Source organism: Streptococcus sp. CF4-3, from assembly GCF_024295385.1.
Lineage (GTDB): Bacteria > Bacillota > Bacilli > Lactobacillales > Streptococcaceae > Streptococcus > Streptococcus infantis_I.
On the sequence record NZ_JANCPN010000004.1, the window covers coordinates 1 to 115343 of the forward strand.

Annotated in this window: 107 protein-coding genes, 8 tRNA genes, 3 pseudogenes and 2 other annotated features (1 of these 120 running past the window's edge); of the genes and pseudogenes, 102 read left to right on the forward strand and 16 right to left on the reverse strand. The window is 41.1% G+C overall.

Annotation, left to right across the window (positions count from 1 at the left end):
• Nucleotide 1: 1 nt before the first annotated feature.
• The 11 genes from NML75_RS04435 (at nt 2) to NML75_RS04485 (ending at nt 4413) form a co-directional block, all read left to right on the forward strand.
• Nucleotides 2-75: transfer RNA gene (locus NML75_RS04435), tRNA-Met, on the forward strand.
• A gap of 13 nt (nt 76-88) precedes the next feature.
• A tRNA-Ile gene (locus NML75_RS04440) sits at nt 89-162 on the forward strand.
• Nucleotides 163-172: 10 nt separating this feature from the next.
• Nucleotides 173-262: transfer RNA gene (locus NML75_RS04445), tRNA-Ser, on the forward strand.
• A gap of 14 nt (nt 263-276) precedes the next feature.
• Nucleotides 277-350: transfer RNA gene (locus NML75_RS04450), tRNA-Met, on the forward strand.
• A gap of 5 nt (nt 351-355) precedes the next feature.
• A tRNA-Phe gene (locus NML75_RS04455) sits at nt 356-428 on the forward strand.
• A gap of 19 nt (nt 429-447) precedes the next feature.
• Nucleotides 448-518: transfer RNA gene (locus tag NML75_RS04460), tRNA-Gly, on the forward strand.
• A gap of 33 nt (nt 519-551) precedes the next feature.
• Nucleotides 552-625 (forward strand) — tRNA-Ile (locus NML75_RS04465).
• Nucleotides 626-631: 6 nt separating this feature from the next.
• Nucleotides 632-719: transfer RNA gene (locus NML75_RS04470), tRNA-Ser, on the forward strand.
• 129 nt (nt 720-848) lie between these two features.
• The gene (locus tag NML75_RS04475; protein ID WP_254804155.1) at nt 849-2000 is read left to right on the forward strand and encodes a DUF4767 domain-containing protein; all 1152 of its coding nucleotides are present in this window, start codon (nt 849-851) and stop codon (nt 1998-2000) included.
• A 171-nt stretch (nt 2001-2171) separates the two neighbouring features.
• Nucleotides 2172-2900 (forward strand): ABC transporter ATP-binding protein, encoded by a 729-nt coding sequence (locus tag NML75_RS04480; RefSeq protein WP_004251518.1) that lies wholly within the window; start codon nt 2172-2174, stop codon nt 2898-2900.
• A complete protein-coding gene (locus NML75_RS04485; protein ID WP_254804156.1) occupies nt 2893-4413 on the forward strand; it encodes an ABC transporter permease/substrate-binding protein in 1521 nt (506 codons plus the stop codon). Before NML75_RS04480 ends, NML75_RS04485 begins: the two co-directional genes overlap by 8 nt.
• Before the next feature lie 145 nt (nt 4414-4558).
• Here NML75_RS04485 and NML75_RS04490 read toward each other — a convergent pair whose 3' ends face one another.
• Nucleotides 4559-5110: a TetR/AcrR family transcriptional regulator gene (locus tag NML75_RS04490; protein WP_004251513.1), complete on the reverse strand. Its 552-nt coding sequence runs from the start codon at nt 5108-5110 to the stop codon at nt 4559-4561.
• A 136-nt stretch (nt 5111-5246) separates the two neighbouring features.
• Between NML75_RS04490 and NML75_RS04495 the strand changes: the two genes are divergently transcribed.
• The gene (locus NML75_RS04495; RefSeq protein ID WP_225750049.1) at nt 5247-6140 is read left to right on the forward strand and encodes a cation diffusion facilitator family transporter; all 894 of its coding nucleotides are present in this window, start codon (nt 5247-5249) and stop codon (nt 6138-6140) included.
• 79 nt (nt 6141-6219) lie between these two features.
• Nucleotides 6220-7257, forward strand: coding sequence for a zinc-binding dehydrogenase (locus tag NML75_RS04500; RefSeq protein WP_254804157.1), 1038 nt, complete (start codon nt 6220-6222; stop codon nt 7255-7257).
• Nucleotides 7258-7478: 221 nt separating this feature from the next.
• Here the strand turns inward: NML75_RS04500 and NML75_RS04505 are convergent, their stop codons facing one another.
• Nucleotides 7479-8480: a LacI family DNA-binding transcriptional regulator gene (locus tag NML75_RS04505; RefSeq protein ID WP_254804158.1), complete on the reverse strand. Its 1002-nt coding sequence runs from the start codon at nt 8478-8480 to the stop codon at nt 7479-7481.
• Between the two features lie 168 nt (nt 8481-8648).
• Here NML75_RS04505 and NML75_RS04510 point away from each other — a divergent pair, with 168 nt between their 5' ends.
• The 7 genes from NML75_RS04510 (at nt 8649) to NML75_RS04540 (ending at nt 15097) form a co-directional block, all read left to right on the forward strand.
• Entirely contained in the window at nt 8649-9827 is a 1179-nt protein-coding gene (locus NML75_RS04510) for a galactokinase (protein ID WP_004251504.1), read from the forward strand.
• 18 nt (nt 9828-9845) lie between these two features.
• Nucleotides 9846-11327, forward strand: coding sequence for a UDP-glucose--hexose-1-phosphate uridylyltransferase (locus tag NML75_RS04515; RefSeq protein WP_254804159.1), 1482 nt, complete (start codon nt 9846-9848; stop codon nt 11325-11327).
• A gap of 69 nt (nt 11328-11396) precedes the next feature.
• The gene (locus NML75_RS04520; RefSeq protein WP_254804160.1) at nt 11397-11801 is read left to right on the forward strand and encodes a PaaI family thioesterase; all 405 of its coding nucleotides are present in this window, start codon (nt 11397-11399) and stop codon (nt 11799-11801) included.
• A gap of 123 nt (nt 11802-11924) precedes the next feature.
• Nucleotides 11925-12779, forward strand: a complete 855-nt coding sequence (locus NML75_RS04525) for a DNA adenine methylase (protein WP_254804161.1) — start codon at nt 11925-11927, stop codon at nt 12777-12779.
• 25 nt (nt 12780-12804) lie between these two features.
• Nucleotides 12805-13566, forward strand: a complete 762-nt coding sequence (locus NML75_RS04530) for a DNA-methyltransferase (RefSeq protein ID WP_254804162.1) — start codon at nt 12805-12807, stop codon at nt 13564-13566.
• Nucleotides 13563-14186 (forward strand): hypothetical protein, encoded by a 624-nt coding sequence (locus NML75_RS04535; protein WP_061863629.1) that lies wholly within the window; start codon nt 13563-13565, stop codon nt 14184-14186. The genes NML75_RS04530 and NML75_RS04535 overlap by 4 nt, the downstream gene beginning before the upstream one ends.
• 2 nt (nt 14187-14188) lie before the next feature.
• Complete coding sequence (locus NML75_RS04540) at nt 14189-15097, forward strand: type II restriction endonuclease (RefSeq protein ID WP_254804163.1); 909 nt, start codon at nt 14189-14191, stop codon at nt 15095-15097.
• A gap of 99 nt (nt 15098-15196) precedes the next feature.
• Here the strand turns inward: NML75_RS04540 and NML75_RS04545 are convergent, their stop codons facing one another.
• Together NML75_RS04545 and NML75_RS04550 are read right to left on the reverse strand one after the other, a co-directional pair.
• Nucleotides 15197-15583 (reverse strand): bleomycin resistance protein, encoded by a 387-nt coding sequence (locus NML75_RS04545; RefSeq protein ID WP_254804164.1) that lies wholly within the window; start codon nt 15581-15583, stop codon nt 15197-15199.
• A gap of 11 nt (nt 15584-15594) precedes the next feature.
• Nucleotides 15595-16422: an exodeoxyribonuclease III gene (locus tag NML75_RS04550; protein WP_254804165.1), complete on the reverse strand. Its 828-nt coding sequence runs from the start codon at nt 16420-16422 to the stop codon at nt 15595-15597.
• A 262-nt stretch (nt 16423-16684) separates the two neighbouring features.
• Here NML75_RS04550 and NML75_RS04555 point away from each other — a divergent pair, with 262 nt between their 5' ends.
• The 12 genes from NML75_RS04555 to trpA all read left to right on the forward strand — a co-directional run bounded on the left by NML75_RS04555 (nt 16685) and on the right by trpA (nt 30415).
• Complete coding sequence (locus NML75_RS04555) at nt 16685-18430, forward strand: ABC transporter ATP-binding protein (RefSeq protein WP_254804166.1); 1746 nt, start codon at nt 16685-16687, stop codon at nt 18428-18430.
• The gene (locus NML75_RS04560; RefSeq protein WP_254730639.1) at nt 18420-20162 is read left to right on the forward strand and encodes an ABC transporter ATP-binding protein; all 1743 of its coding nucleotides are present in this window, start codon (nt 18420-18422) and stop codon (nt 20160-20162) included. The genes NML75_RS04555 and NML75_RS04560 overlap by 11 nt, the downstream gene beginning before the upstream one ends.
• A 106-nt stretch (nt 20163-20268) precedes the next feature.
• Nucleotides 20269-20961 (forward strand): sugar transferase, encoded by a 693-nt coding sequence (locus tag NML75_RS04565; RefSeq protein WP_254730636.1) that lies wholly within the window; start codon nt 20269-20271, stop codon nt 20959-20961.
• A gap of 38 nt (nt 20962-20999) precedes the next feature.
• On the forward strand, nt 21000-22226 hold the full coding sequence (locus NML75_RS04570; RefSeq protein ID WP_254730632.1) for a DegT/DnrJ/EryC1/StrS family aminotransferase: 1227 nt from the start codon (nt 21000-21002) through the stop codon (nt 22224-22226).
• Nucleotides 22227-22292: 66 nt separating this feature from the next.
• Nucleotides 22293-22517: a binding site (T-box leader), on the forward strand.
• Between the two features lie 160 nt (nt 22518-22677).
• On the forward strand, nt 22678-23856 hold the full coding sequence (trpB, locus tag NML75_RS04575; RefSeq protein ID WP_254730629.1) for a tryptophan synthase subunit beta: 1179 nt from the start codon (nt 22678-22680) through the stop codon (nt 23854-23856).
• Nucleotides 23853-24078: a binding site (T-box leader), on the forward strand. Its footprint overlaps the gene before it by 4 nt.
• A gap of 71 nt (nt 24079-24149) precedes the next feature.
• Nucleotides 24150-25511 carry an anthranilate synthase component I gene (gene trpE, locus NML75_RS04580; RefSeq protein WP_254730626.1) on the forward strand — a complete coding sequence of 454 codons (1362 nt, stop codon included), beginning with the start codon at nt 24150-24152 and terminating at the stop codon, nt 25509-25511.
• Complete coding sequence (locus NML75_RS04585) at nt 25508-26074, forward strand: aminodeoxychorismate/anthranilate synthase component II (protein ID WP_254730623.1); 567 nt, start codon at nt 25508-25510, stop codon at nt 26072-26074. Before trpE ends, NML75_RS04585 begins: the two co-directional genes overlap by 4 nt.
• A 10-nt stretch (nt 26075-26084) precedes the next feature.
• Entirely contained in the window at nt 26085-27089 is a 1005-nt protein-coding gene (gene trpD, locus NML75_RS04590; RefSeq protein WP_254730619.1) for an anthranilate phosphoribosyltransferase, read from the forward strand.
• Entirely contained in the window at nt 27086-27853 is a 768-nt protein-coding gene (gene trpC / locus NML75_RS04595) for an indole-3-glycerol phosphate synthase TrpC (protein ID WP_254804167.1), read from the forward strand. Before trpD ends, trpC begins: the two co-directional genes overlap by 4 nt.
• Nucleotides 27840-28439, forward strand: a complete 600-nt coding sequence (locus tag NML75_RS04600) for a phosphoribosylanthranilate isomerase (protein WP_254730613.1) — start codon at nt 27840-27842, stop codon at nt 28437-28439. The genes trpC and NML75_RS04600 overlap by 14 nt, the downstream gene beginning before the upstream one ends.
• Nucleotides 28417-29640, forward strand: a complete 1224-nt coding sequence (gene trpB, locus NML75_RS04605) for a tryptophan synthase subunit beta (protein ID WP_254730612.1) — start codon at nt 28417-28419, stop codon at nt 29638-29640. The genes NML75_RS04600 and trpB (NML75_RS04605) overlap by 23 nt, the downstream gene beginning before the upstream one ends.
• Nucleotides 29633-30415 (forward strand): tryptophan synthase subunit alpha, encoded by a 783-nt coding sequence (gene trpA, locus NML75_RS04610; protein WP_254804168.1) that lies wholly within the window; start codon nt 29633-29635, stop codon nt 30413-30415. Before trpB (NML75_RS04605) ends, trpA begins: the two co-directional genes overlap by 8 nt.
• Here the strand turns inward: trpA and NML75_RS04615 are convergent.
• The gene (locus tag NML75_RS04615; RefSeq protein WP_254804169.1) at nt 30384-31046 is read right to left on the reverse strand and encodes a prepilin peptidase; all 663 of its coding nucleotides are present in this window, start codon (nt 31044-31046) and stop codon (nt 30384-30386) included. The two genes, trpA and NML75_RS04615, sit on opposite strands and share 32 nt — an antisense overlap.
• 70 nt (nt 31047-31116) lie before the next feature.
• On the opposite strand from NML75_RS04615, the gene NML75_RS04620 reads away from it, so the two are divergent.
• The 8 genes and pseudogenes from NML75_RS04620 to NML75_RS04655 all read left to right on the forward strand — a co-directional run bounded on the left by NML75_RS04620 (nt 31117) and on the right by NML75_RS04655 (nt 34836).
• Complete coding sequence (locus NML75_RS04620) at nt 31117-31590, forward strand: GNAT family N-acetyltransferase (protein WP_049494320.1); 474 nt, start codon at nt 31117-31119, stop codon at nt 31588-31590.
• A 67-nt stretch (nt 31591-31657) separates the two neighbouring features.
• Nucleotides 31658-32407 carry a tRNA pseudouridine(38-40) synthase TruA gene (gene truA / locus NML75_RS04625; protein ID WP_254804170.1) on the forward strand — a complete coding sequence of 250 codons (750 nt, stop codon included), beginning with the start codon at nt 31658-31660 and terminating at the stop codon, nt 32405-32407.
• The gene (locus tag NML75_RS04630; protein ID WP_254804171.1) at nt 32397-33170 is read left to right on the forward strand and encodes a bifunctional hydroxymethylpyrimidine kinase/phosphomethylpyrimidine kinase; all 774 of its coding nucleotides are present in this window, start codon (nt 32397-32399) and stop codon (nt 33168-33170) included. The genes truA and NML75_RS04630 overlap by 11 nt, the downstream gene beginning before the upstream one ends.
• A complete protein-coding gene (locus NML75_RS04635; RefSeq protein WP_254723929.1) occupies nt 33148-33609 on the forward strand; it encodes an ECF transporter S component in 462 nt (153 codons plus the stop codon). Before NML75_RS04630 ends, NML75_RS04635 begins: the two co-directional genes overlap by 23 nt.
• Nucleotides 33610-33667: 58 nt before the next feature.
• A complete protein-coding gene (locus tag NML75_RS04640; protein ID WP_024053574.1) occupies nt 33668-33892 on the forward strand; it encodes a YqgQ family protein in 225 nt (74 codons plus the stop codon).
• Nucleotides 33893-33897: 5 nt separating this feature from the next.
• The gene (locus NML75_RS04645; protein WP_254804172.1) at nt 33898-34278 is read left to right on the forward strand and encodes a rhodanese-like domain-containing protein; all 381 of its coding nucleotides are present in this window, start codon (nt 33898-33900) and stop codon (nt 34276-34278) included.
• 88 nt (nt 34279-34366) lie between these two features.
• Nucleotides 34367-34462 (forward strand): annotated as a pseudogene (locus NML75_RS04650) (DUF4190 domain-containing protein); the annotation flags it as partial.
• 104 nt (nt 34463-34566) lie between these two features.
• On the forward strand, nt 34567-34836 hold the full coding sequence (locus NML75_RS04655; RefSeq protein ID WP_254804173.1) for a hypothetical protein: 270 nt from the start codon (nt 34567-34569) through the stop codon (nt 34834-34836).
• Nucleotides 34837-35014: 178 nt separating this feature from the next.
• On the opposite strand, the gene NML75_RS08815 is transcribed toward NML75_RS04655, so the two are convergent.
• The gene (locus tag NML75_RS08815; protein ID WP_302851156.1) at nt 35015-35143 is read right to left on the reverse strand and encodes a hypothetical protein; all 129 of its coding nucleotides are present in this window, start codon (nt 35141-35143) and stop codon (nt 35015-35017) included.
• A 24-nt stretch (nt 35144-35167) separates the two neighbouring features.
• Here NML75_RS08815 and NML75_RS04660 point away from each other — a divergent pair.
• The 3 genes and pseudogenes from NML75_RS04660 to NML75_RS04670 form a co-directional block, all read left to right on the forward strand.
• Nucleotides 35168-35296: pseudogene (locus NML75_RS04660) on the forward strand (rhodanese-like domain-containing protein); the annotation flags it as partial.
• A gap of 91 nt (nt 35297-35387) precedes the next feature.
• The gene (locus NML75_RS04665) at nt 35388-35615 is read left to right on the forward strand and encodes a hypothetical protein (protein ID WP_016465489.1); all 228 of its coding nucleotides are present in this window, start codon (nt 35388-35390) and stop codon (nt 35613-35615) included.
• Between the two features lie 195 nt (nt 35616-35810).
• Nucleotides 35811-36044 carry a DUF4190 domain-containing protein gene (locus NML75_RS04670; protein WP_254804174.1) on the forward strand — a complete coding sequence of 78 codons (234 nt, stop codon included), beginning with the start codon at nt 35811-35813 and terminating at the stop codon, nt 36042-36044.
• Nucleotides 36045-36084: 40 nt separating this feature from the next.
• Here NML75_RS04670 and NML75_RS04675 read toward each other — a convergent pair whose 3' ends face one another.
• On the reverse strand, nt 36085-36810 hold the full coding sequence (locus NML75_RS04675) for a 16S rRNA pseudouridine(516) synthase (RefSeq protein WP_254804175.1): 726 nt from the start codon (nt 36808-36810) through the stop codon (nt 36085-36087).
• A gap of 161 nt (nt 36811-36971) precedes the next feature.
• Between NML75_RS04675 and typA the strand changes: the two genes are divergently transcribed.
• Nucleotides 36972-38813 carry a translational GTPase TypA gene (gene typA, locus NML75_RS04680; RefSeq protein ID WP_004251427.1) on the forward strand — a complete coding sequence of 614 codons (1842 nt, stop codon included), beginning with the start codon at nt 36972-36974 and terminating at the stop codon, nt 38811-38813.
• A 19-nt stretch (nt 38814-38832) separates the two neighbouring features.
• Nucleotides 38833-39087: a DUF3165 family protein gene (locus tag NML75_RS04685; protein ID WP_254804176.1), complete on the forward strand. Its 255-nt coding sequence runs from the start codon at nt 38833-38835 to the stop codon at nt 39085-39087.
• A gap of 53 nt (nt 39088-39140) precedes the next feature.
• Here the strand turns inward: NML75_RS04685 and NML75_RS04690 are convergent, their stop codons facing one another.
• Nucleotides 39141-40109: an aromatic acid exporter family protein gene (locus NML75_RS04690; protein ID WP_254804177.1), complete on the reverse strand. Its 969-nt coding sequence runs from the start codon at nt 40107-40109 to the stop codon at nt 39141-39143.
• A gap of 229 nt (nt 40110-40338) precedes the next feature.
• On the opposite strand from NML75_RS04690, the gene NML75_RS04695 reads away from it, so the two are divergent.
• The 22 genes from NML75_RS04695 (at nt 40339) to NML75_RS04800 (ending at nt 61823) form a co-directional block, all read left to right on the forward strand.
• Entirely contained in the window at nt 40339-40905 is a 567-nt protein-coding gene (locus NML75_RS04695) for a mechanosensitive ion channel family protein (protein WP_006152683.1), read from the forward strand.
• Nucleotides 40906-40956: 51 nt separating this feature from the next.
• A complete protein-coding gene (locus NML75_RS04700; protein ID WP_254804178.1) occupies nt 40957-41862 on the forward strand; it encodes a magnesium transporter CorA family protein in 906 nt (301 codons plus the stop codon).
• 16 nt (nt 41863-41878) lie between these two features.
• Nucleotides 41879-42406, forward strand: coding sequence for a YqeG family HAD IIIA-type phosphatase (locus NML75_RS04705; RefSeq protein WP_254804179.1), 528 nt, complete (start codon nt 41879-41881; stop codon nt 42404-42406).
• Nucleotides 42407-42408: 2 nt separating this feature from the next.
• Complete coding sequence (gene yqeH, locus NML75_RS04710) at nt 42409-43515, forward strand: ribosome biogenesis GTPase YqeH (protein ID WP_070677699.1); 1107 nt, start codon at nt 42409-42411, stop codon at nt 43513-43515.
• Between the two features lie 213 nt (nt 43516-43728).
• Nucleotides 43729-44040: a ribosome assembly RNA-binding protein YhbY gene (gene yhbY / locus NML75_RS04715; RefSeq protein WP_004251407.1), complete on the forward strand. Its 312-nt coding sequence runs from the start codon at nt 43729-43731 to the stop codon at nt 44038-44040.
• Between the two features lie 48 nt (nt 44041-44088).
• Complete coding sequence (locus tag NML75_RS04720; protein WP_004251404.1) at nt 44089-44718, forward strand: nicotinate-nucleotide adenylyltransferase; 630 nt, start codon at nt 44089-44091, stop codon at nt 44716-44718.
• Nucleotides 44718-45311 (forward strand): bis(5'-nucleosyl)-tetraphosphatase (symmetrical) YqeK, encoded by a 594-nt coding sequence (gene yqeK, locus NML75_RS04725; RefSeq protein WP_004251403.1) that lies wholly within the window; start codon nt 44718-44720, stop codon nt 45309-45311. The genes NML75_RS04720 and yqeK overlap by 1 nt, the downstream gene beginning before the upstream one ends.
• Nucleotides 45312-45665 carry a ribosome silencing factor gene (gene rsfS, locus NML75_RS04730; RefSeq protein WP_004251400.1) on the forward strand — a complete coding sequence of 118 codons (354 nt, stop codon included), beginning with the start codon at nt 45312-45314 and terminating at the stop codon, nt 45663-45665.
• A gap of 109 nt (nt 45666-45774) precedes the next feature.
• Complete coding sequence (locus NML75_RS04735; RefSeq protein ID WP_004251397.1) at nt 45775-46515, forward strand: class I SAM-dependent DNA methyltransferase; 741 nt, start codon at nt 45775-45777, stop codon at nt 46513-46515.
• A 9-nt stretch (nt 46516-46524) separates the two neighbouring features.
• On the forward strand, nt 46525-47622 hold the full coding sequence (locus tag NML75_RS04740) for a nucleotidyltransferase (RefSeq protein ID WP_004251395.1): 1098 nt from the start codon (nt 46525-46527) through the stop codon (nt 47620-47622).
• Between the two features lie 217 nt (nt 47623-47839).
• Nucleotides 47840-49453 carry a ribonuclease Y gene (locus NML75_RS04745; RefSeq protein ID WP_004251393.1) on the forward strand — a complete coding sequence of 538 codons (1614 nt, stop codon included), beginning with the start codon at nt 47840-47842 and terminating at the stop codon, nt 49451-49453.
• A gap of 136 nt (nt 49454-49589) precedes the next feature.
• Nucleotides 49590-50216, forward strand: coding sequence for a guanylate kinase (gmk, locus tag NML75_RS04750; protein ID WP_000775049.1), 627 nt, complete (start codon nt 49590-49592; stop codon nt 50214-50216).
• 24 nt (nt 50217-50240) lie between these two features.
• Complete coding sequence (gene rpoZ, locus NML75_RS04755) at nt 50241-50555, forward strand: DNA-directed RNA polymerase subunit omega (RefSeq protein ID WP_004251389.1); 315 nt, start codon at nt 50241-50243, stop codon at nt 50553-50555.
• Nucleotides 50556-50639: 84 nt separating this feature from the next.
• Nucleotides 50640-53030: a primosomal protein N' gene (locus NML75_RS04760; RefSeq protein ID WP_254804180.1), complete on the forward strand. Its 2391-nt coding sequence runs from the start codon at nt 50640-50642 to the stop codon at nt 53028-53030.
• Nucleotides 53031-53041: 11 nt separating this feature from the next.
• Nucleotides 53042-53977 (forward strand): methionyl-tRNA formyltransferase, encoded by a 936-nt coding sequence (gene fmt, locus NML75_RS04765; RefSeq protein ID WP_254804181.1) that lies wholly within the window; start codon nt 53042-53044, stop codon nt 53975-53977.
• Nucleotides 53970-55283 carry a 16S rRNA (cytosine(967)-C(5))-methyltransferase RsmB gene (gene rsmB / locus NML75_RS04770; RefSeq protein ID WP_254804182.1) on the forward strand — a complete coding sequence of 438 codons (1314 nt, stop codon included), beginning with the start codon at nt 53970-53972 and terminating at the stop codon, nt 55281-55283. The genes fmt and rsmB overlap by 8 nt, the downstream gene beginning before the upstream one ends.
• A gap of 15 nt (nt 55284-55298) precedes the next feature.
• Nucleotides 55299-56036, forward strand: a complete 738-nt coding sequence (locus NML75_RS04775; protein WP_254804183.1) for a Stp1/IreP family PP2C-type Ser/Thr phosphatase — start codon at nt 55299-55301, stop codon at nt 56034-56036.
• Complete coding sequence (gene pknB, locus NML75_RS04780) at nt 56033-57919, forward strand: Stk1 family PASTA domain-containing Ser/Thr kinase (RefSeq protein ID WP_254804184.1); 1887 nt, start codon at nt 56033-56035, stop codon at nt 57917-57919. Before NML75_RS04775 ends, pknB begins: the two co-directional genes overlap by 4 nt.
• 85 nt (nt 57920-58004) lie before the next feature.
• Nucleotides 58005-58763: a threonine/serine exporter family protein gene (locus NML75_RS04785; protein WP_036759238.1), complete on the forward strand. Its 759-nt coding sequence runs from the start codon at nt 58005-58007 to the stop codon at nt 58761-58763.
• A 1-nt stretch (nt 58764) separates the two neighbouring features.
• Nucleotides 58765-59214, forward strand: coding sequence for a threonine/serine exporter family protein (locus NML75_RS04790; RefSeq protein WP_006148936.1), 450 nt, complete (start codon nt 58765-58767; stop codon nt 59212-59214).
• 162 nt (nt 59215-59376) lie between these two features.
• Nucleotides 59377-60549: a hydroxymethylglutaryl-CoA synthase gene (locus NML75_RS04795; RefSeq protein ID WP_036759237.1), complete on the forward strand. Its 1173-nt coding sequence runs from the start codon at nt 59377-59379 to the stop codon at nt 60547-60549.
• On the forward strand, nt 60549-61823 hold the full coding sequence (locus tag NML75_RS04800; protein WP_254804185.1) for a hydroxymethylglutaryl-CoA reductase, degradative: 1275 nt from the start codon (nt 60549-60551) through the stop codon (nt 61821-61823). The genes NML75_RS04795 and NML75_RS04800 overlap by 1 nt, the downstream gene beginning before the upstream one ends.
• Nucleotides 61824-61860: 37 nt before the next feature.
• Here the strand turns inward: NML75_RS04800 and NML75_RS04805 are convergent, their stop codons facing one another.
• Both NML75_RS04805 and NML75_RS04810 read right to left on the reverse strand, forming a co-directional pair.
• Nucleotides 61861-62826 carry a LacI family DNA-binding transcriptional regulator gene (locus tag NML75_RS04805; protein WP_254804186.1) on the reverse strand — a complete coding sequence of 322 codons (966 nt, stop codon included), beginning with the start codon at nt 62824-62826 and terminating at the stop codon, nt 61861-61863.
• Nucleotides 62807-64261, reverse strand: coding sequence for a sucrose-6-phosphate hydrolase (locus tag NML75_RS04810; RefSeq protein WP_254804187.1), 1455 nt, complete (start codon nt 64259-64261; stop codon nt 62807-62809). Before NML75_RS04810 ends, NML75_RS04805 begins: the two co-directional genes overlap by 20 nt.
• A gap of 365 nt (nt 64262-64626) precedes the next feature.
• Here NML75_RS04810 and NML75_RS04815 point away from each other — a divergent pair, with 365 nt between their 5' ends.
• Both NML75_RS04815 and scrK read left to right on the forward strand, forming a co-directional pair.
• Nucleotides 64627-66531, forward strand: coding sequence for a sucrose-specific PTS transporter subunit IIBC (locus NML75_RS04815; RefSeq protein WP_254804188.1), 1905 nt, complete (start codon nt 64627-64629; stop codon nt 66529-66531).
• Nucleotides 66532-66671: 140 nt separating this feature from the next.
• Nucleotides 66672-67559, forward strand: coding sequence for a fructokinase ScrK (gene scrK / locus NML75_RS04820; RefSeq protein WP_006148929.1), 888 nt, complete (start codon nt 66672-66674; stop codon nt 67557-67559).
• Nucleotides 67560-67602: 43 nt separating this feature from the next.
• On the opposite strand, the gene NML75_RS04825 is transcribed toward scrK, so the two are convergent.
• Nucleotides 67603-68793 carry a cation diffusion facilitator family transporter gene (locus NML75_RS04825; RefSeq protein WP_254804189.1) on the reverse strand — a complete coding sequence of 397 codons (1191 nt, stop codon included), beginning with the start codon at nt 68791-68793 and terminating at the stop codon, nt 67603-67605.
• A gap of 270 nt (nt 68794-69063) precedes the next feature.
• Between NML75_RS04825 and NML75_RS04830 the strand changes: the two genes are divergently transcribed.
• The 13 genes from NML75_RS04830 to NML75_RS04890 all read left to right on the forward strand — a co-directional run bounded on the left by NML75_RS04830 (nt 69064) and on the right by NML75_RS04890 (nt 85685).
• Nucleotides 69064-71748: a cation-translocating P-type ATPase gene (locus NML75_RS04830; protein WP_254804190.1), complete on the forward strand. Its 2685-nt coding sequence runs from the start codon at nt 69064-69066 to the stop codon at nt 71746-71748.
• Nucleotides 71749-71858: 110 nt separating this feature from the next.
• Entirely contained in the window at nt 71859-72269 is a 411-nt protein-coding gene (locus tag NML75_RS04835) for a peptide deformylase (RefSeq protein WP_004251351.1), read from the forward strand.
• A gap of 45 nt (nt 72270-72314) precedes the next feature.
• Nucleotides 72315-73037 carry a peroxide stress protein YaaA gene (gene yaaA, locus NML75_RS04840; protein WP_004251349.1) on the forward strand — a complete coding sequence of 241 codons (723 nt, stop codon included), beginning with the start codon at nt 72315-72317 and terminating at the stop codon, nt 73035-73037.
• Between the two features lie 286 nt (nt 73038-73323).
• The gene (locus NML75_RS04845) at nt 73324-74610 is read left to right on the forward strand and encodes a homoserine dehydrogenase (RefSeq protein ID WP_004251347.1); all 1287 of its coding nucleotides are present in this window, start codon (nt 73324-73326) and stop codon (nt 74608-74610) included.
• A 1-nt stretch (nt 74611) separates the two neighbouring features.
• On the forward strand, nt 74612-75481 hold the full coding sequence (thrB, locus tag NML75_RS04850; RefSeq protein ID WP_254804191.1) for a homoserine kinase: 870 nt from the start codon (nt 74612-74614) through the stop codon (nt 75479-75481).
• Between the two features lie 123 nt (nt 75482-75604).
• Entirely contained in the window at nt 75605-76543 is a 939-nt protein-coding gene (gene msrB, locus NML75_RS04855) for a peptide-methionine (R)-S-oxide reductase MsrB (RefSeq protein ID WP_254804192.1), read from the forward strand.
• Nucleotides 76544-76594: 51 nt separating this feature from the next.
• Nucleotides 76595-78319 carry an ABC transporter ATP-binding protein gene (locus tag NML75_RS04860; protein WP_254804193.1) on the forward strand — a complete coding sequence of 575 codons (1725 nt, stop codon included), beginning with the start codon at nt 76595-76597 and terminating at the stop codon, nt 78317-78319.
• Nucleotide 78320: 1 nt separating this feature from the next.
• Nucleotides 78321-80069, forward strand: a complete 1749-nt coding sequence (locus NML75_RS04865; RefSeq protein ID WP_254804194.1) for an ABC transporter ATP-binding protein — start codon at nt 78321-78323, stop codon at nt 80067-80069.
• A gap of 121 nt (nt 80070-80190) precedes the next feature.
• On the forward strand, nt 80191-81450 hold the full coding sequence (locus NML75_RS04870; protein ID WP_254804195.1) for a TRZ/ATZ family protein: 1260 nt from the start codon (nt 80191-80193) through the stop codon (nt 81448-81450).
• A 178-nt stretch (nt 81451-81628) separates the two neighbouring features.
• Nucleotides 81629-82724 (forward strand): peptide chain release factor 2 gene (gene prfB / locus NML75_RS04875; RefSeq protein WP_100249482.1). Its coding sequence is split into 2 segments (ribosomal slippage): nt 81629-81700 and nt 81702-82724, totalling 1095 coding nucleotides; the frame shifts between segments, so codons are not numbered across the junction.
• A gap of 15 nt (nt 82725-82739) precedes the next feature.
• Nucleotides 82740-83432 (forward strand): cell division ATP-binding protein FtsE, encoded by a 693-nt coding sequence (ftsE, locus tag NML75_RS04880; protein ID WP_004251332.1) that lies wholly within the window; start codon nt 82740-82742, stop codon nt 83430-83432.
• A complete protein-coding gene (gene ftsX, locus NML75_RS04885; protein WP_254804196.1) occupies nt 83425-84351 on the forward strand; it encodes a permease-like cell division protein FtsX in 927 nt (308 codons plus the stop codon). Before ftsE ends, ftsX begins: the two co-directional genes overlap by 8 nt.
• A 179-nt stretch (nt 84352-84530) precedes the next feature.
• Nucleotides 84531-85685: an MFS transporter gene (locus NML75_RS04890; RefSeq protein WP_254804197.1), complete on the forward strand. Its 1155-nt coding sequence runs from the start codon at nt 84531-84533 to the stop codon at nt 85683-85685.
• Nucleotides 85686-85726: 41 nt separating this feature from the next.
• Here NML75_RS04890 and NML75_RS04895 read toward each other — a convergent pair whose 3' ends face one another.
• A complete protein-coding gene (locus tag NML75_RS04895; protein WP_225750099.1) occupies nt 85727-86347 on the reverse strand; it encodes a TVP38/TMEM64 family protein in 621 nt (206 codons plus the stop codon).
• 210 nt (nt 86348-86557) lie between these two features.
• On the opposite strand from NML75_RS04895, the pseudogene NML75_RS04900 reads away from it, so the two are divergent.
• From NML75_RS04900 to dtd, 20 genes and pseudogenes are all read left to right on the forward strand, one after another.
• Nucleotides 86558-89620 (forward strand): annotated as a pseudogene (locus tag NML75_RS04900) (DEAD/DEAH box helicase family protein).
• Entirely contained in the window at nt 89620-91224 is a 1605-nt protein-coding gene (locus NML75_RS04905) for an HsdM family class I SAM-dependent methyltransferase (protein WP_254804198.1), read from the forward strand. Before NML75_RS04900 ends, NML75_RS04905 begins: the two are co-directional and overlap by 1 nt.
• Complete coding sequence (locus NML75_RS04910; RefSeq protein ID WP_254804199.1) at nt 91217-92413, forward strand: restriction endonuclease subunit S; 1197 nt, start codon at nt 91217-91219, stop codon at nt 92411-92413. The genes NML75_RS04905 and NML75_RS04910 overlap by 8 nt, the downstream gene beginning before the upstream one ends.
• A gap of 30 nt (nt 92414-92443) precedes the next feature.
• Nucleotides 92444-93139 carry a hypothetical protein gene (locus tag NML75_RS04915; RefSeq protein ID WP_254804200.1) on the forward strand — a complete coding sequence of 232 codons (696 nt, stop codon included), beginning with the start codon at nt 92444-92446 and terminating at the stop codon, nt 93137-93139.
• A complete protein-coding gene (locus NML75_RS04920) occupies nt 93139-95424 on the forward strand; it encodes a DEAD/DEAH box helicase (RefSeq protein ID WP_254804201.1) in 2286 nt (761 codons plus the stop codon). The genes NML75_RS04915 and NML75_RS04920 overlap by 1 nt, the downstream gene beginning before the upstream one ends.
• A gap of 245 nt (nt 95425-95669) precedes the next feature.
• Complete coding sequence (locus tag NML75_RS04925) at nt 95670-96422, forward strand: DNA/RNA non-specific endonuclease (protein WP_254804202.1); 753 nt, start codon at nt 95670-95672, stop codon at nt 96420-96422.
• A gap of 67 nt (nt 96423-96489) precedes the next feature.
• Nucleotides 96490-96894 (forward strand): YbgA family protein, encoded by a 405-nt coding sequence (locus NML75_RS04930; RefSeq protein WP_254804203.1) that lies wholly within the window; start codon nt 96490-96492, stop codon nt 96892-96894.
• Nucleotides 96878-97243 carry a TIGR02328 family protein gene (locus tag NML75_RS04935; protein ID WP_254804204.1) on the forward strand — a complete coding sequence of 122 codons (366 nt, stop codon included), beginning with the start codon at nt 96878-96880 and terminating at the stop codon, nt 97241-97243. Before NML75_RS04930 ends, NML75_RS04935 begins: the two co-directional genes overlap by 17 nt.
• Nucleotides 97244-97817: 574 nt before the next feature.
• Nucleotides 97818-100067: a 5-methyltetrahydropteroyltriglutamate--homocysteine S-methyltransferase gene (gene metE / locus NML75_RS04940; protein WP_254804205.1), complete on the forward strand. Its 2250-nt coding sequence runs from the start codon at nt 97818-97820 to the stop codon at nt 100065-100067.
• Between the two features lie 62 nt (nt 100068-100129).
• Nucleotides 100130-100990: a methylenetetrahydrofolate reductase [NAD(P)H] gene (gene metF / locus NML75_RS04945; RefSeq protein WP_254804206.1), complete on the forward strand. Its 861-nt coding sequence runs from the start codon at nt 100130-100132 to the stop codon at nt 100988-100990.
• A gap of 496 nt (nt 100991-101486) precedes the next feature.
• Entirely contained in the window at nt 101487-103709 is a 2223-nt protein-coding gene (gene pnp / locus NML75_RS04950) for a polyribonucleotide nucleotidyltransferase (protein ID WP_254804207.1), read from the forward strand.
• 14 nt (nt 103710-103723) lie between these two features.
• Complete coding sequence (cysE, locus tag NML75_RS04955; protein WP_004251281.1) at nt 103724-104341, forward strand: serine O-acetyltransferase; 618 nt, start codon at nt 103724-103726, stop codon at nt 104339-104341.
• 11 nt (nt 104342-104352) lie between these two features.
• Nucleotides 104353-105219: a GNAT family N-acetyltransferase gene (locus NML75_RS04960; protein ID WP_195183978.1), complete on the forward strand. Its 867-nt coding sequence runs from the start codon at nt 104353-104355 to the stop codon at nt 105217-105219.
• A 3-nt stretch (nt 105220-105222) separates the two neighbouring features.
• Entirely contained in the window at nt 105223-105984 is a 762-nt protein-coding gene (locus NML75_RS04965; RefSeq protein ID WP_254804208.1) for a nucleoside phosphorylase, read from the forward strand.
• 43 nt (nt 105985-106027) lie between these two features.
• Complete coding sequence (gene cysS, locus NML75_RS04970; protein WP_004251275.1) at nt 106028-107371, forward strand: cysteine--tRNA ligase; 1344 nt, start codon at nt 106028-106030, stop codon at nt 107369-107371.
• Nucleotides 107364-107750, forward strand: a complete 387-nt coding sequence (locus NML75_RS04975) for a Mini-ribonuclease 3 (protein WP_004251273.1) — start codon at nt 107364-107366, stop codon at nt 107748-107750. Before cysS ends, NML75_RS04975 begins: the two co-directional genes overlap by 8 nt.
• Before the next feature lie 2 nt (nt 107751-107752).
• Complete coding sequence (locus NML75_RS04980; RefSeq protein ID WP_254804209.1) at nt 107753-108622, forward strand: helix-turn-helix domain-containing protein; 870 nt, start codon at nt 107753-107755, stop codon at nt 108620-108622.
• A 112-nt stretch (nt 108623-108734) separates the two neighbouring features.
• Nucleotides 108735-109865 (forward strand): ABC transporter ATP-binding protein, encoded by a 1131-nt coding sequence (locus tag NML75_RS04985; RefSeq protein ID WP_254804210.1) that lies wholly within the window; start codon nt 108735-108737, stop codon nt 109863-109865.
• A 141-nt stretch (nt 109866-110006) separates the two neighbouring features.
• On the forward strand, nt 110007-112223 hold the full coding sequence (locus tag NML75_RS04990; protein WP_254804211.1) for a RelA/SpoT family protein: 2217 nt from the start codon (nt 110007-110009) through the stop codon (nt 112221-112223).
• A gap of 30 nt (nt 112224-112253) precedes the next feature.
• Nucleotides 112254-112697, forward strand: a complete 444-nt coding sequence (gene dtd, locus NML75_RS04995; protein WP_036753054.1) for a D-aminoacyl-tRNA deacylase — start codon at nt 112254-112256, stop codon at nt 112695-112697.
• Between the two features lie 39 nt (nt 112698-112736).
• Here dtd and NML75_RS05000 read toward each other — a convergent pair whose 3' ends face one another.
• From NML75_RS05000 to NML75_RS05015, 4 genes are all read right to left on the reverse strand, one after another.
• A complete protein-coding gene (locus tag NML75_RS05000; protein ID WP_254804212.1) occupies nt 112737-113387 on the reverse strand; it encodes a metal-dependent transcriptional regulator in 651 nt (216 codons plus the stop codon).
• Nucleotides 113388-113625: 238 nt separating this feature from the next.
• Nucleotides 113626-114120: a thiol peroxidase gene (gene tpx, locus NML75_RS05005; RefSeq protein WP_036754872.1), complete on the reverse strand. Its 495-nt coding sequence runs from the start codon at nt 114118-114120 to the stop codon at nt 113626-113628.
• 120 nt (nt 114121-114240) lie between these two features.
• Complete coding sequence (locus NML75_RS05010) at nt 114241-115173, reverse strand: metal ABC transporter substrate-binding protein (protein WP_036754875.1); 933 nt, start codon at nt 115171-115173, stop codon at nt 114241-114243.
• 26 nt (nt 115174-115199) lie between these two features.
• Nucleotides 115200-115343 carry the 3' portion of a metal ABC transporter permease gene (locus NML75_RS05015; protein WP_004251242.1) on the reverse strand. 705 nt of this gene lie beyond the right edge of the window, so the window shows 144 of its 849 coding nt (coding positions 706-849); its start codon lies off the right edge, out of view — the gene reads right to left on this strand; it ends in the stop codon at nt 115200-115202.

Consider the following 115343-nt stretch of genomic DNA (forward strand, 5'->3'; position numbering starts at 1 on the left):
TGGCGGTGTAGCTCAGCTGGCTAGAGCGTCCGGTTCATACCCGGGAGGTCGGGGGTTCGATCCCCTTCGCCGCTATAATGATCTTGTTGGACCTTTAGCTCAGCTGGTTAGAGCTCTCGGCTCATAACCGAGTGGTCGTAGGTTCAAGTCCTACAAGGTCCATTGAAATGATGGAGGATTACCCAAGTCCGGCTGAAGGGAACGGTCTTGAAAACCGTCAGGCGTGTAAAAGCGTGCGTGGGTTCGAATCCCACATCCTCCTTTATTTATTATTAACGCGGGATGGAGCAGCTCGGTAGCTCGTCGGGCTCATAACCCGAAGGTCGTAGGTTCAAATCCTGCTCCCGCAATATTAGGCTCGGTAGCTCAGTTGGTAGAGCAATGGATTGAAGCTCCATGTGTCGGCGGTTCGATTCCGTCTCGCGCCATTTTTTAATATGATACTATGCGGGTGTAGTTTAGTGGTAAAACTACAGCCTTCCAAGCTGTTGTCGCGAGTTCGATTCTCGTCACCCGCTTTGAACTTTGTTCAAGTACCAAGTTTTTAACTTGGGCGCGTAGCTCAGGTGGTTAGAGCGCACGCCTGATAAGCGTGAGGTCGGTGGTTCGAGTCCACTCGTGCCCATTAATAGGAGAATTACTCAAGAGGCTGAAGAGGACGGTTTGCTAAATCGTTAGGTCGGGTAACTGGCGCAAGGGTTCGAATCCCTTATTCTCCGTAATTAAAGAGCTTTATAGCTCTTTTTTTATTGCCTTAGTCTTATATTATTCTTTTTATAACTCTTAAACATTTGATATAATGTAAGTGAAGTCACTACAATAATTAAATAACTATAAAGGAGTTTGTTATGGAAGAAAAGGGTATTTTAGGCGTTTTGCTAGTTCTATTTATGAGTCTTTTTATGTTTGGCTGTAGTAATCATAGTTCCGAAAATTCTAATCAGGGGCTTAGTCTATCAACAACTGTTAGTCAATCAAATACTAATGAACAAACTTCCGTAGAGTCTAAGAAAAATTTTAAAGAATTTTACAAGCCAGTTTTTGATAATTACCAAAAAATACTTTCTACACCGAAGGATGTAAATGCAATCTCTGGTCTCTATAAGAGTTTACAAGGCACTGAACGCCCTATCAATAGTTGGTCTGTTGAAAATGCAGTTTTTCAATCAGATAAGATGCGTTATACCTATGCGGATCTTAATCAAGATGGTGTAGAGGAATTATTAGTAGGCGTTGAGCAATCTAATGGTGATTATTTTATTTCGGGTCTTTATTATCTTGTAAATGAGAAACCGGTTCTTTTAGCAGAAGGTTTTTTAGCCGGCCATGGTGGTGCCAGAAATTCTATGAATATCTATAAGGGTGGCGATATCCTGGAATTAAGTTGGTCCTCTGGAACAGGAGAAGGTAGAGGAGTACTCTATCATCTGAATTTAAACCAGCAAGCTGCAAGTAAACTACAAGAACAGGATATTCGAGTTCCTGGGAATAAAAGTTTGCACTCTGACTTTGGTAAGACAGAAGCCGAATTAATGAACTTCAAGCAACTAGATTGGAAGAAATTTGAAAGCTCTACTAGCAGCAAGACTATTTCGAGTGAAGAACAAAAAGCTCCTTGGAATGCTAGCAAGTCTGCTAAATTAGAAGCCTTCATAAAAGGGTGGGGAGAAAGACTAGGACAACCCAATTACCAAAAGGGAATCTCAGGAGGAGATGTGGGGGCTGACCACCTCTATACACTTAGGGATGATGGACCAAGTGAGAAAATGAATGCTGAGTATACGGATACAGGTCTAGGAAATGCTCAGTACCGAATTGTAGAGCGTTATAGCAATTGGGATAAGTACCCGGATGTGCATAGTTACTTTTTTGCGATAACTAACACAGGAGAAACGATTGTTTTTCATTCACCAACGACAAATGGTGGAATCATGTACTTAAAACCGACAGAAAATACAGAGATCCAAGCAGAGTTTAAACGTTTGGTAGAAGAAGAATAATCAATCATAATGGAGAGTTTGGCCTTAGCCAAACTCTTTTTCTTATATATGATTTCAAGTCAAAATTGTTGACAGATGTAATTTCTAGCATTACAATATTATATTAATGATTACACTCTTATAAAAAGTGAGATAAGGATCTTAGCTTTTAAGGAGATGGTGAGGAAGAATATGATTGAATACAAACATGTAGCCTTGCGCTACACGGATAAGGACATTTTAAAAGATGTCAATCTCCGCATTGAAAATGGAGAATTCATGGTGCTAGTGGGTCCTTCAGGATCTGGAAAGACCACCATGATCAAGATGGTGAACCGTCTCTTGGAGCCGACTGATGGCAATATCTATATGGACGGAAAACGGATCAAGGACTATGATGAACGGGAATTACGTCTTTCTACCGGCTATGTCCTTCAAGCCATTGCTCTTTTTCCAAATTTAACGGTTGCTGAAAATATTGCACTGATTCCTGAGATGAAGGGCTGGAGTAAGGAACAAATAGCCACTAAAACAGAAGAACTCTTGGACAAGGTGGGTCTGCCTGCTGCAGAGTATGCAGAGCGCATGCCTAGTGAGTTATCAGGTGGGGAGCAACAACGGATTGGGATTGTGCGGGCCATCATTGCGGAGCCAAAAATCTTACTGATGGATGAGCCTTTCTCTGCTCTCGATGCCATTTCTCGCAAGCAGTTGCAGGCTCTGACAAAAAAATTGCACAAAGAGTTTGGTATGACCACTATCTTCGTGACTCATGATACGGACGAGGCCTTAAAATTAGGCGATCGAATTGCTGTTTTACAGGATGGGGAGATTTGCCAGGTCGCTGACCCTGAAACAATTTTACAAGCACCTGCGACAGACTTTGTAGCAAACTTGTTTGGAGGTGTCCTTCATGTCTAATTTCATTTCAATCTTTCAGGAGCGATTTAGTGAATGGGTAACAGCTCTGGGTCAACACCTACAATTATCTCTTTTGACCTTATTGGTCGCTATTTTTCTGACCATCCCACTTGCGGTTTATCTAAATGGTCACAAAAAAGTAGCGACCTGGGTGCTACAAGTTGCAGGTATCTTCCAGACCATTCCTTCAATGGCTTTGTTGGGGCTCTTTATTCCTTTCATGGGGATTGGAACCTTACCAGCACTCACAGCCCTTGTCATTTACGCTATTTTCCCGATTTTAGAAAATACAATCACAGCCCTGAATGGCATTGTTCCTAGTCTTGAGGAGGCAGGGATTGCTTTTGGGATGACCAAGTGGGAGCGACTCAAGAAGTTTGAAATTCCACTTGCCATGCCTGTCATTGTATCGGGGGTTCGAACAGCGACCGTTATGATCATTGGGACAGCGACTCTAGCAGCTCTTGTGGGAGCTGGTGGATTGGGCTCCTTTATCCTTTTGGGAATTGATCGTCGGAATGCTAGTCTCATTTTAATCGGAGCAATCTCATCAGCCATCTTGGCCATTCTCTTTAATGTCATTCTCAAATACTTGGAAAAGGCAAAATTGCGTACGATTGTTTCGACCTTTGCTGTCATGGTCCTTGGTTTGGGAGTTAGTTATGTTCCAAGCATCATTCCACATAATGAGAAAGACAATCTCGTCATTGCTGGGAAGTTAGGACCTGAACCTGAGATTCTCATGAATATGTATAAACTTCTCATCGAGGAAAATACGGATATGACGGTGACGGTTAAACCCAATTTTGGGAAGACAGACTTTCTTTACCAAGCGCTGAAAAAAGGGGACATTGATATCTATCCAGAATTTTCTGGGACAGTGACAGAGAGTCTCCTCCAATCATCTCCACAAATTGGGCATGACCCGGAAAAGGTTTACGAGGTGGCTCGTGATGGTATTGCCAAACAGGATCAACTAGCCTTTCTTAAACCCATGGCTTATCAAAATACTTATGCTATAGCAGTTCCTAAAAAAATTGCGCAAGAATATGGGCTTAAGACGATTTCAGACTTGAAAAAAGTAGAAGGACAGCTCAAGGCGGGATTCACTCTGGAGTTTAATGACCGTGAGGATGGAAACAAGGGTTTGCAGTCTGTTTATGGATTGAATCTCAATGTGGCAACCATGGAGCCAGCTCTTCGCTACCAAGCCATCCAGTCAGGGGACATTCAAATTACAGATGCTTACTCAACAGATGCTGAAATTGCTCGCTATGATTTAGTGGTTTTGGAGGATGATAAACAACTCTTCCCTCCATACCAAGGCGCTCCACTCATGAAAGCTGAATTACTCGAAAAACATCCTGAGTTGGAAGCAGTACTCAATAAACTAGCTGGTAAAATCACCGAGAGCCAGATGAGTCAGATGAACTATCAGGTTGGTGTGGAAGGCCAATCAGCTGAAGAAGTGGCGCGTGATTTTCTAGTCCAGGAAGGATTGCTGAAGAAGTAAACTCTAGTTAGCTTTAGCTACGAACTTGTTCAAATAAGTTAGAATGATAAACCCATCTTGCTTTTGTGCAGGATGGGTTTTTGTGTAAGTTTAAGTCAAGAAATAAATACAATTAGCTAATCTAATAGAATTAAAAGTGTAAGAACTAGAGTAGTTTTTTTTCAGTCTTCATTTCCATGACGTCTAAGTAAAATCTCACTACTTGGTCTTCTTTATAAGATTTCCCCTTTTTCAGCCACCAGGTCAATGTCTCGATAAAGTTAATTACTACAAAATGCTTGAGGTAGGAAGCGGGAATGTTAGGATAGGAAACTTGCAAGTCCTCTGCTACCATAGGATAAACATGGTGTTCCAGTTCTTTCTGTAATTGACGGAGGAAGTAGTCATTTTTTGAGAAAAGAAGACTGGTCACGTGGTCTTGATTTTTCTTAAAATGCAAAAAAATATGTGTCAAATATGCTTCGATGCTAATATTTTCCTCGCGTTCAAAAAGGTGGTGAAAGAGATAGAGGCAAAGCTGGTCTAGGAGTAATTCTTTACTTTCATAATGGCTATAAAAGGTGGAACGACCAACATCTGCTAGGTCTATTATCTCCTGAACGGTGATTGTTTCAAAGTTTTTTTGATTTAGTAATTGCAAAAAAGCAGCATAGATGGCTTTTCGAGTCTTGGTAATGCGACGATCTTGAGTACTCATATGAACAATTTGAACAAACTGTTCAGTAACGTACATAGCGAACAGTTAGCCCCTATCCTTTCTTTTTGGAATGAGATATAATACTAGTAAAGATAATAATTATACTACTACTATTATACCAAAGGAGAATAAAAAAATGACAACAAATCGTGCTGTTTGGCTGGCTTTTTTCTTAAATCTAAGCTTTGCCATTGTTGAATTTATCGCAGGTGGAGTATTTGGTTCGAGTGCTGTTCTTGCTGACTCTGTTCATGACTTGGGAGATGCAATCGCAATTGGGCTATCAGCCTTTCTAGAAACAATCTCCAATCGTGAAGAGGATAGTCATTACACTTTGGGCTACAAACGATTTAGCCTCCTAGGAGCTTTGATAACGGCTGTGATTCTTATGACAGGATCTGTACTTGTCATTTTGGAAAATATCACAAAAATGTTTCATCCACAACCTGTTAATGATAAGGGCATCCTCTGGCTTGGAATCATTGCGGTTACTATAAATGTGTTAGCAAGTTTAGTGGTTCGTAAAGGAAAAACAAAGAATGAATCTATTCTTAGCCTGCATTTTCTAGAAGATACTCTGGGCTGGCTGGCTGTTATCCTGATGGCAATTATTCTCCGATTTACAGACTGGTATATTTTGGATCCGCTCTTATCTCTTGTCATTTCTTTCTTTATTCTATCAAAAGCCATTCCACGTTTTTGGTCTACTCTCAAGATTTTCTTGGATGCTGTGCCAGAAGGAGTAGATATCAAGCAAGTCAAGAGTCGCTTAGAGCAATTGGACTATGTTGCTAGTGTCAATCAGCTCAATCTCTGGACTATGGATGGTTTGGAGAAAAATGCCATTATCCATGTTTGTCTCGAGCATGTCAAGCATATGGAAGTTTGTAAAGAATCCATTCGAGACATACTCAAAGATTGTGGTTTTCAAAATATTACCATTGAAGTGGATGCAGACTTAGCAAGCCACCAGGTCCATAAGCGTAATATGGCAGAGCTAGAAGCAAACCATGATCTCGATCATCATTGATGAGGCGTAGTATAAGTGAGCGAAAGCTTCATAAAAAGTGTATACTTGAAATAAGTTAGATACAGAGAGGTAAATGTTTATGAAATCAGCAGTCTATAAAAAAGCAGGTCAGGTTGGTATTGAAGAGGTTAAACGTCCAAGCATTCAAGAAGCGGATGATGTGATTATCCGTGTGGTTCGTGCTTGCGTATGTGGTTCAGACCTATGGAGTTACCGAAATCCAGATATTAAAGCGGGACATAAAAATAGTGGACACGAAGCGATCGGAATCGTTGAAGAAACTGGAGAAGCTATTACAACGGTCAAGCCCGGTGATTTTGTGATTGTGCCATTTACTCATGGTTGTGGGGAGTGTGATGCCTGTCGTGCTGGATTTGATGGTTCCTGTGACAATCATATCGGAAATAACCTAGGAGGGAATTTCCAAGCTGAATATCTCCGCTTCCACTATGCCAATTGGGCACTTGTTAAAATCCCTGGACAACCGTCCGATTATACAGAAGGGATGCTTAAATCCCTCTTGACTCTGGCTGATGTCATGCCGACTGGCTATCATGCAGCGCGTGTGGCTAATGTTCAAAAAGGCGACAAGGTTGTCGTTATTGGGGATGGGGCTGTTGGCCAATGTGCTGTCATCGCAGCTAAGATGCGTGGAGCTTCACAAATTATCCTTATGAGTCGTCACGAAGATCGACAACAAATGGCCTTGGAGTCAGGAGCGACAACTGTTGTAGCTGAGCGAGGAGAAGAAGGAATTGCCAAGGTGCGTGAAATTCTTGGCGGTGGAGCAGATGCAGCACTTGAGTGTGTTGGTACTGAGGCGGCTGTTGAGCAAGCACTGGGTGTCCTTTATAATGGCGGTCGCATGGGATTTGTAGGAGTTCCACATTATAAGAATCGTGCTCTTGGTTCAACATTTATGCAAAATATATCTGTTGCAGGTGGAGCGGCTTCTGCAACAACATACGATAAGCAATTCTTGCTCAAAGCTGTTCTTGATGGTGATATCAATCCAGGTCGTGTCTTTACCACAAGTTATAAATTGGAAGATATCGACCAAGCTTACAAGGCTATGGATGAACGCAAGACTATTAAGTCTATGATTGTGATGGATTAATACTCTTCGAAAATCTCTTCAAACCACGTCAGCTCTATCTGCAACCTCAAAACAGTGTTTTGAGCTGACTTCGTCAGTCTTATCCACAACCTCAAAGCAGTGCTTTGAGCAACCTGCGGCTAGCTTCCTAGTTTGCTCTTTGGTTTTCATTGAGTATAAAAAGAAAAACCTAATAGGATTTGAGAATCTCTATTAGGTTTTTTTATGTTCAAGTGTTGTGCTTAATGCAAGGTGCTTTCTCTTAACGTCAATTTGGTTCCAAGCATGGTGAGGCTTGGAATTTTACGCCCATGAAGAACTTCTCTGTTTAAAATATCCATTCCTGTACGTCCCATTTCTTCGGTGTAGACTGAGATACTGGAAAGGGGTGGGAACACTTGCTTGGTTAGAATAGTATCATTAAAGGAAATAATACTGACGCGCTCTGGTATGCTGATGCCGGCTTCTTGAAGGGCGCGAAGGGCACCGATTGCTAAACTATCACTAGCTGCAAAAAAGGCTTGTGGAAGTTTATCTCCTAATTTTTCGATAGCCTCTTTCATCAAGTCGTATCCAGATTGGGCAGTAAATAGTCCTTGGAAAATGAATTTCTCGTTATAAATTCCTTTTTCTTGTGTATAGGATTTAAAGTAACCTAAGCGTTTGTCTGCGATGACTTCTTCTTGGTCAGTAGTCGTTTCAAGACCGGATAAGATACCAATCTTCTTAATCCCGTGGTCTGTAAAGTAATCGACTACCTGTCTAACAGCATTATTAAAATCTGTAATGACACAGGTGTGTCCCAAGGCTATGGTGTCACTATCTAGAAAAACTAGAGGTTTTTGATATTCTTCAAATGATGCAATCTGTGCTTGGCTAAATTTTCCAATACAAAGAATTCCAATGACTTCTTCGCTAAGCGTAAAAGGTTGATCATTGAAATAGCGTAAGATTTCGTAATCTAATTCTTGTGCCCTATTTTCGATTCCTAGTCGAATCTGGTAGTAGTAGAGGTCTTCCAACTCACCTTGTTCGCTGACCCACTGGATAATGGCAATCTTTTGTTTCAGTTTGTGACTTTCGCCTGTTTTGAGATGTTTGGTATAACCTAGTTCTTCGGCGACAGTTAAAATACGATGTCGGGTTTCTTCTGTGACAGATAGACTCTGATCGCGATTGAGGACACGGGATACAGTTGCGATTGAGACAGAGGCTAACTGAGCAATATCTTTGAGTGTAGCCATAATTCCCCTCCTTTTTAGGTTATTATATCATATTTTTCTATCTTTTTACTCATAGTTTAGTAAAATATCGGTAAAAATGTTGACCAAAGCAAAACCCTTGGGTACAATAGAAGAAAACGATTACAAGGTAAACTTTTTTACCTAACAAATTGTCAAAGGAGAATTCATATGACACAACATCTTACTGCTGATGCACTTCGCAAGGACTTTCTTGCTGTTTTTGGTCAAGAAGCAGATCAAACCTTCTTCTCACCAGGCCGTATCAACTTGATTGGGGAACATACTGACTACAACGGTGGGCATGTTTTCCCAGCGGCTATTTCATTAGGAACTTACGGAGCTGCACGCAAGCGTGATGACCAAGTTTTGCGTTTCTACTCAGCAAACTTTGAGGACAAAGGCATTATCGAAGTTCCTCTGGCTGACCTTAAGTTTGAGAAAGAGCACAACTGGACCAACTATCCAAAAGGTGTCCTTCATTTCTTGCAAGAAGCTGGACATGTGATTGATAAAGGATTTGATTTCTATGTCTATGGGAATATCCCAAATGGTGCTGGTTTGTCATCTTCAGCTTCTTTGGAGCTATTGACAGGTGTCGTGGCAGAATACCTCTTTGACCTAAAATTGGATCGTCTAGATTTAGTAAAAATCGGGAAATTGACAGAGAACAACTTTATTGGGGTTAACTCTGGTATCATGGACCAATTTGCTATCGGTATGGGGGCAGACCAACGTGCTATTTATCTGGATACAAATAGTTTAGAATATGACTTGGTCCCCCTTGATTTGAAGGACAATGTTGTTGTTATCATGAACACTAACAAACGCCGTGAACTTGCGGATTCTAAGTACAATGAACGTCGTGCTGAATGTGAAAAAGCAGTAGAAGAACTCCAAGTGGCCTTAAATATTCAAACCTTGGGTGAATTGGATGAATGGGCTTTTGATGAATATAGCTACCTCATCAAAGACGAAAATCGCTTGAAACGTGCGCGCCATGCCGTTCTTGAGAATCAACGTACCCTTAAAGCACAAGCGGCTCTTCAAGCAGGAGATTTAGACAAGTTTGGTCGTTTGATGAATGCATCTCATGTTTCACTGGAGCATGACTACGAAGTAACTGGCTTGGAATTAGATACCCTTGTTCATACAGCTTGGGCTCAAGAAGGTGTTCTCGGTGCTCGTATGACAGGAGCAGGTTTTGGTGGTTGTGCAATTGCCTTGGTTCAAAAGGATGCTGTTGAGTCCTTTAAAGAAGCTGTAGGCAAGCACTACGAAGAAATCGTTGGTTACGCTCCAAGTTTCTATATCGCTGAAGTGGCAGGTGGAACTCGCATTCTTGAATAGTCAGAAGGAGGTTTTCTAGTGACCTTAGTAGAAAATTTTGTGACCAAAGTCATTGCAGAAAGTAGCTTTGAAGAGTTGGATCGGATCTATCTGACTAATCGCGTCTTGGCACTGGTAGGAGATGGAGTTCTTGAAGTTGAGACTGACCAGGATAACTTGATTGACCTCAAAGATCAGCTTATCGATGAAGCCGTTCGATTGGAAACGATTGAAGATAGTCAGGCTGCGCGTGAGATTCTCGGTGCTGACCTCATGGACTTGGTAACGCCTTGTCCAAGTCAGGTTAATCGTGACTTTTGGGATACCTATGCCCAGTCACCAGAGCAGGCAATTGCAGATTTCTACCAACTCAGTCAGAAGAATGACTACATCAAACTGAACGCTATCGCAAAGAATATTGCTTATCGTGTACCATCTGACTACGGTGAACTTGAGATTACCATCAATCTCTCTAAGCCTGAAAAGGATCCAAAAGAGATAGCGGCAGCTAAGTTGGTCAAGTCGAGCAACTATCCTCAATGTCAGCTCTGTATGGAGAATGAAGGCTACCATGGTCGTGTCAATCATCCAGCTAGAAGCAATCACCGGATTATTCGTTTTGATATTTCTGGGCAGGAGTGGGGCTTCCAGTATTCGCCTTACGCTTACTTTAATGAGCACTGTATTTTCCTAGATAGAAAGCATCGTCCTATGGCCATTAGTCGCCAAAGTTTTGAACGTTTGTTAGCAATTGTGGAGCAATTCCCAGGCTACTTTGCTGGCTCAAATGCTGATTTGCCAATCGTGGGTGGCTCCATCCTGACCCATGATCATTATCAAGGTGGTCGTCATGTTTTCCCAATGGAAGTGGCTCCTTTACAGAAAAGCTTTACCTTTGAAGGTTTTGAAACTATCAAAGCAGGGATTGTCCAGTGGCCTATGTCTGTCATTCGACTAACTTCGGATTCTAAAGAGGATTTGACGGAACTAGCGGATAAAATCTTGCTAGCTTGGCGTCAGTATTCTGATCCAAGTGTTCAGGTCTTGGCGGAAAGCAATGGAACACCGCACCATACCATTACACCGATAGCCCGTAAACGAGATGGGCAGTTCGAGTTGGATTTGGTCTTGCGGGACAATCAAACATCTCCCGAGCATCCAGATGGTATCTATCATCCCCACAAGGATGTCCAACATATCAAGAAGGAAAATATCGGCTTGATAGAGGTCATGGGCTTGGCAATTTTGCCACCACGCTTGAAGGAAGAAGTGGAGCAAGTAGCAGCTTATCTAGTCGGAGAGGATGTTTCAGTAGCAGATTATCACCAAGAATGGGCAGATGAGTTGAAAGAATCCCATCCTGGATTGACTGACAAAGACCAAGCACTTGAAATCGTTCAAGAGTCTGTTGGAAAAATCTTTGCTCGAGTTTTGGAAGATGCAGGAGTTTACAAGCAAACAGAAGAAGGACAAGCTGCCTTTATGCGCTTTGTGGAGCAGGTTGGTATTTTGCCCGAATAAGTGCTTCTCTCTTGCGTAGAGTCTTGAAAAGTAGTATCATAGTGTCGTTTGAAATATCAGGAGGAACGTATGAAAGATTTTCACTTTGACGCTATATCTGCCTTTGAAAACTACGAAATTGAAAAAATGAGAGACGGTCACGTGGTGGTGACGACAAAAGTAGTGGACTCTTCACTCAACTACTATGGAAATGCCCATGGAGGTTATCTATTTACCCTTTGTGACCAAATCAGTGGTCTTGTTGTGATTTCACTTGGATTAGACGGGGTGACTCTCCAGTCTTCCATCAACTATCTGAAAGCTGGAAGTCTAGGGGATGTTCTCACTATCAAAGGAGAATGTGTCCATCAAGGACGCACCACTTGTGTCGTCGATGTTGATATCATCAACCAAGATGGCCGAAATGTCTGCAAGGCAACCTTCACCATGTTTGTCACAGGACAACGGTCTGAAGATAGACAGGTGAGGATATAAAAGAAAAAATGAGTAGGAAAAATTATCCTACTCATTTTAAATTGTTAAAGAAGTTCCAGAGAAATATATAAGAGCAGTGAAATACCAAGCTAATGGTTATGTTTCTGTGGTATAATAATAAGTATGAATATTGAACAAACGAAAAAAGTTATTCTACAACCATTCACTAAATGGACAGGCGGTAAACGACAATTATTACCTGTCATAAAAGAACTCATGCCTGAAACGTATAATGATTATTATGAACCTTTTATCGGAGGAGGGGCATTATTTTTTGATTTAGCGCCGGAAAGAGCTGTTATTAATGATTATAATGCCGAGTTAATCAACTGTTATCAACAAATTAAGGATAATCCTCAGGAGTTAATTGACTTATTGAAGTATCATCAAGAAAATAATTCAAAAGATTATTACTTACAATTACGCTCAGCTGATCGTGATGATAGAATAAACAATATGTCCGATGTCCAAAGAGCTGCTCGAATTCTATATATGCTAAGAGTCGATTTTAATGGCTTATATCGAGTGAATTCTAAAAATCAATTTAATGTACCATACGGTAGCTATAAAAATCCTAAAATTGTTGATGAAGAGTTGATATCTGCTATTTCAAATTATCTAAATAAAAATCAAATAGAGATTAGAACAGGTGATTTTGAGGATGCACTCTTAGATGTTCAAGAAGGTGATTTTATCTATTTCGATCCTCCTTATATTCCATTATCTGAGACAAGCGCTTTTACATCGTATACTCATGAAGGTTTTTCTTATGAGGACCAAGTTAGATTAAGAGATACATTTAGGAGACTAAGTGATGCAGGCGCTTATGTAATGTTGTCAAATTCATCGAGTCATTTAGTAGAGGAATTATATCAAGATTTTAATATCCATTATGTAGAGGCTACACGAACAAATGGTGCTAAGTCTTCGAGCCGAGGAAAAATTTCTGAAATTATAGTCACAAATTATGAAAATTAACGAATATAAGTATGGGGGTGTTTTAATGACAAAACCATACTATAATAAAGACAAAATGATTCTTGTTCATGCAGATACGTTTAAATTATTATCAAAAATGAAACCAGAGAGTATGGATATGATCTTTGCTGACCCACCATATTTTTTAAGTAATGGTGGGATATCTAATTCTGGGGGACAAGTTGTTTCCGTTGATAAAGGAGATTGGGATAAGATTTCTTCATTTGAGGAAAAGCACGAGTTCAACCGTAAATGGATTCGATTAGCAAAAGAAGTTTTAAAGCCTAATGGGACTATATGGGTTTCAGGGAGTTTGCATAATATTTATTCAGTTGGAATGGCATTAGAGCAAGAAGGTTTTAAAATTCTAAATAATATTACTTGGCAGAAAACAAACCCTGCACCCAATTTATCCTGTCGTTATTTTACTCATTCTACCGAAACTATTTTATGGGCAAGGAAAAATGATAAAAAAGCTCGTCATTATTACAATTACGATTTGATGAAAGAGCTAAATGATGGTAAGCAAATGAAAGATGTATGGACAGGCTCCTTGACGAAAAAAGCTGAGAAATGGGCTGGCAAGCATCCAACACAAAAACCAGAATATTTATTGGAACGTATAATTTTGGCTTCTACTAAAGAAGGTGACTATATTTTAGACCCGTTTGTAGGAAGTGGAACAACAGGAGTAGTCGCTAAACGCTTAGGTAGAAGATTTATAGGTATCGATGCTGAAAAAGAATATTTAAAAATTGCAAAGAAGAGGTTGGAATATACACAATGAAAAAGGGTGGCATTGGAGGAGCAAACACTAAAACAGGTTTAGCTTTTGAAATACAAACGGATTTCCCTACATTTTTGGCTAGTCAAGATGGCTACAGTATTGAGAATATTGACTATGATACTAGAAGGACGGAACAAGGAGGAAAAACGAAAATCATCAAAGGAACCAAATTGCGTTCGAAACCTTTTAGATGGAGTATAAAATTTTTAGGAGACGAAGTTGGACAGATTTTCCAAAAAACTGGTCTCTATCGCTACTTTGATGAAATTGATGGATTTGATTATACAAAAATTATATCCGCTCAATTGTTACCTGATGAAGCAATTTTTGTAGTTAGTAAAAATACAGTTTATATAGTTGAGAAAAAGACACAAAATCAAGGTGGCAGTGTTGACGAAAAGTTGCAAACATGTGATTTTAAATTAAAACAATATAAAAAACTATTTTCTCCTTTAAATAAGGAGGTCAGTTATTCATACCTATTAGATAAAGATTGGTTTAAAAATCCACGCTATAAAGATACTTTAGATTATATTATTAGTGTTGGATGTAAATATTATTTTAATTATATTCCATTAGATGCGATTGGCTTACCATTACCTAAACAAGAGGAAAATTAATTATGAATTTTAAAAATTATTTAATAAAATCCCCACAAGAAAGGTTAACGATTTTCTTAGAATCATTATCAATTACCAATAGAACTCCAGAGTATTATGTGAATTGGAATAAAGTTGACCGTGAGACAAAGAAGTATGAATTAGAATTGAATACTTTGAACTACTTAATTGGTAAAGATGATATTTATTCCGAAGCTTTACGTTTATTCACTAAACAACCTAATTTGTTAAAAGCTATTCCTAGCTTAATCGCAAGTCGTGATAGAGTTTTAGATATTCTTACAATAGACAATGATGATAATATGTCTTTTGAGCAATTGGATTTCAAAACGATAGACACTAGTAGAATAGATGATTACTTGAAATTTATCGAGCAATCTGGTTTATTAAATTTTTTACAACAACATGCTAATCGTTCATTAGTTGATTATGTTTATGGAGTAGAGACTGGATTAGATAGCAATGCACGAAAAAACCGAAGTGGAACAACCATGGAGGGGATTTTAGAGAGACATGTAGCAAAAATTTCTCAGGAACAAAAATTGGAATGGAAATCTCAAGCTACAGCCCAATTCATTAAGGATAAGTGGGGAATTAAAGTACCTGTTGATAAATCTGAGAGAAGATTTGATGTTGCAGTTTATTCCCGAGAAAAACATAAGGTTTGGCTGATTGAAACAAATTACTATGGTGGAGGAGGAAGTAAATTAAAAGCAGTAGCTGGTGAATTTACTGAACTTAGTCAATTCGTGGTCACATCAGATGATGCTGTTGAATTTGTATGGGTTACGGATGGTCAAGGATGGAAAACTGCACACTTACCATTAGCAGAAGCATTTAGTCATATCACTAATGTGTTTAACTTAGAAATGTTGAGAGAAGGATTTTTATCTGAATTGTTTCGACAATAGACTTGTTGAACTTTAAAATTAGGTAAGTGACAAAAGAAATAAGAAAAAGAGGCAAACGCCTCTTTTTTTATTACTTTCCCACTCTAATGATTTATTATTCTATTCACTAAATCTTAAAAAATAGCCATCTGGGTCTAGAACTGCAAATTCATGAGGGTAGATATATTGTTCACCAACACGAAATTCTCTTTTAGTCAAAGGACGATGAATAGGATAGTTAGACTCGATTACTTTCTGATGGAGTCTAGGGACATCCTTGATGCCAAAGGAGATATTGACACCACGACCAAATGGGTAGGTCAGTTCAGCTAATTCATCCTTTGGTCCCTCCTCTAACATTAGCTGGCAATCTTCAAGCGATAAAAAGAGGAATTTTTCTTCTGGACGCTCGTATTCGACAGAGAATCCCAATAAGTCGCAGTAGAAGTGACGCGATTTCTCGATATCCGATACGACAAATTCAGGGATGACAGCTTGATAGTCCATTCGTTTTCTCCTTAGAAATCAATCTCCAAGACAATCGGTGTGTGGTCTTGACGGGCACCGGAGTTAATCATGTCTGACTTGGTAACCTTGTCTGCTACACGGTTACTTGTGAGCCAGTAGTCGATTCTCCAGCCTGTGTTGTTGATTTTTGAAGTCTTGCTGCGTTGTGCCCACCAAGTATAGCGTTCTGGCACATCGCCATGGATATGGCGGAAGGTATCTGTAAATCCTTTGGCTAAAAGGTTTGTAAATCCTTCACGTTCTTCGTCTGTAAATCCTGGTGAACGGCGGTTGCTGGCTGGGTTGGCAAGGTCAATTTCCTTGTGGGCAACGTTGTAGTCTCCTGTTGCTAGGACAGGTTTTTTCTTGTCTAGTTGAGCCAAGTACTCTGCATATTTGACATCCCAGACTTGACGTTCTTCCAAGCGTTTGAGGCCATCTCCAGCATTAGGAGTGTATACTTGAGTCACGAAAAATGTATCAAATTCTAGGGTAATGATACGGCCTTCAGAGTCCATAGTAGAAGGAGCACCGATTTCTGGGAAGCTGATAGTTGGAGTCAGTTCTTTCTTATAGAGGAACATGGTTCCAGCATAGCCTTTACGAGCAGGCTCTTGAGAGGAACGCCAAGTATTTTCATATCCAGGGAAGAGTTCTTCTAACACCTCGAGGTGTTTTTTAGTAGGCCCTGTAGCTGAAAGCTTGGTTTCTTGGATAGCGATAATATCGGCATCTTCGGCTACCAAGGTTTGGAGGACGTCTTGTGATAATTTCGCACGCGCAGAGTCGCTCGTCAATGCTGCGTTTAGGGAATCAATATTCCATGAGATCAATTTCATAATGTTTACCTTTTCATTCAGATTATAGACAATATTATACCAGAAAAAGAAGCAATTCCCCAGCGTATAGTTTGAAAAATCAAGGTCATTCCTATATAATAAAGAATGATTTATGTAAAAGATTGAAAATAAATGAAATGTTACTCCTTTGAGTATCTTTATCGCTGAATATGACAAAGTTTCAGTTAGTGTCATCACCTATGAATAGGAAAAACCTGAGGCAGTCGCCTCAGGTTTCCATTTGTCATTAGAAAGGAATTTTATGTCCATTATCCAAAAACTCTGGTGGTTTTTTAAATTAGAAAAACGCCGTTACCTAGTTGGAATTGTAGCTTTGGTTTTGGTTTCTGTACTAAACCTCATACCACCTATGGTCATGGGGCGTGTGATCGATGCAATTACTTCGGGACGATTAACACAAGATGAGCTCCTGCTTCATCTCTTTTATCTCCTGCTGGCAGCTTTCGGGATGTACTACCTGCGTTATGTTTGGCGCATGTATATCCTAGGGACCTCCTACCGACTTGGACAAATTATGCGTTCAAGACTATTTGAGCATTTTACAAAGATGTCTCCCGCTTTTTATCAGAATTATCGAACTGGGGATTTGATGGCTCACGCCACCAATGATATCAATGCCCTGACTCGTTTAGCAGGTGGGGGTGTTATGTCTGCGGTAGATGCCTCTATCACTGCCTTGGTGACTCTGCTAACTATGCTCTTTAGCATTTCTTGGCAGATGACCTTGGTTGCCATTCTACCTTTGCCATTTATGGCCTATGCGACTAGTCGTCTGGGGAGAAAGACCCATAAGGCTTTCGGAGAATCACAAGCAGCCTTTTCTGAACTCAATAATAAGGTTCAAGAATCTGTATCGGGTATCAAGGTAACTAAGTCCTTTGGTTATCAATCCGATGAGTTGGCATCTTTCCAGGAAGTCAATGATTTGACCTTCCAAAAGAATCTGCAAACCATGAAATATGATAGTCTCTTTGACCCCATGGTTCTACTCTTTGTTGGTTCTTCCTATGCCTTAACTCTCTTAGTCGGTGCCTTTATGGTGCAAGCAGGACAAGTAACCGTTGGGAATCTTGTCACCTTTATCTCTTACTTAGATATGTTGGTCTGGCCCTTGATGGCGATTGGTTTTCTCTTTAATATTACTCAAAGAGGGAAGGTTTCTTATCAACGAATTGAGAGTCTTTTGTCCCAAGAATCACCTGTCAAAGAACCAGAATCTCCACTTGACGGGATTGAAAATGGACGCTTGGACTATGCCATTGATCGTTTTGCCTTTGAAGACGAAGAGACGCTGAGAGATATACATTTTAGTCTTGAAAAAGGGCAAACCTTGGGCTTGGTTGGACAGACTGGTTCAGGGAAAACAGCTTTGATTAAATTGCTCCTACGTGAGTATGACGTTGACCAAGGAGCTATTTATCTAAATGGTCATGACATTCGTGACTATCGACTAGCTGACTTACGAAGTTTGATGGGATACGTCCCACAGGACCAATTTCTCTTTGCTAGCTCTATCTTAGAGAATATTTGTTTTGGAAATCCCGACCTACCTTTCTCAGCAGTAGAGCAAGCAACTCAGTTGGCTCAAGTCTATCAAGACATTAAAGCCATGCCTGAGGGATTTGATACAGTTATCGGGGAAAAAGGTGTCAGTCTATCTGGTGGACAAAAGCAACGTCTTGCTATGAGTCGAGCTATGATTTTAAATCCTGATATCTTGATTTTAGATGATTCCTTGTCAGCTGTGGATGCCAAGACAGAGTTCGCTATTATCGATAATCTCAAGGAAACTCGCAAAGATAAAACGACCATCATCACTGCCCATCGTCTCAGTGCAGTTGTTCATGCAGATTTGATTTTGGTCATGCAGAATGGTCGAATCATTGAACGAGGCACACATGAAGACTTACTCGCCTTGGATGGTTGGTATGCCCAAACCTACCAGTCTCAACAGTTAGAAATGAAAGGAGAAGAAGATGCGCAATAAACAAGAACAATGGGCTGTATTGAAACGCTTGTTGTCCTATCTCAAGCCCTATGGTCTCCTAACCTTTTTAGCCTTAGCCTTTCTCCTTACGACGACTGTTATCAAGAGTATCATCCCCTTGGTAGCTTCGCACTTTATCGATCAGTATCTAAACAATCTCAACCAGCTTGCCGTTACAGTTCTGCTAGTTTACTATGGTCTTTTTATTCTTCAAACCATTGTCCAATATGTAGGGAACATCCTCTTTGCGCGAGTGTCCTACAGTATCGTTAGAGATATCCGACGTGATGCCTTTGCTAATATGGAGAAGCTAGGCATGTCTTATTTTGATAAAACACCTGCAGGTTCCATCGTTTCTCGTTTGACCAATGACACTGAGACTATTAGCGATATGTTTTCAGGAATCTTATCCAGTTTTATCTCAGCAGTCTTTATCTTTGTGACAACCCTTTATACCATGCTTATTTTGGATTATCGTCTGACAGCTTTAGTATTGCTCTTTCTACCCTTGATTTTCCTTTTGGTCAATCTCTACCGTAAAAAATCGGTTAAGGTTATCGAAAAAACCAGAAGTCTCTTGTCAGATATCAACAGTAAGCTGGCAGAAAATATCGAAGGAATTCGCGTCATTCAAGCCTTTAACCAAGAAAAACGCCTGCAAGAAGAGTTTGATGAGATAAACCAGGAACACCTAGTCTACGCTAACCGTTCAGTAGCCTTGGACTCCCTCTTTTTACGTCCAGCTATGAGTTTGTTGAAGCTGTTGGGATATGCAGTTTTGATGGCTTACTATGGCTATCGTGGTCTCTATCTAGGAATAACGGCAGGAACCATGTATGCTTTTATCCAGTACATCAATCGCCTCTTTGATCCCCTCATCGAGGTAACACAAAACTTTTCTACCCTTCAAACATCCATGGTGTCAGCAGGTCGTGTCTTTGCACTTATCGATGAGACTAACTATGAACCGGCCCAAGAAGATGGACAATCCGAGATTAAAGAAGGAAATATCCGTTTTGAACATGTGTCCTTCTCCTATGATGGGAAGCACCAGATTCTCGATGATATTTCCTTTACAGTCAATAAAGGTGAAACCATCGCCTTTGTCGGACATACTGGCTCTGGGAAATCCTCTATCATCAATGTTCTTATGCGCTTTTATGAATTCCAGTCTGGTCGGGTTTTACTTGATGGTGTGGATATTCGTAAGTATAGTCAAGAGGAGTTGAGAAAAAATATCGGTCTGGTCCTACAGGAACCTTTCCTCTATCATGGGACCATCAAGTCCAATATCGCCATGTACCAAGATATCAGCGATGACCAGGTTAAGGCAGCAGCAGAGTTTGTGGATGCAGATTCTTTCATTCGGGATCTTCCATTAGGCTATGATGCCCCTGTGTCTGAGCGTGGTTCAAGTTTCTCTACTGGTCAACGTCAGCTTCTTGCCTTTGCTAGAACCGTTGCCAGTCAACCGAAAATTCTGATTTTGGATGAAGCGACAGCCAATATCGACTCTGAAACAGAAGCCTTGGTCCAAAATTCCCTAGCCAAGATGAGACAGGGTCGAACCACCATTGCCATTGCCCATCGTCTCTCTACTATCCAAGATGCCAACTGTATCTATGTCCTTGATAAGGGACGTATTATTGAGAGTGGAACCCATGAGGAACTTTTGGCCTTGGGTGGAACCTATCACAAGATGTATAGTTTGCAGGCAGGTGCCCTTTCCTAGGGAAGAATTCCTTTAAAATACATATTTCTTGCACTACCTCTTTTATTTTGTGGTATAATGTAGAATGTTAATAAAGATTACATATTAAAAGCAGAGGAGAATGTGCATGCTGAAATGGGATGAACTACCTCAAGAAATACAATTGAGTGAGGTAAAACCATACTACCAGCTTGTTTCTAAAAGAAAAGGCTCTCTGATTCTCAAGCGCTGTCTAGATTTGTTTCTAGCCTTGATCTTGTTAATCTTGACCTCACCCGTATTTCTGATTCTAAGCATTTGGATCAAACTAGATAGTAAGGGTCCAGTCATTTACAAGCAGGTGCGGGTAACCCAGTACAACCGACATTTCAAGATTTGGAAATTCCGGACCATGGTAACCGATGCGGACAAGAAAGGAAGTCTAGTAACTTCTGCAAATGATAGCCGCATCACCAAGGTTGGAAATTTTATTCGCCGGGTTCGTTTGGATGAACTTCCACAATTGGTCAATGTCCTCAAAGGGGAGATGTCCTTTGTGGGAACTCGTCCAGAAGTGCCACGCTACACAGAGCAGTACAGCCCAGAAATGATGGCTACCTTACTCTTGCCAGCAGGGATCACATCCCTTGCCAGCATTAACTACAAGGACGAGGATGCCATTATCAGTCAAATGACTGCAAAAGGTATGACGGTTGACCAGGCTTATGTTGAGAGAGTCCTGCCAGAAAAGATGCACTATAATCTAGCCTACCTACGTGATTTTAATTTCTTCGGGGATATTAAGATCATGTTCCAGACTGTATTTGAAGTTTTAAAATAAGTAGTCGCAAGATTGAAACCAATCAAAGGAGTAAAACAATGACAAAGTATAATATTCCATTTTCACCACCTGATATTACCGAAGCTGAAATTGCTGAAGTAGCAGATACCCTTCGTTCTGGTTGGATTACAACAGGACCTAAGACAAAAGAATTGGAGCGTCGTCTTTCCGTCTATACTCAGACACCTAAGACAGTCTGCCTCAACTCTGCAACAGCAGCTCTTGAATTGATTTTGCGCGTGCTTGAAGTGGGTCCTGGCGATGAAGTTATCGTTCCGGCTATGACTTATACAGCATCATGTAGCGTTATCACTCACGTAGGTGCTACACCAGTTATGGTTGATATCCAAGGTGATACCTTTGAAATGGACTATGACAAGCTTGAGCAAGCGATTACTGAGAAGACAAAGGTTATCATCCCAGTTGAACTTGCAGGGATTATCTGTGACTATGACCGTTTGTTCCAAGTTCTTGAGAAGAAACGTGACCTCTTTACAGCTACTAGTAAGTGGCAAAAAGTCTTTAACCGTATCGTTGTTGTCTCAGATAGCGCCCATGCTTTGGGTTCAACCTACAAGGGGCAACCAGCTGGTTCCATTGCAGACTTTACGTCCTTCTCTTTCCACGCAGTTAAGAACTTCACAACTGCTGAAGGAGGAAGTGCTACTTGGAAAGCTAATCCAGCTATTGATGATGAAGAAATGTACAAGGAATTCCAAATCCTATCTCTTCATGGTCAAACAAAAGATGCGCTAGCTAAGATGCAACTAGGTTCATGGGAATACGATATCGTAACTCCTGCCTACAAGTGCAACATGACGGATATCATGGCTTCAATTGGTTTGGTACAATTGGATCGTTATCCTGGCTTGCTACAACGTCGTAAGGACATCGTAGATCGCTATGACCGTGGATTTGCAGGAACTCGTATTCACCCATTGGCGCATGAGACAGATACTGTTGAATCTTGCCGTCACCTTTACGTTACCCATGTAGAAGGTGCTAGTCTCGAACAACGCAATCAAATCATCCAAGAATTGGCTAAAGCTGGAATCGCAAGTAACGTTCACTACAAACCGCTTCCACTTTTGACAGCCTATAAAAATCTTGGCTTTGATATGGCAGATTATCCACGAGCTTATGCCTTCTTTGAAAATGAGATTACACTACCGCTTCACACCAAATTAACGGATGAAGAAGTAGATTATATCATTGAGACTTTTGTCAGAGTTTCTGAAGAAGTTCTAGTCGCTTCACAAAAATAATTAAAAAAATTAGTAAAAAATTAGTGAAAACGGTTGACAAAGAAAAAACAATAACATATAATTAACTCAACAAATCAGAAAAGTAGATATTTTTAATCTTTAGGGAGCCTGTGGTTACTGTGAACAGGTGGTTGAAACTAGTGAAATTGGGCTGATTTTAAAAGTGAATTTGAAACAATGAAAATTCGGTAGGCACACCTTATAGTGCAACTTGTTGTTAGACAAGGCAGAGATGTAAAGGGGATATCCTCTTTACAATTGAGGTGGTACCGCGTTACAAACGCCCTCACATGGAAGAAAAATCCGTGTGTGGGCTTTTTTTATCCGTCATTTTGTTTATCTTTTATTAGGGTGTTAAGTCGCTTTGATGAACTTGAGTTCTATCTACAGCTCCTTGCCTACTACTAAAAGCAAACAAAAAGCCGGATTCATACAGAAGGAGGAAAATTTTATGACAACTAAAGGATATTTTGGACAATTTGGTGGTAGTTTTGTACCAGAACCAATTCAGGCTTTATTAGATGAGTTGGAAGTGACTTTTGATAAATACAAGGATGATCCAGAATTTTTGGCAGAATATCGTCATTACTTGAAGGATTATTCAGGTCGTGAAACACCGCTTTATTTTGCGGAAAGTTTGACAGAGCACCTAGGTGGAGCTAAGATTTATCTCAAGCGTGAAGACCTTAACCACCTTGGATCTCACAAACTTAATAATGTTTTGGGTCAAATCCTTCTAGCAAAACGCATGGGTAAAAAGCGTGTCATTGCTGAGACAGGAGCTGGCCAGCACGGTGTTGCGACTGCGGCTGCTGCAGCTAAGTTTGGTATGGCATGTGATGTCTATATGGGGGCAGAAGATGTGGAGCGTCAACGTCTCAATGTCTTCCGTATGGAGATGATGGGAGCAACTGTTCACGCAGTTGAAACTGGTACTCGTACCCTCAAAGATGCGGTTGACGCAGCCTTTGGAGCATGGATGAATGACCTTGAAGCCTTCTACGTTTTAGGTTCGGCTGTAGGTCCTCACCCTTACCCAACTATTGTTCATGAGTTCCAAAAAGTGATTAGTGAAGAATCTCGTCGTCAAATCTTGGAAAAAGAAGGACGTCTGCCAGACTACGTTATTGCCTGTGTGGGTGGTGGTTCTAATGCCATCGGTGCCTTTTCACAGTATGTAGCTGATGAAGAAGTTAAATTGGTTGGGGTAGAAGCTGCTGGTCACGGTTTAGATACCGATAAACACGCGGCAACAATGACCAAGGGTAGTGTAGGAATTGTCGACGGGATGAAGACCTATGCAGTCTTTAAGGAAGATGGAGAGCTCGCGCCAGTTTACTCTATCTCTGCTGGTTTAGACTATCCAGGGGTTGGACCAGAACACGCCTTCTTTAAAGACTCTGGTCGTGTAGAGTATGTTGCAGCGACTGATGAAGAGGCTGTCCAAGCCTTGCTTCTACTTAGCAAGACTGAAGGAATTATCCCAGCTATTGAAAGCTCCCATGCTATCGCAGAAGCGGTCAAACGAGCACCAAAACTAAGTAAAGATGAGATTATCGTCATCAATGTCTCTGGTCGTGGAGACAAGGACGTAGCTGCTATTGCAGACTACCTTGAAGCTAAAAAATAAAAGATGGAAAAGATACAGAGATTTCTCTCACAGAGAGCTTGTGGTTGCTGAAAACAAGCAGAGAAAGCTGTAAGATTGGGTCCATCTCAAATGAGAGAAGAAAACATGATTCTCAAGGGAGTGCCCTTTATCGCACAACCTGTTACAGGAGCTATCTGAGACAGGAATGAGAGATAGGAGAAATCCTATAATTGAGGTGGCACCGCGAATTTCGTCCTCACGCAAGTTATTTTGCGTGGGGATTTTTTGTAGAATCAACACGGGATTTAAGAAGAACTGAAAGGGAAATTACAATGGAACGAATCATTCATGGAGATGTTTTATCACCAATCTTGGCTTACATGCGCTTGAACGGACAACACAAGGTTATACTTGAAAGTATCCCGAGAGAAAAGGAAAATGCTCGATTTTCTATCTTGGCCTATAATCCAGTTTTTGAGATTAAGTTCGAAAATGGAGTTCTTTATCAAAATGGGCAAGTCATTGATCGTGATCCCTTGGATTTCCTTTATGAAGTGACTCATAAGAGCCAGCACCATTCAGACCTACCTTTTGGTGGTGGAGCGATTGGCTTTGTTGGTTACGATATGATTTCTCTCTATGAAGAAATTGGCCAGCTCCCTGAGGATACGATTGGTACGCCAGATATGCATTTCTTCGTATATGAGAGTTATATAGTTTTTGACCACAAGAAAGAAAAAATTCATATCATCGAGGATGCTCTTTACAGTGATCGAAGCAATGAAGAACTAGAAGCAGCTTTGGATCAAGTTTTAGAGGAGTTGAAAATCCCTGCTCCAAATGAATTTGAAGATTTGGACCTTTCTCCACTTCAGTTTAGACCACATATTGCATCTCAGAAATTTGAAGAAATGGTAGAAACAGCTCGCGACTTGATTCGCAATGGAGATATGTTCCAATGCGTGCTCAGTCAACGTTTCTCAGCAGAAGTAACTGGAAATCCTTTTGACTTCTACAGAAATCTCCGAGTGACAAATCCATCAAATTACCTCTACTTTTATGACTTCGGAGATTATCAAATCATTGGTGCCAGTCCTGAGAGTTTGGTTTCCGTCAAGAATGGCATCGTGTCAACCAATCCAATTGCAGGGACACGACCTAGAGGTGCCAATGACGAGGAAGATGCAGCACTTGCAAGTGATCTACTTTCTGATGAAAAGGAAACGGCAGAACACCGAATGCTAGTGGATCTAGGACGCAATGATATCGGTCGAATTGCTGAAACAGCAAGTGTCCAAGTAACCAAGTATATGGAAGTGGAACTTTTCCGCTATGTCATGCATTTGACCAGCGTGGTTAAAGGACGTTTGCTTCCAGAACTGACTGCCATGGATGCCTTGAAAGCGACTCTTCCAGCAGGAACAGTATCGGGGGCACCAAAGATTCGGGCTATGAAACGCATCTATGAGTTGGAAACAGAGAAGCGTGGTGTTTATGCAGGAGCTATCGGTTACCTATCAGCAACTGGAGACATGGACTTTGCCATTGCTATTCGAACCATGATTCTTAAAAATAAAACAGCCTACGTACAGGCTGGGGCAGGAATTGTTTATGATTCTATCGCTCAAAACGAATACCAAGAAACCATTAATAAAGCTAAATCTATGACTAGAATGGGAGAACTAAGACCATGATTTTATTGATTGATAATTATGATTCATTTACCTATAACTTGGCTCAATACATTGGGAATTTCGCAGAAGTTCAGGTTTTGAGAAATGATGATCCAAACCTTTATGAAGTAGCTACAAAGGTAGATGGACTGGTTTTTTCTCCTGGCCCAGGTTGGCCAGCTGATGCTGGGAAGATGGAAGAAATGATTCGTGATTTTGCAGGTAAGAAACCTATTCTAGGGATTTGTTTAGGGCACCAAGCCATCGCAGAAGTCTTTGGTGGCAAGTTGGGCTTGGCTCCAAAAGTCATGCATGGCAAGCAGAGTCAGATTCGATTTGAGACTCCATCCGTTCTCTATCAAGGAATCGAGGATAATCGTCCAGTCATGCGTTACCACAGTATTTTAATTGAAGAGATGCCAGAAGAGTTTGAAGTGACAGCTCGTTCGACAGATGACCAAGCCATTATGGGGATTCAACACAAAACCTTGCCGATTTATGGCTTGCAGTATCATCCAGAAAGTATAGGAACGCCAGATGGCCTATCTTCTATTCAGAATTTTATCGAGAAAGTTGTAAAGTGAGGAAGACAAAATGAAAGAAATTATTGAAAAATTAGCGAACTTTGAAGATCTATCAGGTGTTGAAATGACGGATGTGATCGAACGCATCGTGACAGGGCGAGTGACAGAAGCACAAATCGCTTCTCTACTGTTAGCCCTTAAGATGAAGGGAGAAACACCTGAGGAAAGAACAGCCCTCGCCCAAGTTATGAGAGGACATGCTCAACACATTCCAACCAACATTCAAGATGCTATGGATAACTGTGGTACAGGTGGAGATAAGTCATTTAGCTTCAACATTTCTACAACTGCAGCCTTTGTCTTGGCAGGTGGTGGCATCCACATGGCTAAACATGGAAATCGCTCTATTTCTTCTAAATCTGGTTCAGCAGATGTCTTGCAAGCTTTGGGAATCAATATTGACCTCAAGCCAGCACAATTAGGTAAAGTATTTGATCAAACAGGAATTGTCTTTCTCTTTGCCAAAAACATGCACCCAGCTATGAAATATATCATGCCGGCACGCTTGGAATTGGGAATTCCAACCATCATGAATTTGACAGGTCCACTCATTCACCCAATGGTCTTGGAAACACAGCTTCTAGGAATCAGTCGTCTTGAACTTCTGGAAAGTACTGCTCAGGTTTTGAAAAACATGGGTCGCAAACGTGCTATCGTAGTAGCTGGTCCAGAAGGATTAGATGAAGCTGGTTTGAATGGTACTACCAGCATTGCCCTTCTTGAAAATGGAGAAATCACTTTGTCAACCTTTACTCCAGAAGATTTGGGAATGGAACGCATTGCCATTGAGGACATTCGTGGTGGTAATGCTCATGAGAATGCAGCCATTCTTGTTAGCGTTCTTAATAACGAACCAAGTCCATTCTTGGAAACAACAGTCTTAAATGCTGGCCTTGGTTTTTATGCCAATGGTAAAGCAGACAGTATCAAGGACGGAGTTGAATTGGCACGTCAAGTGATTGCCAGTGGTAAGGCTCTTGAAAAACTTAGACTATTACAGGAGTACCAAAAATGAGTCAGGAATTTTTATCACGTATTCTAGAGCAGAAGGCGCGTGAAGTTGAAAAGATGGAACGAGAGGAACTTCAGCCCTTGCGAGAAAGCTATCGTTTGGCTGAATATTTGAAAAACCATCAAGAACGTCTGCAAATTATTGCAGAGGTCAAGAAGGCGAGTCCAAGTATGGGTGATATCAATCTGGATGTGGATATCGTTCAACAGGCCCAGGCTTACGAGGCTAACGGCGCTGTTATGATTTCTGTTCTGACAGACGAAGTTTTCTTCAAAGGTCATTTGGATTATCTTCGTGAGATTTCCAGTCAGGTAGAGATTCCGACGCTGAACAAGGATTTTATCATCGATGAAAAGCAAATCATCCGTGCTCGCAATGCAGGTGCGACAGTTATCTTACTCATCGTAGCGGCTTTATCAGAAGAACGGCTCAAGGAACTGTATGACTATGCGACAGAGCTTGGACTAGAAGTTTTGGTGGAAACTCATAATCTGGCTGAACTAGAAGCTGCTCACCGTCTTGGCGCTCAAATTATTGGTGTCAACAATCGTAATTTAACAACCTTTGAAGTAGACTTACAGACCAGTGTAGACTTGGCCAAACACTTCAAGGACGATTGCTTGTATATTTCTGAATCTGCCATTTTTAAAGAGGAGGATGCAAAACGTGTTGCACCCTACTTTAACGGAATTTTAGTAGGAACAGCCCTCATGCAGGCAGAAAATGTAGCCCAGAGAATCAAGGAGTTGCAGATTGACAAAGGTTAAGATTTGTGGACTATCGACCAAAGAAGCGGTAAAAACAGCTGTGTCGGCTGGAGCAGACTACATTGGTTTTGTCTTTGCTCCTAGCAAAAGACAGGTGACCGTAGAACAAGCCATAGAGCTGGCTGAGATTATTCCTAGCCATATTCAAAAGGTTGGAGTATTTGTTTCACCCAGTCGGACAGAACTGTTAGAAGCGGTAGACAAAGTTGGTTTGGACTTTGTACAAGTTCACGGTCAGGTAGTAGAAAAACTATTTGAAAATTTGCCTTGTGGCAGCATTCAGGCTGTTCAAGTTGATGGGAATGGCCATGTGCCCAATTCTCAGGCAGACTATCTCCTCTTTGATGCACCTGTGGCAGGAAGTGGTCAGACCTTTGATTGGGAGCAACTGGATACGACAGAACTATCTCAGCCTTTCTTCATCGCAGGTGGGCTCAATGAGGATAATGTAGAAGAAGCTATTCAACACTTTACTCCCTTTGCAGTAGATGTGTCAAGCGGAGTAGAAACAGACGGACAAAAAGATCATGAAAAGATTAGAAGATTTATAGAGAGGGTAAAGAATGGCATATCAAGAACCAAATAAAGATGGATTTTACGGGAAATTCGGTGGACGTTTTGTCCCAGAAACATTGATGACAGCAGTATTGGAATTAGAAGAGGCTTATCGTGAAAGTCAGGCAGATCCAAGTTTCCAAGAGGAGTTAAACCAACTTTTGCGCCAGTATGTAGGTCGTGAAACTCCTCTTTACTACGCAAAAAACTTGACCCAGCATATTGGCGGAGCCAAGATTTATCTTAAACGTGAAGACCTCAACCATACAGGTGCCCACAAGATTAACAATGCCTTAGGACAAGTTTTACTGGCTAAACGCATGGGCAAGAAGAAAATTATCGCTGAAACAGGTGCTGGTCAGCATGGTGTAGCAACTGCAACAGCTGCGGCACTCTTTAACATGGAATGTACCATCTACATGGGTGAGGAAGATGTCAAACGCCAAGCCCTCAATGTTTTCCGCATGGAGCTTTTAGGAGCTAAGGTAGAGGCAGTGACAGATGGTTCGCGCGTGCTCAAGGATGCAGTCAATGCAGCCCTTCGTTCTTGGGTAGCCAACATCGATGATACCCACTATATCCTTGGTTCTGCCTTGGGGCCTCATCCTTTTCCAGAAATTGTGCGTGATTTTCAAAGTGTTATCGGTCGAGAAGCTAAACAACAGTACCGTGACTTGACAGGGCAAGATTTGCCAGATGCCCTAGTAGCCTGTGTTGGTGGAGGTTCGAATGCTATCGGTCTCTTCCATCCATTTGTGGAAGATGAATCTGTAGCTATGTATGGAGCTGAAGCGGCAGGACTTGGTGTGGATACAGAGCATCACGCAGCTACCTTGACCAAGGGTCGCCCAGGAGTTCTTCACGGTTCTCTCATGGATGTTCTCCAAGATGCCCATGGACAAATCTTAGAAGCCTTCTCTATCTCAGCAGGTTTGGACTACCCAGGTATCGGTCCAGAACATTCTCATTACCACGATGTCAAGCGTGCGACCTATGTTCCTGTGACAGATGAGGAAGCCTTGGAAGGCTTCCAACTCTTGTCTCGTGTGGAAGGGATTATCCCAGCTTTGGAATCTAGTCACGCTATCGCCTTTGCGGTGAAATTAGCCAAAGAACTTGGTCCAGACAAGTCTATGATTGTCTGTCTATCAGGTCGCGGAGACAAGGATGTAGTTCAAGTTAAAGACCGCTTGGAAGCAGACGCAGCAAAGAAGGGAGAAGCTCATGCCTAAGACACTAACAGAAAAATTGAATGCAATTAAAGCAGCAGGAAAGGGAATTTTCGTTCCCTATATCATGGCTGGAGACCATGAAAAAGGTTTGGCTGGTCTCGCTGAAACAATCCACTTTTTAGAAGACTTGGGTGTTTCTGCCATTGAAGTGGGAGTTCCCTTTTCAGACCCTGTTGCAGATGGTCCTGTTATCGAAGAAGCAGGCTTGCGCAGTCTAGCTCGCGGAACCTCTACCCAGGCTTTGGTTGAAACCTTGAAAACCATTGAAACAGAAATCCCGCTTGTCATCATGACCTACTTTAACCCCCTCTTTCAGTATGGTGTTGAGAAATTGGTTAAAGATTTAGCAGATACAGCTGTTAAAGGTTTGATTATCCCAGACCTTCCTCATGAGCACGCTAACTTTGTAGAGCCCTTTTTGGCGGATACAGACCTTGCCTTGATTCCACTTGTCAGCTTGACGACAGGAATTGAGCGTCAAAAGGAACTCATTGAAGGGTCAGAAGGATTTGTCTATGCCGTTGCTATCAATGGGGTCACAGGGAAATCAGGAAATTACCGAGATGATTTGGACAAGCACTTGTCTCAACTTCATCAAGTGGCTGACATTCCAGTTTTGACAGGATTTGGTGTATCCACCGAGGATGATGTAGAACGATTTAATGCAGTATCAGACGGCGTCATCGTCGGTTCCAAGATTGTTAAGGCTCTGCATGAAGGACAAGTAGCAGAAATCGCTGACTTTATCCGAGAAGCAGTAGCTTCCCAAAAATAATCACACAAGTAGCAAGCAAGAGGAAGGGCACAAAAGGAAGTCTTTCCTTTTTCTTTAGTAGGAGAAAGGCTAGAATGCCAGTAGTGGAAGCAAATTGAATTAAAATTAGAAGTTCTGTAAGTGTAAATACGAGTGCACAAGAGGCCAGAAAAAGAAAATCACCTGCCCCAATGCGAATATCAATAACATGGGAAATGATTCCAAGAACTAGGAAGAAAGCCATGATTAGATTCCAACTACAGCAAACCATGAGGATTAAGTGAAAAATTAGCCAAACGAGCAAGGGATATTCCTGATGACGAAAGTCGTAGATGCCCAAAGTTAAGCCGGCAGTTACCAGTATGATTTGACTCAAAGTTAGAAATCCCCAAGAAAAAGTTAGAAAGAATAGCCCCAAGAATAACTCAAAGAAAGCATACCAGACAGGATAGCGAACCTTGCAGTAACGACAGCGAAAATTACTAATCACTTGAGAAATAATCGGAATCAAATCCAGTGGTCTCAAACGAGTCTGACAAGAATCACAATGACTAGCAGGGAAAACAATGGATTGCTCAGGGAAACGATCAATGACCAATCCAAGAAAGGAAGCAAAAATAGCTCCAACAAGAAAAAAGTAAAGGTGAATCATACTTATTAATTCGGAAAAAATAAGAGAAAGAGTATAATAGTTGGATAAAGGAGAAATTTTAGGAGCAAATATGAAAATTCACTTTGAAAAAGGACTTCAGATAGAAAATGCCCAACTCATTTGTCGCTGGTCTAATGCTTTGGGAGAAAGTTTTCAGAAGCAATGGATGGGACCCAAAATTTCTTATCCCTTGATTGTCCAATCCTTACAAAAGCTGGAGGGAATTTTTTCCATTTTTGTTGAAGAAGAGTTTGTAGGCGTCATCCAGAAAATCAGGCTAGAAGACAGGAATCTTCATATCGGGAGATTTTTTATCAATCCCCAGAAACAGGGGAAAGGATTAGGTCGAAAAGCTTTCCAGTACTTTCTTCAAGAAATGTTTGAAAATGAAGAAATAGAAAGTATTTCCCTAACGGTTTTTGAGTCCAATCAAAGAGCAAAAAATCTTTACCAAAAAGAAGGATTTGAAATCGTTCAAACCATTGAAGTTCCAGAACGTAAATATATAATGAGGAAATCGAGGCAAGGACTAGTTGATATCTAAAACTATCCCCGTACAATTTTTGGTTTTCAAACTTGTTGCAGAGAAATTTTCTTGATAAAATAGATATATGACTAGATATAAAGCAATCATTTCCTATGATGGCTACGCCTTTGCTGGTTTTCAACGGCAACCACACGCGCGTAGTGTCCAAGAGGAAATTGAAATAACTTTAACCAAATTAAATAAAGGGCAGGCCATTACCATCCATGGTGCAGGGCGAACGGATAGTGGTGTTCATGCCTTAGGGCAGGTCATCCACTTTGATCTCCCCTATCAGATGGATGAGGAAAAACTTCGCTTTGCTCTTGATACCCAAAGTTCTGAAGACATCGATGTGATTTCGATTGAGATTGTGGCTGATGATTTTCATTGCCGTTATGCCAAGCATAGCAAGACCTACGAGTTTATCGTGGATAGAGGGCGTCCTAAAAATCCTATGAGACGTCATTATGTCACCCACTATCCATATCCACTTGATGTGGAACGGATGCAAAAGGCTGTAAAGAAATTAGAAGGAACCCATGATTTTACCGGTTTTACTGCTGCCGGAACCAGTGTGGAGGACAAGGTAAGAACGATCACGGAAGCCAGTCTTAGGGTTGACGAGACCGGTCAATTTTTGACCTTTACCTTCTCTGGTAATGGCTTCCTCTATAAGCAGATTCGAAATATGGTCGGGACCTTGCTGAAAATTGGTAATAACAGAATGCCGATAGAGCAGATTGACCTGATTTTGGAGAAAAAAGACAGACAGTTGGCAGGTCCAACTGCAGCACCCAATGGTTTGTATTTGAAGGAGATTCGTTATGAAGAATAATCGTATTTTAGCACTTTCAGGAAATGATATTTTTAGTGGTGGTGGACTAGCTGCTGACCTTGCGACCTATACTTTAAATGGTTTACATGGTTTTGTAGCTATGACTTGCTTGACTGCCTTGACAGAAAATGGATTTGAGGTCTTTCCGACAGATGAGACTATTTTCCAACAACAGTTGGATAGTCTCAAGAGCGTAGACTTTGGAGGGATTAAGATTGGTCTCTTACCGACTGTTGGTGTTGCTGAGAAAGCTCTTAACTTTATCAAGGAACGTACAGGAGTTCCAGTGGTATTGGATCCAGTTCTCGTTTGTAAGGAAACGCATGATGTTGCAGTCAGCGAGCTTTGTCAAGAGTTGATTCGCTTTTTCCCTTATGTATCTGTGATTACTCCTAACCTTCCTGAGGCAGAATTGCTAGCAGGCCAAAAGATTGAAACCTTGGACGATATGAAGGCTGCGGCTCAAAAATTACATGACTTGGGTGCACCAGCAGTCATTATTAAAGGTGGGAATCGCCTTAGTCAGGATAAGGCTGTGGATGTCTTTTATGATGGAGTGAATTTTACCATTTTTGAGAATCCAGTCTTAGAAGGACAAAATGCAGGTGCTGGTTGTACCTTTGCCTCAAGCATTGCCAGCCAGTTAGTCAAGGGAGAGGAGCTATTACCTGCGGTTGAGAGTTCCAAAGCCTTTGTTTACCGTGCCATTGAACAAGCAGATCAGTATGGAGTAAGACAATATGAAGCAAACAAAAACAAGTAAAATCGCTCTAGTATCCATCTTAGCAGCCCTATCCGTAGTTTTGGGCTATTTCGTAAAAATCCCAACACCAACAGGATTTCTAACTCTTTTGGATGCTGGAATATTCTTTACGGCCTTTTACTTTGGGAGTCGAGAAGGAGCTGTTGTCGGAGGATTAGCAGGATTTCTAATTGACCTGATTTCAGGTTATCCTCAGTGGATGTTCTTCAGCTTGATTTTCCATGGTTCGCAGGGATATTTGGCAGGTGTTAAAGGGAAATGGCAGTGGCTAGGATTAGTCTTGGCAACCATCATCATGGTGGCAGGTTACGCTTTTGCATCGGCTTGGATGAATGGTTGGGGAGCAGCCCTACCAGAAATCGTCCCAAATCTTGTGCAAAATATCGTTGGTATGACAGTAGGCTTTCTTCTTTGTCATAGTGTGAAGAAAGCTAGATAATAGTAAAAAGAGCAATCCTCCAAGGGAACTATTGAAAAAACTCTGATTTTTTGCTAAAATGAAAGCTATGAAAACACTCTACGATGTGCAGCAATTTCTTAAACAGTTCGGCATTCTTGTCTATATGGGCAAACGCCTCTATGATATTGAACTAATGAAGATAGAACTTTCTCGAATCTACGATGCTGGCTTGATGGATAAGCTGGATTATCTAGAAGCGGAGGCTGTTCTTCGCAGAGAGCACAAACTAGAATTAGACTATTTAGAAAAAAATGGAGATTAGATATTATGGTAACTTGGGTATTATGGGGACTTGTAGTGGCGGTGTTGGCATGGATGGGATACAACTATCTTCGTATTCGCCGTGCAGCAAAAATTGTTGACAATGCAGAGTTTGAATCTTTGATTCGTACAGGTCAGCTAATTGACTTGCGTGAGCCAGCTGACTTCCACAGAAAACATATCCTCGGAGCTCGTAATATTCCTTCAAATCAATTGAAGACAAGTCTTGCAGCTCTTCGCAAGGATAAACCTGTCCTTCTATATGAAAACCAACGTGCGCAACGTGTAACAAATGCAGCACTTTTCTTGAAAAAACAAGGTTTCTCAGAAATCTATATCCTCTCTTACGGATTGGATTCTTGGACAGGGAAGGTCAAGACCAGCTAATCTTATGTAAAAAGCTGTCGAATGATAGGATGGAGCTATTATTTTATAGTATAATTAATTTGTATTAAATTTTAAGAAGTTTTTCAATATGCAAGAAAAGAAAAAAACTGCACGTAATTTAGGTATCCTATCTATTGTGCTCGGTTTGCTATCTCCAATTGTACGTCTGATTTTGGGAATTTTGATTTACTTTGGCTATGGCTATCGTCATTCGGAAATAGAAGTGAAAGAAAAGTAGTGTAAAAAAGTTTTTTTAAAACAGAAAACAGAAAGTAGAAGGAGAAAAGAATGAAGAGTGTTAATCTAACGAAAAAAAAGAAAGTTTGGCTGATTGCGCTTGCTTTACTTGCCCTGATCTTACTAGCCATTGTGATCAATATCCAGCTGAATCAACCCGAACATATGAGCGCTGACTATGTTGGCCTTTGGAAGTCAAGGTGGCATGAGGAAAATAAAGAATGGCTCTATCCTCTGAAGAATATCTGTCTTGTTATTTTGGCAGTTCTAGCTGGTTCGGGTCTCATGATTGCATTTTCCAAGAGTGAGAAATGGAAATAAGATTTATGAGAATGAGGCAATTCAGCCCGATGTTCTAACAGACCAGTCTTTAGAAGAGGCGGAGTCCTGGTTGAAGAAACAGTTAGGAGAATAGTTTATTGAAAGAGGCTGGGACAAAAGTCCTAGCCTCTCAGACCGAAGACAAACATTCCAAATGGTGTTTGTCTTTTTCTGTTTGTCAGGCTAAAATGCCATCTTTTGCTAGAATAATGGTCATTTGAACAAAATAAAAAGTTTTCCCCACCCTCATTTTTACTAGTTTTTTGAGATTCAAACACGCTAAAGTAAGCCCAACCTTATCTTCCATCTTGGACTTGCCTTTCTCTCTTGTATATATGAAAACCAACGTGCACAACGTGTTACAAATGCAGCACTTTTCTTGAAAAAACAAGGTTTCTCAGAAATCTATATCCTCTCTTACGGATTGGATTCTTGGACAGGAAAGGTGAAATCTAGTTAACAATGTGAAAACAACTTGTCACATATGTTTAATATAGAAAACCGATTTTTTATGGTATAATAATTTATATAAATTTTAAGGAGTTTTTATTATGCAAGAAAAGAAAAAAGCATCGCTTGTTTTAGGTATCCTATCTATCGTCCTTGGTTTGTTATCTCCAATCGTAGGTCTTATTTTGGGTATCATTGGATTAGTATTGGGGAATTCACACCAAAATCAATCTGGACTAAATTATAAAACAGAAAAAATTCTCAATATCGTAGGGATTGTTATTTCAGTCCTTAACTGGATTGCAGGATTCATTTTGATGATGCACTAATCAGGATTCTAACAAAAAAAGCTTTATTTTTAAAGCTTTTTTGTTTTATCTACTTTTCGTTAAGTGGATTTTAATCATTTTTAGTTCTTCTTGTTTCAATAAATTGGTTAACATAGTACAAAAATGCTACTAAATAAATAAATCAAATTTTTATGGTATTATTAATGAGTATCAAAATTAAGGAGTTTTTATAAAATGAATGCGCAGCAAAAGAAAAAACACTCACTCATTTCAGGTATCCTATCTATTGTCCTCGGATTACTAAATCCATTCGTAGGCCTGTTTTTGGGTATCGTTGGTCTAGTCTTGGCTATCTCACTTCAAAAAGAACCTGAACTAGACTATAAAAAAGAACGAACTCTCAATATTGTAGGTATTGTCATTTCTGTTCTTAACTTTATTTTAGGTATCATGCTATTCATACGCTAAAGAAGATTTTAAAAAGCTTTATGTTTAAAGCTTTTTTGTTTTATTCACTTTTATCTAAATAGTTTTTAATGATTTTCAATTCCTCTTGATTCAAGGGTCGGTATTGACCTTCTGCTAGATCAGAATCTAATAGAAAATCTCCGAACTGAACTCGTTTGAGGGCAGTGACCTTGACACCAACTGAGAGGAACATTTTCTTGACCTGATGAAATTTCCCTTCAGAGATGGTGATGGTGGCTTGGCTGAGACTAGTGCTTGAAGATAGAATCTCAAGCTGAGCAGGTTTACAAATAGTTCCATCAAGAAAGACAATCCCGTTTTTGAACTGATGGATGTGTTCTGGTGTGAGCAAGCCGTTCACCTCAACTTGATAAGTTTTATCGACATGATATTGAGGGTGGAGAAGTTGAAAACCTAGAGGGCCATTATCCGTTAAGAGGAGGAGCCCCGTCGTATCTCGATCTAGCCGACCGATAGCATAGAGTTGGTCTGATTGGAGGTATTGAGGTAGTAAATCCATAACCGTTGGGAGCTTCTTGTCCTTGCTTGCTGTCACGACACCATTTGGTTTGTGAAGCATGAGATAGGTATGCTCATATCCTTGGATTTTTCTACCCTGAAAAATCAACTCTTGTAATCCCGTATCAACATTCTGTGCAAGGGAAGTAGCAGGGACTCCATCTACTAAGATTTCTTTTTTGAGAAGAGCCTGTTTCATAGATTTTCGACTGATTTTTTCCTGGGCTAATAAATTATCTAAACGCATACCAGCCTATCTTATCACAAGTCGGAATTTTTGAAAAGAAAAGATAAGTCATGAATTTTCTTTTGAAAACATTTACACTTACTTGAGTTAAGTCATTTGCTTAAAATTGTGGTATAATTGCTCAGTTAGAAAATAAATTTTTGAATATAACAGAGGAAATCATGACAAAATTAAGAGAAGATATCCGTAATATCGCGATTATCGCCCACGTCGACCACGGTAAAACAACCCTCGTTGACGAATTATTAAAACAATCTGAAACTCTTGATGCGCGTACAGAATTAGCTGAACGTGCAATGGACTCAAACGATATTGAAAAAGAGCGTGGAATTACCATCCTTGCGAAAAATACAGCCGTTGCCTATAACGGAACTCGTATCAATATCATGGACACACCAGGACACGCGGACTTCGGTGGAGAAGTTGAACGTATCATGAAAATGGTTGACGGTGTAGTCTTGGTAGTGGATTCCTACGAAGGTACTATGCCTCAAACTCGTTTCGTATTGAAAAAAGCATTGGAACAAGACCTTGTCCCAATCGTTGTTATCAATAAAATTGACAAACCATCAGCTCGTCCAGCAGAAGTAGTGGATGAAGTTTTAGAACTTTTCATCGAACTTGGTGCAGATGATGATCAGCTTGACTTCCCAGTAGTCTATGCTTCAGCAATCAACGGAACATCTTCATTGTCAGATGATCCAGCCGACCAAGAAAAGACTATGGCGCCAATCTTTGATACCATTATTGACCACATTCCAGCTCCAATCGATAACTCAGATGAGCCACTTCAATTCCAAGTGTCTCTTCTTGACTACAATGACTTCGTTGGTCGTATCGGTATCGGACGTGTCTTCCGTGGTACTGTTAAGGTCGGAGACCAAGTTACTCTTTCTAAACTTGATGGTACAACCAAGAACTTCCGTGTTACAAAACTCTTTGGTTTCTTTGGTTTGGAACGTCGTGAAATCCAAGAAGCTAAGGCTGGTGACTTGATTGCCGTATCAGGTATGGAAGACATCTTCGTTGGGGAAACAATCACTCCAACAGATGCAGTTGAAGCTCTTCCAGTTCTTCACATCGACGAACCTACTCTTCAAATGACCTTCTTGGTTAACAACTCACCATTTGCTGGTCGCGAAGGTAAATGGGTTACTTCTCGTAAGGTTGAAGAACGTCTTCAAGCTGAGTTGCAAACAGACGTATCTCTTCGTGTAGATCCAACAGACTCACCAGATAAGTGGACAGTTTCAGGACGTGGGGAATTGCACTTGTCAATCCTCATCGAGACTATGCGTCGTGAAGGTTATGAGCTTCAAGTATCTCGTCCAGAAGTTATCGTCAAAGAAATCGATGGTGTGAAGTGTGAGCCATTTGAGCGCGTGCAAATCGACACACCAGAAGAATACCAAGGATCTGTTATCCAAAGCCTTTCTGAACGTAAGGGTGAAATGTTGGATATGATTTCAACTGGTAATGGTCAAACTCGTTTGGTCTTCCTAGTTCCTGCGCGTGGTTTGATTGGATACTCAACTGAGTTCTTGTCAATGACTCGTGGTTACGGGATCATGAACCATACCTTCGATCAATACTTGCCATTGATTCCTGGGGAAATTGGTGGACGTCACCGTGGTGCCCTTGTTTCTATCGATGCTGGTAAGGCTACAACCTACTCTATCATGTCTATCGAAGAACGTGGGACTATCTTTGTCAACCCAGGTACTGAGGTTTACGAAGGAATGATCATCGGTGAAAACTCTCGTGAGAATGACTTGACTGTTAATATCACGAAAGCAAAACAAATGACTAACGTTCGTTCAGCTACTAAGGACCAAACAGCGGTTATCAAAACTCCTCGTATCTTGACACTTGAAGAATCACTTGAGTTCTTGAATGACGATGAGTACATGGAAGTAACGCCTGAATCGATTCGTTTGCGTAAGCAAATCCTCAACAAGGCAGAGCGTGAGAAAGCAAACAAAAAGAAAAAATCAGCTGAATAAGAGCTAGAAAGAGATAAAGATGGTCTATTTAATCATAGGGATACTCTTATTACTACTCTATGTATTTGCGACACCTCAAAGTATCAAGGGGACGGTCAACGTTGTAATATTAGTCTTTGGACTTGTTGCCCTCGTAATCTTGTTGCTCTTATCTGCCCTACAGATTTTCCAACTTCCAGCAGAAATCTTTATTACATTGGGAATGCTGGCTCTTACTTACTTTAGTTTGAGAGATATCAGTCTCATGTCGATTCGAAAGAAGCGCGAACATTAAATCTATTCATAACAAAAAACTTCTATCAGCAACTGAGTTGCCGATAGAAGTTTTTATTTGTTACTGTTTTTGTCAGAATAACGGTTGTAGAAATCTACTTTTATCTGGATAAAATGTTCTAATTCACGAAAGAGTTGTAATAGGGTTGCCCGTGTCTCAAACTCTTCTCTAGTTTTAGGGAGAGATCGCTTGCGAAACACCTCTAGGTAGCTCTCAATATCATTCAATAAGTTATAGGCTGGATTTGTTTGACTCAATTGGCTAGCTGTTTTTGAAAAGAGCTGAGAGACAATCAAACTCTCACTAGCTGCTAGTTGGCATGTGTTAATCTGTTGAGCCATATTTCTTAAGATACGCGTTTGTCTTTGTCGCATCTCAAAGTAGTGAATATGATAATCTGTCTGGTGAAAGAGATGGTCAGAGTGATCGAGGTAAACTAGCTTAAGAGCATCCTCAAGTAGTTGATCAAGTTCGTTGACTAGTTGAGCCTGATTACGGCCATCTCCTTTTTTCAGATAGTAAGAAAGCCGTAGAAGAACATCCCTGAGTTTTTCTTCAACAAGCGTATGATAATGTTGAATTTCTTTTTCACGTGAAGGCATGTAGAGATTGACCAGAAGTGCAAAGCCAGTACCGATTAGGAAGAGTAAGAGCTCATTCAGTAAAAGTGCTGGTGCTGTTGATTGTTGGATTAAGAGATGGCTAACCAAGACGCTACTAGGAGTGATTCCAATTTCCCAACCGAGTTTATAGGCTAGAGGAACATAGATTGCTAAGTAAAGTCCAAAGCTCCAGATATGATAACCAGTTAGTTGAAAGGCAATAACACCAATTATTAACGCTAGCAAGGTTGAAAAAAGACGATTGCGGGCTAGCTTGATCGTGCTTCTTCGAGTATCAGAAAGACTCAAAATAGCAATTATACCAGCTGAAACAGCTGATGACAAATCAAAAAAGTAGGCTAGTAAACAAGCAAAACAAGTTGCTAGGACTAGTTTAAGAGTGCGTTGTGTGATAGACATAGAATACTTCCTTGAGATAAATGCTTTAAAGTTTTAGTAGTAGGTAAGGTAGAAAGGTCTATTCCAAGAGAGTTATTGAGAAAATAATTTGTTCTCCATGTAGTGGTTTGATTATAGTATAAATATGCTTTGAAATCAAGTCTATGTATGTTTGATGGACCTGGAATGAATACTTATGAAGCCAGATACAACTTCGTTTTGTGGTATAATAATTAGAAAGGAGTTTTACATGCAAGAATTTTTTAAAAGTTATTTTAATAAGCTAGATTTAACAACGGTATTTGAGAATCTTTTAACGAAAGTGATTTCTCTTTTAATTTTATTTGTGCTATTTTACATAGCTAAACAGCTTCTCCATGCAGCTGTCAAGAAAATTGTGAAGCCTTCACTTAAGTATTCAAATCGTGATGCAGGACGACAAAAGACAATCTCGCGTTTATTAGAAAATATTTTTAATTACACCCTTTATTTCTTTTTAGTTTACTGCATTTTGTCTATCCTAGGGCTACCTGTATCCAGTTTACTAGCTGGTGCTGGGATTGCTGGGGTTGCGATTGGTATGGGGGCGCAGGGCTTCTTATCAGATGTTATCAATGGCTTCTTTATCCTCTTTGAACGCCAGTTGGATGTAGGGGATGAAGTTGTTTTGACAAATGGACCCATTACTGTATCGGGAAAAGTAGTTAGTGTCGGAATTCGAACCACTCAACTAAGAGGTGAAGACCAGGCTCTCCACTTTGTTCCCAACCGTAATATTACCGTGGTTAGCAATTTTTCAAGAGATGAGTTGAACTGAAATTTTACTTGATTTATGGTACAATAGAGGGAGTTTGACAGAGGAGAAATGATGGTTTTAGATAAACAATTAGGAAATGGTTGTACCTGGATAAATCTTGATATCGAAAAAATTAAAAATCTTGAAGATTTATCTGAAATCTATGGTTTGGATAAGGAAACCATCGAATATGCTCTGGATAGAAATGAAAGAGCCCACATGGATTATAACCGTGAGAATGGGACTGTGACCTTTATTTATAATGTCCTTGACCTAGAAAAAGACAAGGAATACTATGAAGCCATTCCCATGACCTTTATCGTTGAAAACAAACGAATGATTACCATCAGCAACCATAAGAATGCTTATGTCATTGATCAGATGTTAGCTTATCTGGATAGCCATGAAATTATTTCAATTTACAAGTTTCTCTTTGCTGGTTTAGAGATTATCAGTAACGCTTATTATCCTGTAATTGAAGAGATGGATAAAAGTAAGGACGTAATTAGTGCCTTGCTACGTCAAACTACAACAAAGAAAAATCTCTTCGCCCTCTCTGACTTGGAGACTGGTATGGTTTACTTGACAGCAGCAGCAAAACAAAATCGACTCCTCTTGGAACATATCCAGGGCCATGCTCTTTATCGGAAATTTAATGATGTCGAACGAGAGCAGTTTGATGATGCGATGATTGAAGCCCATCAGTTGGTGTCTATGACAGACTTGATTTCTCAAGTCTTGCAACAACTCTCAGCTTCTTACAACAACATCCTAAACAACAACCTGAATGATAGTTTGACAATTTTGACTATTATCTCCGTCTTACTAGCAGTACTTGCGGTTATTACAGGTTTCTTCGGAATGAATGTTCCTCTACCATTTACAGAAGAGCCAAATGCTTGGATTTATATCTTAATGACTAGCTTGATTTTATGGGCGGCCTTATCTCAATGGCTGAAGAAAATTACTAGAAAATAAAAGAAAAGGAACCAAAATGGTGATTGAAAACTACATGCCAGACTTTGCTGTAGAAGCAGTTTATAATTTGACAGTCCAAAGCCTGAAAAACCAAGGGATCAAAGCTGTTTTGGTGGATTTGGACAATACTCTGATTGCTTGGAATAACCCTGACGGGACTCCAGAGATGAAACGATGGTTGCATGACCTTCGTGACGCAGGGATTCGCATTATTGTAGTCTCAAATAATTCTAAAAAACGTGTCCAACGAGCAGTTGAAAAATTTGGGATTGATTATGTCTACTGGGCTTTGAAGCCTTTTACTTTCGGGATTGATCGTGCTATGAAGGAATTCCACTATGAGAAAAACGAAGTGGTCATGGTTGGGGATCAACTCATGACGGATATTCGAGCTGCTCACCGAGCAGGGATTCGTTCGATTTTGGTCAAACCCTTGGTCCAGCATGACTCTATCAAAACGAAGATTAACCGCGCTCGTGAGCGCCGTGTCATGAAACAAATCACTGAAAAGTACGGGCCTATCACATATAAAAAAGGAATCTAACTATGGAAGAAATTCTCTGTATTGGCTGTGGAGCAACCATTCAGACGACAGATAAGACCGGTCTAGGCTTTACGCCTCAGTCAGCACTCGAAAAAGGTTTGGAAACTGGTGAAGTTTATTGCCAACGTTGTTTCCGTCTTCGTCATTACAATGAAATCACAGATGTGCAGTTGACGGATGATGATTTTCTAAAACTCTTGCACGAGGTGGGAGACAGTGATGCCTTGGTGGTCAATGTTATTGATATCTTTGACTTTAATGGCTCTGTTATCCCAGGATTGCCTCGTTTTGTATCAGGCAATGATGTTCTCTTGGTTGGAAATAAAAAAGACATCCTACCTAAGTCTGTTAAACCAGGTAAGATTAGTCAATGGCTCATGGAACGTGCCCACGAAGAAGGTCTACGTCCTGTTGACGTCGTTCTGACTTCAGCCCAAAACAAGCATGCTATCAAGGAAGTCATTGATAAAATTGAGCACTACCGTAAGGGTCGTGACGTCTATGTAGTTGGGGTTACCAACGTTGGGAAATCAACTCTTATCAATGCTATTATCCAGGAAATTACGGGTGACCAGAACATCATCACAACTTCACGCTTCCCAGGAACAACCTTGGATAAGATTGAAATTCCGCTCGATGATGGTTCTTATATCTACGATACGCCTGGAATTATCCATCGTCATCAGATGGCCCACTACTTGACGGCTAAAAACCTCAAGTATGTCAGCCCTAAAAAGGAAATCAAACCTAAAACTTACCAGCTCAATCCTGAACAAACTCTCTTTTTAGGAGGTTTGGGACGCTTTGACTTCATCGCAGGAGAGAAGCAAGGCTTCACAGCTTTCTTTGACAATGAACTCAAACTTCATCGTACCAAGCTTGAAGGAGCGAGTGCCTTTTACGACAAGCACCTTGGAACCCTCCTTACACCACCAAATAGCAAGGAAAAAGAAGATTTTCCCAAACTGGTCCAACATGTCTTTACTATCAAAGATAAGACAGACCTCGTTATCTCAGGACTAGGCTGGATCCGTGTAACAGGAACTGCCAAAGTCGCCGTCTGGGCACCAGAAGGCGTCGCAGTCGTCACACGAAAAGCAATTATTTAAACACAGAAAGGAAAGAGTTATCTTTATAAAGGCGAGCATTGCGAGCCCCTAGAAGATACTTTTCGCCGTGGTGTTAGTTGGTACAAGTGATTGTACCAACTGAGGAAAATTTGAGACTTTAGGCTCAAATTTTAGTCATGAAAGTCCAGAGGACTTTGCTGACGTCCGTCACCACTTCAGAAAAGTATAAAAAGAAACTCTTTTAAATGAATTATGTCATTAACATCAAAACAACGTGCCTTCCTCAACAGCCAGGCACACACCCTCAAACCCATTATTCAAATCGGGAAAAATGGACTCAACGACCAAATCAAAACCAGCGTTCGTCAGGCACTTGACGCCCGCGAATTGATCAAGGTTACTCTCTTGCAAAACACAGATGAAAACATCCACGAAGTAGCTGAAATCTTGGAAGAAGAAATCGGTGTGGATACAGTACAAAAAATTGGTCGTATCTTGATTTTGTATAAACAATCAAGCAAGAAAGAAAATCGCAAGATTTCTAAAAGAGTCAAAGAAATCTAAGCATATACTCCCAAACTGTTTTTACAGAAGACTAAAGGAGATTAGCCTATGGCAATCGAATTATTAACTCCCTTTACAAAAGTGGAGTTAGAGCCAGAAATCAAGGATAAAAAACGTAAGCAAGTTGGAATCTTAGGGGGAAATTTTAACCCTGTTCACAATGCCCACCTTATCGTCGCAGACCAAGTGCGCCAACAGTTGGGATTGGATCAAGTGCTGCTTATGCCTGAATACCAACCACCTCACGTAGACAAAAAGGAAACCATTTCTGAACACCACCGCCTCAAGATGCTTGAATTGGCAATTGACGGAATCGAAGGTTTAGCTATTGAGACCATCGAGCTGGAGCGTAAGGGTATTTCCTATACCTACGACACCATGAAGATTTTGACAGAGAAGAATCCAGATACAGATTATTACTTTATCATCGGTGCTGACATGGTAGACTATCTGCCTAAGTGGTACAGAATTGATGAATTGGTCGACCTCGTTCAGTTTGTAGGAGTTCAACGACCACGCTACAAGGCTGGGACTTCTTATCCAGTCATTTGGGTAGATGTGCCTCTTATGGATATTTCATCCAGTATGGTACGTGATTTCATCGCCCAAGGACGAACACCTAACTTTCTCCTACCCAAACCAGTGCTAGACTATATCGAGAAAGAAGGTCTCTACTAATGGCATATCAAGACTACATCAACTGTTCACGAGAGGAATTGTTGGGGAAAATGGCAGAGCTTCTACCCGAGAAACGCCTAACCCATTGTTTGGGTGTAGAGCGTGCAGCCATAGAATTGGCTCAGCGCTTTGGTGTGGATGTTGAGAAAGCTGGTTTAGCTGGTCTCCTTCATGACTATGCTAAAAAGTTATCAGATCAAGAATTTTTAGACTTGATAGATCGTTATCAACTTGACTCTGATCTTAAAAACTGGGGCAATAATGTCTGGCATGGCATGGTCGGTATCTACAAGATTCAGGAAGATTTGGATTTACAAGATTCTGAAATCCTACGAGCTATTGAAATTCATACAGTTGGAGCTGGTCAGATGATGGATCTTGATAAGGTTATCTACGTCGCAGATTACATCGAGCATAATCGTGCCTTTCCAGGTGTGGACCAGGCGCGTGAGATTGCAAGTTTGTCACTCAATAAGGCAGTAGCTTATGAAACAGCTCGCACTGTCGAACATTTGGCTCACCAGGGATTTCCCATCTATCCCCAAACCCTTGAAACCTATAACGCCTATGTGCACTATTTGAAAGAGGACTAAATGAACGAAAAAGAATTATTAGAACTAGTCGTGAAAGCGGCCGATGAGAAACGTGCGGAGGATATCCTCGCACTTGACGTACAAGAATTGACCAGTGTGACAGATTACTTTGTCATCACGAGCTCAATGAATAGCCGTCAGTTGGATGCTATCGCTGAAAATATCCGTGAAAAAGTAGCCCAAGCTGGCTTTAAAGGTAGTCACGTTGAAGGCGATGCAGCTGGTGGCTGGGTCTTGTTAGACCTTGGTGGTGTCGTAGTGCATATCTTCTCAGAAGAAATGCGTGCCCACTATAACCTTGAAAAATTATGGCATGAAGCGAATTCTGTAGATATTTCAGAAGCCTTGGCATAAGAGATGAACTCAGTTGCAGTCAACTGAGTTTCTTTGCTTAATTTAGAAGAAAATCGTTAGAAAGGTGAGAGCGAGAGGTATTTCCAGAGATGCTCTTGGTATCATGATTATGGCAACATACGAGACTTTTGCGGCTGTTTACGATGCTGTGATGGATGATAGTTTATACGATAAATGGACGGATTTTTCCCTCCGTCATTTGCCAAAGACTAAGGAGAGAAAGAAACTCTTGGAATTGGCTTGTGGAACAGGCATCCAGTCAGTGCGCTTTTCTCAGGCTGGTTTTGAAGTGACTGGACTGGACTTGAGCGCGGACATGTTGAAGATTGCTGAGAAGAGAGCGGCTTCAGCCAAGCAAAAGATTGATTTTATTGAAGGCAATATGCTGGATTTGTCCAAGGCCGGTAAATATGACTTTGTGACCTGCTATTCGGACTCTATCTGCTACATGCAGGACGAGGTAGAAGTGGGAGACGTCTTCAAAGAAGTTTACAATGCTCTAAACGAAGACGGAGTTTTCATCTTTGACGTGCATTCGACTTACCAGACTGATGAAGTTTTCCCAGGTTATTCCTATCATGAAAATGCAGAAGACTTTGCCATGCTCTGGGATACCTACGAGGATGCAGCACCACATTCTATCGTGCATGAGTTGACCTTTTTTATCAAGGAAGCGGATGGTTCCTTTAGTCGTCACGACGAAGTTCATGAGGAGCGGACTTATGAGGTCTTGACCTATGATATTCTGTTAGAACAAGCTGGTTTCAAATCCTTCAAGCTTTATGCTGACTTTGAGGATAAGGAGCCTACAGAAACCAGCACCCGTTGGTTTTTTGTCGCGCAGAAGTAGGAGAATATCATGACCATTACAGGTATTATCGCAGAGTTCAATCCTTTTCATAATGGCCACAAATACCTGCTAGAACAGGCGGATGGGCTGAAAATCGTTGCCATGTCTGGGAATTTCATGCAGCGTGGAGAGCCTGCTATCGTGGACAAGTGGACAAGGGCTCAAATGGCACTGGAGAATGGAGCAGACTTGGTAGTGGAATTGCCCTTTTTAGTCAGTGTTCAGGCAGCAGATTTCTTTGGACAAGGAGCAGTAGATATCTTGGCGCAGTTAGGAATTGACAGCCTAGCTTTTGGGACAGAGGAAGTTCTAGATTACCAGAAAATTGCTGACTTATACGCAGAGTGTGGTCAAGAGATGGAGAAATTTGTAGAAAATCTACCTGATTCCCTCTCCTACCCTCAGAAAACGCAAGCTATGTGGAAGGAATTTGCAGGTCTTGATTTTTCGGGTGATACGCCCAATCATGTTCTTGCTCTTGCCTACGCCAAGGCAGTTGCTGGACGAAACATCAAACTTCATCCAATTCAACGTCAGGGAGCAGGATATCATTCTGTGGACAAGGATGTGGACTTTGCTTCGGCGACAGCCCTCCGTCAGCACCAATCAGACTCAGATTTCTTAGAACGCTTTATGCCTTCTGTTACTATTTTTGAGCAGGCGAGTAAGGTGAGCTGGGGAAATTATTTTTCACTTTTACGCTATCAAATCTTGTCAAATCCAGATTTAAGTACTATTTATCAGGTCAATCAAGAAATGGCTGTGCGTATTAAGGAAGCCATCAAAATAGCAAAATCTATTGAGGAATTGGTTGAGTTAGTGGCTACCAAACGCTACACCAAGGCGCGTGTGCGACGCCTCTTGACCTATATCTTGGTGCAGGCTAGAGAAAGTGACTTGCCAGAAGCCATTCATGTCCTAGGTTTTACCGAAAAAGGCAGACAACACCTTAAAACTCTCAAGGAGCAGGTCAATCTAGTTAGCCGAATCGGTAAAGAACCCTGGGATGCCATAACCCAAAAGGCAGACCAAATCTATCAACTGGGATACCCGAGTATCGCAGAACAAAATTTTGGCAGAGTGCCAATCAGAATCGAAACAAACTAAGTCTACTGTGAGGTGGACTTTTTTCTTATTTTTTGCAAAAAAATTCTTTTAAAAAATAGTTAGGTTTAAGAAGCTTATTTTACTAAGGAAAATGAAGATATTGCTCCTAAAAATAACTATAACAACTTCCATTTAAGGTTTGTTAAAAATATTTTTTTGTGATAAAATGTATAAGAATGCATGTCATTCAGATAAACAAATAAATTGAGGTAAAAACATGGAAATTATGACAATTGTTATAGTTGTTTTTGCCGTCATCATTGGTTTAGTCATTGGATATGTCAGCATCTCAGTCAAGATGAAATCATCACAAGAGGCTGCAGAGTTGATGCTTTTAAATGCTGAACAAGAAGCAACTAATTTACGAGGACAAGCTGAGCGCGAAGCGGATTTATTACTAAATGAAGCCAAGAGCGAAAGCAAATCCCTTAAAAAAGAAGCACTATTGGAGGCTAAAGAGGAAGCCAGAAAATACCGCGAAGAAGTGGACGCTGAATTTAAGTCGGAGCGTCAAGAACTCAAGCAAATCGAAAGTCGTTTGACGGAGAGAGCTACGAGCCTTGACCGTAAAGACGATAATTTGACGAACAAAGAAAAAACACTTGAACAAAAAGAACAAAGTATTTCTGATAGAGCAAAAAACCTTGATGCACGTGAAGAGCAACTAGAGGAAATTGAAAAGCAAAAGCAAGCAGAACTAGAGCGTGTCGGAAGTCTGACACAGTCAGAGGCAAAAGATATTATCTTAGCCCAAACAGAAGAAGACTTGACCAAGGAAATTGCTAGCCGCATTCGTGAGGCGGAGCAAGAAGTCAAGGAACGTTCAGATAAGCTTGCTAAGGATATTTTATCCCAAGCCATGCAGAGAATTGCTGGTGAGTATGTAGCTGAGTCTACCAACTCGACAGTTCATCTGCCTGATGATACTATGAAAGGTCGTATCATTGGTCGTGAAGGTCGTAACATCCGTACCTTTGAAAGTTTGACAGGGGTTGATGTCATCATTGATGATACGCCAGAAGTGGTAACCTTGTCAGGTTTTGATCCTATCCGCCGTGAGATTGCCCGTATGACGATGGAAACCTTACTTAAGGATGGGCGAATTCACCCAGCTCGTATCGAAGAGTTGGTTGAGAAAAACCGTCAAGAAATTGATAACAGAATTCGTGAATATGGTGAAGCTGCAGCCTACGAAATCGGTGCACCAAACCTTCACCCTGACTTGATGAAGATCATGGGTCGCCTGCAGTTCCGTACTTCATACGGACAAAATGTCTTGCGACACTCAATCGAAGTGGCTAAGTTAGCTGGTATCATGGCTAGCGAACTTGGTGAAAATGCAGCTCTTGCCCGCCGTGCAGGATTCCTTCACGATATTGGTAAAGCCATTGACCGAGAAGTAGAAGGCAGCCACGTTGAGATTGGTACTGAATTAGCTCGCAAGTACAAAGAGCATCCAGTTGTGATTAACACGATTGCTAGTCACCACGGAGATGTAGAGCCTGAAAGTGTGATTGCAGTTCTCGTTGCTGCAGCGGATGCCTTAAGTGCAGCCCGTCCAGGAGCTCGTAGCGAATCACTTGAAAGCTACATCAAACGTCTCCATGATTTAGAAGAAATCGCTAATAGCTTTGAAGGAGTTCAAAATAGCTTTGCCCTTCAAGCTGGTCGTGAAATCCGAATTATGGTAAATCCAGGTCAAATCAAGGACGATAAGGTCACAATCTTAGCTCACAAAGTTCGTGAGAAAATCGAAAGCAACCTCGATTACCCAGGAAATATCAAGGTAACCGTGATTCGTGAACTTCGTGCAGTTGATTATGCAAAATAAATAAGAAAGAGCAGTTGAAAAATTACTGCTTTTTTGTTACACTAGATAGAAAGATTGTAGTAAGCAGAAATGCCTTCACAAAGAGAATTCTGAATGAATTTCCAAGGCATTTCACAAACTATCCAAAGGAGACATCATGGCAGACCGTGGCTTACTAATCGTTTTTTCAGGTCCTTCAGGAGTTGGAAAAGGAACGGTTAGACGAGAAATTTTTGAGAGTTCTGAAAACCAATTCCAATATTCTGTATCTATGACAACGCGGGCGCAACGTCCAGGTGAAGTAGACGGAGTTGACTATTTCTTCCGTACGCGTGAAGAATTTGAAGAATTGATCCGTCAAGGACAGATGTTAGAGTATGCAGAGTATGTAGGCAACTACTACGGAACTCCTCTGACCTATGTCAATGAAACCCTTGATAAAGGGATTGACGTTTTCCTTGAAATTGAAGTGCAGGGAGCTCTTCAGGTCAAGAAAAAAGTTCCAGATGCAGTCTTTATCTTTTTGACACCACCAGATTTGGAAGAATTGCAAGACCGTCTCGTAGGCCGTGGTACCGATAGCGCAGAAGTGATTGCCCAACGTATCGAAAAAGCCAAAGAAGAAATTGCTTTGATGCGTGAATATGACTATGCTATTGTCAATGATCATGTTCCTCTTGCCGCAGAACGTGTCAAACGTGTGATTGAAGCAGAACATTTCCGCGTCGATCGTGTCATCGGTCACTACCAGGATATGCTACCAAAGTCTCCAACTATTCGATAAACTATAGAAAACAGGTACAAACAAATGATGCTTAAACCCTCTATTGATACCTTGCTTGACAAGGTACCATCAAAATATTCACTCGTCATCTTGGAAGCAAAACGTGCTCACGAATTAGAAGCTGGAGCAACTCCAACACAAGAATTCAAATCTGAAAAATCTACACTTCGTGCCTTGGAAGAAATTGAATCAGGGAATGTAACCATCCACCCAGATCCAGAAGGAAAACGCGAAGCTGTTCGTCGTCGTATCGAAGAAGAAAGACGATTGAGAGAAGAAGAAGAAAAGAAAATCAAAGAGCAAATCGCGAAAGAAAAAGAAGAAGGTGAAAAAATTTAAGGTTGGGGGGACTCAATCTTATTTTTTCTATTGCAAGAATACTCAATCAATTGAAACGATTTAAGAAGAGAGGGAGGTGAGGATATGGCTATTGCGAAAATCATTGTGGATGTTCCCTTGATGCAGACGGACCAACCATACAGTTACAAGGTCCCTGAGGAATTTGTAGACATGCTGGAAGTTGGTATGCGGGTTCATGTGCCTTTTGGGAAGGCCAATCGCTTGATTCAAGGGATTGTTCTTGGAATGGAACAAGAATCGGAAATGGCAGATGAAGACTTGAAAGAAATTGCTGAGGTGCTGGATTTTTCTCCTGTCTTAACGGAGGAACAACTCTGGTTGGCTGAAGAACTACGTAAGTCAGTTTTTTCATACAAGATTTCTATTCTTAAAGCCATGCTTCCAGGATTTTTGAATTCTAGCTATGATAAAATCCTCTATCCTCTGGAAGGCTTGAGTCAGGAGGATAAGGAGCGCTTATTCGGTTCGCAAGAATCTCTAGCCTTTTCATCGCTTGACTTGAAAAAGCAGGCCGAGATGATGCGCTTGACTCGAAAAGGGCTTTTGAAACTCGAGTATCAGGCTGTGGATCAGAAGAAAGTCAAAACACAGTCTTGGGTTCAAGTGAATCTTGACAAATTAGAAAAGCTAGAAATCTCAAACCGTGCCAAGAAGAAATTGGAACTGCGAGATTATTTAGTAGCACATCCAGAAAGTACTCCTTTGGCTACTTTGTTAGAACATTACTCTCGTGAACAAGTCAACTTCTTTGTGGAACAGGGTGCTTTGACGATTCTTCAAAAGGAAGTTCAACGTTCAGCTGCCTACTTTGAAGGAATCGAGTCAAATCAAGCCTTAGAGTTAAACCCAGAGCAAAAACTAGCCTGTGAGGCGGTTGTTGGAGCGATTGGAAAGAAACATCCTCCATTTCTTCTACAAGGAATTACAGGAAGTGGGAAAACCGAGGTTTACCTGCAGATTATCCAAGGTGCCTTAGATATGGGAAAAACAGCGATTGTTCTAGTTCCAGAGATCTCTCTGACACCTCAAATGACCGAGCGCTTTATTGCTCGTTTTGGTGAGCAAGTTGCCATCCTCCACTCAGGCTTGTCAAATGGTGAAAAGTACGATGAATGGCGCAAGGTGGAGCGTGGAGATGCTCAGGTAGTTGTTGGGGCTAGGTCTGCTATTTTTGCACCTTTGAAAAATCTAGGTGTTATCATTATCGATGAAGAGCATGAGGCTAGTTATAAGCAAGATAGCAATCCTCGTTACCATGCTAGAGATGTGGCTCTTTTACGTGCCCAGTACAATCAAGCTGCCCTAGTCCTTGGTTCTGCAACACCAAGTCTAGAAAGCCGTGCGCGTGCTGGTAAGGGTGTTTATCAACATCTACGTCTGACTCAACGGGCCAATCCTTTAGCAAGTATTCCTGAGGTTCAACTGATTGATTTCCGTGATTACATCGGGCAGAATGAAACATCAAACTTTACACCACCACTGATTGAGGCCATTCAAGATCGACTGGATAAAAAAGAGCAGGTTGTTCTCATGCTCAATCGTCGTGGTTATTCTAGCTTTGTTATGTGCCGGGAATGTGGGACAGTTGATACCTGTCCAAACTGCGATATTTCTCTTACCCTGCACATGGATACCAAGACTATGAATTGTCATTATTGTGGTTTTTCTAAGGAAATCCCCCATGTCTGTCCAAACTGTCAGAGTCGTAGCATTCGTTACTATGGAACGGGGACCCAGAAGGCCTACGATGAGCTAGCGGAACTCTTTCCAGAGGCACGCATTCTACGCATGGATGTGGATACAACTCGTAAAAAAGGCAGTCACCAAGCTTTACTTGAACAATTTGGCAATGGTGAAGCGGACATATTGCTAGGAACCCAGATGATTGCCAAGGGCTTGGATTTTCCAAATGTGACCTTGGTTGGTGTTCTCAATGCGGATACAGCCTTGAACCTGCCTGATTTTCGTTCTTCTGAGAGAACCTTCCAACTCTTGACCCAGGTGGCGGGTCGCGCCGGTCGTGCTGAAAAGGCTGGACAGGTTTTGATTCAGTCCTATAATCCTCAGCATTATGCCATTCGGTTCGCCAAGGATCAGGACTACGAAGGTTTCTATGCCTATGAAATGGGCATTAGACGTCAGTTGGGTTATCCACCTTATTATTTTACTATTGGAATCACCTTATCTCATAAAAAAGAAGAAGAGGTTCTTAGACGTGCTTATCAAGTCATGGAGATTTTGCGGTCAGGTTTATCGGATGCTAGTGTAATTCTAGGTCCGACGCCAAAACCTATCGCTCGCACTCATAACCTCTATCATTACCAAATTTTGATTAAATACCGTTTAGAAGATGAGTTAGCTTCTACCCTTAATCAGGTCTTAGCTCTAACTCAAGAACGTGAAAATAGCGAACTTCGTCTCAGTATTGACCACGAACCGCAACAATTTTTATAGAAGGAGAAAAGATGACAAAACTAATCTTTATGGGAACTCCCAATTTTTCAGCAACTGTTTTAAAGGGGCTTTTGTCAGATGACCGCTACGAGATTGTAGCGGTTGTAACTCAGCCAGATCGTGCTGTCGGCCGTAAAAAAGTCATCCAGGAAACCCCAGTGAAACAAGCTGCCAAAGAGGCAGGACTTCCTATCTTTCAACCTGAAAAATTATCGGGTAGTCCAGAGATGGAAGCTATCATGAATTTGGGAGCTGACGGGATTGTGACTGCAGCTTTTGGGCAGTTTCTCCCAAGTAAACTCCTTGATAGCATGGATTTTGCAGTCAATGTTCATGCTTCGCTTCTTCCAAAGCACCGTGGTGGAGCTCCTATCCATTATGCCTTGATTCAAGGTGATGAAGAAGCAGGAGTAACCATTATGGAAATGGTCAAGGAAATGGATGCAGGGGACATGATTTCTCGTCGCAGTATTCCCATTACTGATGAGGACAATGTTGGAACTTTGTTTGAAAAATTGGCCATTGTTGGGCGTGATTTGCTTTTGGATACCCTACCTGCTTATATAGCTGGTGAAATTCAGCCTCAACCGCAAGATCCAAGCCAAGTAACTTTCTCACCAAATATTAAACCAGAGGAGGAAAAACTGGACTGGAACAAGACCAACCGTCAACTTTTCAACCAAATCCGTGGGATGAATCCATGGCCAGTTGCTCATACCTTCCTCAAGGGAGAACGCTTCAAAATCTATGAAGCTTTGCCTGTAGAAGGTCAGGGGAATCCGGGTGAGATACTCTCCATTGGTAAGAAAGAATTGATTGTCGCAACAGCAGAAGGAGCTCTATCTCTCAAACAGGTTCAACCAGCAGGAAAACCTAAAATGGACATTGCTTCCTTCCTCAACGGCGTTGGACGAAGTTTGGCAGTAGGAGAACGATTTGGTGACTAAAGTAGAAACGGCTAGAAATTTAGCCTTAAAGGTGCTAGAGGATGTCTTTGTCAATCAAGCCTACTCCAATATCGCCTTAAATAAACACCTCAAGGGAAGTCAGCTGTCAGCAACTGACAAAGGTTTGGTGACTGAGCTTGTTTATGGAACCGTAGCTCGTAAACTGACTTTAGAATGGTATTTGTCTCACTTTATTGAAGATAGAGACAAGCTAGACAGCTGGCTCTATGTTTTGCTTCTCATGAGCGTCTATCAACTCCAATACTTGGATAAGCTTCCTGATCATGCAGTGGTCAATGAAGCGGTAGAAATTGCAAAACTTCGTAAAAAAGGTAGCGAAAAATTGGTCAATGCAGTCCTTCGCCGTATCTTGCGAGAAGGTTTGCCAGATACTGCCAGTATCAAACGTAAGAACAAGCGTGATTCTATCGCCTACTCTTTGCCAGTATGGTTAGTTTCTAAGCTCAAGGAAGAGTATGGAGAAGAGCGAGCGCAAGCGATTTTTGAAAGTCTTTTACAACGCAATAAAGCCAGTATCCGTGTGACAGATTTGAGCCTAAAAGAGGAAATTAAAGCTCTGCTTGATGCAAGTGATTCTGCTTTATCAGCTTCTGGTCTGGTCAAGGAGCAGGGGCATTTTGCGGGTCATGACTTGTTTGCTGAAGGGGCTATTACTATCCAGGATGAGTCTAGTCAACTGGTTGCTCCAACTCTTGATTTACAAGGAGAGGAGCAGGTTTTGGATGCCTGTGCAGCTCCGGGTGGGAAAACAGCCCATATGGCCTCTTATCTCACGACAGGTCAGGTAACAGCTCTGGATCTCTACGACCACAAACTCACTTTGATTCAAGAGAATGCCCAGCGTTTAGGCGTAGTAGACCGTGTTCAAACACAAAAATTGGATGCCCGAAAGGTTCACGAGTTTTTTGGTAAGGATCAATTTGATAAGATTCTTGTTGATGCCCCTTGCTCAGGGATTGGTCTATTGCGTCGGAAACCAGATATCAAATACAACAAAGACACTGCTGATTTCGCGTCATTACAGGAAATTCAGTTGGAAATATTAGGTAGTGTTTGTCAAACGCTACGTAAAGGTGGTATAATAACTTATAGTACCTGCACTATTGTCTCTGAGGAGAACTTTCAAGTGGTTCAAGCATTTTTAGAAAGTCATCCAGAGTTCGAGCAGGTTAAACTAGAACACGAATGCAAGGATATCCTAAAAGATGGCTGTATCCTCATTACTCCAGAATTGTACGGAAGTGATGGATTCTTTATCAGCCAATTTCGTAAGATATCCAATTAGGAAGGAACTGACACAATGGAGATTTCATTATTAACAGATGTGGGTCAGAAGCGTACAAATAATCAAGACTATGTCAATCTTTTTGTCAACCGTGCCGGTCGCAAGATGATTATCTTGGCTGACGGGATGGGAGGACACCGAGCGGGTAATATTGCCAGTGAGATGGCAGTTACGGACTTAGGTGTTGCCTGGGTAGATACTCAGATTGATACCGTGAATGAAGTTCGTGAATGGTTTGCAGAACACCTAGAAATTGAGAATCAAAAGATTTATCAATTGGGGCGTGATGAAGCATATAAAGGGATGGGTACAACTCTAGAAGCCCTTGCAATCATTGATAACCAAGCCATCTATGCTCATATTGGTGATTCTCGTATCGGCTTGGTTCGTGGAGAAGAGTACCATCAATTAACAAGTGATCATTCATTAGTCAATGAGTTGCTCAAGGCAGGTCAATTAACACCTGAAGAAGCTGAAGCGCATCCACAAAAAAATATCATCACCCAGTCTATTGGACAAAAAGATGAGATTCAACCTGATTTAGGGATTGTGAGCTTGGAACCTGGTGACTATATCGTTATGAACAGTGATGGTCTCACGAATATGATTTCAGGAAGTGAAATCTATGACATCGTGACAAGTGATATTTCACTTGAAGACAAGGCGGCAACCTTAGTACGTTTTGCAAACAATGCCGGAGGGCTTGATAACATTACTGTTGCCTTGATTGCGATTGAGGAGGAATCAAAATGATCCAGATCGGCAAGATATTTGCCGGACGATATCGGATTATCAAACAAATTGGCCGTGGTGGGATGGCAGATGTCTACCTGGCCAAAGATTTGATTCTGGATGGGGAAGAGGTAGCGGTGAAGGTCCTGAGGACCAACTACCAAACGGATCCAATCGCTGTTGCACGTTTTCAGCGTGAAGCACGTGCGATGGCGGACCTAGATCATCCTCATATCGTTCGAATTACGGATATCGGTGAAGAAGACGGTCAACAATATCTAGCTATGGAATATGTAGCTGGGCTTGACCTCAAACGTTATATTAAAGAACACCACCCTCTATCAAACGAGGAAGCTGTTCGTATCATGGGGCAAATTCTCTTGGCTATGCGTTTGGCGCATGCAAAGGGGATTATTCACCGTGATTTAAAACCTCAAAATATACTCTTGACTCCTGATGGAACTGCAAAAGTTACTGACTTTGGGATTGCAGTGGCCTTTGCAGAAACCAGTTTGACACAGACCAACTCCATGTTGGGTTCTGTTCACTATCTATCACCTGAGCAGGCGCGTGGTTCTAAGGCGACCATACAGAGTGATATTTATGCAATGGGAATTATCTTTTTCGAAATGTTGACAGGTCATATTCCATATGATGGAGATAGTGCTGTTACGATTGCACTTCAGCATTTCCAAAAACCACTTCCTTCGGTCATTGCAGAAAACCCATCAGTACCACAATCCTTGGAAAACGTTGTTATAAAAGCGACAGCTAAAAAGTTGACAGACCGTTATCAAACTGTCTCAGAGATGTATGTTGACTTATTGAGCAGTCTTTCTTATAACCGTCGAAATGAACCAAAGCTGGTATTTGAAGATACAAGTAAAGTTGACACAAAAACCTTACCGAAAATTTCACAATCTACTTTAACAGCGATTCCTAAAGTGCAACCAAAGGAAGAAAGTCCTCAGAGCCAAAAGCCGACTCAAAAGGCAACTAGTAAAGAAACTGTTGCAAAACCAGTCAAGAAGCGTCGTTTTAAAGCGAGGTATTTAGTGCTTTTGGCTAGCTTTATACTTGTTTTGGCTTCTCTCTTTTGGATAGTATCCAAAACACCAGCAACTGTTGAAATTCCAAATGTTGCAGGACAAACTGTAGCAGAAGCTAAGGAAAAACTTAAAAAAGCTAATTTTGAAATTGGCGAGGAAAAGTCTGAAGCTAGTGATACGGTAGAAGAAGGCCGAGTGATTCGAACGGATCCAGATGCTGGTTCGTCTCGTAAAGAAGGTATTAAAGTCAATCTCATTATCTCTTCAGGTCAGCAATCATTTAAGATTGGAAATTATATTGGACGCAATTCTACAGACGTCATTGCAGAGTTGAAAGGGAAAAAAGTTCCTGAAAATCTCATCAAGGTTGTAGAAGAAGAATCAAGTGAAACAGAGGCAGGACTTGTTATGAGACAGAGTCTGCCAGAAGGAACCACTTATTATCTTAGTAAGGCGACAGAGATTACCTTGACAGTAGCCAAGAAGGTAACTAGCGTTCCTATGCCAAGTTATATTGGATCAAGCCTTGAATTTACCAAGAATAACTTGATTCAGATAGTCGGTGTTAAAGAGGCGAATATTGAAGTAGTAGAGGTTTCTACAGCACCAGAAGGGACTGTTGAGGATACTGTGGTTAGTCAAAGTCCAAAACCAGGTGAAGGTGTAGATTTGAATACAACTCGTATCAAAATTTCTATCTACAAACCGAAAACTACAACAACGACAACAAATCCTTCACAAGGAAATCCATATCGTGGAGAGACATCACCACAGATTAGAGAACCTCAAACTACGACAGCACCGTCATCTCCGTCATCGAATAATCAGTCGGAGAACCATAATGGTGATAACTAATCAATCTTTGTCACAGTTTTTGTGACAAAGTTTTTTTTCCTTAAAATTTATGATAAAATAAAAGGAGTTTAAAAAGGAGGGGAAGATGGACGAATCAAAAAAACTGAATGCAGTCATTGATGTCATTATGTTAGCAGGAACAATTCTGCTTCGAAATGGATCTGAAATCTATCGTGTCGAAGACACCATGATTCGAATTGCTCATTCACAAGGCATCATGGATTGTAATGTTTTGGCCATGCCTGCAGCTATTTTTTTCTCCATTGAAAATACAAATATCTCTCGAATGAAACGAGTAACCTCCTCTGCTTATAATATTGAGAAGGTGTGTGATGTCAACCAGATTTCACGGCAGCTTGTATCAGGGCAGCTTGATTTGGAGACAGCCTTTATTCAACTTAAGCAATTAAATGCTAAGCCCTCACCATATACCAATGTTCAGCTAACTGCTGCAGCGACCCTTAGTGCTCCCTTCTTCTCTATCATGTTCGGGGGGAATGTCTACGATGCCATTGGTGCAGGAGTGGCAACCATATTTGCTTTCACCTGTTCTCTTTACGTAGAAAAATTTATCCGTATTCCCTTTATGACAGCTTTTGCAGGTGCTCTTGTTTTTGGTTTGATTGCACAATTTTGGGCGCGCTATTCTGGCTTTCCTTCTACAGCTGATTTGGTCATTGCAGGTGCGGTCATGCCTTTTGTACCGGGAATTGCCCTGACCAATGCTGTTCGAGATATTATGACCAATCACATTAACTCTGGTATGAGCAAGATGTTTGAATCCTTGCTGGTTACCCTTGCCTTAGGGGCAGGCACCTCTGTCGCCCTCTTACTCATGAACTAATATGACTCTAACAACATTTTTATTGCAGGCTTTAGCTAGTCTGCTAGCTATTATCACTTTTTTAATCGTTTTAAACGTCCAACGTTCTATGCTCATTCCTGGTGGAGTTTTGGGAATGTCAATCTGGCTGCTCTATCTAATACTCAAGGAGCCAACTAATGTTATTTTGGCGACCTTTATTGCCGCTGTAATTGGTTCTTGTATCAGCCAGATTATGAGTATTCTCTACAAAACACCAGCCGTTGTGTTTGCTTTGGCCATCTTGGCTCCGCTGGTACCAGGTTATCTCTCTTATCGAACGACTTCATTTTTTGTGACAGGCGACTATAGAAACGCCATTGCCAGTGCAATGTTGGTGATGATGTTGGCCCTTGTTATCTCTATAGGAATGGCAAGTGGGACAGTTGTACTGAAGTTGTATCACTATCTCAAAAAGAATCGAGCTAGCTAAGTCTCGATTTTTTCGTGGGTAGAGTGGCTGAAAGAACATGAGAACGACGATAGAAATGAACTTGATTTGGGGAATCAAGTCTTTTTTCGCTCATTTGACCTCAATTATGATAAAATAGAGGTGAACGAATTTTTACAATGAATGATAAAAATAGAGGTAAATATGACAATCGGTATTGATAAGATTGGTTTTGCGACCAGTCAATACGTTTTGAAATTACAAGATTTAGCAGAAGCTCGAGGGACTGATCCTGAAAAATTGAGTAAAGGACTCCTTTTAAAAGAATTGAGTATTGCTCCTTTAACGGAGGATATTGTTACCTTGGCTGCCAGTGCAGGAAATTCTATCCTGACTGAAGAAGAGAAGCAAGAGATTGATATGGTTATCGTAGCGACAGAATCTGGAGTCGATCAAAGTAAGGCGGCTGCGGTTTTTGTACACGGTCTACTTGGAATTCAACCTTTTGCTCGTAGTTTTGAAATCAAAGAAGCTTGCTATGGTGCAACTGCGGCCCTTCACTATGCTAAGTTACACGTAGAAAATTCTCCTAAATCAAAAGTTTTGGTACTAGCTAGTGATATTGCAAAATATGGTGTCGAAACTCCTGGGGAACCAACTCAAGGAGCAGGTTGTGTTGCCATGTTGATTAGTCAAAATCCACGTGTTATGGTCTTCAACAACGATAACGTTGCGCAGACTCGTGATATCATGGACTTTTGGCGTCCAAATTATTCAACGACCCCATTTGTAAATGGAGTCTACTCAACACAGCAGTATTTGGATAGCTTAAAAACGACTTGGGAAGAGTACCAAAAGCGTTATGATTGCGACTTGAATGATTTTGAAGCTATTTGTTTCCATTTGCCATATCCAAAGCTAGCTCTCAAGGGATTGAAAAAAATTCTTGATAAATCTCTACTTCAAGAGAAAAAGGATTTACTTCAAAAACACTTTGATGAGTCCATTATTTACAGCCAAAAGGTTGGGAATATCTATACAGGTTCACTCTTTTTAGGACTCTTGTCTCTTCTTGAAAATTCTGATAGTCTCAAAGCAGGGGACAAGCTAGCTCTCTATAGCTACGGAAGTGGTGCTGTATCTGAGTTCTTCAGTGTGGAATTGGTTGAAGGCTATGAACAGCAATTGCAGAAAAATCGCTTAGAATTGCTAGACCAGCGTCAAGCATTGAGCGTAGCTGATTATGAACGAATCTTCTTTGAGGAAGCAAACTTGGATGAGTCAGGTTCTGCAACCATGTCAGGCTATGAAGGACAGGACTATGCTCTGGTTGAGATTGTAGAACACCAACGTCGCTACAGCAAGGTTGAAAAATAATGAAAAAAAATTGGAATGGATTTGCTAAAAAATCAATTCAAGAGCGCCTTGAGTTCGTTAAGTCTCAGGCGCTTACTTCTATGGAAGCCCAAGAAAGTCTTGAGCAAAATGAAAATCTTAGTATAGCAGTTGCGGACCAACTGAGTGAAAATGTAGTGGGGACCTTCTCACTTCCATACTCAGTAGTTCCAGAAGTGTTGGTAAATGGTCAAGAGTACACAGTTCCTTATGTAACAGAAGAACCATCCGTCGTTGCTGCGGCTAGTTTTGCTAGTAAGATTATCAAACGTGCGGGTGGTTTTACTGCTCAGGTTCATCAACGCCAAATGATTGGTCAGGTAGCTCTTTATCAGGTTCCAGATAGGGATAAAGCATGTCAGGCTATTTTGAGTCAGAAGGCAGAGCTACTCGAACAAGCAAACCAAGCCTATCCATCTATTGTCAAACGTGGTGGTGGAGCCAGAGAGCTAACAGTTGAGAAAATTTCTGGTGAGGCTGACTTTTTAGTGGTTTATCTCCATGTCGATACTCAGGAAGCCATGGGAGCTAATATGCTCAATACCATGCTTGAAGCTTTAAAACCAAGTCTAGAGGCTCTAAGTCAAGGGCAAAGTTTAATGGGAATTCTATCCAACTACGCAACAGATTCTCTAGTAACTGCAACTTGTCGGATTGCCTTTCGTTATTTGAGTCGCCAGAAGGATGAAGCGCGTGAACTAGCAGAAAAAATGGTTTTAGCCAGCCACTTTGCTCAAGCAGATCCTTATCGAGCAGCTACTCACAATAAGGGAATCTTTAATGGAATCGATGCTCTCTTGATTGCTACTGGAAATGATTGGCGGGCCATTGAAGCGGGAGCACATGCCTATGCCAGTCATGATGGTTCCTATCGAGGCCTTAGTAGTTGGACTATGGATTTGGAAACCGAAGAGCTAATAGGAGAGCTGACTATGCCGATGCCAGTTGCTACCAAAGGTGGATCAATTGGTCTTAATCCTCGTGTAGTTCTCAGTCATGAGCTGCTAGGTTATCCATCAGCTAAGGAATTGGCTCAAATTATCGTGTCAATTGGTCTTGCACAAAATTTTGCAGCTCTTAAAGCTCTTGTCAGCACAGGAATTCAGCATGGACACATGAAACTTCAAGCGAAGTCACTAGCCCTCCTTGCAGGAGCCACAGAGGCTGAAGTGCCTAAGTTGGTAGAAAGCTTGATTGCTGAAAAAACCTTTAATTTAGAAAAAGCCCAAACACTCTTGAAAAAATTTAGATCATAAGAAAAAAACTCAGACTGATTCAGTCCGAGTTTTTTGTTTAAATACTTTTACCTGGCAAGAGACTAACCGGCAAGAAATAACCAGTAGTAGCAACCTCTTTGCCTTCAATTTTTTGTAAGAGCAAATCAACTGTTAGGCGAGCAATTTCTTCCAAGGGTTGTTTAATGGTAGTAAGGTGAGGATAGAAATTTTCAATGAAATAAGTTCCGTCATAGCCGATCACTTTGAGTTTATCAGGTACAGAGATTCCAAGCTCCTGGGCAATCTTAATAACCAAAATAGCAGTCAAATCATCAGAGGCGAAAATCGCATCTGGTTTTTGTTTGGTCAGGATATTTTTAATTTCCATTTCCTTACGAAGGGGTGAAAAGTCACTGGAAACATTGATAATAGGAGCCTTTGGCAAGATTGAAGCAAAACCAGCATGACGAAGTCCAGTTGGGGAATTGGAGTTGTCATTACCTGTAATCATGATAATAGATTTGGCTCCAGTTTTAGCCAGAGTCTGAGCGGCTAGGACTCCGCCAGCATAGTTATCAGAAGAAACGACAGGTATGTCTGGTGATAGGTTACGGTCAAATGAAATGATTGGAGCCGTTACGCGATTGTAATCCTCAATCCCAAGGTTGTGACTTCCCGAAATGATGCCATCCACCTGGTTGGCTTCTAACATTTCGATGTATTCGCGTTCTTTTTCCGAATCGTGCTCGCTATTACAAATAATAGTCTTGTAGCCTTTTTTGAAGAGTTCGTGTTCCAATTTATCAATTAACTCCGCGTAGAAAACATGGCTGATTTTAGGGAAAATTAGCCCAATTAATTTGGCAGACTTTCCTTGAAGACTGCGAGCTAGGTTGTTGGGTTTATAACCCAGTTCACGCATAGCATCATTGACTTTTTGAATGGTTTTTTCTGACAGATAACCCTTTTTGTTGATGACACGTGAAACGGTAGTAGGGCTGACACCAGCTAATTTTGCGACATCAGTTAGTTTTGCGACCATATTCTAATTCGTAGTATGTTCCAGTTGGGTTTCCAGATTTGATAAGGATCCCATTTTGGTCCGCATGCGGGAAGACACGACCAGAAAATACTTTTTCTCCTTTATTGATGAAAATTTCAAAGACTGAGTTGTCGATGAAGATATTGACAGTAGTTGCTTGATTAGTAATTGAGCAAGAGCGAGTAGTTCCAAATTCTTGAGCATATTGCTCACCTGCTTGACTACGATCAACGGTTACTTGGCCATTGACAAAGTCAAAATTGATAGATAGCCCCTTGCCGTCTTTATCAGCAAAAAGGACAATTTCGCTTTGGCTATTGGCTTCTAAGTTAAGCTCAAGTTCGTAGGTGTTTTTGGTTTCAGAACGATTTGAAAATTCCTCTTTTGAAGCTCGGAGGTCCTGGATAGCTGCTACAGGGTACTGATAGAGTTTGCCATCTTTAATGGTAAGTTCTTTGACTAATGAAAAAGTTCCTTGGTGGTCAAAACGGTCAGATGGGTAAGAAACGTCTGGTAGACCAAGCCAGCTAACTGCCAGGGCGCGACCATCAGGAGCGTTAAAGGCTTGAGTGGCATAGGCTTCAAATCCATAATCAAGATTGTGAAGTTCAGACACATCTACCATACGAGCATTTTCTGGGTCAAAGGAAGCGCCAATTTTATACATATTTGGATAGATATTGTCATAGTCAAGAACCCTTTTATCCAAACCTTGTGGGCAGTAAAGAAGGACAGGCTGTTCCCCAACAAAGACAAGATTTGGGCACTCCATCATATAGGCAGTACGGTCGTTAGCAAAGTCAAGGTCGCCAACTACTTGCCAGTTCGTGTAGTCGTTGTCTACAGCCTTATAGAGACGGATGAATCCTTTTTTCTCCAAGTCCTGTCCACCAACGATAGCGTAGTATTGTCCTTTAAAGTTAAAAATTTGTGGATCGCGGAAGTGGTCAGTAGCATCAGCAGGCTGATCAATCAAGATCTTATCAATTTTGTTAATATTTCCATCCTTATCCATCAAGGCACCGATCTGATAAGGGTGACGGATCCAGTTTTCATCACGGACATTTCCTGTATAAAATAGGAACAAGTTATCGCCAAACTGCATAGCAGATCCAGAGTAAGCACCGTGGCTATCCAGAGGAGTATCAGGTAATATTTTTACACCTGTTTCAGTAAAGTGAACCAAGTCGTCGCTTTCAAGCTGAACCCAAGATTTCAAACCGTGAGCTGCACCAAAGGGGAAATTTTGGTAAAAAACAACCCATTTGCCATCAAAATAAGAAAAGCCATTTGGATCATTAAGGAGTCCTTCTTTTGGCTCAATGTGATAGCTGACGTGCCATGGGGATTGTGCCATCTTTTCTTGGATTTCTTTTCTTTCTTCTTGTGTCCAATCTTCATAGCGTCTATAACGACGCTCGGTAGTCCATTCCATTTATATTCCCTCCATAAATTCTACTATCTTTATAGTAAACGTTTCCTTATAAAAAAGCAAGTCTTTTATATCGAATTTAAGAAAAAAATGTCAAACGATTGACAGATAATTAGAAGCCTATTTTTATGAAAATTAATGAAAATATGAAAGTTTTTGAAAATATTCACATAAAATCACGTAGAAACAGGCGTTTTTGAGACGAATTTATCAAGAAAGAAGCAAAAACTATCAAAAATTTTAACAATCAAAAAACTTTTTCTGCAAAACGCTTGACATATTTTTGAAAGATGATAAAATAATACTCGTAGGGTGAGTAAAATCGCTTTCAAACAAGAACAAATTTTTTTATAAGGAGATTTTTGCAAATGACCAATACAGAAATTGCAAAAAAAGTCATCGAAGCCTTGGGTGGACGTGAGAACGTCAACAGTGTAGCTCACTGTGCGACTCGCCTCCGTGTGATGGTGAAAGATGAAGCGAAAATCAATAAGGATGCTATCGAGAACTTGGAAAAAGTTCAAGGTGCTTTCTTTAACTCAGGTCAATACCAAATCATCTTTGGTACTGGTACAGTAAACAAGATGTACGATGAAGTCGTAGCTCTTGGTTTGCCAACTTCATCTAAAGATGAGATGAAAGAAGAAGCAGGCAAACAAGGAAATTGGTTCCAACGTGCCATCCGTACTTTCGGTGACGTCTTTGTACCTCTTTTGCCAGCAATCGTTGCTACTGGTTTGTTTATGGGAATTCGTGGGGCTATTGTTCAAGATCAAGTTTTGGCTTTGTTTGGAACAACTGCAGAAGCTTTTAAAGCAACAAACTTCTATACCTATTCAGTTGTTTTGACAGATACAGCTTTTGCCTTCTTCCCAGCCTTAATCTGTTGGTCAGCCTTTCGAGTCTTCGGTGGAAATCCATTGCTTGGTTTGGTTCTAGGATTGATGATGGTAAACTCATCCTTACCAAATGCCTGGGCTGTGGCCTCTGGTGACGCTCAACCAATCCTCTTCTTTGGTTTTATCAAAGTTGTCGGCTATCAAAACTCAGTTTTACCAGCCTTCTTCGTTGGTTTGACTGGTGCTAAACTAGAAAAGTGGCTCCGTAAGCGTATTCCAGATGTATTAGATTTACTCCTTGTACCATTCTTGACTTTCTTAGTAATGTCTATTTTGGCCTTGTTTGTCATTGGACCTGTATTCCACGAAGTTGAAAGCTATGTCAAAGTCGCTACTGTTTGGTTGCTCAGTCTTCCAATGGGTCTAGGTGGATTAATCCTTGGTGGTGTTCATCAGGTCATCGTTGTTACAGGTGTTCACCATATCTTCAATCTCTTGGAGGCTAACCTTGTTACTTCTACAGGTTCAGATCCTCTTAATGCTATTATTACAGCAGCTATGACTGCTCAACTTGGAGCAACGCTTGCTGTTGGTGTAAAAACAAAGAATCCCAAAATTAAAGCTCTTGCCTTCCCAGCTGCACTTTCTGCTGGACTTGGTATCACTGAACCAGCTATTTTTGGTATCAATCTTCGCTATGGTAAACCGTTTATCATGGGGCTTATCGCCGGTGCTGCTGGTGGTTGGTTAGCAAACATTCTAGGTTTGGCAGGTACTAGCTTTGGTATTACGATCATTCCTGGAACACTTCTCTATATCAACGGTCAACTCCTTAAGTATGTCTTTATGGTCTTAGTTACAACTGCCCTTGGTTTCGGTTTGACATATGCTTTTGGTTACAAAGAAGAAACAGAAGTTGTTGAAGAAACAGTTTCTGAAGAAACTACAGTGGTAAATGAAGAAGTACCAGCAACTCTTCAAGACGAAACAATCCAAACACCAATCGTTGGTGATGTTGTTGCTCTTTCAAATGTGAATGACCCAGTATTCTCAAGTGGAGCTATGGGACAAGGTATCGCCGTGAAACCTAGCCAAGATGTTGTTTATGCACCAGCTGATGCTGAAGTAACAATCGTCTTCCCAACTGGCCATGCTTATGGATTGAGAACAGCTAACGGTGCTGAAATCTTAATTCACGTTGGTATCGATACTGTTTCAATGAACGGTGAAGGATTCAATCATAAAGTTGCCCAAGGTGACAAGGTTAAAGCTGGAGAAGTTCTTGGAACGTTTGACTCAGCTAAGATTGCTGCTGCAGGACTTGATAACACAACAATGGTTATCGTAACAAACACTGCAGACTTTGCTTCAGTAAATCCAGTTGCTTCTGGATCAGTTGCTAAGGGTGACGCAATCATCGAAGTTAAAGCTTAATAAATCAAAAAAACGAACAAATGTCATGTTTGTTCGTTTTTGCTTGAATGATTAAATTTACAGAGAAAAAACTAAAATATAGAGTAATTTTCCTTATGGGAATATGCTATAATAGAGAAAATAAATACAAGAGGTTTATCATGACAAAACTATACGGAAGTTTGGAAGCAGGCGGTACAAAATTTGTCTGTGCTGTCGGAGATGAAAACTATAATGTTGTAGAAAAGGTACAATTTCCTACAACAACACCTATTGAAACAATCGATAAAACCATCGAGTTCTTCTCAAAATTCGACAATCTTGCAGGACTTGCCATTGGTTCATTTGGTCCAATCGATATCGATAAAAACTCAAAAACTTACGGATTTATCACAACAACTCCAAAACCTAACTGGGCAAATGTAGACTTGCTTGGTGCTCTTCGTCGCGCTCTAAACGTGCCAATGTACTTCACAACAGACGTAAACAGTTCTGCCTACGGTGAAGTGGTTGCTCGTAATAATGCCGGCGGTCGTATCGAAAACTTAGTTTATTACACTATCGGTACAGGTATCGGTGCAGGTGTTATCCAACGTGGCGAGTTTATTGGCGGTGTTGGTCACCCTGAGATGGGTCATTATTATGTAGCTAGACACCCAATGGATATTGAAAAAGAATTTAAAGGTGTTTGTCCTTTCCATAATGGATGTTTGGAAGGTTATGCAGCTGGTCCAAGTTTGGAAGCTCGTACAGGTGTTCGTGGGGAAAACATTGAACTCAACAACTCTGTCTGGGATGTTCAAGCCTACTACATTGCTCAAGCTGCAGTGAATGCGACTGTAACTTTCCGTCCAGATGTCATCGTCTTTGGTGGTGGGGTTATGGCTCAACAACATATGCTTGACCGTGTACGTGAGAAATTCACAGCCCTACTCAATGGCTACCTACCAGTTCCAGATGTACGTGACTATATCGTGACTCCAGCTGTTGCTGGCAATGGTTCAGCTACACTAGGAAACTTCGTTCTTGCTAAGAGCGTTGCAAAATAAGAATATAAAAAAACTCCCAACTTTCTCAGTTGGGAGTTTTGCTTTAGTCTTTTTCTATTTTTGTTTCCTGATGGAAAATATTTTGCCAAGTTTCGTGGCGACGCCAGATACTGGTATGAATGGTATCACCGACTTGGTAGCGGATGAGCTTTGTTTTCTGGCTGATAGAGGTTAAATGAAGCTCTTTAATGGCAGAGGTTAATTCTTTTTCAGCCTTATAGGCATCCTTGTCCAGTTCTTGTCCGTCCTGGCGGATATAAATGAAATCTTCTGCAAGTAACTCTTCCAGTTGATTTCCTTGGTCGATTAGTTGCTCTCTCATGAGCAATTTTTTATAGACATTATCCAGGATTTCATCCTCAGGGATTGGTGCTGGTTCAATATGAATGTCTGTATCAAAGACACCAAATCGTTCTGATAGCATGGATTCGACCTGGTCCGCAATTTCGTGACTTTCAAAAACAGAGAGGTCTGGGTTCATCTCAAGTGTGATATCCAGATAAATATTGCTTCCGTAGGTACGACCGCGTTGTGATTTGACCTTGCTAATCTTAGGAATTTCCATGATAGCCTTTTGGTAATCTTCTAGCAAGTGTTCATCAAAACCATCAGAAAGGCTGAAGGATGACTCGATAAAGATATCATAAGCAGTTTTAAGAATAAAGAAGGTAATGATAATAGCGACCAACTTATCCACGATTGGATAGTTGAAGCTACTAGCCAGGATAGCAATTGAAGTTCCAAGAGATGTCACGGCATCTGACAGATTGTCCTTGGCTGCTGTCTTGAGAGCTTTGGACTTAGCTTGCTTGCTCAGATGGGTATTGTAGAGATAAACGGCAAACATGATGATAGCAGAGATGACTCCCAGAGTCGCCCCAAGTGGGTCAATGACCGTTTGTTCTCGGCTGAGTATCTTTTGAATGGTGTCACGTAGAACATCAAAGCCAACGTAAAACATGATGATGGAAGTGATGAGACTTGCCAAATCCTCTATTTTCCAGTGGCCGAAGCGATGATCTCTATCTGCCGGTTGGCGAGCCAAACGAATCCCGATGAGAAGGGCCACGTTTCCAACAATATCTGAAACGTTGTTAAAACCATCTGCTACCAAACTGGATGAATGGAGCAAGTGTCCGGTTGCTAGCTTAGCTGCAGACAAGAATAGATAGGTCAAGATGCTGATAATGGCACCACGCTCAGCCAATTTTAAGTTTGAAACCGATTGATTCATCTAACTCCCCTTCTAGCATTTTAGTATTCTTTCATTATACTGGTTTTCCAAGGAAAATTCAAATGTGGGAAGTAAGTTAAATACACCTCAAAACTTGAAAACTTTTGAAATTCTGATATAATAGAACTACTCAAGGGAGTAGCTGGCGGTTAACCGCGATAGTGTCGTCATTACGAATTATTTCCGGCACTATATTAAACAGCGAGACTTGTTTTTTTAAAAAACAGGTCTCTTTTTTTGTAAAAAGAGGCCAAAAAGGAGGAGACTGTTTTGTCAAAAGAACAAAATAAAGACTTGTTTTACACACAGACCTCAGAAGAAGTCCTAAAGAACTTGGACTCATCGATTGAAGGTTTGTCAACTGCTCAAGCTCAAGAACGACTAGCGACTTATGGTCGTAATGAGTTGGAAGAGGGAGAGAAACGTAGCCTGCTAGCTAAATTCCTTGATCAATTTAAGGATTTGATGATTATCATCTTGCTTGCGGCAGCGGCACTTTCTGTGATTACAGAAGGAATGGACGGTCTAACGGATGCCATTATCATCTTGGCCGTTGTTGTCTTGAATGCTGCCTTTGGGGTTTACCAAGAAGGGCAAGCAGAAGCAGCCATTGAAGCTCTGAAAAATATGTCTAGCCCGATGGCTCGTGTTCGTCGTGATGGTCATGTTATTGAGATTGACTCAAAAGAATTGGTGCCTGGGGACATCGTCTTGCTAGAAGCTGGAGATGTGGTGCCTGCCGATATGCGTTTGCTTGAAGCGGCGTCTCTTAAAATCGAAGAAGCTGCTCTTACTGGTGAGTCTGTACCGGTTGAAAAGGATATTACTCAAATGGTAGAAGCAGATGCTGGTATTGGGGACCGAGTTAATATGGGTTACCAAAACTCAAACGTAACTTACGGTCGTGGTATTGGTGTCGTGACTAACACTGGTATGTATACTGAAGTTGGTAAGATTGCGGACATGTTGGCCAATGCTGATGAGACAGAAACACCATTGAAGCAAAGCTTGGAACAATTATCTAAGGCCTTGACTTACTTAATCATTGTGATTGCAGTTATTACCTTCTTGGTTGGTGTCTTTGTTCGTGGTGAACATCCATTAGAAGGCTTGATGGTGGCGGTTGCCCTTGCGGTTGCGGCGATTCCAGAAGGTCTCCCTGCCATTGTAACCATCGTTCTATCATTGGGGACTACAACCCTTGCAAAACGTAATTCGATTGTCCGTAAATTGCCAGCGGTTGAAACGCTTGGTTCAACAGAAATCATTGCATCTGATAAAACAGGTACTTTGACCATGAACCAAATGACGGTTGAAAAAGTTTATACCAACGGTCAATTGCAAAGCTCGGCATCTGAAATTGCTGCTAACAACAATACGCTACGTATCATGAACTTTGCCAATGACACCAAGGTGGACCCATCTGGCAAGCTGATCGGGGATCCAACGGAGACAGCTCTTGTACAGTTTGGTTTGGACCACAACTTTGATGTTCGTGAAGTCTTGAAGGATGAGCCACGTGTAGCTGAATTGCCATTTGACTCAGACCGTAAACTCATGTCTACCATTCATAAGGAAGCAGACGGTTCTTACTTTATCGCTGTCAAGGGTGCGCCTGACCAACTGCTCAAGCGCGTGACTCGTATTGAAGTCAATGGGGAAGTTCGCCCAATCACAGAAGAAGATAAACAAGCTATCCTTGCTACCAACAAAGACTTGGCTAAACAAGCCCTTCGTGTCTTGATGATGGCTTATAAGACAAGCAACGAAATCCCAACCTTGGAATCTGAAATTGTTGAGTCTGACCTCATCTTCTCTGGTTTGATCGGAATGATTGACCCTGAGCGCCCAGAAGCTGCAGAAGCTGTACGTGTCGCTAAAGAAGCAGGTATCCGTCCAATCATGATCACAGGTGACCACCAAGATACGGCTGAAGCTATTGCTAAACGTCTCGGTATCATCGATCCAAATGATACAGAAGACCATGTCTTCACTGGTGCTGAGTTGAATGAACTCACGGATGAAGAATTCCAAAAAGTCTTCAAGCAATACTCTGTATACGCACGTGTATCACCTGAGCACAAGGTTCGTATCGTGAAAGCATGGCAAAATGAAGGTAAAGTTGTTGCCATGACAGGTGACGGGGTCAACGATGCACCATCACTTAAGACAGCTGACATCGGTATCGGTATGGGGATTACAGGTACAGAGGTTTCTAAGGGAGCTTCTGATATGGTCCTCGCCGATGATAACTTTGCAACCATTATCGTAGCGGTAGAAGAAGGACGTAAAGTCTTCTCCAATATCCAAAAATCAATCCAATACCTCTTGTCTGCTAATATGGCTGAAGTCTTCACCATCTTCTTTGCTACCTTGTTAGGTTGGGATGTGCTTCAACCAGTGCATTTGCTATGGATTAACTTGGTAACAGATACGCTACCAGCCATCGCCCTTGGTGTGGAACCAGCTGAGCCAGGCGTTATGACTCACAAACCGCGTGGCCGTAAGTCTAACTTCTTTGATGGTGGTGTCTTCGGAGCAATCATTTATCAAGGGATCTTCCAAACGATGCTAGTTTTAGGTGTTTATGGTTGGGCTCTTCTCTTCCCAGAGCACCAAAGTCATACTGAAATCCATGCGGATGCCCTTACCATGGCTTTTGCAACTCTCGGTTTGATCCAATTGCTCCATGCCTTTAACGTTAAGTCGGTTTACCAATCAATCTTTAAAGTGGGACTCTTTACCAACAAGACCTTTAACTGGTCTATCCCAGTTGCCTTTGTACTCTTTGTGGTGACAATTTTGGTTCCTGGATTTAATAATCTCTTCCACGTTTCAAACTTGAGCTTGACTCAATGGATGGTTGTTGCCGTAGGAGCACTTATGATCGTGGTCCTTGTTGAGATTGTTAAAGCAGTCCAACGAGCGCTTGGAAAAGATAAAAACGCTATTTAAACAATCATGAAAAGTCATCTTCGGATGGCTTTTTGTTTATATATAAAGATAAACTGCCAAAGATTTTGTGCTATAATCAAGTAGACTGATATCGTATGGAGGAAAGAGTCTTGGAAAAGAAAATTGTAAAAGATATCTTGTTTTTGTCGCAGGTATCCCAGCCTGCAAGTCAGGAAGATCTACCCCTAGCAAAGGATTTGCAGGATACCCTATTGGCTAACCGAGAAAGCTGTGTTGGACTAGCGGCCAATATGATTGGGGTACAAAAACGCGTCATTATTTTTAATATCGGAATGATTCCCATGGTTATGTTTAATCCAGTTCTCCAATCTTTTGAAGGAGCATACGAGACAGAGGAAGGTTGTTTGTCTTTGACAGGTGTAAGACCGACAACTAGGTATGAGAAGATTACAGTAAGCTACAGAGATATCCATTGGCAAGAGCAAACCGTTACCCTGACAGGATTTCCTGCTCAGATTTGTCAGCATGAATTGGATCATTTAGAAGGTCGTATTATTTAGGTGCAAATCCTTGGTAGTCCTAAAAAAATATGCTACACTAACACTATGAAAATTCTAATCCCAACCGCAAAAGAAATGAATACCGAAATCCCTAGTTTAGAGGCTAAACCATTGCCTCCTGAAAGTCAGGCAGTGCTGGATGAATTGGCCAGATATTCTGCCCAAGAGCTGGAGAGTTTTTACAAAATATCTGCCGAAAAAGCGCAAGAGGAGTATGACCATATCCAGGCCTTGAAAAATGAAACTGCGACAAACTATCCAGCCTTGCACCTCTTTGATGGACTCATGTATCGCAACATCAAACGGGACGATCTCACCAAGGAGGAGCAAACATATCTCGAGAAACACCTCATGATAACGTCAGCTTTCTATGGTGTGATTCCAGCCTTTGAACCGATTGCGCCTCACAGACTGGACTTTTTGATGAAACTAAAAGTCGCTGGAAAAAGCTTGAAAAGTCATTGGCAGTCAGCCTATGAGGAGTCAATGAAAGACCAGGAGTTAATCTTTTCTCTCTTGTCATCAGAATTTGAGAATGTTTTTCCTAAAGAAATCCGTGAAAAAATGGTGACCTTTAAGTTTATGGAAGATAGAGATGGGAAACTAAAAATCCATTCAACCATTTCGAAAAAAGCTAGAGGCGCCTTCTTAACATCTTTGACGGAAAATCAGGTAACCTCAGTTGAAGAGATTAAAAAGCTCAGCTTTGCGGGTTTCAATTATCGAGAAGACTTGTCTAGTGACAAGGAATTGGCTTTTGTGAAATAGATAGGAAATAGAGAGAGTGGGACAGAAATCGGTAATTCGTTAGAATTCGATTTCGTCGTCCAACCTCCGCACAGTTGAGTAGGGCTGTAAAAGCTGATGAAATCAGCGTAGTGGAGCCCACTCAACCACTGCGTCTTGCTCGACAATCCATAGACAAATGAGAGGCTAGGACTTTTGTCCCAGCCCTTTTTTGTGATTTGATGATCCTATTTTTAGTTTAGAATGGTAGGAATTTTCACACAATTTTGGTATAATAGGACTATTAGAAAATTTCGAGGAGACAAACATGTCAGTTAAGATTGCTTTACTTGGATTTGGTACAGTTGCCAGTGGCGTACCATTCTTGCTAAAGGAAAATAAAGAAAAAATTGTTCAAGCGGCTCAGTCAGAAATTGAAGTAGCTAAAGTTTTGGTCAAAGACGATCAAGAGAAAACCCGCTTGCTTGAAGCAGGAAATGATTTTAATTTTGTAACAAATATCGATGAAATCTTGTCAGACAAAGACATCACGATCGTTGTTGAGTTGATGGGGCGTATCGAACCTGCTAAAACATTTATCACTCGTGCCTTAGAAGCAGGGAAACACGTCGTGACAGCTAACAAGGACCTTTTGGCAGTCCATGGTGCAGAATTGCTTGAGGTAGCCAAAGCTCACAATGTTGCCCTCTACTACGAAGCAGCTGTTGCAGGAGGAATCCCAATCCTTCGTACCTTGGTCAACTCACTAGCATCAGACAAAATCACACGTGTTCTTGGTGTTGTCAACGGAACATCTAACTTTATGATGACCAAAATGGTAACAGAAGGCTGGTCTTATGAAGATGCTTTGGCAGAAGCTCAACGACTTGGCTTTGCTGAGAGCGACCCTACCAATGACGTTGATGGGATTGATGCGGCTTACAAGATGGTCATCCTCAGTCAGTTCGCCTTTGGAATGAATGTTAAATTTGAAGATGTTGCCCACCAAGGAATTCGCAACATCACTCCAGAAGATGTAGCAGTAGCCCAAGAACTTGGTTATGTAGTCAAGCTGGTTGGTTCTATCGAAGAAACAGCTTCAGGAATCGCTGCTGAGGTTACGCCAACCTTCCTTCCTAAAGTACATCCACTTGCAAGTGTTAATGGTGTTATGAATGCAGTCTTTGTAGAGTCTATCGGTATCGGCGAGTCTATGTACTATGGACCAGGTGCTGGTCAAAAACCAACTGCAACAAGTGTTGTGGCTGATATTGCCCGCATCGTTCGTCGTTTGAATGATGGAACAATTGGAAAAGCCTTTAATGAATACAGCCGTCCAGTAGTCTTGGCTAAGCCAGAAGATGTCAAAGCTAACTATTATTTCTCAATCTTGGCTCCAGACTCAAAAGGTCAAGTTTTGAAATTGGCTGAGCTCTTTAATGCGGAAGATATTTCCTTCAAGCAAATCCTTCAAGATGGTAAGCAAGAAGGCAAGGCTCGTGTTGTCATCATCAGCCATAAGATCAACAAGGCGCAGCTTGAAAATATTACAGACGCTTTGAAGGCGGTAGCCGAGTTTGAACTTCTCAACACCTTCAAGGTTTTAGGAGACTAAGATGAAGATTATTGTACCTGCTACAAGTGCCAATGTGGGTCCTGGTTTTGACTCGGTTGGTGTAGCTGTAACCAAGTATCTAGAAATTCAGGTTTGTGAAGAACGCGAAGAATGGATGATTGAGCACCAATTAGGCAAATGGATTCCACGTGATGAACGTAATCTTTTGCTGAAGATTGCTCTACAAATTGTTCCAGACCTCCAACCTAGACGTCTGAAGATGATCAGTGATATTCCACTTGCGCGTGGGCTAGGTTCATCGAGCTCGGTCATCGTTGCTGGGATTGAACTGGCAAATCAACTCGGAAACTTGAAGCTAAGCAAACATGAAAAATTACAATTGGCGACTAAGATTGAAGGGCATCCTGATAATGTTGCACCTGCTATCTATGGTAATCTGGTCATTGCAAGCTCAGTCGAAGGTCAGGTTTCAGCTGTTGTGGCGCCTTTCCCAGAGTGTGCTTTCCTAGCTTATATTCCAAACTATGAATTGCGTACTCGCGATAGTCGTGGTGTCTTGCCAAAGAAACTCTCTTACAAGGAAGCCGTTGCTGCAAGTTCTATCGCCAATGTGGCTATTGCAGCCCTACTGACTGGAGATATGGTCAAAGCAGGCCAGGCGATTGAGAGTGATCTTTTCCATGAGCGTTACCGTCAAGAACTGGTGAGAGAATTTGCGACCATCAAGAAAGTTGCCAAGAGAAATGGTGCTTATGCGACCTACTTGTCTGGTGCTGGGCCTACTGTCATGGTTCTAGCTGAGCCTGATAAGATGCCTAAAATTAAGGCAGAGCTTGAAAAACAACCTTTCAAAGGCAAGCTTCATGATTTGCAAGTTGATACACAAGGCGTTCGCGTCGAAGAAAAGTAAACAGAACAATGGGATGGGGAAACTCTCTATTAGAGGCTTCCTGTCCTTTTTTTGAAAATGAAATACGGGATATAAATTGTTTCCCGTGTTTAGCGACCGACAGACGGTCAAGGAGGATTTGAAATGGCAGAAATATATTTAGCAGGCGGTTGTTTTTGGGGCTTGGAAGAATACTTTTCACGTATTTCTGGAGTGCTGCAAACCAGTGTTGGTTATGCCAATGGTCAAGTTGAAACTACCAATTATCAATTAATCAAAGAAACAGATCACGCAGAGACAGTGCAAGTCATCTACGATGAAAAGGTGGTATCGCTTCGTGAGATTTTACTCTATTATTTCCGAGTTATTGATCCTTTATCTGTCAACCAACAAGGCAATGACCGTGGTCGTCAATACCGAACAGGGATTTATTACCTAGAAGAAGTTGATCTACCAACGATCAATACAGTAGTTCGCGAACAAGAACTACTCATCGGTCGTAAAATTGCAGTGGAAGTGGAGAAGCTTCGCCACTATATCTTGGCTGAAGACTATCACCAAGACTACCTCAAGAAAAATCCTGGTGGCTATTGCCACATTGATGTGAGGGATGCTGAGAAACCACTGATAGATGCCGCTAACTACGAAAAGCCTAGTCAGGCAGATTTAAGAGAAAATTTGTCGGAAGAGTCTTATAGAGTTACCCAAGAGGCTGCGACGGAAGCTCCCTTTAGCAATGCCTACGACCAAACTTTTGAGGAAGGAATTTATGTCGATATCACGACTGGTGAGCCCCTCTTCTTTGCCAAGGATAAGTTTGCCTCAGGCTGTGGTTGGCCAAGTTTTAGCCGTCCTATTTCCAAGGAACTCATTCATTACTACCAGGATTTGAGTCACGGTATGGAGCGTATCGAAGTTCGGTCACGTTCAGGAAATGCTCACTTGGGACATGTCTTTACAGACGGACCTCAGGAACTAGGTGGTTTACGCTATTGTATCAATTCTGCATCCTTACGATTCATTGCTAAGGATGAAATGGAAGAGGCAGGTTATGGCTACCTACTTCCATATTTGAACAAATAAAAAAAGATGGTGGTTTTTCCACCTTCTTCATTTTGGAAATAGAAGGGACACATGAAACAATTACTTTCTTACATTAAACCCTACCTCAAGGAGTCATTTCTAGCGCCCTTGTTTAAGCTACTAGAAGCCGTTTTTGAACTCTTGGTACCCATGGTAATAGCTGGAATTGTCGACCAATCTATCCCCCAAAAAGATCAGGGGCACCTCTGGATGCAAATGGGTTTCCTCTTTGTTTTTGCAGTTATTGGCGTTTTGGTAGCCTTAGTTGCTCAATTTTACTCAGCTAAGGCAGCAGTAGGATTTTCCAAGGAGTTGACCAATGACCTCTATCGTCATATTCTTTCCTTGCCCAAGGATAGTAGAGACCGTTTAACGACCTCGAGTTTGGTGACGCGTTTGACTTCAGATACCTATCAGATTCAGACAGGAATCAATCAATTTTTACGCCTATTTTTAAGGGCTCCTATTATTGTTTTTGGTGCCATTTTTATGGCTTATCGTCTCTCGCCTGAATTGACCTTCTGGTTTTTGGTCATGGTTGCCATTTTGTCCTTTGTCATTGTCGTGTTATCACGCTTGGTCAATCCTCTCTATAGTATTTTGAGAAAGAAAACAGACCAGCTGGTTCAGAAAACACGCCAACAGATACAAGGTATGCGTGTCATTCGTGCTTTTGGTCAAGAAAAACGAGAAATCGAGAACTTCCAAGTACTCAATCAAGTCTATACAGCTATCCAAATGAAAACAGGACACTGGTCCAGTCTCTTGCCCCCCTTGACCTATTTGATCGTCAATGGGACTTTGCTGGTGATTATCTGGAATGGTTATATTTCTATCCAGGGAGGCTGGCTCAGTCAAGGTGCCTTGATTGCCCTGATTAACTATCTCCTGCAAATCTTGGTAGAGTTGATAAAACTAGCCATGCTCATCAATTCACTCAACCAGTCTTATATATCTGCCAAGCGGATTGAGGAAGTCTTCGCTGAACAACCTGAGGATATACTGGCAGAAATTGCCCCAAAAGAAACCTCCTCGAACCAGTCCTTACGAGTTGAACACTTGAGCTTTACCTACCCAGATGCTGCTCAACCATCCTTGCGAAATCTTTCTTTTGCTATGCAACAAGGACAAATTCTTGGAATCATCGGGGGGACTGGTTCTGGTAAGTCAACCTTGGTCCAGGTTCTACTTGGCCTTTATACGGCAGATAAGGGAAGCATTTCCCTTTATCGAGATGGACGTAGTCCTCGCAATCTTTCTGAATGGCGGTCCTGGATGGCCTATGTCCCTCAAAAGGTTGAACTCTTTAAGGGAACCATCCGTTCTAACTTGACTCTAGGTATGGAAGAAACAGTCTCTGACCAAGAACTCTGGCAGGCTTTAGAAATTGCCCAGGCCAAGGACTTTGTCAGTGATAAGGAAGGTCAGCTGGACGCAGAGGTTCAAGCAGGTGGTCGTAATTTTTCAGGTGGGCAAAAACAACGTTTATCGATTGCCCGAGCAGTCTTACACAAAGCACCATTCCTCATCTTGGATGATGCGACTTCAGCCCTTGATACCATCACCGAGTCCAATCTTCTAAAGGCCATTCAAGAGAACTTGCCTGACACTAGTTTGATCTTGATTTCCCAACGAACTTCAACCTTGAAGATTGCTGATCAAATTCTCCTTTTAGAGAAAGGTCAGCAATTAGCGCTTGGAAATCATGAGGAATTGATGAAGACTAGTCAAGTCTACCGTGAAATCAATGCATCCCAACATGGGAAGGAGGACTAGAATGAAAGGCAAACATGCAAGTCAAACCCTCAAACGTCTAGCAAAAGATTTAGCTGGACATCCCGTCCTTCTTTTCCTGGCTTTCTTGGGTACCATTGCTCAGGTAGCCCTATCAATCTATCTACCAATCTTGATAGGACAGGTGATTGACCAAGTTCTAGTCGATGGTTCATCCCAGCTATTTTGGCAGATTTTCCTCCAGATGATTTTGGTGGTTATTGGGAATACGCTGGTACAATGGGCCAATCCTCTCCTCTATAATCGATTGATTTTCTCCTATACCAGAGATTTGCGCGAAAAAATCATTGAAAAACTCCATCGCCTCCCGATTGCCCTGGTAGATAGACAAGGTAGTGGAGAAATGGTCAGCCGTGTAACGACAGATATTGAGCAGTTGGCAGCGGGTCTGAATATGATTTTCAACCAATTTTTCATAGGAGTTTTGATGATTTTGGTAAGCATCCTTGCCATGCTCCAAATCCATCTATTGATGACTCTCTTGGTTCTGCTCTTAACACCTCTATCTATGGTCATTTCACGCTTTATTGCCAAGAGATCCTACCATCTCTTTCAAAAGCAGACTGAGACTAGGGGGATTCAGACTCAGTTGATCGAAGAATCGCTCACCCAACAGAATATTATCCAGTCCTTCAATGCTCAGGATGAATTTGTCGAGAGACTTCATGAGGCGAATGACAACTACGCAGGTTATTCTCAGTCGGCTATCTTTTATTCTTCGACAGTCAATCCTTCGACCCGTTTTGTCAATTCCCTCATTTATGCTCTACTTGCTGGTGTTGGAGCCTTGCGCATCATGGCGGGTTCTACTTTGACGGTTGGGCGTTTGGTAACCTTTTTGAACTATGTGCAGCAGTACACCAAGCCTTTTAACGATATTTCATCAGTCTTAGCCGAGTTGCAAAGCGCCTTAGCTTGTGCAGAACGTGTTTATGCTGTTCTAAAAAGTCCAGAAGTTACAGAAACTGGTCTTAAAGAATTGAACAGCGACCAAGTCAAGGGAGCTATTTCCTTTAGACATGTTTCTTTTGGTTACAATTCTGAAAAGATCTTGATTAAGGATCTGTCTATTGATATTCCAGCCGGTAGTAAGGTTGCTATCGTTGGACCAACGGGTGCTGGAAAGTCTACCCTTATCAATCTTCTCATGCGTTTTTACCCGATTAATTCAGGAGATATTTTGCTAGACGGTCATTCTATTTACGACTATACTAGAGCATCTCTTCGACAGCAGTTTGGGATGGTGCTCCAAGAAACTTGGCTTAAGCAGGGAACCATTCATGACAATATTGCCTTTGGCAATCCTGATGCTAGTCGAGAACAGGTCATTGCAGCAGCCAAGGCAGCAAATGCGGATTTCTTTATCCAACAATTGCCACAGGGTTATGATACCAAGCTTGAAAATGCAGGGGAATCCTTGTCTGTTGGTCAAGCTCAGCTTTTGACCATCGCACGTGTCTTTCTAGCCATTCCTAAGATTCTGATATTAGACGAGGCGACTTCATCCATTGATACCCGGACAGAGGTGCTTGTTCAGGATGCTTTTGCCAAACTCATGAAAGGGCGGACAAGCTTTATCATTGCCCACCGTTTATCGACCATTCAAGATGCTGATTTGATTCTTGTCTTGGTCGATGGAGATATTGTCGAATATGGCAATCATGAGGAACTCATGACGAGAAAAGGCAAATACTATCAAATGCAGCAAGCAGCACCTTTTAGCCCAGAATAAATGGGAAAGCCATTATAATGTCAATGAACAAACAAGAAAAGTTGCCTTCGGGTGACTTTTTTGTTACAATAGCTAGAAAAATTATCCCGTATGAATACTTATATAGAAAAGGAGCCTAGGGATGAAAGTCTTTCAGCATGTAAATATCGTGACTTGTGACCAAGATTTCCACGTCTATTTAGATGGGATTTTAGCTATTAAAGAATCCCAAATCGTCTATGTCGGTCAGGAAAATCAAGAGATTCTTAAACAAGTAGATCAAATCATAGACTATCAGGGTGCCTGGATTATGCCTGGCTTGGTTAACTGCCATACTCACTCTGCCATGACAGGCTTGAGAGGCATTCGTGATGATAGCAATCTCCACGAATGGCTGGAGGACTATATCTGGCCAGCAGAAGCAGAATTCACACCAGAGATGACCACAAAGGCTGTCAAAGAGGCGCTAACAGAGATGCTCCAGTCAGGAACGACAACTTTCAATGATATGTACAATCCTAATGGAGTGGAGATAGAAAAGATTTATGAGGCAGTCAAGGCATCCAAGATGCGTTGCTATTTTTCTCCAACCCTCTTTTCTTCAGATGTGGAGACGACGGCTGAAACTATAGCCAGAACTCGATCTGTTATCGAGACAATCAAAGGCTATCAAGACCCAAATTTCAAGGTGATGGTGGCTCCTCATTCGCCCTACAGTTGTAGTCGAGATTTGCTGGAGGCAAGTCTTGAGCTAGCAAAAGAAGAAAACATTCCTCTTCATATCCATGTTGCAGAAACACAGGAAGAGTCAGGCATTATCCTGAAACGCTATGGCAAACGCCCATTAGCCTTTCTGGATGAGCTTGGCTATTTGGACCATAAAGCTGTCTTTGCCCATGGTGTGGAGTTAAATGAAGCAGAGATTGCCCGCTTGGCAGATTCGCAAGTCGCTATCGCCCACAATCCTATCAGCAACCTCAAATTAGCCTCAGGGATTGCACCAGTCGTCCAACTTCAAAAAGCAGGAGTAGCAGTTGGTATTGCGACGGACTCAGTTGCGTCTAACAATAACCTGGATATGTTTGAGGAAGGGCGGACTGCAGCACTCTTACAGAAAATGAAGAGTGGCGATGCCAGCCAATTTCCGATCGAAACCGCCCTCAAGGCCTTGACAATCGAGGGTGCTAAGGTGTTAGGAATGGCAGATGAGATTGGTAGTTTGGAAGTCGGCAAGCAAGCTGATTTCCTCGTCATCCAACCCAAAGACAAAATCCATCTTCAGCCTCAAGAAAACATGCTGTCTCACCTCGTTTATGCCGTCAAATCCAGTGATGTTAATGATGTCTATATCGCTGGTGAGCAAGTCGTGAAAGACGGTCAAGTGCTGACTGTTAACTTGTAAAAAGTAGTATAAATTTACGAAATCTCATAGGAAATTTCTTGTGAGGTTTTTAAATTTTTGCTAGAAATAAGGTCAGTAGATGTCTTGCAAAATATATTGATACTAAATTAGAAAAACACCGATTAGATAAATAAAAAAAATTATGGTATAATAAAACGATACAATTAAAGGAGTATGTATGGACATTTCAGAAATTCGTCAAAAAATTGACGCAAATCGTGAAAAATTAGCTTCTTTCAGGGGGTCTCTTTGACCTCGAAGGTTTAGAGGAAGAAATTGCCATTTTGGAAAACAAAATGACAGAACCTGATTTTTGGAACGATAATATTGCGGCCCAAAAAACGTCGCAAGAATTAAACGAACTCAAAAATACCTATAATACCTTCCACAAGATGGATGAGTTGCAGGATGAAGTTGAGATTTTACTGGACTTTTTGGCAGAGGATGAATCCGTTAAGGATGAGTTGGTTGAAAAACTCGATGAGTTAGATCAGATGATGACTAGCTACGAAATGACCCTTCTCTTGTCAGAACCCTACGATCACAACAACGCCATCCTTGAAATCCATCCAGGTTCTGGGGGAACAGAGGCTCAAGACTGGGGCGATATGCTCCTTCGTATGTATACTCGCTATGGAAATGCCAAAGGCTTCAAGGTTGAGGTCTTAGACTACCAAGCAGGTGATGAGGCAGGAATCAAGTCAGTAACCTTGTCTTTTGAAGGACCAAATGCTTATGGTCTTCTCAAGTCAGAGATGGGAGTTCACCGTTTGGTTCGTATCTCACCATTTGACTCTGCCAAACGTCGCCACACCTCATTTACTTCTGTAGAAGTTATGCCAGAGTTGGATGATACCATAGAAGTTGACATCCGTGAGGATGATATCAAGATGGATACCTTCCGTTCAGGTGGAGCAGGTGGACAAAACGTCAACAAGGTTTCAACAGGTGTCCGCTTGACTCACATTCCGACAGGGATCGTCGTAGCATCAACCGTCGACCGTACTCAGTACGGAAACCGTGACCGTGCTATGAAGATGCTTCAGGCAAAACTCTATCAGATGGAGCAGGAAAAGAAAGCTGCTGAGGTAGACTCGCTCAAGGGTGAGAAAAAGGAAATTACATGGGGAAGCCAAATCCGCTCCTATGTATTTACGCCTTATACAATGGTAAAAGACCATCGTACCAACTTTGAAGTAGCGCAAGTAGATAAGGTAATGGATGGAGACCTAGATGGTTTCATTGATGCTTATCTGAAATGGCGTATCAGTTAAAAGAAAGGAAGTCACATGTCAATCATTGAAATGAGAGATGTTGTCAAAAAATACGACAACGGGACAACAGCCCTACGTGGCATCACTGTAAATATCGATGCAGGAGAATTTGCCTACATCGTAGGACCTTCAGGTGCTGGTAAATCAACTTTTATCCGTGCCTTGTATCGTGAGGTCAAAATCGACAAAGGAAGCTTGCAAGTTGCGGGATATAACCTCGTTAAGATTAAAAAGAAAGATATTCCGTTCTTGCGTAGAAACGTTGGAGTAGTCTTTCAGGATTACAAACTTTTGCCAAAGAAAACCGTTTATGAGAACATTGCTTACGCCATGGAGGTTGTTGGTGAAAGTCGTCGCAACATCAAAAAACGTGTTATGGAAGTCTTGGACCTTGTCGGTTTGAAGCACAAGGTTCGTTCATTCCCGAATGAACTTTCAGGTGGTGAGCAACAACGTATCGCCATTGCGCGTGCTATCGTAAACAATCCTAAGGTTTTGATTGCCGACGAACCAACAGGAAACTTGGACCCAGATAACTCATGGGAAATCATGAACCTCTTGGAACGTATCAATCTTCAAGGGACAACTGTTTTGATGGCGACCCACAACAGCCAAATCGTAAATACCTTGCGCCACCGCGTTATTGCCATCGAGAATGGTCGCGTGGTACGTGATGAAGCGAAAGGAGAGTACGGATACGATGATTAGTAGATTTTTCCGCCATCTGTTCGAAGCTTTAAAAAGTTTAAAGCGTAATGGATGGATGACCATTGCTGCGGTCAGTTCAGTAATGATTACCTTGACCTTGGTTGCTATCTTTGCTTCAGTTATCTTCAATACTGCGAAATTAGCAACTGATATTGAAAACAACGTCCGCGTCATGGTTTATGTTCGTAAAGACGTTGAAGACAACAGTGAAACCATTGTAAAAGAAGGCCAAACAGTCACGAACAATGACTACCACAAGGTCTACGATGCCCTAAAAGCTTTGCCAGCTGTTAAAAATGTAACCTTCTCAAGTAAAGAAGAGCAGTACCAAAAGCTGACTGAAACTATGGGTGATGAGTGGAAGGTGTTTGAAGGAGATGCAAACCCTCTTCATGATGCCTACATTGTAGATACCAATTCACCAAGTGATGTAAAACCTGTAGCTGAAGAAGCTAAGAAGATTGAAGGTGTCTCTGAAGTTCAAGATGGTGGTGCCAATACCGAACGTCTCTTCAAGTTGGCTTCCTTCATCCGTGTATGGGGATTGGTCATCGCAGGACTCTTGATTTTCATCGCAGTCTTCTTGATTTCAAATACCATCCGTATTACTATCATTTCACGTAGTCGTGAAATCCAAATCATGCGTTTGGTTGGTGCTAAGAATAGCTACATCCGTGGCCCATTCTTGTTAGAAGGTGCCTTTATCGGATTGTTGGGAGCAGCTCTTCCATCAGCATTGGTTTACTTTATCTATAACCGAGTGTTCCAATCTGTCAACCCATCCTTGGTTGGTCAAAACCTATCTTTGATTACACCGAATACCTTTATTCCATTGATGATCGGTCTCTTGTTCCTCATCGGAATCTGTATCGGTTCACTAGGTTCAGGAATCTCAATGCGTCGATTCTTGAAAATCTAAGTCACATAACTGGATAAAACACATAAAAAAGTGGGATGTCATCAAGACTTCACAGCTCTTGATGCCCCGCTTTTTCTTTTGGTCTTGGTGCTCAGTCGCTTGCCAATTTTGGGTAAAGAGTGTATGATAGGAAAGGACCTTTTTACTAATATGAAAAATGAATAATGAATGAGGAAAAGATGAAACAATTTTTGGAAAAAGTGAGCATACTCTCCCTGTCGTTAGTATTGATCACATCGTTTTCAATTTCGAGTACCCTACCTGCCATGTTTGATTATTATCAGGGCTATTCGACTGGTCAGGTTGAACTCTTGGTCAGCCTCCCTTCCTTTGGGATTATGGCCATGCTTTTATTAAACGGAGTTCTAGAGCGTATTTTTCCTGAACGTCTCCAGTTGACCTTGGGACTTTTAATCTTGTCAATCAGCGGAACTGCACCTTTCTGGTATCAGGGTTATTACTTTGTCTTTGCGACACGCTTGCTATTTGGACTTGGAGTAGGGATGCTAAATGCCAAGGCTATTTCAATCATCAGTGAACGTTACCACGGAAAAACTCGTATCCAGATGCTTGGTTTTCGTGGGTCTGCCGAAGTAGTAGGAGCCTCTATCTTGACGCTGGCAGTCGGTCAGCTCTTGGCCTTTGGCTGGACAGCAACCTTCCTAGCCTATGCAGCTGGTCTAGTGGTACTCGTACTCTTCCTTCTCTTTGTCCCTTACAACAAGGAAGAAGTTCATGAGTCCAAGCATCAGACAGAAGAAGCAGCGAAACTGACTCGTTCCATGCTCCAATTGATTTTCTTCCTTGCTATTGCAGCCGCAGTGATTGTATGTACCAATACTGCTATCACCTTCCGCATCCCTAGTCTTATGATTGAGGTAGGGTTTGGAGATGCTCAGTTGTCCAGTTTGGTACTTAGTGGTATGCAGTTGGTTGGGATTCTAGCTGGAATCAGCTTTTCTTTCCTGATTTCGACCTTCAAGGAAAGACTTCTATTGGTCGCTGGTGTCACTTTTGGGATCGGGCAAATCATCATTGCTCTTTCCCCATCACTCTGGGTGGTGGTTGCAGGTTCTATCCTAGGAGGATTTGCCTACAGCATCGCTCTGACGACAGTCTTTCAGTTGATATCTGAGCGAATTCCTGCAAAACTCCTCAACAAAGCAACTTCCTATGCTGTTTTGGGATGTTCTTTTGGAGCATCATTAACACCCTTCGTTCTTTCAGGGATTGGCTTGGTGACTACAGATGGTCGAATGACCTTCATCATTCTAGGAGCATGGATGATTGCTACATCAGTGCTTGTTTCCCTTTTATTGAAAAAAGAAGCCTAACAAAGAAAAACTCAAGGATGAATCCTTGAGTTTTTTGTGTATTAGCCAAACATCTGCCAAAAATAATCGATGATGTAGGTCAAGCCATAAGTGTAAACGACCAGGGTAAAGGGTTTGGTCAGGATGATAATGGTCATATACCGCTTGAAACTCATCTTGGTCAAAGCAGCCAACATGCAGAGAAAATCAGCTGGACTAACGGGCCAAATCATCATAAAGATAAAAAAACGGTCAAAGCGATTGCCCTCATCTAACCAACCGATATACTTGTCATAGGTGCGTTTGCTGACCATGGACTGGACAAAGGGTGCTCCGTAGAGACGAACCAAGTAAAAGATAATGGCACAACCAATGACAATACCGATATAGTTGTAAATGGTCCCGATGATATGCCCATAGATAAAGACACCTGCAACGGAGGTAAGAGCACCTGGAATGATAGGAACAACCGTCTGCAAAATCTGTAAAAAAATAAAGAGTGGTGGCCCCCAGACACCCGCCTGTTGGATAAAGGCAGATAGGGTTTCCTTGGAGTGCAAGATACCCGCCTGATAGGCCCAGATACAGAATATTACAGTAGCAACTCCACCGACGATGGAGGAAATATGAATCGCTTGCTGTAGAAGGGGAGAAACAGCTTTCATTTCTTTCTCGTGTGACATGTAAACTCCTCTTGTGTAGTATGATTCTACTATACCATATTTTAGGGAGAAAGACTACATGGTTTTTGGGAAGGAAGTAGGATCTAGAAGGCGTTTTCTTCTAGGAATATGATATAATAATAGATAATTAAGAATTCGATAAATTGGAGAGATAGTCTGAAGGATATTGTTAGTAAAAATAGACAGTTCTGACTAGCAAAAGGAAGTTTTATGGCAAAGAGAAAAGATTTTTCTGAATTAACTAGGGTTCAAATTCCAGCAGCTCTGCATCTCATGCGTATGGGCTATACCTATCTTCCTCGCAATGGGAAGGAAATTGCAGAAAGAGATCCAGATACCAATATCCTCGTATCTGTTTTTAAGGAGCAATTTTTAAAATTTAACAACTACTTGACAGAGGATGACTTTGAGAGAGAACTAGCCAATATCAAGTTGGAACTTGATCAAAACGATTTGGGACGTTCTTTCTTTAAACGTCTGCAAGGTCAGGAAGATACCATTTATATTGACTGGGAGCATCCTGAAGCCAATACCTTCCATCTGGCGCTTGAAGTTACTTGCCAAAATGGTCAGGATGAATTTCGTCCGGATATCGTTATTTTTGTCAATGGTCTGCCTCTTTCTTATATCGAAGTGAAACAGCCCAATGCAATTCGTGATGGCAAGACTGGAATTCAGTCAGAGTAGGACAGAACCAGATACCGTTTTGAAAACCGTAAGTTCCGTCGTTTTAACAATATCACCCAGTTGATATCCTTATCTGATAACTTAGCGTATATCAGTGGACAAGGTCAGCAAAAACAGGGTTCTTATTACGGTTCAAACGCCTATTCAAAAACCAAATTTAATGCCTTCAAGGAAGAAAGAGTAGAAGATTTCCTTCATTCCCTTACCCCTCTAACCGAGGACCAAATCGACTTTGTCCTAGAAGACATGAAGCGCTTTGCCCTCAAGTCCCAGCCAGAGTTTACAACAAACCTAAACCCTGATACACCTTGCAATGCCTTCCTGTCTTCTTTGTACCAGAAGGAACGCTTGCTCTTTATGCTTCGTTTTGGTCTGGTCTATGTCGAAGAAGAGAGTAAGGACGGTCAGATGCAACTGCAGAAGCACGTCATGCGCTATCCTCAGTATTTTGCGACACGTGCTATCGAAGAAACGATCGCAAAAGGTGTCAAGAAAGGGGTTATCTGGCATACCCAAGGTTCTGGTAAGACTGCCTTGGCCTTCTTCAATATTCGCTATCTAACCAACTATTTCTCAAAAGAGGGAATCGTTCCTCAGTTTTACTTTGTCGTCGATCGTTTGGACTTGGCAGACCAAGCCTTTAAGGAATTCACCAAACGAGGCCTCAAGGTTAAGCGCATTAATAACCCACAAGAACTCAATCAAAAACAAGACGGTTATGATGTCGCTGTAGTCAATATCCAGAAGTTTAAGGATGATTCAGATCTGACAGACCGCTCTGGCTATGATCTCAATCGTCAAAATGTCTACTTTATCGATGAAGCCCACCGTTCTTATAATGAACGAGGTTCCTACCTGCCAAATCTCTATCAAGCAGATACCAAGGCCATTAAGATTGCCTTGACAGGAACGCCTCTCATCACCTATAAGAAAGATGGCAAGACCAAGGAAAGTCATGCGACCACGCGTGATATCTTTGGAGACTATATCCACAAATACTACTACAACCAGTCTATCGATGACGGCTTTACCCTACGCCTGATGCGAGAAGATATCGAGTCCTCCTATAAGGATAATCTCAGAACCATCAACGAAGAAATCCAACGTGGCGACCTGTCCAAGGAAGATATCTTTGCCCACCCTCACTATGTGGAGCCTATGCTGAACTTTATCATCGAGGACTTCAATCGTGCGCGTGATTTGGTCTTTGATGACCAGACCATCGGTGGCATGATTGTCTGTGACTCGTCTAAGCAGGCGCGTGAGCTTGAAAAGCAATTAGAAGAACGACGTCAAGCTGGCTCAACCACCTTGACTTCCGCTCTCATCCTCCATGATGAGGGAGATAAGGAAGAGAAGAAGGACAAGGTAGATGCCTACAAGGAAGGTAAGATTGATCTCGTTATCGTCTACTCTATGCTTCTGACAGGTTTTGATGCACCTCGTCTCAAGCGCCTCTACCTAGGGCGCAAGATCAAGGCTCACAATCTTTTGCAAACACTAACCCGTGTCAATCGTCCTTACAAGGACTACCTCTTTGGCTATGTCATTGACTTTGCGGATATTTCCAAGGAGTTTGACAAGACCAATCGTGCCTATCTGGAAGAACTCAACCAAGAGTATGATACGGCGCTAACAGGAGAAAACGGCGAGGATGTTTTTGGCTCGCTCTTTGTATCAGCAGATGAGATTTCTCAAGAGTTGAGCAAGACCGAGCATATCCTCATCGACTATCCAACGGACAATTTAGAATACTTCTCCCAAGCCATCAATGACATCAAGGATAAGAAGCAGTTAATCGATCTTCGTAAGGCCTTGGAGTCTATTAAGCAGTACTACAATATCGCCCGTCTCCTCGGCTACGACCACCTGCTCCAGCAGATTGATATCGCTCAGATTGCAACCCTGCTCAATGTCCTCTCTAGACGGATGCTGACGCTATCTCTGATAGATAAGCCAGATGACTTCTCTAGCCGGACGCTTCTAAATCTTGCCATGTCTGAAACTAGCTTTAGCTTTGTCAAGATTGCAGAAGAAGAACTTCGTCTAGCAGCCAATGACTTGGAAGACTTGAAACGTCGAGTTGCAAGTGGCATTAAGAACCAACGTGATGAGAAAGATCCTGAGTGGGTCACTCTCTACGAAGAATTCCAGCGCATCATGAAAAAACACCTGATCCATGGCCAAGAAGGCTTCACCATGGAAAATATCAAAGAAACCCAAAAAGACTATGAGGAGCTCTTTAAGTCCGTGGAGGACTATCATACTCGTATGAGACGCCTAGCTATGAACTTTAACGGAGATGAGATGGCAGCTCGTTCCTACAAGCACGTGACCAACTCGACCATGGTCAGTGAGTTTCCAGCTATTTACCATGTCATCAAGGGTTCTAAAGTTAGACTAGACCGTAAAATCGGTCAAAACCAAGGAGTGCTTGATAACGAGGACTTTCTCAAGAAAATGATTCGAGAAGAAGCTCGGATTGAAATGAAAACCAACCAATCTGCAAGTAGTTTGACTAGAGAGGATTTTAATTATATCGTAGAGTCACTATTTGAAGGATATGAAGAGGAATACCAACACTAATGAATGAAACATACAAAGTCCAAGTCCAAGACTTGGTAGATGATTTGAAAGCTGTCTTTACCCACGCAGGATTAGGAGGAGAAGCGGGTGAGTACAAACTCCTCACCCAGTCCTTCCTCTACAAATTTTTAAATGACAAGTTTTTGTATCAAGCCAAGGTCCTAGATGAATCTAATACCTATGAAAACTTGTTGGCTATGAGTGAGGAAGACTATGACTGGCTTTTGGAGGATATCGGTACCAGCACGGCTTGGCTCAAGCCAGACCAGTTGATTGAAACCCTCCACCGTCAGCAAAACGAAGCGACTTTCTATGAAACTTTTGAAAATACTCTCAACCAAATCGCCATTGATAATAACGATATTTTCTCTGTGCATACAGACGGAGATACTGCTATTCGTCTCTTTGATGAGCGTTTGATTACGGATACTATCTCGGATAGCAGTAAGCGCAACGAGGTAGCAAAGGCCATCATCAATCTCCTTGCACGCGTCAAGTTTGATGAGACCATTTTTTCACAAGGCTTTGACTTTTTCTCAACTCTCTTTGAGTACATGATCAAGGACTACAACAAAGATGGTGGAGGCAAGTATGCTGAGTACTATACGCCTCACTCTGTGGCTAAGATTATCGCGGATATCTTGGTGGGAGATGATAAACCTCAAAACGTGCGGATCTATGACCCATCAGCTGGTTCGGGCACCTTGCTTATGAACTTGGCTAGTCGTATCGGTGTGGATAAAACTACAGTCTATAGTCAGGATATCTCGCAAAAATCGTCTAATCTCCTCCGTCTCAATCTGATCTTGAATGGACTTCAACACTCCATTCATAATATCGTACAGGGAAATACCATCATCGCTAATCGACATCCTGAAAAGATGGACTATATCGTGTCCAACCCTCCTTTCAAGCTGGACTTTTCAGAGTGGCGTGACCAAGTGGAGACCTTGCCAGAAGCCAGTGAGCGTTTCTTTGCAGGTGTGCCAAAGGTTCCAGCTAAGTCTAAGGACAAGATGGCAATTTATGAGCTCTTTGTTCAGCATATCATTTACTCCCTGAAACCAGATGGTCAGGCAGCCGTTGTCTTGCCAACAGGCTTTATCACTGCCCAGTCAGGGATTGACAAGACCATCCGTCAACACTTGGTGGATAATCAAATGCTGGCTGGTGTTGTCTCTATGCCGTCCAATATCTTTGCGACGACAGGTACCAACGTTTCCACCCTCTTTATTGATAAGAAAAATAAGGGCGATGTCGTCCTCATCGATGCATCAAACCTAGGAACCAAGGTCAAGGAAGGCAAGAACCAAAAGACTGTACTCTCTCCTGAGGAAGAACAGAAAATCGTCGAGACCTTTATCCAGAAAGAAGCCGTCGAGGACTTTTCAGTCACCGTCTCTTATGAGGATATCAAGGAGAAAAATTACTCACTCAGCGCAGGTCAATACTTTGACATCAAGATTGACTATGTAGATATCTCAGCAGAAGAGTTTGAAGAAAAGATGACCGACTTTCAAAGCAAACTCTCAGACCTCTTCCAGCAATCGCATGCATTGGAGCAGGAGATTGAAGAGCAAATGAAGGGGTTGAAGTATGAGTGAGTTTGTTAGTTTATTAAAGACTTGTGAAATTGCGACTGGGAAATTAGATTCGAATGCGATGGTTAATGGGGGGAAGTATCCGTTTTTTACTTGTGCACCTAATCCCTTATCTATCAATACTTACAGTTTTGATGATGATGTTATTCTTCTTGCTGGTAATAATGCATCTGGAAAGTTTCACTGTCAAAGATACACAGGGAAATTTGATGCTTATCAACGAACTTATGTCATTACAGCAAAAAATAACTTTAATATAGATTATATCTATTATTATTTAAAAATGAATCTTTTATCTTTTTCAAAAAAGGCTCAGGGTTCGCAGACAAAATTTCTTACAATGAAAATTCTTAATGATTTTGTAATTAAGAATATTAGTTTAGATAATCAAATTAAAATATCATCTGTTTTAAAAAATATTGACCAAAAAATCCAAATCAACAACCAAATCAACCAAGAGTTGGAAGCCATGGCTAAGACCCTATATGACTACTGGTTTGTCCAGTTTGATTTCCCAGACCAGAATGGCAAACCCTACAAATCATCAGGCGGAAAGATGGTCTATAACCCAGAACTCAAACGCGAAATCCCAGAGGGGTGGGGAGTGGAGAAGTTGGGGGAATTGATAGAACTTGAACGAGGTGTAACCTACGCTAAATCGGATATTGTGGAGAAAACGACTAATGATGCTATTGGGGTACTAAGAGCAACTAATATTACAGGGAATGTAATGGACCTAAATGATCTTGTTTATCTTACAAAAGATAAAATCAATAATAAACAGATTCTTAAACAGAATGAAACTTTAATTGTAATGTCAAGTGGCAGTAAAGAACATCTGGGTAAGAATGCGATTAATTATTATGAAGAAGTAATTGGATTTGGTGCTTTTTGCTCAAAAATTGTTCCCAAAAAATATAGTACTTATATAAATACTTTTCTACAATCATCTGAATTTAAGGGTTATCTATTGAAACAATCAATGGGGACAAATATTAATAATTTGACAAACAGTGACATACTAGATTGTAGAATTATTTTACCTAAAGAGGAAATTTTGGATAAATTTGAAAATATGGTCGAAAAGAATATTAGATTAATTTCAAATAATTATATTCAAAACAAAGAACTCACCCAACTTCGCGATTGGCTCTTGCCCATGCTGATGAATGGACAGGTGAAGGTGGAGTAGAGTCACAATAGAGAGAGGAGTTTATTTTTTATGGGGGATGTGGTTGAATATTTTAGGTTATCAGATATAGGATATTCACTTCCAAATGTGATTTTTATTAGAATAGAACCCAGTAATTTAAAGGTTACAATAAATGATATTATTTGTTCTTTAAACAATCTTTCTTGGATTGAAACTTTTGATGAAGAATATATAAAGAATTCTTTTAAGATTCGAGCTAATGCGACAGCTGAGTATTTATCAAGTCAGTTAAAACATTTTCAACAAGATAAAGTCACTACTGAAATAGGAGAAACAGTAGTGTCAGAATTATCGAGGCTGGCTATAGTTAATGAATTAGATTATCTCGACATTCCTTTAGCTGAATTATTTAAACAGAAACTTTCTGGTAATCCTGGTTTTGACTTTTTTTCTGAGACACTATCTCAATTTATAGTATTTGGAGAAGCTAAATATGTTTCAAAAAGTAATGGATATGGTAAATCACTAGAGCAAATAGAAAGTTTTATCAGGAAAAAGAGAGATGATTCTGATTTAAATGATATAGATAAATTTGTTTCTATATCATCTTTAAACAATCATACTCAAAATCATAAAGCTTTTGCATGTGCTTTTTCAGCTACAAGTATTACGACAGAAACTTTAATTAAAAATATTTTAAAAAATAAAAATTTTAATAAAATAAAACATCATAAAGAAATAATTCTAATTGCGGTGAACGTTTAATGGGAAATATAATAAAAAAAATTGTATTAAATGAAAATGTCGAGGAGATTTTTAAGCTAACGATTGAATCAATATACAAAAACGGTCCCACTTCTACTACAGATTTAGAAATTCTATGTTATATAAAAATATTTTATCCGGAACTATTCGAACAATATGAACATCAAATTTTAAAATTTATGGGACTGTACTTTAAAGATTTAGATACGGAATCACTTTTAGAAGTTATTTTTGGTATGTATCAAAGGCATATTGAAGATGAATACAATATAAAATATACTCCTGTTCAATCAAAAATTGTCGATGAAACTCATAGTAATAAATATTTCAGTTTTTCTGCACCGACAAGTACTGGAAAATCATTTGTTTTTAGAAAATTAATAGAGGAAAGTGATAAAGATGTGGTAATAGTAGTGCCATCAAGAGCATTGATTAATGAATACTTTGAATTACTAAATGACCATTTTACTTATTCTCATATAAATATTTTAACCTTCGTTGATAAAATAAATACTAAACATGCAACAAGGAATATTTTTATTTTAACTCCTGAAAGATGTAAAGATTTATTTAAATTCAAAAATGATTTTGATATAGACTTTTTTTTATTTGATGAAGCTCAATTAGGTGATGAAAGAAGTGCTCGTGGTTTATATTTTGATAGTATTATTAGACGAGCAAAACGTAGTTTTCCAGGAACAAAGTTTATATTTGCCCATCCATTTATTGAAAATCCTAATGCACAGTTTGAAAAGAATAATTTTGAAGAAGAACAATCAAATGCAAGAAACTTTAACATAAAAAATGTTGGACAAATATTCTATTCTCTAGATAAAGATAATAGCTTTTATCACTTTGGTATTGATAAGAACATTATGGGTAAAAGTAGAGTGAAATGTGCTTATGACCCAATTGAAATGGTTTTAAGTGAGAATGGAAGTGTACTAGTATTTTGTACGAAAACTAGTATACTTAGTCGTAAAATTTTTAAAGAATTTGAAAAGTATCTTCGTTTTTGTGAAGTATTATCTGATCCAGAGGCGTTGAAAATTATAGCTGAAATAGCTGATATCATTGGTGGTAGCGATGATATAAATGAAGATAGATATTCTGAAGTAATTAAATTTCTTAAAATAGGAGTTGTGACTCATCACGGTTCTATGCCTTTAAGAGTTAGAAGCTTAATTGAAAAGTTTACTAAATCAGGTTTTTGTAAAATTTGTTTTGCTACATCTACTTTAGAACAAGGGATAAATATGCCTTTTGATTTAGTTTATTTGAAGCATTTTACGGAATCAAAGCCGTTAGCTATAAAAAATATTATTGGGCGAGCAGGTCGAAGTACATTAGATAAGAAGTTTGATTATGGAACTGTAATTATCAGACATTCTAATATATCAGCTTTTCGAAAAATAATGCATAGTCCGAGTAAATTAAGAAGTAAATCATTATTAGATGAGACACTTTCAGGTAACTTGAGCGATTTGGAAGAATTTAGAAAATCAATTAATGACGGTAGTTTTTCAGATGAGTATAATTTAACGCCAAAACAGATTGAGGTATTGTCTAAAGATGATAGTTTAAGTCTAGCTCATAATATTATTGAATGTCTATTTATAGGTAATGATTTTAGAGAATTAAAGCAAATCGATAATAGAAAATTATCTAATGAATTTGAGAAAGTTTATGAGTTACATATCGGTAGAATATTATCCAATGGCGAAAAAGCTGTAATTGATACTAGTGTTCAAATAATGCTCTGGAGGATATTTGGAAAATCCTTCAAAGATATTTGTTTCTATAGGTATGCATATGTGAGTCGAAAAAAAGAAAGAGAAGATCCATCAGTTGATCATAGTGAATTAGATCCTAAATTTGTGATGCCTTGTAGTGATATTCCAAATAAGAGTTTGTCTGCATTTCCTCTTTTTCCTCAAGGAACCAAAGCGAATGATGTCAACTATGATTTAATTGTTTTTGATACTTATGACTATTTAGATAAGATTCTAAATTTTAGATTAGAAGATATATTTGTAGCTCTTTTCTATAAATACTTTGAAAAAACGGAAGATCTAAGAGCCGAAAAATTAGTCAAATTAATAAAATATGGTACCGATTCGGATAAACAGATATGGCTTCTGAGATATGGTTTTGATTTTGATGATGTCGAATGGATAGAACCATATGTTCAAAGTATAGATTCTACTGGCATTGAATTTGATAAAGAAATTTTACAGGAATCGGAAAAACGACTAAAAATAATTGGTAGGTACTATAATGGATAAATAAATCTGTTATAAGGAATAAAACTATTCACAATTTAAAGATTGTTTATGTTTTCTCATTGTTAGAAAATAATAAAGGTTACTAATTTTGAAATCCACAGATATGAACAAGAATCTAGGATACAAATGGTTTGAGATAATTTATTTTTCAAATCAGAAAGTTAGATTCATATCTTACTTAATTTAGGAAAGTATTTTTACTTCTGTAGAGAGTTGATGAGTAAGGATGGAGTAGGAGAAGAAAAATGAAAAAAATTTTTTCGATGTCAGAGCAAGAAATTTTAGATTTGATTCATATCACTATTGATCAGCTTACTAAATTAGTCGGAGGAAAAGTTCAGTATTGTACAAATATAGCTGAATGTCAGAATGAATCAAATTATTTTGTAGTAAATAACAATGTCGCAACAATCCATATTATGAGTAAGGATAATTCTGGTTATATTGTTCCACATTCATTGGAGCTAGCTAAGAGGCCCAAATGTGCGATATTTTATATCAATAAAAACGATTATAAAGATATTAAAAATCAAAAAGCGATAGTGGGTAAAAAGAAAAATCGTCCGAGTCTTGGAAATCCGGCGGGATGGGATAAAATAAATAGAATTAAAGACTATGATAGATACTTTCATCGAGGTCACATAATCGCTTATTCATTAGGTGGTGATAAAGAGATTCATGGTCATCCTTATAAAGCTTTGAAATCATTATTTACTCAAACTGCATGGAGTAATATGGGGAAAGCTACTAATAAGAACGGATTTGAAAATAAATTCAGTCAGTGGGATTTTGAAGAGAAAATTGTAGATGAACTGGAACAGAATTCGGTTTGTATTGCCTGTCGTCCTATTTATCGAAATAAAGCAGATAAGATTCCAATTGGAATACATATGCAGGCGGTAATAGAGAAAGAGTCTCTATTCAATGTCTTTATTCCTAATATTGATCCAAATATAAAAATAAATTATAAAAATTGCACATTTAAGTTAAATAAGTAATTGCATCCAAGTAAAATACAACTTTGTTTCCGTATTTCCTGGGAACTAGTAGAAAGTTAGGAGAAATATGGAAACTAACAACCAACGTGCCCTTTGTCAGCAACTCTGGGCGGAAAATAAATACCTTGTTTTGAGCCATTCCAGCAATATTTACAAGGACATTCGCCAGTATCTCAAGCAAGAAGTGGTGGAGGTGAGTCAGGTTCAAGAGATGATTGACCGTGCCTGCCAGATTCCGGAACACAGGGGTCAGGTTTGCAATGCCTTCCAGCATATTTGGGGCTATTTTAAAAAGCAAGCCAGCCTTGATGAGCGCAGAGACTATATGCTCTTGCTGGATCGCTATCGCTTTGGTCAAGCTTCCAAGGAGGACTTGATTGCTCAGACGAGAGAGTTGCTTGAACGTTACCCAAATGCTTATCTGCAACATTCTACCTTGCTGAAAGGAGACTCCCATGAGACTTTGGCATGAGGCTTTGATTTCACAACTTCCCCGTCCTCAGCTCTTGGGGCAACATCGAGAGTGCTGTGCCCTTCGTGGCAATGGCTGGGGCAGAAAGCATGCGACGGTGGACTATGTCTTTACCCACTCGCCTTATCGTCTCTATGCCTATCATGACTTGATCATGGAGGAGATGGCAGCCCGTGGCTACAAGGTCAGTCCAGAGTGGCTGGACAAGAACTACCGTGGCAAGACCTGCCCTTCTTATCAAGACTTAGCAGAGGAAAAGCTGAAAAGTCCTATCTATAGTGAGCATGACTATGCCTACTATGAGGAGTGTCTGGCAAATCTCCGTGACAAGGGGATAGAGCTGGAGTAATAGTAAGGATTATCTCCAATGGTTAACTCTTTTCTTAATTTTTTCGAATAATTAAAATGAGACCTTTAGAATGATTCTAAGGTCTTCTTTTTATAAATATTTGGATTTACTTTTATTAACTTTTGAGTTCTATTTATACGCCAAGAGCGAACGAAGTGAGCTTTTTGAGGATATTTTCCGCTATAGTGGTATTCTAGATAATAATTTTTTATTATCTAGAACGGGATTTTTGAGACACTCTGGCTCAAAAATTAGGGATGAAATTACGAAGTAATTTGCTCCCGTCCGCACTTTTCAAGGGGAATATCAAAATGAAGAAAAAGACATATAGTCTTTTCTAATACCAAGCCATAGGTAGCTTTCAATTCACTATTTTTTTGCGAAGAATATAACAACCTTGAAAGGTTACTAATCTATATCTACCAAAGGATTTGGGGAATCTTCTCCAAATCTTTTTTTGTGGTTTAAATCATGATATAGTTTCAAACTATATCAAAGCCTAATTTTTTACAATTATACAGACAGATTCTTTTCTGTTAAGATAGTTTCAACAACAATTTTTGGAGGACAAAACATGTCAACTACAATTATCGGTTTCCCTCGTTTGGGTGAATTCCGCGAATTAAAATTTACAACTGAAAAATACTTTAGAAAAGAAATCTCAGAAGAAGAACTCTTGGCTGCTGCGAAAGAATTGCGTGCAAAACACTGGAACATCGTCAAAGAAAAAGGCATCACTGAAATCCCATCAAATGACTTTTCTCACTATGACAACTTCCTAGATGCTGCTTTCCTTTTCAACGTAGTTCCTGCATCTGTTCAAAACTTGGAATTGTCTGATCTTGAACGTTACTTTGCTTTGGGACGCGGTTACCAAGGAGAAAAAGGGGATGTTCGTGCCCTTCCGATGAAGAAATGGTTCAACACTAACTACCACTACATCGTTCCTAAATTTGAAAAAGACACTCAAGTAAAATTGGCTGGTCACAAGATCTTCGATGAGTTCCAAGAAGCTAAAGAACTTGGTCTTAACACTCGTCCTGTCCTTGTAGGTCCATTCACTTTCCTTCAATTGTCAGACTATGAAGAAGGCGTGAAAGCAGAAGACTTCGTAGATAGCTTAGTAGCTGCTTACCAAGATGTTTTTGCTAAATTGGCTGAACTTGGTGCAACTCGTATCCAACTCGATGAAGCTGCTCTTGTCAAAGACTTGACAGAAGAAGAAAAAGCTCTCTTCTTGAACATCTACAACAAATTGTTGGCTGACAAAAAAGGTCTTGAAGTCTTGCTTCAAACTTACTTTGGTGACGTTCGTGACGTTTACGCTGACCTTGTGAAATTGCCAGTAGATGCGATCGGTCTTGACTTCGTTGAAGGTAAGAAAACTCTTGAACTCGTTAAAGGTGGATTCCCAGCTGACAAGACTCTCTATGCAGGTATTGTCAATGGTAAGAACATCTGGCGCAATAACTACGAAAAGAGCTTGGCTGTTCTTGAGCAAATCCCAGCTGAAAACATCGTTTTGACAAGCTCATGTTCACTTCTTCATGTGCCATTTACAACTGCTAATGAAGAATTTGAACCAGCTATCTTGAACCACTTTGCATTTGCAGTTGAAAAATTGGATGAGATCCGTGACTTGGATGCTATCCGCAACGGTCAAGGTGCAGAAGCTCTTGCAGCTAACAAAGAACTCTTTGCGACTGAACGTGTTGGTGAAAATGCGGAACTTCGTGCGCGTATCGCTGGATTGACAGACGCTGATTACACTCGTTTGCCAGCCTTTGCAGAACGTGAAGCTATCCAAGAAGATGCCTTCAAACTTCCAGCTCTTCCAACAACAACCATCGGTTCATTCCCTCAAACCAAGGAAGTTCGTGCTAAACGTTTGGCCTTCCGTAAGAGTGAATTGTCACAAGAAGAATACGATGCCTTCCTTGCTGAGACTATCGACGAATGGATTAAATGGCAAGAAGAAGTTGGATTTGACGTGCTTGTACACGGTGAATTCGAGCGTAATGACATGGTTGAGTACTTCGGTCAAAACTTGTCAGGTTACCTCTTCTCTAAGAATGGTTGGGTACAATCATACGGTATGCGTGGGGTTAAACCACCAATCATCTGGGGTGATGTGACTCGTCTCAACCCAATCACTGTGAAATGGTCTAGCTACGCACAAAGCCGTACTGACAAACCTGTTAAAGGTATGTTGACTGGACCTGTTACCATCCTTAACTGGTCATTCCCACGTGAAGACATCTCTATCAAGGATTCTACTCTTCAAATCGCTCTTGCTATCAAGGATGAAGTTCTTGACCTTGAAGCTGCAGGCGTGAAAATCATCCAAATCGACGAGGCTGCTCTTCGTGAGAAATTGCCACTCCGTCGTAGCGACTGGTACGAAGACTACCTTGACTGGGCTATTCCAGCCTTCCGCTTGGTACACTCAACAGTAGCACCAGATACACAAATCCACACTCACATGTGTTACTCAGAATTTACAGATATCATCCCAGCTATCGACAACATGGATGCGGACGTTATCTCATTTGAAGCTAGCCGTTCAAATCTTGAAATCTTGGACGAACTCAAAGCTCAAAACTTCCAGACAGAAGTGGGTCCTGGAGTTTACGATATCCACTCTCCTCGTGTGCCTAACGAAGGCGAAATCGACCACACAATCGAAGCTATCCTTGCTAAAGTACCAAGCAAGAAAGTATGGATCAACCCTGACTGTGGTTTGAAAACACGTGGTATCCCAGAAACGAAAGAAAGCTTGATCCGCCTTGTAGACGCTGCGAAAGCTGCGCGTGAGAAATTGTAAGAAAAGACAGTTCTCTCTACACGGTTGATCAGTAAGAAATCAACTAGAAAAGGTTCATACATATGTCACGTCAAACACCGTCCCTCTCATTTGAAGTTTTCCCTCCAAACCCAGAAGTAGGCAATGACAAAATTATTGCAGCCCTGAAAGATATGCAGGGCTTGGCACCACACTTCATCAGTGTGACCGCTAGTAATAATAAATTTAATATCAAAGAGACGACGGTTCGTTTGGCAGACTATATCCAAAATGACTTGGAGATCCCAACCATTGCTCACTTGCCAGCTATCTATTTGACTAAGGAAAAGGTGGCTGAGACTATTGCGGATTTGGATAAAGTTGGTGTTCAGAAAATCTTGGCTTTGCGTGGTGATATCATTCCAGGTGTTGAGCCACAGAAGGATTTCCGTTACGCCACAGACTTGATTGAGTTTATCAAGGAACAGGCACCACATTTTGATATCATTGGAGCTTGTTACCCAGAAGGGCACCCGGATTCGCCAAACCAAATCTCAGATATTCAAAATCTCAAGAAAAAAGTAGATGCAGGCTGTTCAAGTCTTGTCACTCAGCTATTCTTTGACAATGAGCGTTTCTACGATTTCCAAGACAAGTGTACCTTGGCAGGGATTGATGTTCCTATTCATGCAGGGATCATGCCAATCCTTAACCGTAACCAAGCGCTTCGTCTCTTGAAGACTTGTGAGAATATCCATCTCCCACGTAAATTTAAGGCTATCTTGGACAAGTATGAGAATGACCCTGAGTCACTCAGAGCAGCAGGACTTGCCTATGCTGTAGACCAAATCGTGGACTTGGTAACGCAAGACGTAGCAGGCGTGCATCTCTACACCATGAACAACGCAGACACTGCTCAGTACATTCACCAAGCAACCCATGCCTTGTTCAATCATCAACCTTAAAATAATCAAAAGCAAACCATTCTTCTTTTCATAGCAGAATGGTTCCTTTTTTATAGAAAAGACCGTACTTTTTAAGAAAAATATGATAAAATAGACTCTGTACGTACTTGATACAAAGATGAGGGTATTTAGGTTATAGAAGTTTGTTTAAAGTTGATTATTTTTTAAACAAAATCTGATAATGTGTGTCTCAAAAAACACGAACGGAGTGAGTATTTAAAAGATATTTCACGCTATAGTGAAATTACTTGGATTTCTAAAATCATCCACTGGATAATTTTACCTCCCGTCCGCACTGTTTCAGTGAAATATCAAAAAGATTCATAATAGAATTTTGGCCTCATTTCTTAGGAAAAAAGATAAGCTTCCTAGCACTCATCGAGTGCGGCGTCACCTTCCTATTTTTCTACAGAAATGTTCGGCAAGCCGAAACGTCCAAAATATCCTGATTTTTGTAGGCAAGGCGTATAATTTTATCAATCCAAAGGGGATTAAAATGACAAAACATGTTTTTCAAACGACTTTTGCGGGTCGTGAGTTGATCGTAGAGACTGGTCAGGTTGCTAAGCAAGCAAATGGCTCTGTTGTGGTACGTTACGGTGAGTCAACTGTCTTGACTGCTGCCGTTATGTCTAAGAAGATGGCAACTGGGGATTTCTTCCCGCTTCAAGTCAACTACGAAGAAAAAATGTATGCGGCTGGGAAATTTCCTGGTGGCTTTATGAAACGTGAAGGACGTCCTTCAACAGATGCGACCTTGACAGCGCGTTTGATTGACCGTCCAATCCGTCCAATGTTTGCGGAAGGTTTCCGTAACGAAGTGCAAGTCATCAACACTGTCCTTTCTTACGATGAAAATGCATCTGCACCAATGGCGGCTATGTTTGGTTCATCATTGGCACTTTCTATCTCAGATATTCCATTTGACGGCCCAATCGCTGGGGTACAAGTGGGTTATGTGGATGGCCAAATCATCATCAACCCGACTCAAGAACAAGCAGAGCAATCGCTTCTTGAATTGACAGTAGCAGGTACTAAACACGCCATCAACATGGTAGAGTCTGGTGCCAAAGAATTGTCAGAAGAAATCATGTTGGAAGCTCTTCTTAAAGGACACGAAGCTGTTAAAGAATTGATTGCCTTCCAAGAAGAAATCGTTGCGGCAGTTGGTAAAGAAAAAGCAGAAGTAGAATTGCTTCATGTAGATGCTAACTTGCAAGCTGAAATCATCGCAGCCTACAACAGTGACCTCCAAAAAGCAGTCCAAGTAGAAGAAAAATTAGCGCGTGAAGCTGCAACTCAAGCAGTGAAAGACCAAGTCACAGCAGTTTACGAAGAAAAATATGCAGACCACGAAGAATTTGACCGTATCATGCGTGATGTAGCTGAAATCTTGGAACAAATGGAACACGCAGAAGTGCGCCGTTTGATCACAGAAGACAAGGTTCGTCCTGATGGTCGTAAGGTCGATGAAATCCGTCCTTTGGATGCGGTTGTTGACTTCGTTCCCCGTGTGCACGGTTCAGGTCTCTTTACTCGTGGACAAACTCAAGCTCTTTCTATCTTGACTTTGGCGCCAATGGGTGAAACGCAAATCATCGATGGTTTGGATCCAGAGTACAAGAAACGCTTTATGCACCACTATAACTTCCCTCAATACTCTGTAGGGGAAACTGGACGTTACGGTGCTCCAGGTCGTCGTGAAATTGGTCACGGTGCTCTTGGGGAGCGTGCTCTTGCTCAAGTATTGCCAAGCTTGGAAGAATTCCCATACGCTATCCGTCTGGTAGCAGAAGTCTTGGAATCAAACGGTTCTTCATCTCAAGCATCTATCTGTGCGGGAACTCTTGCCCTTATGGCAGGTGGTGTGCCAATCAAGGCACCAGTAGCAGGGATTGCTATGGGACTTATCTCAGATGGTAACAACTACACCGTATTGACAGATATCCAAGGTTTGGAAGACCACTTTGGAGATATGGACTTCAAGGTTGCAGGTACTCGCGACGGGATTACAGCCCTTCAAATGGATATCAAGATTCAAGGGATTACTGCAGAAATCTTGACGGAAGCTCTTGCTCAAGCCAAGAAAGCTCGTTTTGAAATCCTTGATGTGATTGAAGCTACTATTCCAGAAGTGCGTCCAGAATTGGCTCCAACTGCACCGAAAATTGATACCATCAAGATTGATGTTGACAAGATCAAGATTGTCATCGGTAAGGGTGGAGAAACCATCGATAAGATCATCGCTGAAACAGGCGTTAAGATTGACATCGACGAAGAAGGAAATGTATCTATCTACTCTAGCGACCAAGATGCCATCAACCGTGCTAAAGAAATCATTGCTGGTTTGGTTCGTGAAGCTAAAGTGGACGAAGTCTACCATGCCAAAGTTGTTCGTATCGAGAAATTTGGTGCCTTTGTCAACCTCTTTGACAAGACAGATGCCCTCGTACACATCTCTGAAATGGCTTGGACTCGTACTAATAATGTAGAAGATTTAGTTCAAATTGGTGATTTTGTAGATGTGAAGGTTATTAAGATCGATGAAAAAGGTCGTGTAGATGCTTCTATGAAGGCACTCTTACCACGTCCGCCAAAACCTGAACGTTCAGAAGAAAAAGGGGATAAAGGTCATCGTCATGGCGATCGTCCTCGTCACCACCACAAGGACCACAAACCTAAGAAAGAAACTACAGAAACACCAAAAGACTCAGAATAAGAAAGGAGAAATGTATGGGATGGTGGCGTGAAACCATTGATATCGTCAAAGAAAATGATCCAGCGGCTCGCACTACCTTGGAAGTCTTGCTGACTTATCCGGGTGTCAAAGCCTTGGCTGCTCACCGTCTCTCTCATTTTCTCTGGAAACACGGCTTTAAGCTTTTAGCTCGCATGCATAGCCAGTTTTGGCGTTTTTGGACTCAGATTGAGATTCACCCTGGAGCTCAGATCGAATCAGGTGTCTTTATTGACCATGGGGCAGGACTTGTGATTGGGGAAACAGCTATTGTTGAAAAAGGTGTTCTTCTCTACCATGGGGTTACTCTTGGTGGGACAGGTAAGGATAGTGGCAAACGCCATCCGACCGTTCGTAAAGGAGCGCTCATTTCTGCTCATGCCCAAGTCATCGGACCTGTAGAAATCGGTGAAAATGCCAAAGTCGGTGCCGCTGCGGTTGTTGTAGCAGATGTTCCTAGTGATGTGACGGTTGTCGGCATTCCTGCTAAGATTGTCCGAGTTCACGGGCAAAAGGATGAACCAACCATTCACGAAGTCGAAGAAAAACGTGAATACTACGTCAATAAACTTGAGCATGCTAGAGAAGCCAGCCACAGGTCGTCTGGTTTATAGAGGATACCTATATGATTCAAGCAAGAAACAAGTTAAGCCAAGAGGAGCTATCTGAAGCGAAAAAACTAATTAACTGTTGCCAAGCCTATGATGGAACTTATCGTGATCCTTATCTTTCTAATATGCTCAATTTTAACCCCGATATGCCCGCCTTTTTCCTTTATTATGAAAAAGGTGAACTTGTTGGCCTATTAACCGTCTATGCAGATGACCAAGATGTGGAAGTAGCGATCCTGGTCCACCCTAATCATCGTCGTCAAGGAATTGCGCGGGCTTTGTATAGAAGTTTTGAGAAAGAAACGGCATCTTATCCAATTGAGTCTGTGACTTTTCAGACAGAGCGTGTTTTTCTAGAGCGCCATCCTGATTTTGTCAACAACTGGGGACTGGTCGAGGATGAAGAGACAGAGACCTGGTTAGGTAAGGATAGAAGACCTTATCCGTTAGCAACTGTTTCCAATCTGGACGTTTTGTTAGCAGATCGTTCCTATCAGGATCAAATTAGTCAGTTAAAATTTCAGGCATTTTCAGAGGAACATGAATCTAGAGAAGTTGTGGATAGATATGTCGCTGAAGCTCTGAAAGATCCAGAAAGTCGCTTATATATTTTATTAAAAGACGATCAGGTTATTGGAACTTGCACGGTTGATTTATCAAGCGATACGAATTACTTCTACGGTTTAGCAATATCGGAACCTGAACGTGGAAAAGGCTATGGAAGCTACTTAGCAAAATCCCTCGTCAACAAACTGATTGAGCAAAATGACAAGGAGTTTCAGATTGCCGTGGAAGATAGCAATGTAGGTGCCAAACGTTTGTATGAAAAGATTGGCTTTGTTAAACAGACCCAGGTGGTTTATCTGAATGCGAAAGAGTAATAAATGCTATTAGAAGAATTTGAAAATGTACCTGCTGTTATCGAGCCAACTGATCGAAGCCTCCTTAGTGGTGGAGAAATCTGTGATACGATTATTTTATCTTTTAATGGAGAAATCGTTGAACGAGTAAAGCAGTTTGAAGATGTTTACGAAGGTGGCTATCTAACCAATCTAAATGGTAGATTTCCATGGTATATCTATGAAAAAGATGGGAGTAAGGTAGCAGTTGCTATCGCTCTTATTGGAGCTCCAATGGTTGTTGGACTCTTAGAAGAACTCAAAGCAAGAGGATTTAAGAACTTTATTGTTTTGGGTTCTTGCGGAGTTCTAGATCAGTCTATTCAGGCAGATAAGATTATCCTACCAAGTTCAGCTCTACGTGATGAAGGTACAAGTTACCATTACGCTCCTGCAAGTGATGAAATAGCTTATGATGAAACTCTACTCTTAACCATAGAAGAAGCTTTAAACAAATCTGATATTGAGCACATTCGAACAAAGGCTTGGACCACAGATGCTTTCTATCGTGAAACAGCTGATAAGGTCAAACGTAGACTAGTAGCAGGTGCGACTGTTGTAGATATGGAAGCCTCAGCAATCATGGCTTGGGCACAATTTCGACAAGCAAAAGTTTATCAATTTTTTTATACAGCTGATTATGTTGACCATCATAATCATGAGTGGGATGCAAGATACGAAGAAAGAAAAGCAGATGCTATGACTTTCTTTGAGATAGCATTAGTAATTGCTAGAGAGTTGGATTGAAACGACTCTTTACGATAAACAAGACACAGAAAGGAGTCAGTGAGTGATTAAAATCTATGACACCATGTCTCGTGATTTGCGAGATTTTGTCCCAATCGAGGACGGCAAGGTTAAGATGTATGTCTGTGGGCCAACTGTATACAATTATATCCACGTGGGGAATGCCCGTTCGACAGTAGCCTTCGATACCATTCGTCGCTACTTTGAGTATCGTGGCTATGAGGTTGCCTATATTTCTAACTTTACGGATGTGGATGATAAGATTATCAACCGTGCCAAGGAAGAAGGCATCACGCCTCAAGAAGTAGCGGATAAGTACATCGCTGCCTTCCGTGAAGACGTGACGGCTCTTGGTGTTAAGCCTGCGACTCGCAATCCGCGTGTAGTGGAGTTTATGGCTGATATCATCCGCTTTGTCTCTGACCTGATTGAAAAAGGCTATGCCTATGAAAGTCAAGGGGATGTCTATTTCCGTGTGGAAAAATCCCACAACTATGCTAAGTTAGCCAATAAAACCCTAGAAGACTTGGAGCTAGGAGCTTCAGGTCGCACCGATGAAGAAACGGCTCGTAAGGAAAATCCTGTGGACTTTGCCCTCTGGAAAGCAGCCAAACCAGGTGAGATTTCTTGGGACAGTCCTTGGGGACCTGGTCGTCCGGGCTGGCATATCGAATGTTCGGTTATGTCAACGGAGATTTTGGGTGACACTATCGATATTCACGGTGGTGGAGCTGACCTTGAGTTTCCACACCACACCAACGAAATAGCCCAGTCAGAAGCCAAGACAGGTAAGACCTTTGCTAACTACTGGATGCACAATGGTTTTGTCAACATTGACAATGTCAAGATGTCCAAGTCTTTGGGTAACTTTATTACGGTACACGATGCCCTCGAAACGATCGACGGTCAAGTATTGCGTTTCTTCTTTGCGACTCAGCATTACCGCAAACCTATCAACTTTACGGAAAAGGCTGTGCGTGATGCCGAGACCAATCTCAAGTATCTCAAGAACACTTACGAGCAACCATTTACTGCAACTGTAGATGCAGAGGAATTGCTAGTTTTTAAAGATAAGTTTGTAGCTGCTATGGATGAGGATTTCAATACGGCTAATGGAATCACAGTCGTCTTTGAAATGGCCAAGTGGATCAACTCAGGCAACTATGATGCAACGGTTAAGGAAGCTCTTGCAGCCATGTTAGAGGTCTTTGGTATTGTCTTTGTCGAGGAAGTTTTGGATGAAGAGATTGAAGCCTTGATTCAAAAACGTCAAGAAGCGCGTGCCAATCGTGATTTTGCGACAGCTGACCAAATCCGTGACCAACTGGCTGCTCAAGGGATTAAGCTACTGGATACCAAGGATGGAGTGAGGTGGACACGTGATTGATGTCAATCTCATTAACGGGATTGCTCTAGCCTTTGAAGGAGATGCGGTGTATTCAATGTATATTCGTCGCCATCTCATTCTTAAAGGCATGACCAAGCCCAATAAACTCCACCAAGAGGCAACCAAGTATGTGTCGGCCAAGGCTCAGGCACGCTTGATTTCCCTTATGTTAGAAGAAGAAGTCCTAACGGAAAAGGAAGAAGAAATCTATAAACGGGGCCGTAACACCAATAGCCATACCAAGGCAAAGAACGCAGATGTTGTCACCTACCGTATGTCTACAGGTTTTGAAGCGGTCATGGGTTATCTTCATATGACTGAAAATGTGGAGCGCCTTGAAACCTTGATTTCTTGGTGTATCCAAAAAGTGGAGGGCTAGGAATGATTGCAAAAGAATTACTAGATTGGTTTCCACAAGCTCAAATCGTAGATCAGCCAATTGATAAGGAAGGTTTTCTTACGCTACCAGTTTCCTCGCAACAGTGGATTTTACTGGAGGAAGTTGGGCTAAGTGAACGTGAGAAACAGTTGGTAGCTCTCTTAACCCAGCAGGAGAAAACGATCTCGCTCAATCCTTGGTATAGTTATTTGATTGAGGGCAAGGGACAAGCACCGCAAAGCTTTAAAAAGCTACAAGTTGTCTATTGTCACCTTTCCTATTACCAACAGGAAAACTTGACTTCTTGGTTGGATATGATGAGAACCCTCTTTCCTAATTGCGAGACAGTGCTTCAGGTGGGAGCTCAGGATTACCTATTTGTTCTCCAACAGGATAAATACACTTCTGTTCGCTCTATCTTGACAGATACCTTGGAAGCCGTAGAGTACGACTTTGGGGTTCGCTTATCCATCATGCTGGGGCAGGTCTGGTCGCAAACAGGAAATCAGAGTTTGACAGATCTCATCAAAGCAGAACGTGACTTGTTTAAAAACTGGTGGCGTCAAGGTCATCAAGGATTCCATACATTTTCTCAGCTCTACCTTTGGAGTATGGGTGAAAAAATGGTGGATCTTGGTTTGATAAAAGATTATCTCCACCAGATGATTTTGGATCAGGATCAAATCCAGGAAATCATTCTCTCCTTATGGGAAAATAGTGCAGTCCTAACTAAAACAGCACAACAACTGTATTTGCACCGCAATTCTCTCCAATACAAGATTGATAAATGGGAAGAGTTGACAGGACTACAGTTGAAAGAATTGACAGATTTGACCTTGTGTTATCAATTGATTTTACCAGATATTATTTAAAGTTTTGTGCAAGTTGCACAGAACTTTTTTATTTTTTTGGTCACCTTGCCATAGAAATGTAAAGCGTTTTCATTTATAATAAAACTATCAAAAATTAAAGGAGTTCACCGAAATGGTAGAATTAAATCTTAAAAACATTTACAAAAAATATCCAAACAGCGAACACTACTCAGTTGAAGACTTCAACTTGGACATCAAAGACAAAGAATTTATCGTTTTCGTAGGACCTTCAGGATGTGGTAAATCAACTACTCTCCGTATGATTGCAGGTCTTGAAGACATCACAGAAGGTACTGCATCTATCGATGGCGTTGTTGTCAATGACGTAGCTCCAAAAGACCGTGACATCGCCATGGTATTCCAAAACTACGCTCTTTACCCACACATGACTGTATACGATAACATGGCTTTCGGTTTGAAATTGCGTAAATACAGCAAAGACGACATCGACAAACGTGTACAAGAAGCAGCAGAAATTCTTGGATTGAAAGAATTCTTGGATCGTAAACCAGCTGACCTTTCAGGTGGTCAACGTCAACGTGTTGCCATGGGTCGTGCGATCGTCCGTGACGCTAAGGTATTCTTGATGGACGAACCTTTGTCAAACTTGGATGCAAAACTTCGTGTATCTATGCGTGCTGAAATCGCTAAAATCCACCGTCGTATCGGAGCTACAACTATCTACGTAACTCACGACCAAACAGAAGCGATGACACTTGCAGACCGTATCGTTATCATGTCAGCTACTAAAAACCCTGCTGGTACAGGTACTATCGGACGTGTTGAACAAATCGGTACTCCTCAAGAAGTTTACAAAAACCCAGTTAACAAATTCGTAGCAGGATTTATCGGAAGCCCAGCTATGAACTTCATCAACGTTAAATTGAACGGTGACCGCATTGTTGCTGATGGATTTACTTTGAAAGTTCCAGAAGGTGCTTTGAAAGTTCTTCGTGAAAAAGGTTACGAAGGTAAAGAATTGATCTTCGGTATCCGTCCAGAAGACGTGAATGCAGAACCTGCTTTCCTTGAAACATTCCCAGAATCAGTTGTGAAAGCAACTATCTCTGTATCAGAATTGCTTGGTTCAGAATCTCACCTATACTGCCAAGTTGGTAAAGATGAATTCGTTGCTAAAGTTGATGCACGTGACTACTTGCAAGCTGGTGCAACGGTTGAACTTGGATTTGACTTGAACAAAGCTCACTTCTTCGACGTAGAAACTGAAAGAACAGTTTACTAAGATAGATTTTAATCAACCAACACTACTAGACTTTCTCTAGTAGTGTTTTTTAGAGTTCAGCAAAGTCTTACGGAATGGGCTTTTCTAGTTTTCATATTGACCAAAAAGTGTTAAAATGGTAGGAAGAACTGGAGAGTATGCATGCCAAAAGAAGTAATTTATTCAGGCGATGAAGTCGTCGCTTTAACGCAAAAATATTTATCGAAAGAAGATGTGGCTTTTGTACACAAGGCTTTGGTTTATGCTGTAGAATGCCATAGTGGGCAGTATCGTAAATCAGGCGAGCCTTACATCATCCATCCTATTCAGGTAGCAGGTATTTTGGCTAAACTTAAGCTAGATGCTGTCACTGTTGCCTGTGGTTTTTTGCATGACGTGGTAGAAGACACAGATGCTACTTTGGATGACTTAGAGCGCGAATTTGGTCATGATGTTCGAGTGATTGTAGACGGTGTTACCAAGCTTGGTAAGGTCGAATACAAGTCTATAGAAGAGCAGTTGGCTGAGAATCACCGCAAGATGCTTATGGCCATGTCAGAGGATATCCGCGTTATCTTGGTCAAACTCTCTGACCGCCTGCACAATATGCGTACCCTCACGCATCTTCGTAAGGACAAGCAAGAACGTATTTCCCGAGAAACCATGGAAATCTACGCACCACTTGCTCACCGTCTGGGGATTTCAAGTGTTAAGTGGGAACTAGAGGATCTTTCCTTCCGTTACCTCAATCCGACAGAGTTTTACAAGATAACTCATATGATGAAGGAGAAACGTCAAGAACGTGAAGCCTTGGTCGATGAAGTTGTGACGAAACTCGAGGAGTATTCATCTGAACGCAATCTTACAGGAAAAATCTATGGCCGTCCTAAGCATATCTACTCTATTTACCGTAAAATGCAGGACAAGAAAAAACGCTTTGAGGAGATCTATGACCTGATTGCCATTCGCTGTATCCTAGATACTCAGAGTGATGTCTATGCCATGTTGGGTTACGTCCATGAGCTATGGAAACCAATGCCAGGACGTTTCAAGGATTATATTGCCAATCGTAAGGCCAATGGTTACCAGTCTATCCATACGACTGTTTATGGACCAAAAGGACCGATCGAGTTCCAGATCCGTACCAAAGAAATGCACGAGGTTGCTGAGTACGGGGTTGCGGCTCACTGGGCCTACAAAAAAGGAATGAAAGGTCAAGTTAATAGCAAGGAATCTGCCATTGGGATGAACTGGATCAAGGAGATGATGGAGCTTCAAGACCAGGCGGATGATGCCAAAGAATTTGTTGATACTGTCAAAGAAAACTATCTAGCCGAAGAGATTTATGTCTTTACCCCAGATGGAGCGGTTCGTTCTCTTCCAAAGGATTCTGGACCGATTGACTTTGCCTATGAGATTCATACCAAGATTGGGGAAAAAGCGACTGGTGCCAAGGTTAATGGCCGTATGGTTCCTTTGACTACCAAGCTGAAAACGGGTGACCAGGTTGAAATCATCACCAATCCAAATTCATTTGGACCAAGCCGCGACTGGCTCAATATGGTTAAGACCAGCAAGGCCCGTAACAAAATTCGTCAATTCTTTAAAAACCAGGATAAAGAATTGTCCATTAATAAAGGCCGTGAAATGCTGATTAATCAGCTCCAAGAAAACGGCTATGTGGCCAATAAATTTATGGACAAGCGCCACATGGATGAAGTCCTTCAAAAAACCAGCTACAAGACAGAAGAAGCTCTCTTTGCAGCCATTGGTTTTGGAGAAATCGGAGCCATTACTGTCTTTAACCGTTTGACGGAAAAAGAACGTCGTGAAGAAGAGCGTGCCAAGGCTAAGGCAGAAGCTGAAGAACTGGTCAAGGGTGGCGAAGTCAAGGTAGAGAATAAGGATACGCTTAAGGTGAAGCATGAGGGTGGAGTTGTCATCCAAGGTGCTTCTGGGCTCTTGGTCCGGATTGCCAAATGTTGTAACCCTGTTCCAGGTGATGATATCGTCGGTTATATTACCAAGGGTCGCGGAGTTGCCATCCACCGTGTGGACTGTATGAACCTTCGTTCACAGGAAAACTATGAGCAACGTCTGCTAGATGTTGAATGGGAAGACCAATTCTCAACCAAGGAATATATGGCTCATATCGATATCTATGGACTCAACCGTTCTGGCCTTTTGAATGATATCTTGCAAGTCCTATCAAACACAACTAAGAATATCTCTTCGGTTAATGCCCAACCGACCAAGGATATGAAATTTGCCAATATCCATGTATCCTTTGGAATTTCTAACCTTTCAATGTTGACAACTGTGGTTGATAAGATTAAGAGTGTACCAGAAGTCTACTCAGTCAAACGGACCAATGGTTAAGTATGATCGATACAGTCAGAAAGGATTTCTATGAAAATCATCGTTCAGCGAGTCAAGGAAGCCCAGGTTTCTATTGAGGGGCAGATTCATGGTCAAATCAAACAAGGACTCTTGCTCTTAGTGGGTGTTGGACCTGAGGATCAGCAAGAGGATTTGGAGTATGCAGTCAGAAAACTGGTCAATATGCGAATCTTTTCAGATGACGAAGGCAAGATGAACCTATCTGTCAAGGATATCCAAGGAGAAATTCTCTCCATCTCTCAATTCACTCTGTTTGCCGATACCAAAAAAGGCAATCGTCCAGCCTTTACAGGCGCCGCTAAACCAGATATGGCTGAGGCCTTCTATCAAGATTTTAACCAGGAACTAGCCAAAGAGGTTCCTGTTGAAACAGGTGTCTTCGGAGCAGATATGCAGGTAGAACTGGTCAATGATGGGCCGGTAACTATCATCCTTGATACAAAAAATAGATAAGAAAAACCAAGCTTGTTAGCTTGGTTTTTTGTGACGGATTTAGTTCATCTTTTCAACATAGAGCTGTTTGGCGATTTCTAGACTTACCAAGAGTTCTTCATTGTTGTGAATTAAAGTAAAGGTATTAGAGAAATCATCAAACTGTTGAACTTGGAGTTTGTCTCCGATATTGATGCCATGTTTTTCCAGATATTTTAGGAGTTCAAAACTATCATGAACGCGAGTCAGAAGATAGGTTCCAGCTTCTTTGGTTTCTGATAGTGGTAGGTTGTTGATTTCAATCAAAAGCTCTCCTTTAGCAGGAATGGTACCACCGTGAGGGCAAGTTTTTGGGAAACCTAGCATACTTTCTAATCTCTCTACAAAAAAGTCTGAAACGGTATGTTCTAATACTTCAGCTTCCTCATGAATTTGGTCACTGGTATAGTCTAGATGGTGGACCAGAAAAACCTCAATCAGACGATGTTTACGATAAAGTTCTGATACAAGTGTTAGACCAATATCGGTTAGCAAGTATCCTTTTTTCTTATCTTTTAAGATGAGATTTTCAGACTGCAAGCGCTTAATCATTTCAGTTACAGCTGGAGGAGATACCTGCATTCGAGCAGCAATTTCCTTATTGGTAATCTTAGGAACATCCATGCCAATCTCATAAATACATTTTAAGTAGTCTTCTTTATTTGGTGTCATTCGCATTTCCTTGTTTATTATCTTCATCTAGTATACCAAAAAAGAGGCTGGGACAAAAGTCTTAGCCTCTCAATTATCTTTGGATTGTCGAGCAAAACGCAGTGGTTGAGTGGACTCTACTACGCTGATTTCATCAGCTTTTACAGTCCTACTCAACTGTGCGGAGGTGGGACAACGAAATCGAATTCTAACGAATTACCGATTTCTGTCCCACTCTCTATTGATACAAGAGCTTGACTTAGTTGAGTTCTTTTGCAGCTGCAATAGCGGCTTCAAAGTCTGGTTCGCTGTTGATATTGTCTACGTATTCAACGTAGCGGATGGTATTATCGGTATCGAGAACAAAAACTGCGCGTGCAAGCAGATGCCATTCATTGATTAAGAGGGCGTAATCTCGTCCAAAGGAGTGGTCGAAGTAGTCTGAAAGCATGATGGCGTTCTCAATTCCTTCAGCCCCACACCAGCGTTTTTGAGCAAAGGGGAGGTCCATAGATACCGTTAGGACAACAGTGTTGTCTAAGCTAGCCAATTCTTGGTTAAATCGACGAGTCTGTAGCGAGCAGATATCTGTATCGATAGAAGGAATGACACTCAATATTTTTTTCTTGCCTTCAAAGTCAGCCAGTGTTTTTTTAGAGAGGTCAGTCGTTGTGAGAGAGAAATCAAGTGCTTTGTCTCCTACTTGTAGTTGTTTTCCTGTAAACGTAACAGGGTTTCCGAGGAATGTAGTCATAAGCTACTCCAATCTTTTTTCTTTCATTTTACATTAAACGTTCAGACTTTTCCAATAGTTTGACCGAAAATTGATTAGACAAAAAACGCCAATACAAGGAGAATGACGTTTTTTAAATGTTTATTTTGCCAATCCTTCAGCAATCTTTTCAAGGTTGTATTTCATCATGTTGTAGTAGCTGTCGCCTTCTTTACCTTCTTCAGCGATTGAGTCCGTAAAGATTTGAGCATAGATTGGGATGTTTGTGTCTTGTGAAACAGTCTTCATTGGACGATCATCGACACTGGATTCAACAAATAGTGATGGAACTTTCATTTGGCGAAGTTTTTCAACCAAAGTCTTGATTTGGTCAGGTGTTCCTTCTTCTTCAGTATTGATTTCCCAGATGTAAGCACTTGGGACACCGTAAGCTTTAGAGAAGTATTTGAAGCATCCTTCGCTGGTTACGATGAGTTTCTTGTCCGCATCAATAGCGTTAAATTTCTCTTTGGCTTCCTTGTCAAGCTTGTCTAGTTTTTCAGTGTATTCTTTGAGATTCTTTTCGTAGAATTCCTTGTTGCTAGGGTCTTTGGCGATGAGTTGCTTAGCAATATTTTGAGCATAGATGATCCCATTTTCAAGATTGAGCCAAGCGTGTGGGTCTTCTTTCCCTTTTTCATTTTCCCCTTCTAGGTAGATGACATCAACGCCTTCACTAACTGCAAAGTAGTCCTTGTTTTCAGTTTTCTTAGCATTCTCAACTAATTTTGTAAACCAGGCATTTCCACCTGTTTCAAGGTTGATACCATTGTAGAAAATTAAGTCGGCTTGCGAAGTTTTCTTGACGTCTTCTGGTAGTGGCTCGTACTCGTGTGGATCTTGTCCTACAGGCACGATACTATGAAGATCAATCTTGTCTCCTGCGATATTTTTAGTAATATCAGCGATGATAGAGTTAGTTGCTACAACCTTTAGTTTTTGGTTTGTAGATGCTGTGTCTTTTTTTCCGCTAGCACAGGCAGCTAATCCAATGATAGCAAGAAAAAGAACAAGCAATGTACCTAATTTTTTCATTATATTCCTCCAGAGGGGCTCCCTCATTATTGTTTGATTTTTTTATTTTTCAGCTTCAGATAACGTTGTTTTGGTGCGATAAAGAAACTGATGAGAAAGAAACTTGCAGATGTCAGCACGATACTTGAACCTGCAGCCAGGTTAAAGCTATAACCGATAAAAAGTCCCAA

Excerpts from the sequence above, each read along its gene's own strand:
- NML75_RS04540 (WP_254804163.1), top strand. The coding sequence starts at position 14,189 with ATGAATTTTAAAAATTATTTAATAAAATCCCCACAAGAAAGGTTAACG.
- NML75_RS04640 (WP_024053574.1), top strand. The coding sequence starts at position 33,668 with ATGAAAGCTATGAAAACACTCTACGATGTGCAGCAATTTCTTAAACAG.
- rsfS (WP_004251400.1), top strand. The coding sequence starts at position 45,312 with ATGAACGAAAAAGAATTATTAGAACTAGTCGTGAAAGCGGCCGATGAG.
- NML75_RS04490 (WP_004251513.1), bottom strand. The coding sequence starts at position 5,110 with ATGAGTACTCAAGATCGTCGCATTACCAAGACTCGAAAAGCCATCTAT.
- typA (WP_004251427.1), top strand. The coding sequence starts at position 36,972 with ATGACAAAATTAAGAGAAGATATCCGTAATATCGCGATTATCGCCCAC.
- cysE (WP_004251281.1), top strand. The coding sequence starts at position 103,724 with ATGGGATGGTGGCGTGAAACCATTGATATCGTCAAAGAAAATGATCCA.
- NML75_RS04960 (WP_195183978.1), top strand. The coding sequence starts at position 104,353 with ATGATTCAAGCAAGAAACAAGTTAAGCCAAGAGGAGCTATCTGAAGCG.
- NML75_RS08815 (WP_302851156.1), bottom strand. The coding sequence starts at position 35,143 with ATGGAAGATAAGGTTGGGCTTACTTTAGCGTGTTTGAATCTCAAAAAA.
- NML75_RS04965 (WP_254804208.1), top strand. The coding sequence starts at position 105,223 with ATGCTATTAGAAGAATTTGAAAATGTACCTGCTGTTATCGAGCCAACT.
- NML75_RS04500 (WP_254804157.1), top strand. The coding sequence starts at position 6,220 with ATGAAATCAGCAGTCTATAAAAAAGCAGGTCAGGTTGGTATTGAAGAG.
- NML75_RS04865 (WP_254804194.1), top strand. The coding sequence starts at position 78,321 with ATGAAAGGCAAACATGCAAGTCAAACCCTCAAACGTCTAGCAAAAGAT.
- NML75_RS04685 (WP_254804176.1), top strand. The coding sequence starts at position 38,833 with ATGGTCTATTTAATCATAGGGATACTCTTATTACTACTCTATGTATTT.
- NML75_RS04570 (WP_254730632.1), top strand. The coding sequence starts at position 21,000 with ATGACAAAGTATAATATTCCATTTTCACCACCTGATATTACCGAAGCT.
- dtd (WP_036753054.1), top strand. The coding sequence starts at position 112,254 with ATGAAAATCATCGTTCAGCGAGTCAAGGAAGCCCAGGTTTCTATTGAG.
- yqeH (WP_070677699.1), top strand. The coding sequence starts at position 42,409 with ATGGAAGAAATTCTCTGTATTGGCTGTGGAGCAACCATTCAGACGACA.
- NML75_RS04690 (WP_254804177.1), bottom strand. The coding sequence starts at position 40,109 with ATGTCTATCACACAACGCACTCTTAAACTAGTCCTAGCAACTTGTTTT.
- thrB (WP_254804191.1), top strand. The coding sequence starts at position 74,612 with ATGAAGATTATTGTACCTGCTACAAGTGCCAATGTGGGTCCTGGTTTT.
- NML75_RS04645 (WP_254804172.1), top strand. The coding sequence starts at position 33,898 with ATGGTAACTTGGGTATTATGGGGACTTGTAGTGGCGGTGTTGGCATGG.
- NML75_RS04655 (WP_254804173.1), top strand. The coding sequence starts at position 34,567 with ATGAAGAGTGTTAATCTAACGAAAAAAAAGAAAGTTTGGCTGATTGCG.
- NML75_RS04530 (WP_254804162.1), top strand. The coding sequence starts at position 12,805 with ATGACAAAACCATACTATAATAAAGACAAAATGATTCTTGTTCATGCA.
- NML75_RS04985 (WP_254804210.1), top strand. The coding sequence starts at position 108,735 with ATGGTAGAATTAAATCTTAAAAACATTTACAAAAAATATCCAAACAGC.
- trpB (WP_254730612.1), top strand. The coding sequence starts at position 28,417 with ATGGCATATCAAGAACCAAATAAAGATGGATTTTACGGGAAATTCGGT.
- NML75_RS04535 (WP_061863629.1), top strand. The coding sequence starts at position 13,563 with ATGAAAAAGGGTGGCATTGGAGGAGCAAACACTAAAACAGGTTTAGCT.
- truA (WP_254804170.1), top strand. The coding sequence starts at position 31,658 with ATGACTAGATATAAAGCAATCATTTCCTATGATGGCTACGCCTTTGCT.
- NML75_RS04785 (WP_036759238.1), top strand. The coding sequence starts at position 58,005 with ATGGACGAATCAAAAAAACTGAATGCAGTCATTGATGTCATTATGTTA.
- ftsX (WP_254804196.1), top strand. The coding sequence starts at position 83,425 with ATGATTAGTAGATTTTTCCGCCATCTGTTCGAAGCTTTAAAAAGTTTA.
- NML75_RS04475 (WP_254804155.1), top strand. The coding sequence starts at position 849 with ATGGAAGAAAAGGGTATTTTAGGCGTTTTGCTAGTTCTATTTATGAGT.
- NML75_RS04560 (WP_254730639.1), top strand. The coding sequence starts at position 18,420 with ATGCGCAATAAACAAGAACAATGGGCTGTATTGAAACGCTTGTTGTCC.
- NML75_RS04740 (WP_004251395.1), top strand. The coding sequence starts at position 46,525 with ATGACCATTACAGGTATTATCGCAGAGTTCAATCCTTTTCATAATGGC.
- NML75_RS04790 (WP_006148936.1), top strand. The coding sequence starts at position 58,765 with ATGACTCTAACAACATTTTTATTGCAGGCTTTAGCTAGTCTGCTAGCT.
- NML75_RS04735 (WP_004251397.1), top strand. The coding sequence starts at position 45,775 with ATGGCAACATACGAGACTTTTGCGGCTGTTTACGATGCTGTGATGGAT.
- NML75_RS04565 (WP_254730636.1), top strand. The coding sequence starts at position 20,269 with ATGCTGAAATGGGATGAACTACCTCAAGAAATACAATTGAGTGAGGTA.
- NML75_RS04905 (WP_254804198.1), top strand. The coding sequence starts at position 89,620 with ATGAATGAAACATACAAAGTCCAAGTCCAAGACTTGGTAGATGATTTG.
- NML75_RS04670 (WP_254804174.1), top strand. The coding sequence starts at position 35,811 with ATGAATGCGCAGCAAAAGAAAAAACACTCACTCATTTCAGGTATCCTA.
- scrK (WP_006148929.1), top strand. The coding sequence starts at position 66,672 with ATGACAAAACTATACGGAAGTTTGGAAGCAGGCGGTACAAAATTTGTC.
- pnp (WP_254804207.1), top strand. The coding sequence starts at position 101,487 with ATGACAAAACATGTTTTTCAAACGACTTTTGCGGGTCGTGAGTTGATC.
- NML75_RS04510 (WP_004251504.1), top strand. The coding sequence starts at position 8,649 with ATGACACAACATCTTACTGCTGATGCACTTCGCAAGGACTTTCTTGCT.
- NML75_RS04630 (WP_254804171.1), top strand. The coding sequence starts at position 32,397 with ATGAAGAATAATCGTATTTTAGCACTTTCAGGAAATGATATTTTTAGT.
- NML75_RS04810 (WP_254804187.1), bottom strand. The coding sequence starts at position 64,261 with ATGGAATGGACTACCGAGCGTCGTTATAGACGCTATGAAGATTGGACA.
- NML75_RS04920 (WP_254804201.1), top strand. The coding sequence starts at position 93,139 with ATGGGAAATATAATAAAAAAAATTGTATTAAATGAAAATGTCGAGGAG.
- NML75_RS04815 (WP_254804188.1), top strand. The coding sequence starts at position 64,627 with ATGACCAATACAGAAATTGCAAAAAAAGTCATCGAAGCCTTGGGTGGA.
- NML75_RS04675 (WP_254804175.1), bottom strand. The coding sequence starts at position 36,810 with ATGCGTTTAGATAATTTATTAGCCCAGGAAAAAATCAGTCGAAAATCT.
- fmt (WP_254804181.1), top strand. The coding sequence starts at position 53,042 with ATGACAAAACTAATCTTTATGGGAACTCCCAATTTTTCAGCAACTGTT.
- trpC (WP_254804167.1), top strand. The coding sequence starts at position 27,086 with ATGAGTCAGGAATTTTTATCACGTATTCTAGAGCAGAAGGCGCGTGAA.
- NML75_RS04860 (WP_254804193.1), top strand. The coding sequence starts at position 76,595 with ATGAAACAATTACTTTCTTACATTAAACCCTACCTCAAGGAGTCATTT.
- NML75_RS04615 (WP_254804169.1), bottom strand. The coding sequence starts at position 31,046 with ATGATTCACCTTTACTTTTTTCTTGTTGGAGCTATTTTTGCTTCCTTT.
- NML75_RS04825 (WP_254804189.1), bottom strand. The coding sequence starts at position 68,793 with ATGAATCAATCGGTTTCAAACTTAAAATTGGCTGAGCGTGGTGCCATT.
- NML75_RS04720 (WP_004251404.1), top strand. The coding sequence starts at position 44,089 with ATGGCAATCGAATTATTAACTCCCTTTACAAAAGTGGAGTTAGAGCCA.
- NML75_RS04980 (WP_254804209.1), top strand. The coding sequence starts at position 107,753 with ATGATTGCAAAAGAATTACTAGATTGGTTTCCACAAGCTCAAATCGTA.
- NML75_RS04620 (WP_049494320.1), top strand. The coding sequence starts at position 31,117 with ATGAAAATTCACTTTGAAAAAGGACTTCAGATAGAAAATGCCCAACTC.
- ftsE (WP_004251332.1), top strand. The coding sequence starts at position 82,740 with ATGTCAATCATTGAAATGAGAGATGTTGTCAAAAAATACGACAACGGG.
- metE (WP_254804205.1), top strand. The coding sequence starts at position 97,818 with ATGTCAACTACAATTATCGGTTTCCCTCGTTTGGGTGAATTCCGCGAA.
- pknB (WP_254804184.1), top strand. The coding sequence starts at position 56,033 with ATGATCCAGATCGGCAAGATATTTGCCGGACGATATCGGATTATCAAA.
- NML75_RS04775 (WP_254804183.1), top strand. The coding sequence starts at position 55,299 with ATGGAGATTTCATTATTAACAGATGTGGGTCAGAAGCGTACAAATAAT.
- NML75_RS04805 (WP_254804186.1), bottom strand. The coding sequence starts at position 62,826 with ATGGTCGCAAAACTAACTGATGTCGCAAAATTAGCTGGTGTCAGCCCT.
- NML75_RS04795 (WP_036759237.1), top strand. The coding sequence starts at position 59,377 with ATGACAATCGGTATTGATAAGATTGGTTTTGCGACCAGTCAATACGTT.
- NML75_RS04890 (WP_254804197.1), top strand. The coding sequence starts at position 84,531 with ATGAAACAATTTTTGGAAAAAGTGAGCATACTCTCCCTGTCGTTAGTA.
- gmk (WP_000775049.1), top strand. The coding sequence starts at position 49,590 with ATGGCAGACCGTGGCTTACTAATCGTTTTTTCAGGTCCTTCAGGAGTT.
- NML75_RS04895 (WP_225750099.1), bottom strand. The coding sequence starts at position 86,347 with ATGTCACACGAGAAAGAAATGAAAGCTGTTTCTCCCCTTCTACAGCAA.
- NML75_RS04925 (WP_254804202.1), top strand. The coding sequence starts at position 95,670 with ATGAAAAAAATTTTTTCGATGTCAGAGCAAGAAATTTTAGATTTGATT.
- NML75_RS04635 (WP_254723929.1), top strand. The coding sequence starts at position 33,148 with ATGAAGCAAACAAAAACAAGTAAAATCGCTCTAGTATCCATCTTAGCA.
- NML75_RS04870 (WP_254804195.1), top strand. The coding sequence starts at position 80,191 with ATGAAAGTCTTTCAGCATGTAAATATCGTGACTTGTGACCAAGATTTC.
- NML75_RS04525 (WP_254804161.1), top strand. The coding sequence starts at position 11,925 with ATGAATATTGAACAAACGAAAAAAGTTATTCTACAACCATTCACTAAA.
- yaaA (WP_004251349.1), top strand. The coding sequence starts at position 72,315 with ATGAAAATTCTAATCCCAACCGCAAAAGAAATGAATACCGAAATCCCT.
- NML75_RS04485 (WP_254804156.1), top strand. The coding sequence starts at position 2,893 with ATGTCTAATTTCATTTCAATCTTTCAGGAGCGATTTAGTGAATGGGTA.
- NML75_RS04495 (WP_225750049.1), top strand. The coding sequence starts at position 5,247 with ATGACAACAAATCGTGCTGTTTGGCTGGCTTTTTTCTTAAATCTAAGC.
- msrB (WP_254804192.1), top strand. The coding sequence starts at position 75,605 with ATGGCAGAAATATATTTAGCAGGCGGTTGTTTTTGGGGCTTGGAAGAA.
- NML75_RS04910 (WP_254804199.1), top strand. The coding sequence starts at position 91,217 with ATGAGTGAGTTTGTTAGTTTATTAAAGACTTGTGAAATTGCGACTGGG.
- NML75_RS04520 (WP_254804160.1), top strand. The coding sequence starts at position 11,397 with ATGAAAGATTTTCACTTTGACGCTATATCTGCCTTTGAAAACTACGAA.
- metF (WP_254804206.1), top strand. The coding sequence starts at position 100,130 with ATGTCACGTCAAACACCGTCCCTCTCATTTGAAGTTTTCCCTCCAAAC.
- NML75_RS04665 (WP_016465489.1), top strand. The coding sequence starts at position 35,388 with ATGCAAGAAAAGAAAAAAGCATCGCTTGTTTTAGGTATCCTATCTATC.
- trpB (WP_254730629.1), top strand. The coding sequence starts at position 22,678 with ATGACAACTAAAGGATATTTTGGACAATTTGGTGGTAGTTTTGTACCA.
- NML75_RS05000 (WP_254804212.1), bottom strand. The coding sequence starts at position 113,387 with ATGACACCAAATAAAGAAGACTACTTAAAATGTATTTATGAGATTGGC.
- trpE (WP_254730626.1), top strand. The coding sequence starts at position 24,150 with ATGGAACGAATCATTCATGGAGATGTTTTATCACCAATCTTGGCTTAC.
- NML75_RS04705 (WP_254804179.1), top strand. The coding sequence starts at position 41,879 with ATGGTGATTGAAAACTACATGCCAGACTTTGCTGTAGAAGCAGTTTAT.
- NML75_RS04480 (WP_004251518.1), top strand. The coding sequence starts at position 2,172 with ATGATTGAATACAAACATGTAGCCTTGCGCTACACGGATAAGGACATT.
- NML75_RS04505 (WP_254804158.1), bottom strand. The coding sequence starts at position 8,480 with ATGGCTACACTCAAAGATATTGCTCAGTTAGCCTCTGTCTCAATCGCA.
- trpA (WP_254804168.1), top strand. The coding sequence starts at position 29,633 with ATGCCTAAGACACTAACAGAAAAATTGAATGCAATTAAAGCAGCAGGA.
- NML75_RS04745 (WP_004251393.1), top strand. The coding sequence starts at position 47,840 with ATGGAAATTATGACAATTGTTATAGTTGTTTTTGCCGTCATCATTGGT.
- NML75_RS04845 (WP_004251347.1), top strand. The coding sequence starts at position 73,324 with ATGTCAGTTAAGATTGCTTTACTTGGATTTGGTACAGTTGCCAGTGGC.
- NML75_RS05010 (WP_036754875.1), bottom strand. The coding sequence starts at position 115,173 with ATGAAAAAATTAGGTACATTGCTTGTTCTTTTTCTTGCTATCATTGGA.
- NML75_RS04990 (WP_254804211.1), top strand. The coding sequence starts at position 110,007 with ATGCCAAAAGAAGTAATTTATTCAGGCGATGAAGTCGTCGCTTTAACG.
- yhbY (WP_004251407.1), top strand. The coding sequence starts at position 43,729 with ATGTCATTAACATCAAAACAACGTGCCTTCCTCAACAGCCAGGCACAC.
- tpx (WP_036754872.1), bottom strand. The coding sequence starts at position 114,120 with ATGACTACATTCCTCGGAAACCCTGTTACGTTTACAGGAAAACAACTA.
- NML75_RS04700 (WP_254804178.1), top strand. The coding sequence starts at position 40,957 with ATGGTTTTAGATAAACAATTAGGAAATGGTTGTACCTGGATAAATCTT.
- NML75_RS04555 (WP_254804166.1), top strand. The coding sequence starts at position 16,685 with ATGTCCATTATCCAAAAACTCTGGTGGTTTTTTAAATTAGAAAAACGC.
- rpoZ (WP_004251389.1), top strand. The coding sequence starts at position 50,241 with ATGATGCTTAAACCCTCTATTGATACCTTGCTTGACAAGGTACCATCA.
- NML75_RS04550 (WP_254804165.1), bottom strand. The coding sequence starts at position 16,422 with ATGAAATTGATCTCATGGAATATTGATTCCCTAAACGCAGCATTGACG.
- NML75_RS04695 (WP_006152683.1), top strand. The coding sequence starts at position 40,339 with ATGCAAGAATTTTTTAAAAGTTATTTTAATAAGCTAGATTTAACAACG.
- NML75_RS04930 (WP_254804203.1), top strand. The coding sequence starts at position 96,490 with ATGGAAACTAACAACCAACGTGCCCTTTGTCAGCAACTCTGGGCGGAA.
- NML75_RS04915 (WP_254804200.1), top strand. The coding sequence starts at position 92,444 with ATGGGGGATGTGGTTGAATATTTTAGGTTATCAGATATAGGATATTCA.
- NML75_RS04585 (WP_254730623.1), top strand. The coding sequence starts at position 25,508 with ATGATTTTATTGATTGATAATTATGATTCATTTACCTATAACTTGGCT.
- NML75_RS04935 (WP_254804204.1), top strand. The coding sequence starts at position 96,878 with ATGAGACTTTGGCATGAGGCTTTGATTTCACAACTTCCCCGTCCTCAG.
- trpD (WP_254730619.1), top strand. The coding sequence starts at position 26,085 with ATGAAAGAAATTATTGAAAAATTAGCGAACTTTGAAGATCTATCAGGT.
- yqeK (WP_004251403.1), top strand. The coding sequence starts at position 44,718 with ATGGCATATCAAGACTACATCAACTGTTCACGAGAGGAATTGTTGGGG.
- NML75_RS04545 (WP_254804164.1), bottom strand. The coding sequence starts at position 15,583 with ATGGACTATCAAGCTGTCATCCCTGAATTTGTCGTATCGGATATCGAG.
- NML75_RS04760 (WP_254804180.1), top strand. The coding sequence starts at position 50,640 with ATGGCTATTGCGAAAATCATTGTGGATGTTCCCTTGATGCAGACGGAC.
- NML75_RS04800 (WP_254804185.1), top strand. The coding sequence starts at position 60,549 with ATGAAAAAAAATTGGAATGGATTTGCTAAAAAATCAATTCAAGAGCGC.